The organism is Herbidospora cretacea, assembly GCF_001570605.1.
Taxonomy (GTDB): domain Bacteria; phylum Actinomycetota; class Actinomycetes; order Streptosporangiales; family Streptosporangiaceae; genus Herbidospora; species Herbidospora cretacea.
The window spans coordinates 32549-143181 of record NZ_BBXG01000002.1; the positions used below are offsets into that span (position 1 = coordinate 32549).

Annotated in this window: 120 protein-coding genes, 2 tRNA genes, 2 pseudogenes and 2 riboswitches (1 of these 126 cut by a window edge); of the genes and pseudogenes, 68 read left to right on the forward strand and 56 right to left on the reverse strand. The window is 68.6% G+C overall.

Annotation, left to right across the window (positions count from 1 at the left end):
• Positions 1–301, forward strand: a pseudogene (locus tag AW270_RS02595) (hypothetical protein); the annotation flags it as partial.
• On the opposite strand, the gene AW270_RS02600 reads toward AW270_RS02595, so the two are convergent.
• From AW270_RS02600 to AW270_RS02640, 10 genes and pseudogenes are all read right to left on the reverse strand, one after another.
• A complete protein-coding gene (locus AW270_RS02600) occupies positions 266–1630 on the reverse strand; it encodes a purine-cytosine permease family protein (protein WP_061290247.1) in 1365 nt (454 codons plus the stop codon). The pseudogene AW270_RS02595 and the gene AW270_RS02600 sit on opposite strands and share 36 nt — an antisense overlap.
• Positions 1622–1733: riboswitch (TPP riboswitch) on the reverse strand. It overlaps the preceding gene by 9 nt.
• Positions 1734–2282: 549 nt before the next feature.
• The gene (locus tag AW270_RS02605; protein ID WP_061290249.1) at positions 2283–3413 is read right to left on the reverse strand and encodes a hypothetical protein; all 1131 of its coding nucleotides are present in this window, start codon (positions 3411–3413) and stop codon (positions 2283–2285) included.
• A gap of 29 nt (positions 3414–3442) precedes the next feature.
• The gene (locus AW270_RS02610; protein ID WP_157521635.1) at positions 3443–3949 is read right to left on the reverse strand and encodes a hypothetical protein; all 507 of its coding nucleotides are present in this window, start codon (positions 3947–3949) and stop codon (positions 3443–3445) included.
• A complete protein-coding gene (locus AW270_RS02615; RefSeq protein WP_061290253.1) occupies positions 3949–7065 on the reverse strand; it encodes an ATP-binding protein in 3117 nt (1038 codons plus the stop codon). The genes AW270_RS02610 and AW270_RS02615 overlap by 1 nt, the downstream gene beginning before the upstream one ends.
• Positions 7062–7412 carry a hypothetical protein gene (locus AW270_RS02620; RefSeq protein WP_157521636.1) on the reverse strand — a complete coding sequence of 117 codons (351 nt, stop codon included), beginning with the start codon at positions 7410–7412 and terminating at the stop codon, positions 7062–7064. Before AW270_RS02620 ends, AW270_RS02615 begins: the two co-directional genes overlap by 4 nt.
• A 192-nt stretch (positions 7413–7604) precedes the next feature.
• Positions 7605–7730: pseudogene (locus tag AW270_RS42040) on the reverse strand (double zinc ribbon domain-containing protein); the annotation flags it as partial.
• Positions 7731–8139: 409 nt separating this feature from the next.
• Positions 8140–8772, reverse strand: a complete 633-nt coding sequence (locus AW270_RS02625; protein ID WP_061290258.1) for a hypothetical protein — start codon at positions 8770–8772, stop codon at positions 8140–8142.
• Positions 8773–8891: 119 nt separating this feature from the next.
• Positions 8892–9341 (reverse strand): hypothetical protein, encoded by a 450-nt coding sequence (locus tag AW270_RS02630; RefSeq protein WP_061290260.1) that lies wholly within the window; start codon positions 9339–9341, stop codon positions 8892–8894.
• A gap of 74 nt (positions 9342–9415) precedes the next feature.
• Entirely contained in the window at positions 9416–11740 is a 2325-nt protein-coding gene (locus AW270_RS02635; protein ID WP_169807242.1) for a ThuA domain-containing protein, read from the reverse strand.
• Between the two features lie 267 nt (positions 11741–12007).
• Positions 12008–12862, reverse strand: coding sequence for a sensor histidine kinase (locus AW270_RS02640; RefSeq protein WP_061290264.1), 855 nt, complete (start codon positions 12860–12862; stop codon positions 12008–12010).
• Between the two features lie 24 nt (positions 12863–12886).
• Here AW270_RS02640 and AW270_RS02645 point away from each other — a divergent pair, with 24 nt between their 5' ends.
• From AW270_RS02645 to cqsA, 3 genes are all read left to right on the forward strand, one after another.
• A complete protein-coding gene (locus AW270_RS02645; RefSeq protein ID WP_061290266.1) occupies positions 12887–13384 on the forward strand; it encodes a C40 family peptidase in 498 nt (165 codons plus the stop codon).
• 77 nt (positions 13385–13461) lie between these two features.
• Entirely contained in the window at positions 13462–14004 is a 543-nt protein-coding gene (locus AW270_RS02650; RefSeq protein WP_061290267.1) for an EF-hand domain-containing protein, read from the forward strand.
• A gap of 1 nt (position 14005) precedes the next feature.
• Positions 14006–15211: an alpha-hydroxyketone-type quorum-sensing autoinducer synthase gene (cqsA, locus tag AW270_RS02655; RefSeq protein ID WP_169807243.1), complete on the forward strand. Its 1206-nt coding sequence runs from the start codon at positions 14006–14008 to the stop codon at positions 15209–15211.
• On the opposite strand, the gene AW270_RS02660 is transcribed toward cqsA, so the two are convergent.
• Positions 15199–15522, reverse strand: coding sequence for a rhodanese-like domain-containing protein (locus AW270_RS02660; protein WP_061290268.1), 324 nt, complete (start codon positions 15520–15522; stop codon positions 15199–15201). The genes cqsA and AW270_RS02660 overlap by 13 nt on opposite strands.
• Before the next feature lie 27 nt (positions 15523–15549).
• Positions 15550–16428 (reverse strand): Fpg/Nei family DNA glycosylase, encoded by an 879-nt coding sequence (locus tag AW270_RS02665; protein ID WP_061290269.1) that lies wholly within the window; start codon positions 16426–16428, stop codon positions 15550–15552.
• A 26-nt stretch (positions 16429–16454) separates the two neighbouring features.
• Here AW270_RS02665 and AW270_RS02670 point away from each other — a divergent pair, with 26 nt between their 5' ends.
• Positions 16455–17102 (forward strand): GOLPH3/VPS74 family protein, encoded by a 648-nt coding sequence (locus AW270_RS02670; RefSeq protein ID WP_061290271.1) that lies wholly within the window; start codon positions 16455–16457, stop codon positions 17100–17102.
• On the opposite strand, the gene AW270_RS02675 is transcribed toward AW270_RS02670, so the two are convergent.
• Positions 17099–18307, reverse strand: coding sequence for an LCP family protein (locus AW270_RS02675; protein ID WP_245674547.1), 1209 nt, complete (start codon positions 18305–18307; stop codon positions 17099–17101). The two genes, AW270_RS02670 and AW270_RS02675, sit on opposite strands and share 4 nt — an antisense overlap.
• Positions 18308–18550: 243 nt before the next feature.
• On the opposite strand from AW270_RS02675, the gene AW270_RS02680 reads away from it, so the two are divergent.
• On the forward strand, positions 18551–19972 hold the full coding sequence (locus tag AW270_RS02680; protein ID WP_063819078.1) for a hemolysin family protein: 1422 nt from the start codon (positions 18551–18553) through the stop codon (positions 19970–19972).
• A complete protein-coding gene (locus AW270_RS02685; RefSeq protein WP_061290273.1) occupies positions 19969–20967 on the forward strand; it encodes a hemolysin family protein in 999 nt (332 codons plus the stop codon). The genes AW270_RS02680 and AW270_RS02685 overlap by 4 nt, the downstream gene beginning before the upstream one ends.
• 372 nt (positions 20968–21339) lie before the next feature.
• Here AW270_RS02685 and AW270_RS02690 read toward each other — a convergent pair.
• Positions 21340–21422 (reverse strand) — tRNA-Leu (locus AW270_RS02690).
• Between the two features lie 108 nt (positions 21423–21530).
• On the opposite strand from AW270_RS02690, the gene AW270_RS02695 reads away from it, so the two are divergent.
• The 7 genes from AW270_RS02695 to pknB all read left to right on the forward strand — a co-directional run bounded on the left by AW270_RS02695 (position 21531) and on the right by pknB (position 30223).
• Positions 21531–22274 carry an FHA domain-containing protein gene (locus tag AW270_RS02695; RefSeq protein ID WP_061290275.1) on the forward strand — a complete coding sequence of 248 codons (744 nt, stop codon included), beginning with the start codon at positions 21531–21533 and terminating at the stop codon, positions 22272–22274.
• A 17-nt stretch (positions 22275–22291) separates the two neighbouring features.
• Positions 22292–22765, forward strand: a complete 474-nt coding sequence (locus tag AW270_RS02700; protein ID WP_061290277.1) for an FHA domain-containing protein FhaB/FipA — start codon at positions 22292–22294, stop codon at positions 22763–22765.
• On the forward strand, positions 22762–24057 hold the full coding sequence (locus tag AW270_RS02705; RefSeq protein ID WP_061290279.1) for a Stp1/IreP family PP2C-type Ser/Thr phosphatase: 1296 nt from the start codon (positions 22762–22764) through the stop codon (positions 24055–24057). The genes AW270_RS02700 and AW270_RS02705 overlap by 4 nt, the downstream gene beginning before the upstream one ends.
• 35 nt (positions 24058–24092) lie before the next feature.
• Positions 24093–25442, forward strand: a complete 1350-nt coding sequence (locus AW270_RS02710) for an FtsW/RodA/SpoVE family cell cycle protein (protein WP_061290281.1) — start codon at positions 24093–24095, stop codon at positions 25440–25442.
• Complete coding sequence (locus AW270_RS02715; RefSeq protein ID WP_061290283.1) at positions 25439–26902, forward strand: peptidoglycan D,D-transpeptidase FtsI family protein; 1464 nt, start codon at positions 25439–25441, stop codon at positions 26900–26902. Before AW270_RS02710 ends, AW270_RS02715 begins: the two co-directional genes overlap by 4 nt.
• A complete protein-coding gene (locus AW270_RS02720; RefSeq protein ID WP_061290286.1) occupies positions 26899–28257 on the forward strand; it encodes a serine/threonine-protein kinase in 1359 nt (452 codons plus the stop codon). Before AW270_RS02715 ends, AW270_RS02720 begins: the two co-directional genes overlap by 4 nt.
• A 64-nt stretch (positions 28258–28321) precedes the next feature.
• Complete coding sequence (gene pknB, locus AW270_RS02725; RefSeq protein ID WP_061290287.1) at positions 28322–30223, forward strand: Stk1 family PASTA domain-containing Ser/Thr kinase; 1902 nt, start codon at positions 28322–28324, stop codon at positions 30221–30223.
• Positions 30224–30298: 75 nt separating this feature from the next.
• Here the strand turns inward: pknB and AW270_RS02730 are convergent, their stop codons facing one another.
• From AW270_RS02730 to AW270_RS02735, 3 genes are read right to left on the reverse strand one after another with little or no spacing between them, the layout of a single operon-like run.
• The gene (locus AW270_RS02730) at positions 30299–30865 is read right to left on the reverse strand and encodes an anthranilate synthase component II (protein ID WP_082801255.1); all 567 of its coding nucleotides are present in this window, start codon (positions 30863–30865) and stop codon (positions 30299–30301) included.
• A 4-nt stretch (positions 30866–30869) separates the two neighbouring features.
• On the reverse strand, positions 30870–31031 hold the full coding sequence (locus tag AW270_RS38375) for a hypothetical protein (protein WP_157521638.1): 162 nt from the start codon (positions 31029–31031) through the stop codon (positions 30870–30872).
• A gap of 4 nt (positions 31032–31035) precedes the next feature.
• Complete coding sequence (locus AW270_RS02735) at positions 31036–31653, reverse strand: class E sortase (RefSeq protein ID WP_245674548.1); 618 nt, start codon at positions 31651–31653, stop codon at positions 31036–31038.
• 167 nt (positions 31654–31820) lie between these two features.
• On the opposite strand from AW270_RS02735, the gene AW270_RS02740 reads away from it, so the two are divergent.
• The gene (locus AW270_RS02740; RefSeq protein WP_030455197.1) at positions 31821–32069 is read left to right on the forward strand and encodes a cell division protein CrgA; all 249 of its coding nucleotides are present in this window, start codon (positions 31821–31823) and stop codon (positions 32067–32069) included.
• A gap of 72 nt (positions 32070–32141) precedes the next feature.
• Here AW270_RS02740 and AW270_RS02745 read toward each other — a convergent pair whose 3' ends face one another.
• Together AW270_RS02745 and AW270_RS02750 are read right to left on the reverse strand one after the other, a co-directional pair.
• Complete coding sequence (locus AW270_RS02745; RefSeq protein ID WP_218009071.1) at positions 32142–33032, reverse strand: rhomboid family intramembrane serine protease; 891 nt, start codon at positions 33030–33032, stop codon at positions 32142–32144.
• An 87-nt stretch (positions 33033–33119) separates the two neighbouring features.
• Complete coding sequence (locus AW270_RS02750; RefSeq protein ID WP_061290290.1) at positions 33120–33650, reverse strand: peptidylprolyl isomerase; 531 nt, start codon at positions 33648–33650, stop codon at positions 33120–33122.
• 252 nt (positions 33651–33902) lie between these two features.
• On the opposite strand from AW270_RS02750, the gene AW270_RS02755 reads away from it, so the two are divergent.
• The gene (locus tag AW270_RS02755) at positions 33903–34361 is read left to right on the forward strand and encodes a hypothetical protein (protein WP_157521639.1); all 459 of its coding nucleotides are present in this window, start codon (positions 33903–33905) and stop codon (positions 34359–34361) included.
• Positions 34362–34445: 84 nt separating this feature from the next.
• A complete protein-coding gene (locus AW270_RS02760; RefSeq protein WP_245674549.1) occupies positions 34446–35618 on the forward strand; it encodes an AI-2E family transporter in 1173 nt (390 codons plus the stop codon).
• Here the strand turns inward: AW270_RS02760 and AW270_RS02765 are convergent.
• Entirely contained in the window at positions 35615–35974 is a 360-nt protein-coding gene (locus tag AW270_RS02765) for a hypothetical protein (RefSeq protein ID WP_061290295.1), read from the reverse strand. The two genes, AW270_RS02760 and AW270_RS02765, sit on opposite strands and share 4 nt — an antisense overlap.
• An 85-nt stretch (positions 35975–36059) precedes the next feature.
• Between AW270_RS02765 and AW270_RS02770 the strand changes: the two genes are divergently transcribed.
• A complete protein-coding gene (locus AW270_RS02770; protein WP_061290297.1) occupies positions 36060–37007 on the forward strand; it encodes a GlxA family transcriptional regulator in 948 nt (315 codons plus the stop codon).
• Here the strand turns inward: AW270_RS02770 and AW270_RS02775 are convergent.
• Positions 37004–37852 carry a DUF72 domain-containing protein gene (locus AW270_RS02775; protein ID WP_061290299.1) on the reverse strand — a complete coding sequence of 283 codons (849 nt, stop codon included), beginning with the start codon at positions 37850–37852 and terminating at the stop codon, positions 37004–37006. The two genes, AW270_RS02770 and AW270_RS02775, sit on opposite strands and share 4 nt — an antisense overlap.
• Between AW270_RS02775 and AW270_RS37405 the strand changes: the two genes are divergently transcribed.
• Positions 37851–39362 (forward strand): recombinase family protein, encoded by a 1512-nt coding sequence (locus AW270_RS37405; RefSeq protein WP_082801256.1) that lies wholly within the window; start codon positions 37851–37853, stop codon positions 39360–39362. The genes AW270_RS02775 and AW270_RS37405 overlap by 2 nt on opposite strands.
• 638 nt (positions 39363–40000) lie before the next feature.
• Here the strand turns inward: AW270_RS37405 and AW270_RS37410 are convergent.
• The gene (locus tag AW270_RS37410) at positions 40001–41173 is read right to left on the reverse strand and encodes a helix-turn-helix domain-containing protein (protein WP_082801257.1); all 1173 of its coding nucleotides are present in this window, start codon (positions 41171–41173) and stop codon (positions 40001–40003) included.
• Between the two features lie 155 nt (positions 41174–41328).
• On the opposite strand from AW270_RS37410, the gene AW270_RS38380 reads away from it, so the two are divergent.
• The 5 genes from AW270_RS38380 (at position 41329) to AW270_RS02805 (ending at position 45467) form a co-directional block, all read left to right on the forward strand.
• On the forward strand, positions 41329–41754 hold the full coding sequence (locus tag AW270_RS38380; protein WP_157521640.1) for a hypothetical protein: 426 nt from the start codon (positions 41329–41331) through the stop codon (positions 41752–41754).
• 662 nt (positions 41755–42416) lie between these two features.
• Complete coding sequence (locus AW270_RS02790; RefSeq protein WP_061290304.1) at positions 42417–43766, forward strand: extracellular catalytic domain type 1 short-chain-length polyhydroxyalkanoate depolymerase; 1350 nt, start codon at positions 42417–42419, stop codon at positions 43764–43766.
• A 65-nt stretch (positions 43767–43831) separates the two neighbouring features.
• On the forward strand, positions 43832–44317 hold the full coding sequence (locus AW270_RS02795; RefSeq protein WP_082801258.1) for a TspO/MBR family protein: 486 nt from the start codon (positions 43832–43834) through the stop codon (positions 44315–44317).
• Between the two features lie 52 nt (positions 44318–44369).
• Complete coding sequence (locus AW270_RS02800; protein ID WP_061290306.1) at positions 44370–45011, forward strand: response regulator transcription factor; 642 nt, start codon at positions 44370–44372, stop codon at positions 45009–45011.
• 51 nt (positions 45012–45062) lie between these two features.
• On the forward strand, positions 45063–45467 hold the full coding sequence (locus AW270_RS02805) for a pyridoxamine 5'-phosphate oxidase family protein (RefSeq protein WP_061290307.1): 405 nt from the start codon (positions 45063–45065) through the stop codon (positions 45465–45467).
• Here the strand turns inward: AW270_RS02805 and AW270_RS02810 are convergent.
• Complete coding sequence (locus AW270_RS02810; RefSeq protein WP_061290308.1) at positions 45460–47016, reverse strand: GAF domain-containing sensor histidine kinase; 1557 nt, start codon at positions 47014–47016, stop codon at positions 45460–45462. The genes AW270_RS02805 and AW270_RS02810 overlap by 8 nt on opposite strands.
• 95 nt (positions 47017–47111) lie before the next feature.
• On the opposite strand from AW270_RS02810, the gene AW270_RS02815 reads away from it, so the two are divergent.
• Complete coding sequence (locus AW270_RS02815) at positions 47112–47585, forward strand: hypothetical protein (protein WP_157521641.1); 474 nt, start codon at positions 47112–47114, stop codon at positions 47583–47585.
• 60 nt (positions 47586–47645) lie between these two features.
• On the opposite strand, the gene AW270_RS38385 is transcribed toward AW270_RS02815, so the two are convergent.
• The 3 genes from AW270_RS38385 to AW270_RS02825 form a co-directional block, all read right to left on the reverse strand.
• The gene (locus AW270_RS38385; protein WP_157521642.1) at positions 47646–47867 is read right to left on the reverse strand and encodes a hypothetical protein; all 222 of its coding nucleotides are present in this window, start codon (positions 47865–47867) and stop codon (positions 47646–47648) included.
• A gap of 114 nt (positions 47868–47981) precedes the next feature.
• Positions 47982–48977, reverse strand: coding sequence for a ribonucleotide-diphosphate reductase subunit beta (locus AW270_RS02820; protein WP_061290312.1), 996 nt, complete (start codon positions 48975–48977; stop codon positions 47982–47984).
• A complete protein-coding gene (locus tag AW270_RS02825) occupies positions 48977–51268 on the reverse strand; it encodes a ribonucleoside-diphosphate reductase subunit alpha (protein WP_061290314.1) in 2292 nt (763 codons plus the stop codon). Before AW270_RS02825 ends, AW270_RS02820 begins: the two co-directional genes overlap by 1 nt.
• A gap of 72 nt (positions 51269–51340) precedes the next feature.
• Positions 51341–51554, reverse strand: a riboswitch (cobalamin riboswitch).
• 90 nt (positions 51555–51644) lie between these two features.
• Between AW270_RS02825 and AW270_RS02830 the strand changes: the two genes are divergently transcribed.
• Positions 51645–52424: an MBL fold metallo-hydrolase gene (locus AW270_RS02830; protein ID WP_061290316.1), complete on the forward strand. Its 780-nt coding sequence runs from the start codon at positions 51645–51647 to the stop codon at positions 52422–52424.
• Here the strand turns inward: AW270_RS02830 and AW270_RS02835 are convergent.
• Both AW270_RS02835 and AW270_RS02840 read right to left on the reverse strand, forming a co-directional pair.
• The gene (locus AW270_RS02835) at positions 52421–53260 is read right to left on the reverse strand and encodes a hypothetical protein (RefSeq protein ID WP_061290318.1); all 840 of its coding nucleotides are present in this window, start codon (positions 53258–53260) and stop codon (positions 52421–52423) included. The two genes, AW270_RS02830 and AW270_RS02835, sit on opposite strands and share 4 nt — an antisense overlap.
• Entirely contained in the window at positions 53257–53763 is a 507-nt protein-coding gene (locus AW270_RS02840) for an RNA polymerase sigma factor (protein ID WP_061290320.1), read from the reverse strand. Before AW270_RS02840 ends, AW270_RS02835 begins: the two co-directional genes overlap by 4 nt.
• A gap of 243 nt (positions 53764–54006) precedes the next feature.
• Between AW270_RS02840 and AW270_RS02845 the strand changes: the two genes are divergently transcribed.
• Entirely contained in the window at positions 54007–56457 is a 2451-nt protein-coding gene (locus tag AW270_RS02845) for a DUF8508 domain-containing protein (protein WP_063819079.1), read from the forward strand.
• A gap of 148 nt (positions 56458–56605) precedes the next feature.
• Here AW270_RS02845 and AW270_RS42045 read toward each other — a convergent pair whose 3' ends face one another.
• From AW270_RS42045 to AW270_RS02855, 3 genes are all read right to left on the reverse strand, one after another.
• Positions 56606–56968 (reverse strand): WD40 repeat domain-containing protein, encoded by a 363-nt coding sequence (locus tag AW270_RS42045; protein WP_082801259.1) that lies wholly within the window; start codon positions 56966–56968, stop codon positions 56606–56608.
• Between the two features lie 197 nt (positions 56969–57165).
• On the reverse strand, positions 57166–58248 hold the full coding sequence (locus AW270_RS02850) for an aldo/keto reductase (protein ID WP_061290327.1): 1083 nt from the start codon (positions 58246–58248) through the stop codon (positions 57166–57168).
• A gap of 87 nt (positions 58249–58335) precedes the next feature.
• Positions 58336–58794 (reverse strand): nitroreductase family deazaflavin-dependent oxidoreductase, encoded by a 459-nt coding sequence (locus tag AW270_RS02855; RefSeq protein ID WP_061290329.1) that lies wholly within the window; start codon positions 58792–58794, stop codon positions 58336–58338.
• A 71-nt stretch (positions 58795–58865) separates the two neighbouring features.
• Here AW270_RS02855 and AW270_RS02860 point away from each other — a divergent pair, with 71 nt between their 5' ends.
• Complete coding sequence (locus AW270_RS02860; RefSeq protein ID WP_061290330.1) at positions 58866–59285, forward strand: MarR family winged helix-turn-helix transcriptional regulator; 420 nt, start codon at positions 58866–58868, stop codon at positions 59283–59285.
• Positions 59286–59289: 4 nt separating this feature from the next.
• On the opposite strand, the gene AW270_RS02865 is transcribed toward AW270_RS02860, so the two are convergent.
• Genes AW270_RS02865 through AW270_RS02880 form a run of 4 tightly spaced genes read right to left on the reverse strand, consistent with a single transcriptional unit; the run spans position 59290 to position 62379 of the window.
• Complete coding sequence (locus tag AW270_RS02865; RefSeq protein ID WP_061290332.1) at positions 59290–59775, reverse strand: protein-tyrosine phosphatase family protein; 486 nt, start codon at positions 59773–59775, stop codon at positions 59290–59292.
• A gap of 30 nt (positions 59776–59805) precedes the next feature.
• Positions 59806–60327, reverse strand: a complete 522-nt coding sequence (locus tag AW270_RS02870; protein ID WP_061290334.1) for a hypothetical protein — start codon at positions 60325–60327, stop codon at positions 59806–59808.
• Positions 60324–61691 carry an ATP-binding protein gene (locus AW270_RS02875; protein WP_061290336.1) on the reverse strand — a complete coding sequence of 456 codons (1368 nt, stop codon included), beginning with the start codon at positions 61689–61691 and terminating at the stop codon, positions 60324–60326. The genes AW270_RS02870 and AW270_RS02875 overlap by 4 nt, the downstream gene beginning before the upstream one ends.
• 10 nt (positions 61692–61701) lie before the next feature.
• Positions 61702–62379, reverse strand: coding sequence for a response regulator (locus AW270_RS02880; protein WP_169807246.1), 678 nt, complete (start codon positions 62377–62379; stop codon positions 61702–61704).
• 130 nt (positions 62380–62509) lie between these two features.
• On the opposite strand from AW270_RS02880, the gene AW270_RS02885 reads away from it, so the two are divergent.
• Both AW270_RS02885 and AW270_RS02890 read left to right on the forward strand, forming a co-directional pair.
• Positions 62510–62788 (forward strand): hypothetical protein, encoded by a 279-nt coding sequence (locus AW270_RS02885; RefSeq protein WP_061290340.1) that lies wholly within the window; start codon positions 62510–62512, stop codon positions 62786–62788.
• Positions 62785–63387, forward strand: coding sequence for a class F sortase (locus tag AW270_RS02890; RefSeq protein ID WP_061290342.1), 603 nt, complete (start codon positions 62785–62787; stop codon positions 63385–63387). Before AW270_RS02885 ends, AW270_RS02890 begins: the two co-directional genes overlap by 4 nt.
• Here the strand turns inward: AW270_RS02890 and AW270_RS02895 are convergent.
• On the reverse strand, positions 63363–64547 hold the full coding sequence (locus AW270_RS02895; RefSeq protein ID WP_061290344.1) for an MFS transporter: 1185 nt from the start codon (positions 64545–64547) through the stop codon (positions 63363–63365). The two genes, AW270_RS02890 and AW270_RS02895, sit on opposite strands and share 25 nt — an antisense overlap.
• An 84-nt stretch (positions 64548–64631) precedes the next feature.
• Between AW270_RS02895 and AW270_RS40980 the strand changes: the two genes are divergently transcribed.
• Positions 64632–65159 (forward strand): CGNR zinc finger domain-containing protein, encoded by a 528-nt coding sequence (locus AW270_RS40980; RefSeq protein ID WP_061290346.1) that lies wholly within the window; start codon positions 64632–64634, stop codon positions 65157–65159.
• Here AW270_RS40980 and AW270_RS02905 read toward each other — a convergent pair.
• Positions 65156–66112, reverse strand: coding sequence for a helix-turn-helix transcriptional regulator (locus AW270_RS02905; protein ID WP_061290348.1), 957 nt, complete (start codon positions 66110–66112; stop codon positions 65156–65158). The genes AW270_RS40980 and AW270_RS02905 overlap by 4 nt on opposite strands.
• A gap of 62 nt (positions 66113–66174) precedes the next feature.
• Between AW270_RS02905 and AW270_RS02910 the strand changes: the two genes are divergently transcribed.
• On the forward strand, positions 66175–66678 hold the full coding sequence (locus tag AW270_RS02910; RefSeq protein ID WP_061290350.1) for a DinB family protein: 504 nt from the start codon (positions 66175–66177) through the stop codon (positions 66676–66678).
• On the opposite strand, the gene AW270_RS02915 is transcribed toward AW270_RS02910, so the two are convergent.
• On the reverse strand, positions 66675–68093 hold the full coding sequence (locus tag AW270_RS02915; protein WP_061290352.1) for a cellulase family glycosylhydrolase: 1419 nt from the start codon (positions 68091–68093) through the stop codon (positions 66675–66677). The two genes, AW270_RS02910 and AW270_RS02915, sit on opposite strands and share 4 nt — an antisense overlap.
• 298 nt (positions 68094–68391) lie before the next feature.
• Between AW270_RS02915 and AW270_RS02920 the strand changes: the two genes are divergently transcribed.
• The 8 genes from AW270_RS02920 (at position 68392) to AW270_RS02960 (ending at position 73640) form a co-directional block, all read left to right on the forward strand.
• Complete coding sequence (locus tag AW270_RS02920) at positions 68392–68982, forward strand: SRPBCC family protein (RefSeq protein ID WP_061290354.1); 591 nt, start codon at positions 68392–68394, stop codon at positions 68980–68982.
• A gap of 87 nt (positions 68983–69069) precedes the next feature.
• Positions 69070–69795: a carbonic anhydrase gene (locus AW270_RS02930; protein WP_174549837.1), complete on the forward strand. Its 726-nt coding sequence runs from the start codon at positions 69070–69072 to the stop codon at positions 69793–69795.
• A gap of 20 nt (positions 69796–69815) precedes the next feature.
• Positions 69816–70376 (forward strand): DUF6461 domain-containing protein, encoded by a 561-nt coding sequence (locus AW270_RS02935; RefSeq protein ID WP_061290358.1) that lies wholly within the window; start codon positions 69816–69818, stop codon positions 70374–70376.
• Positions 70377–70463: 87 nt separating this feature from the next.
• Positions 70464–71012: a DUF1707 SHOCT-like domain-containing protein gene (locus tag AW270_RS02940; protein WP_061290360.1), complete on the forward strand. Its 549-nt coding sequence runs from the start codon at positions 70464–70466 to the stop codon at positions 71010–71012.
• Positions 71013–71073: 61 nt separating this feature from the next.
• Positions 71074–71898: a helix-turn-helix domain-containing protein gene (locus AW270_RS02945; protein ID WP_061290362.1), complete on the forward strand. Its 825-nt coding sequence runs from the start codon at positions 71074–71076 to the stop codon at positions 71896–71898.
• Between the two features lie 70 nt (positions 71899–71968).
• Positions 71969–72880, forward strand: coding sequence for an SMP-30/gluconolactonase/LRE family protein (locus AW270_RS02950; RefSeq protein WP_061290364.1), 912 nt, complete (start codon positions 71969–71971; stop codon positions 72878–72880).
• Positions 72881–72925: 45 nt separating this feature from the next.
• Positions 72926–73213, forward strand: coding sequence for an antibiotic biosynthesis monooxygenase (locus AW270_RS02955; protein WP_061290366.1), 288 nt, complete (start codon positions 72926–72928; stop codon positions 73211–73213).
• A gap of 70 nt (positions 73214–73283) precedes the next feature.
• Entirely contained in the window at positions 73284–73640 is a 357-nt protein-coding gene (locus tag AW270_RS02960) for a DUF488 domain-containing protein (RefSeq protein ID WP_061290368.1), read from the forward strand.
• 3 nt (positions 73641–73643) lie between these two features.
• Here AW270_RS02960 and AW270_RS02965 read toward each other — a convergent pair whose 3' ends face one another.
• From AW270_RS02965 to AW270_RS02980, 4 genes are all read right to left on the reverse strand, one after another.
• Positions 73644–74348 carry an NAD(P)/FAD-dependent oxidoreductase gene (locus AW270_RS02965; protein WP_061290369.1) on the reverse strand — a complete coding sequence of 235 codons (705 nt, stop codon included), beginning with the start codon at positions 74346–74348 and terminating at the stop codon, positions 73644–73646.
• A gap of 387 nt (positions 74349–74735) precedes the next feature.
• Positions 74736–77030 (reverse strand): hypothetical protein, encoded by a 2295-nt coding sequence (locus tag AW270_RS02970; RefSeq protein ID WP_061290371.1) that lies wholly within the window; start codon positions 77028–77030, stop codon positions 74736–74738.
• 60 nt (positions 77031–77090) lie between these two features.
• Positions 77091–77531 (reverse strand): ester cyclase, encoded by a 441-nt coding sequence (locus tag AW270_RS02975; protein ID WP_061290373.1) that lies wholly within the window; start codon positions 77529–77531, stop codon positions 77091–77093.
• Between the two features lie 139 nt (positions 77532–77670).
• Positions 77671–78189, reverse strand: coding sequence for an SDR family NAD(P)-dependent oxidoreductase (locus AW270_RS02980; protein ID WP_245674550.1), 519 nt, complete (start codon positions 78187–78189; stop codon positions 77671–77673).
• A 46-nt stretch (positions 78190–78235) separates the two neighbouring features.
• Here AW270_RS02980 and AW270_RS02985 point away from each other — a divergent pair, with 46 nt between their 5' ends.
• Together AW270_RS02985 and AW270_RS02990 are read left to right on the forward strand one after the other, a co-directional pair.
• On the forward strand, positions 78236–78745 hold the full coding sequence (locus tag AW270_RS02985) for a TetR/AcrR family transcriptional regulator (RefSeq protein WP_061290377.1): 510 nt from the start codon (positions 78236–78238) through the stop codon (positions 78743–78745).
• Positions 78746–78791: 46 nt separating this feature from the next.
• Positions 78792–79841, forward strand: a complete 1050-nt coding sequence (locus AW270_RS02990) for an L-dopachrome tautomerase-related protein (protein WP_061291400.1) — start codon at positions 78792–78794, stop codon at positions 79839–79841.
• On the opposite strand, the gene AW270_RS02995 is transcribed toward AW270_RS02990, so the two are convergent.
• A complete protein-coding gene (locus AW270_RS02995; RefSeq protein WP_061291402.1) occupies positions 79778–80800 on the reverse strand; it encodes a hypothetical protein in 1023 nt (340 codons plus the stop codon). The two genes, AW270_RS02990 and AW270_RS02995, sit on opposite strands and share 64 nt — an antisense overlap.
• 175 nt (positions 80801–80975) lie before the next feature.
• Here AW270_RS02995 and AW270_RS03000 point away from each other — a divergent pair, with 175 nt between their 5' ends.
• From AW270_RS03000 to AW270_RS03015, 4 genes are all read left to right on the forward strand, one after another.
• Positions 80976–81830 (forward strand): carotenoid biosynthesis protein, encoded by an 855-nt coding sequence (locus AW270_RS03000; RefSeq protein ID WP_061290379.1) that lies wholly within the window; start codon positions 80976–80978, stop codon positions 81828–81830.
• 38 nt (positions 81831–81868) lie between these two features.
• Positions 81869–83122, forward strand: a complete 1254-nt coding sequence (locus AW270_RS03005) for an APC family permease (protein ID WP_061290380.1) — start codon at positions 81869–81871, stop codon at positions 83120–83122.
• A 63-nt stretch (positions 83123–83185) separates the two neighbouring features.
• Positions 83186–83677 carry an HIT family protein gene (locus AW270_RS03010; RefSeq protein ID WP_061291404.1) on the forward strand — a complete coding sequence of 164 codons (492 nt, stop codon included), beginning with the start codon at positions 83186–83188 and terminating at the stop codon, positions 83675–83677.
• Complete coding sequence (locus AW270_RS03015; RefSeq protein WP_157521644.1) at positions 83652–84080, forward strand: hypothetical protein; 429 nt, start codon at positions 83652–83654, stop codon at positions 84078–84080. Before AW270_RS03010 ends, AW270_RS03015 begins: the two co-directional genes overlap by 26 nt.
• A gap of 13 nt (positions 84081–84093) precedes the next feature.
• Here AW270_RS03015 and AW270_RS03020 read toward each other — a convergent pair whose 3' ends face one another.
• The 4 genes from AW270_RS03020 to AW270_RS03035 form a co-directional block, all read right to left on the reverse strand.
• Positions 84094–85101, reverse strand: a complete 1008-nt coding sequence (locus tag AW270_RS03020; RefSeq protein WP_061290384.1) for a zinc-dependent alcohol dehydrogenase family protein — start codon at positions 85099–85101, stop codon at positions 84094–84096.
• A gap of 68 nt (positions 85102–85169) precedes the next feature.
• Positions 85170–85892, reverse strand: a complete 723-nt coding sequence (locus tag AW270_RS03025; protein WP_061290387.1) for a helix-turn-helix domain-containing protein — start codon at positions 85890–85892, stop codon at positions 85170–85172.
• A gap of 15 nt (positions 85893–85907) precedes the next feature.
• A complete protein-coding gene (locus AW270_RS03030) occupies positions 85908–86786 on the reverse strand; it encodes a CPBP family intramembrane glutamic endopeptidase (RefSeq protein ID WP_218009072.1) in 879 nt (292 codons plus the stop codon).
• Positions 86787–86970: 184 nt separating this feature from the next.
• Positions 86971–87801 carry a helix-turn-helix transcriptional regulator gene (locus AW270_RS03035; RefSeq protein WP_061290391.1) on the reverse strand — a complete coding sequence of 277 codons (831 nt, stop codon included), beginning with the start codon at positions 87799–87801 and terminating at the stop codon, positions 86971–86973.
• A gap of 129 nt (positions 87802–87930) precedes the next feature.
• Between AW270_RS03035 and AW270_RS03040 the strand changes: the two genes are divergently transcribed.
• From AW270_RS03040 to AW270_RS03050, 3 genes are all read left to right on the forward strand, one after another.
• Entirely contained in the window at positions 87931–88785 is an 855-nt protein-coding gene (locus AW270_RS03040; protein WP_061290393.1) for an NAD-dependent epimerase/dehydratase family protein, read from the forward strand.
• 105 nt (positions 88786–88890) lie between these two features.
• The gene (locus AW270_RS03045; protein ID WP_061290394.1) at positions 88891–89169 is read left to right on the forward strand and encodes a hypothetical protein; all 279 of its coding nucleotides are present in this window, start codon (positions 88891–88893) and stop codon (positions 89167–89169) included.
• A gap of 561 nt (positions 89170–89730) precedes the next feature.
• Positions 89731–90087 carry a hypothetical protein gene (locus tag AW270_RS03050; RefSeq protein WP_157521645.1) on the forward strand — a complete coding sequence of 119 codons (357 nt, stop codon included), beginning with the start codon at positions 89731–89733 and terminating at the stop codon, positions 90085–90087.
• A 35-nt stretch (positions 90088–90122) separates the two neighbouring features.
• Here AW270_RS03050 and AW270_RS03055 read toward each other — a convergent pair whose 3' ends face one another.
• Complete coding sequence (locus tag AW270_RS03055) at positions 90123–91010, reverse strand: helix-turn-helix domain-containing protein (protein ID WP_061290398.1); 888 nt, start codon at positions 91008–91010, stop codon at positions 90123–90125.
• Positions 91011–91181: 171 nt separating this feature from the next.
• Here AW270_RS03055 and AW270_RS03060 point away from each other — a divergent pair, with 171 nt between their 5' ends.
• Positions 91182–92051 (forward strand): SDR family NAD(P)-dependent oxidoreductase, encoded by an 870-nt coding sequence (locus AW270_RS03060; protein ID WP_061290400.1) that lies wholly within the window; start codon positions 91182–91184, stop codon positions 92049–92051.
• Positions 92052–92135: 84 nt separating this feature from the next.
• On the opposite strand, the gene AW270_RS03065 is transcribed toward AW270_RS03060, so the two are convergent.
• The 5 genes from AW270_RS03065 to AW270_RS03075 form a co-directional block, all read right to left on the reverse strand.
• A complete protein-coding gene (locus AW270_RS03065; protein ID WP_061290402.1) occupies positions 92136–93041 on the reverse strand; it encodes a hypothetical protein in 906 nt (301 codons plus the stop codon).
• Entirely contained in the window at positions 93034–93606 is a 573-nt protein-coding gene (locus AW270_RS03070; RefSeq protein WP_061290404.1) for an RNA polymerase sigma factor, read from the reverse strand. The genes AW270_RS03065 and AW270_RS03070 overlap by 8 nt, the downstream gene beginning before the upstream one ends.
• Before the next feature lie 792 nt (positions 93607–94398).
• Positions 94399–95313 (reverse strand): hypothetical protein, encoded by a 915-nt coding sequence (locus AW270_RS38390; protein WP_157521646.1) that lies wholly within the window; start codon positions 95311–95313, stop codon positions 94399–94401.
• Between the two features lie 364 nt (positions 95314–95677).
• The gene (locus tag AW270_RS37430; RefSeq protein ID WP_082801265.1) at positions 95678–96337 is read right to left on the reverse strand and encodes a YdcF family protein; all 660 of its coding nucleotides are present in this window, start codon (positions 96335–96337) and stop codon (positions 95678–95680) included.
• Between the two features lie 15 nt (positions 96338–96352).
• The gene (locus AW270_RS03075; protein ID WP_061290406.1) at positions 96353–97120 is read right to left on the reverse strand and encodes a GntR family transcriptional regulator; all 768 of its coding nucleotides are present in this window, start codon (positions 97118–97120) and stop codon (positions 96353–96355) included.
• Between the two features lie 425 nt (positions 97121–97545).
• Here AW270_RS03075 and AW270_RS03080 point away from each other — a divergent pair, with 425 nt between their 5' ends.
• The 18 genes from AW270_RS03080 to AW270_RS03150 all read left to right on the forward strand — a co-directional run bounded on the left by AW270_RS03080 (position 97546) and on the right by AW270_RS03150 (position 109099).
• Complete coding sequence (locus AW270_RS03080) at positions 97546–97926, forward strand: RapZ C-terminal domain-containing protein (protein ID WP_061290408.1); 381 nt, start codon at positions 97546–97548, stop codon at positions 97924–97926.
• A 39-nt stretch (positions 97927–97965) separates the two neighbouring features.
• Positions 97966–98157: a hypothetical protein gene (locus AW270_RS03085; protein WP_061290410.1), complete on the forward strand. Its 192-nt coding sequence runs from the start codon at positions 97966–97968 to the stop codon at positions 98155–98157.
• Complete coding sequence (locus tag AW270_RS38395) at positions 98154–98330, forward strand: hypothetical protein (RefSeq protein ID WP_157521647.1); 177 nt, start codon at positions 98154–98156, stop codon at positions 98328–98330. The genes AW270_RS03085 and AW270_RS38395 overlap by 4 nt, the downstream gene beginning before the upstream one ends.
• Positions 98331–98576: 246 nt before the next feature.
• The gene (locus AW270_RS03090) at positions 98577–98960 is read left to right on the forward strand and encodes a WhiB family transcriptional regulator (protein ID WP_061290412.1); all 384 of its coding nucleotides are present in this window, start codon (positions 98577–98579) and stop codon (positions 98958–98960) included.
• 140 nt (positions 98961–99100) lie between these two features.
• Positions 99101–99538, forward strand: coding sequence for an RRQRL motif-containing zinc-binding protein (locus tag AW270_RS03095; protein ID WP_061290414.1), 438 nt, complete (start codon positions 99101–99103; stop codon positions 99536–99538).
• On the forward strand, positions 99535–99735 hold the full coding sequence (locus tag AW270_RS38400; RefSeq protein WP_157521648.1) for a hypothetical protein: 201 nt from the start codon (positions 99535–99537) through the stop codon (positions 99733–99735). The genes AW270_RS03095 and AW270_RS38400 overlap by 4 nt, the downstream gene beginning before the upstream one ends.
• Positions 99736–99783: 48 nt before the next feature.
• Positions 99784–101145: a DUF2637 domain-containing protein gene (locus AW270_RS03100; protein ID WP_082801266.1), complete on the forward strand. Its 1362-nt coding sequence runs from the start codon at positions 99784–99786 to the stop codon at positions 101143–101145.
• Positions 101146–101151: 6 nt separating this feature from the next.
• Positions 101152–101418, forward strand: a complete 267-nt coding sequence (locus AW270_RS03105; protein WP_061290419.1) for a hypothetical protein — start codon at positions 101152–101154, stop codon at positions 101416–101418.
• 38 nt (positions 101419–101456) lie between these two features.
• Entirely contained in the window at positions 101457–101681 is a 225-nt protein-coding gene (locus AW270_RS03110) for a hypothetical protein (protein ID WP_061290421.1), read from the forward strand.
• Complete coding sequence (locus tag AW270_RS03115) at positions 101681–101995, forward strand: hypothetical protein (protein ID WP_061291406.1); 315 nt, start codon at positions 101681–101683, stop codon at positions 101993–101995. The genes AW270_RS03110 and AW270_RS03115 overlap by 1 nt, the downstream gene beginning before the upstream one ends.
• A gap of 35 nt (positions 101996–102030) precedes the next feature.
• Positions 102031–102198 (forward strand): hypothetical protein, encoded by a 168-nt coding sequence (locus AW270_RS38405; RefSeq protein ID WP_157521649.1) that lies wholly within the window; start codon positions 102031–102033, stop codon positions 102196–102198.
• Positions 102198–102584: a hypothetical protein gene (locus AW270_RS03120; protein WP_061290424.1), complete on the forward strand. Its 387-nt coding sequence runs from the start codon at positions 102198–102200 to the stop codon at positions 102582–102584. The genes AW270_RS38405 and AW270_RS03120 overlap by 1 nt, the downstream gene beginning before the upstream one ends.
• Positions 102584–104881, forward strand: a complete 2298-nt coding sequence (locus AW270_RS03125; protein ID WP_061290425.1) for a hypothetical protein — start codon at positions 102584–102586, stop codon at positions 104879–104881. The genes AW270_RS03120 and AW270_RS03125 overlap by 1 nt, the downstream gene beginning before the upstream one ends.
• 258 nt (positions 104882–105139) lie before the next feature.
• Positions 105140–105358 (forward strand): hypothetical protein, encoded by a 219-nt coding sequence (locus AW270_RS03130; RefSeq protein ID WP_061290427.1) that lies wholly within the window; start codon positions 105140–105142, stop codon positions 105356–105358.
• Between the two features lie 126 nt (positions 105359–105484).
• Positions 105485–106393 (forward strand): bifunctional DNA primase/polymerase, encoded by a 909-nt coding sequence (locus AW270_RS03135; protein ID WP_061290430.1) that lies wholly within the window; start codon positions 105485–105487, stop codon positions 106391–106393.
• Between the two features lie 19 nt (positions 106394–106412).
• On the forward strand, positions 106413–107573 hold the full coding sequence (locus AW270_RS03140; protein ID WP_157521650.1) for a DUF3631 domain-containing protein: 1161 nt from the start codon (positions 106413–106415) through the stop codon (positions 107571–107573).
• Between the two features lie 141 nt (positions 107574–107714).
• Entirely contained in the window at positions 107715–107933 is a 219-nt protein-coding gene (locus AW270_RS03145; RefSeq protein ID WP_061291409.1) for a helix-turn-helix domain-containing protein, read from the forward strand.
• Positions 107930–109099, forward strand: a complete 1170-nt coding sequence (locus AW270_RS03150; protein WP_061291408.1) for a site-specific integrase — start codon at positions 107930–107932, stop codon at positions 109097–109099. Before AW270_RS03145 ends, AW270_RS03150 begins: the two co-directional genes overlap by 4 nt.
• 86 nt (positions 109100–109185) lie before the next feature.
• Here AW270_RS03150 and AW270_RS38410 read toward each other — a convergent pair whose 3' ends face one another.
• The 3 genes from AW270_RS38410 to AW270_RS03160 all read right to left on the reverse strand — a co-directional run.
• A complete protein-coding gene (locus tag AW270_RS38410; RefSeq protein ID WP_157521651.1) occupies positions 109186–110181 on the reverse strand; it encodes a hypothetical protein in 996 nt (331 codons plus the stop codon).
• A 78-nt stretch (positions 110182–110259) separates the two neighbouring features.
• Positions 110260–110335 (reverse strand) — tRNA-Ala (locus tag AW270_RS03155).
• 62 nt (positions 110336–110397) lie between these two features.
• A protein-coding gene (locus AW270_RS03160) for an HAD-IA family hydrolase (protein ID WP_063819103.1) crosses the window boundary here: on the reverse strand, positions 110398–110633 show its end. It continues 457 nt past the right edge of the window; 236 of the gene's 693 nt are visible here — the last part of the coding sequence; the start codon falls outside the window, past its right edge — the gene reads right to left on this strand; its stop codon occupies positions 110398–110400.

Sequence of the window (110633 nt, forward strand, 5' to 3'; positions counted from 1 at the left end):
CCCGCCACCACCGCCGCCACCACCCCCGCCGCCGCCTCCCGTGAAGGAGCCGAAGCCGAGGGTGGAGCGTCCGGCTCAGGTCGTTCCGGTACGCCTCCCGAAACCGGCCCCGACCGTCAAGAAGCCGTCGCCGCGTCCCAAGCCGACCCCGTCGGCGACCCCGGAACCGCGTGAACCGCGGGTCGCGGCCGTGGCCAACCCGAAGAAGCGGGACAACCCGCTCAAGTCGGTGCTGTTCATGGTCGTCCTGTCCACCGTGATCGCCTCAGCTGCCGCCGTGGCGTTCACCCGCATCAGATAGCCGCGGCCGAGCGCCGCGCGAGGCCCCGATCGCCAGCGTGACCAGCGCGGCGACCAGGAACGAGCCGAGCGCGGCGCTCATCCACGGCGCGGGGGTGAACCCGAGGGCCTCCCGCGCCGCCACCCAGAGGTCCCGCCACCAGGGGACCTCGGGCAGCGCGCCGAGCATCCACCACGTGGCGAACCCGAGGATCCACGGCACCGTCATCGACCACCGCGACGGCGCCCGCTCCGAGGTGTCCCACCGGCGCGAACCGCCGAGCAGGAAGTAGTCGACCACCAGCACGGCGAACATCGGCACGAACACCGCCCCGATGATCCCCAGGAACGCCGAGTAGGTGTCCGCGCTCACGAAGATCGCCAGCAGCGTGACCAGCGTCCCGATGCCGACCGAGAGAATCCGCCGGTCGACCCTCGGCACCAGGTTCTGCAGTGACATCGTCACCGAATAGACGTTCACGAACGACTGGTCGGTCTCCCGCAGCACCAGGATCCCGAAGAAGACCGCCCCCAGCGACGCCGTGACGAACGGGTCCCAGACCTTGCCGACGTCGTTCCCGACCAGCGCCAGCGCGGCGATCCCCAGCGCCAGACAGGCGACCTGGGCGATCGTGTAACCCCCGACCACCCCGCCGAACGCCGCCCTGCTCGACTTCGAGAAGCGCGAGAAGTCGGCCGCCAGGGGAACCCACGAGACGCTCAGCGCGATGACGTAGTCGACCGAGGGCGCGAACGCCTCCCACGTCCCGGCCCCCAGTGAGGGCCCGCGCGAGATCAGCTCGTACGCGAAATAGATCATCGCCAGCACGACCCCGACGGTGACGTAGCGCCGCAGGATCCGCACCGCCCCCAGCGGCTTGATCGTCAGCGCCGTCGTGATCACTCCGGCGATCACCACCCACACCGCGTAGGGCACGGTCACCCCGAACTGCCCCGCGATGGCCTGCGCCCCCTGGGCGATCACCCACAGCTCGAAGGCCCCCCAGCCGAGCATCTGGACGATGTTGAGCACGCTCGGGAGATAGGAGAGTCTCGCCCCGAAAAGCCCTCTGAGCAGCATCATCGCCGGAGCCCCCGTCTGGGTGCCCGGGATGGCGGCCAGGCCGACCATGGCCGTACCGATGAGACTGCCCACCACAGCGGCCGTCAGCGCCGCGACGAAGCTGAGCGGACGGTCCCCGAGGGGATTGACGAGCGCGATCGCTCCTGAGAACCCGAGCAGTGACACCCCGAGGTTGGCCCAGAGGGCACCCTGGTCGAGCAGGCCGAGAGTTTTCGGCGGAGCCTCGTCGAGGGTGAGAGGGGCCTCGGAATCGATGACAGCGGCCATCACACACGCTCCCTACGCCGGCATTACCCGGACAGGTTCATGCGGTCGGCGACGCTGGTCGCCCTCTCAGCCCGGTTACGCCCGAGCTCCCGCGGTTCTGAGGTTGTGAACGAACCGGGATCAGCCCGGTTCGCCCCCACATGATGCATCATGAGCCCCCGTCCGACTACCCCCAGGTCCCTGCTCGGCAGGACGGCAACAGTCCGCCAGCGTCCGTAGGAGTAGAGCTACATCCGTGACGGTAGCTGTACTTTCAAGCCGCATGAGGGGCTCAGAGCTGCAGCTTGACAAGGTGGTACTGCCCCAGGGCCGTCTGTGCTCCAATCGGGCTCCGGCGACAAATGTCCTTCTGGACCACAGCCCGACCAAGCCGACGGATTCACGGTCTCACGGCAAATTATCCCTGACCTGCACCGAATCTCTTCTCCGTTTCCGGAGCGCTGTCCGCCTCTCGCCCATTCCACGCAGGTCGACAGAGGTGTGTCGTAGCGGGTGGTCACGGCCTGGAACTGTCCGGGCCGGTTGACCGCCCGCTCGACCCCCGTTGGGCGGCATATCGTGCGGGGCCGTGGCCGGTCGGCCTTGATCCGCGCCATTGCGTGGCCGAGGCGCCGGTCAAGCTCGCCTGCGTGATCGTCGTGGTCTTCACCTTCTAACGAGTGGTCGTCGTCTTGGTGGTGACGGTCTCCTGGATCTTTCCGTCCTTGACGACCTCTTGGCGATCTTCGGTACGGGTCGAATTGTTGTTCTTGTCGGACTGTTCGATGTGCGTGGACTTGAGGCCGTCCGGGGAGCGCGAGACATCCGTCTTGGTGGTTCCGTTTCGGTCCCAGTGCTCCGAATGGACAGTGGTCGTGCCGTCTGGCTTCGTGTCCTTCCACTTCATGTCGGTCGAGGTCAACTTGTTGTCCTTGTCGTAGTGTTTGGTGAACTCGGCCGGCCCTTCCTTGGTGGACCAGCCATGGGTGAACGTCGTTTCCCCGTTCGCGCCCTTGTGCTCGGAGAAGGTGTCGGTCTTTCCGCCGGCCCCCTGCTCCTGCCACCTTTCCGTACTCCCGGCGAACTTCCCCTTGTCGTCGTAGTTGTCGATGCGGCTGTGTTCGTTTCCGTTCTCGTCCCGCCACCGGTCGTTTCCATAGAGCTTGTTGTCGTGGGCGTCGCGCGTGATCGAACGGTCGTGCTGCGCTCCGTCGGCTCCCTTCTCCTTCCAGCTCTCCGTCGAACGATCCTTGGCCCCGTTCTCGAAGTGGTCCGTTTTCACGTGCGTGTTGCCGTTCCGGTCCTGCCAGGTCTCCGAATGCGCGACGGTCTTGTTTCCGACCGTTTCCTTCGTGTGCTCGTGCATGGTTCCGTCACGCGCCTTCTCCTTCCAGGTGTCGGTGCTTCCCGTCTTCTCGCCCTTGGAGTTGTGGTGGTCGGTGATGGTGTGCTGGTTTCCGTTCTTGTCCACGCTGTTTCGTACGGTGTCGCCGACATCCTTGTGCTTGGCGGCGTGGTGATCGGAGGTGGACGCCGAATCCTTCGACGGAGCGTGGTCCCGGTGCACGGTGTCGATGTCGCTCCGGGTCTTCTCGGATCCGCTGCCGGTGCGGTGGTCCTGCGCGCTCGGCAGCGAGGGCCGATCCTGACCGTCACGGGTGGAACCGCTCGCCCGGTCGTTCTGCTGGTTACGCTCCTGGCGGTCGTCCGAAGTCAGGCTTGGGCGTTCTGAGCTCTTGGCGTTGTCGGTCTCTCCGGACTTCTCCGTCGGTTGTTTCGTCTGCTCCACGTCACGCTCGCCCATGGCGCTCCGTCCCATCGGTTGCCTGGTTCCTATGAAGGAAGACGGGTTCCGCTTTTCAGCCAGTCGGCGGGCACGGAAGTGGAGGCGCCGGTGCCGCCGCGGAGAGTGGTCTGCACTTCGAGTGGCGAGCCCGAAATCTCCTTCTGGTCGCCGGAGGACTCGCGCTTGCCTCCTGAGTCCTTCTGCTCGGGGAAGCCGCCTCCGAGGCTGATGCCCGAACCGAATTTGGTCTGCTCCGTTCCCTTGTTCAGCATGTCGTTGCCCAGGGACTTGGTCGCGGAGAGGTCGGCCCGGCCCCCCGTCCCGATGCCGACCTTAAGAGCCTGGGAGCCACGCGAGGAGGACGACTGCGCCTCGGCCAGTTGTGCGCCGGCCGAATCGTAAGCGCGCCTCAACGCGGCGGCGCATTGGGAGGCCCCGGTGATGTTGGACCTCTCCATGTTGTCCGCAGCCAGCAGTGCCATCTTGCGACTGGATTCCTCGAATCGGTCCAGGGCGTCGCGCCAATCCGTGCCGCCGCCCAGGAGCTTCGCCATCACAGACCCGCCTCGCCCATCACCCGGGCCAGGATGCGCCGGATCGTGCGGGGCGCCTTGCGGTCGTCGTCGGCGAGCATCTGCTGTTGGAAGCACAGGCACACCCGCCGCGCCGCGATGTCGAGAGCGGCCCGGCTCTCCTCCGGCATGTCCTCCGCGGGGAATTCGATCATCTCGTACGCGGCGTCCTGGCACACCTCCCAGGTCTGGCGCCGCCGTTTGTCCTCGGAGGAGGCGTCCGCGTGGTCGGCTTCCAGCCATCCCGTCCGGTATCGACGTCCAGCCACCAGATCGGCCACCGCCGAGCGGTAGAGGCACAGAGGCGGATCCTGCGCACATACCAGATGGCACGCCGGATACGGCTCGAACCGGCGGGCGGACAGGCGATGGACCGTCTGGCGGAACACGTCGATCAGGGCCGCCGTGTTCCGGCCGGCGGCGTCGAGCCTGTCGAGGAGCAAGGCGCGGAGCCGGTCGCGAAACTCGGCGGTGTCGGCGTAGGTCCAGGCGCCCTGGATCCCTCGCCGGGTGGCCAGCCAGTCGGCGCCGTGTCCCGCGAAGGCGCGCAGCAGCTCCTCGTCGGGGACGGCGGACGGACGGCGGGCACGCACGGCGGCCGTCAGGTCGTCCCACAGCCGGTCGAACGCCCCGGGATCGTCGATGGCGGAGGTCACCAGCCGCGACAGGACACGCTGCGCGTACGTGTCGGCGGCCAGGGCCCTGGCCGCGTCGCAGATGGGCGGCGCGGCGCACGTCTCGCCACAGAAGGGACGGCTCAGGAAGAGCGGCGCGAACGAGCCCTCCTCGCGCCAGCGTGCCATGTGCTCCCGCACCTGGGCGTCGGGCGGCGGCTGCGGCGCGAGGGCGTCCTTGACCGGCGGGACCCGGACCATCAGGGGCGCGTCCTCGCCGCCGCTGAAGACGACGGCCTGGCCGGTCCGCAGGGTGGTCAGCGCCTTGGCCTGCGGTTCGTCCATGGCCATCGCTCCGGCCAGCGCGACGCGGTCGTCGGCGGAGATGATCCGGTGCGCGATCTTCAGGTTGGTGTTCTTGATGACGTCGGGCGCGAGCCGTACCGGGATCTGGTCGGCGATGATCACACCTTGGCCGTACGCGCGGATCTCGGACAGCAGATTGGAGAAGGTCTCCACGGCCTGGCCGCGTGGATTCGCCGACTCCTCGGACGACTGGGCGGGCACGTTCGCCAGCAGGCGGTGCGCCTCCTCGACGACCAGCAGATGCGTCAGGTCCTGCGACTGCCCTCGCGCGCGGCGGTGCTCGACCAGGCGGATCAGCAGCAACCCGGCGAAGAACGCCTTGTCGCCCTCGTCGCCGAGAGCGTCGAGTTCGACCACGGTCGGCCGTTCGAACAGCACCTGCGGCGGCAAGGACCCGGCCACGTCCAGCATCGCTCCCTTCGCGCCGCGGCGCAGGGACTCCAGCCGGGTGAGCAGGGACGCCCGCATGTCGCCCGCGATGCGGTCGTCGTAGCCGAGCGCGGGGATGACCTCGCCGACCTTGGCCACCAGGTCGGACAGGGTGGGGAACACGTCGGACGTCGCGTCGGGCCCGGATTCGCCCAGCCGGGTGTTTTCGTTCGTGCGCAGATCCCAGCCGCGGTCGAGGTAGATCTCGTGCAGGCAGCGCTCGAGGATCTGGGGCAGGGGCGTCCACATGCCGAACGAGGCCATGAAAACGGCCCGCAACAGGTCGAGGTGCTCCCCGACGGTCGTGCCGGGCGGCACCTCGAACGGGTTGAGCACGAACGGCGCCACCATGGCCTTGCCAGCGGTGAAGATCTGCATCCCGCGGCCCAGGGCGGGATGGCCGATCAGCGCACGGTACTCGGTCTTGGCCGGCTCGATCACCATGAAGGGCACGTCGTGCGAGGCGGCCTCCAGCAGCAGCCCCATGATGGTGTTCGTCTTGCCCGCGCCGGTGGTGCCCGGAACGAAGACATGACGGGTGAGCGAGCGCAGCGGGACCCGGTAGGCGCCGCCCGTGGTCCGCAGGTGCTGCATCACCTCCCCGACGACCAGGTGCGGCGACCGGTCGTCGACAGAGGGGACGACCGTGTCGAACCGCGGCGCCGGGCTGATCGCGAAGCCCGGTGTCTCCACGTTGGGCAGGTGCACGTAAGCCGCGAGTTGGGCCGAGCTCAGCAGGGTCTGCGCGCCGAAGGGATGCCGGTAGAGGTTCGGCCCCGGCTGCTCGCCGGCGTCGGGCAGCGCCCAGCCCGTGCCCAGTTCGGCGGCGAGCGGGTGCGCGACCGTGCGCACCGGTTCCGGAAGGGACTTCACACCGGAGTGCACCGCCCGCCATGCGGCGCTCAACGCCGCCAGGTCGCCGGCCCGCTCCCCGAACAGGTAGACGGCCGTACGCCAGCCGCCTCGGGCCTGCGCGTCGGCGAGCGCCTCCAGCCTGGCCCGCAGCATGTCGAGATAGTGCTCGGCCAGCGGGCTGGCGACGCCGGTGGCCTCCACGGCCGAGGCCACCGACCGCATCTCGTTGAGCACCAGGTTCCGGTCGGCGCCGAGCGTGTCGCCGTCGGCGGGCGTCGCGAGGACGAGCGCGGCCCAGCGCAGGCCGTTCATCGAGCGCACCAGCCGGTCGACCGGCAACGCGCCGTCCCGGGGATCGATCGCCGGAGGGCTGGGCACGCCCAGGCCGAGCGCCCCGTACGGCAGCCGCGACGCCGCCACCCCCGCCGCGGCCAGGTCCAGGGCGGGGTAACACCCGTCGAGCACGGCGAGCAACGTCGCCTGCCGCGCGTCGAGTCCGGCCTCGTCCACACCGTCCTGCGCCCACGTGCCCAGCCGTACCGACACGTTCTGGTCCTGGCCGTCCAGGAGGAAGGCCACCGGCGCACGCGCTCCGGCCAGGCCGACCAGCAGCGGCAGAATCGGGAGTTCGGGGCTTGAGCCTGCCCGTCCGCCATCCTCCGAGGCGGTGGACGAGACCGCCGGCGCGCGCAGGGGTTCCCCGGCCCCCGCGACCCGGACGACCCGTCGGGCGTCGAACGGCGTCGTGCCACCCGGGACTCCGGACAGGGGCGGCACGAGCCGGGCGCGCTGGAGGTAGTCGACGGCGGCGGTGCTCACGGGATCGGCGGTCATGGCATCTCCGGTGGCCAGGGGGCCGAGCACATGGAGACGGCGACGCTGAGGATGATGGTGACGACGACCACGAAACCGACGAGGACGGCGATCATCAAGGCCGTGCGCGCGACACGGTAGTCCTTCGCCCGGACATACGCGTTGGTCGTGAGGTTGGTGAGCTCCTGGACGCGGAGCGTGCCGTCACGCCAGACGCCCCGCACGCTGACCTCGTCGCCGTTGCTCAACGCCCCGACGAAGGTCAGGCCCTTCATCTCCACCGGCACGGGGGCCAGCCGGTTGCCGCTCGCGTCATGGCGTTCGATCCGGAAGTGCCACGACTCCATCTCCATGTCGCCGCTTGTCATCGAACGCTCACGGCGTGGCTGGAAATCACGCACGACCCCGCTGAAACACGAGTCCTGCCCGGCCCGCTGCACGTACGCCGTCTGCATGGGTGGTGGAGGAGGCGTCCACACCGGCGGTTGCGGCGCCGTTCCGACAGACCGCGCGACAGGCGGTGGACGTCCGGCGGCATCCGCCGGTACGCCGCAAGCCGGACAGCGGCCCGACCCCGACGGGACCGGTTCCCCGCAGCCGGGGCAGGGCCGGGTGAGCCCCGCCCGGCACTGTTCGCAGTAGCCGTAGCCTGCCGAATTCACATATCCACAGGATTGGCAGCGCATAGTTCCCCCAGGTCACCAGGCTAGCCGCTGCCCAATCGCCGAGGTCGGCCCTCGAATCGCCGCCCCGCCCGACGCGCTGAGCCGCGTATCCGCCGACGTCTTCGGCCGATGACATCACCCGCCCCGAAGCGCCCGGCACCCCGCTTCGGTAAAGGCGCCGGGGAGCACCCCGGCGGGCGATCTGGGGTTCCTTGCCGGTCTGATGACGACGGACACGATCCTGGACTCTGATCGCACCGGCGATCTAGCCGTTCGTGAACAAGTCTCCGCGTCGAACGGCCGAAGCACGCCTACGAGCTCAAGAAGGAGCACGACCGCTGGCGTACGGACAGGTCTAAACGCTGGTCGCCCTCTCAGCCCGGTTCGCCCCCACATGGTGCATCATGTGCCTGGTTCGGCCACCCCCGCGTCAGCTCGCGGACGGGAAGCGGACTCTGCCGTTCGGTGGGGCGGGCAGGTGCTTCTTCGCACCCCACCAGTCGAACTTGACGCAGGTGTCGCGGCCGGGGCTGTCCTGGCCGTCGTCCACTTTCGCGCAGAACTGGCTCGGCAGGCCCTTCGCACTGGTGTACATGTGCCACTTGACGTCCACCGCCGCCTGGACCGCGTCGGGCTTCGGGGCGTCGGCCCGCAGGGACGGCGAGACCGCGTAGAGGTCGCCGTAGGCGATGACCCCCTCGTACATGGTCGCGTTGCGGCGCTTCCCCGCCGTGAGCAGCGCCTTGAGCGTCGTCGGTTCGACGACGAAGACGGGGTTCCAGAAGGGGTTGTGCTCCCTGGGCTCGGCCCGCCAGACCTTCCCCTTGGGCAGGGTGCGCAGGATCGCCGGGCTGGTGCGGTAGGTGTACTTCCCGACGCCGAGCGATCTGATCGGGTCCTTGACGGGAGCGCGCTTCACCCGCGTCTCGTAGGCCACCACTTGCTTGCGCCCGAACTCCAGCCACCCCTCCTGCCAGAAGACCAGCTTCGCCGGCACGCTGGCGAACGAATGCCCCCACTCACGGATCATGACCCCGTGGCCCGGCACGTACTGCGCCTTCACAGCCGTCAGGGGATCGGCAGCCGCCTCTGCGGGACTCGGAACGCCGAGCCCAGCGGCTACAAGGGTCACGACCATCATTCGCCGTATCACGGGGTGCATTCTGCACCAGCTTCGGCGATTTACGAGTGTTCGGTGCCCTGGCCGGGCCTGCGGGAGCGGGCCAGGTCGGTGAGCTGGTCGGTGTCCAGGCCGTCGCAGGTGAGCTGGGTCGAGTTGATCATCGCGCGGACCACGGGATCGGCAGGGCCCGGGACCGCCACGGTCGCGGTCTGCATGGCCGCCCACTCGCGGAGCGCGTCGATCGACGGCTGCGGCAGTTCCGGGGAGTACTGCACGATCAGCGCGTTGTCGCCGACGAGCAGATGTTCCAGGCTGCCGCCGTTGGGCGCCTCGTCGCCCGGGGCGTAGAAGGAGCGGTCGGGGTGGCGCCACTCGGTGTCGCCGGACGCCGCGAGGGACGTGCGCGGGCCTGATTCGCAGGTGACCGCCCCGGACGCGGTGTCGGCCGAGGCGCCGCAAGCGGCGCACAGGACGAGCGCGGCGACGGCCGGGAGGAGGGAGCGGCGCATGGAGTCCACTTCTGATCGAATCGCCGAGGCCGGTGGCCCGAGGTGCTCGGGCCACCGGCGGTGAGACGGGCGGGTCAGCCGACCTGCAGGACCGCCGAGCGCGAGACGATCACGCCGGTCGGGTCCGTCGCGCGGACGCGGTACTCGGAGCCGGACAGTTCCGGCGCCGCGGTGACCGCGATCGCGAAGGTGGTCTGGCCGGGCACGTCGGCCCAGTCGGCCGAGCCCGGAGCCTTGACCTGCCACTGGTAGGTGACGTTCTGGCCGTCGGCGGGAGCCGCGAAGACCGCGGTGTCACCGGACTGGTGGGTGGCCGAGACCGGCTCGGACTGGAAGCGCAGGATGACGGCGTCCTCGGCGAGGAGCTTCATCCACTCCGCCAGTTCCTTCGCGCGCTCCCGGATCGGGGTGTTCTCGGGGCCGGGCAGGGCGGCCTTGACCTCGCGGCGGACCACCTTGGCCTCGTCCATGGCCTTGATGTAGTCCTTGACCACGTAGGCGTTGTACGAGGCGTCGATCGCGCCGTTCAGCGTGGCGGCCAGACCGGCGTCGACCGACCCGTCGGCCACACCGGCGGCGACCAGGCCGCGCATCTCGACGTGGGTGGAGCAGTTGCCGGACGACTCGCCGGCGGCCCACTTGATGCCTTCCAGGATGTTCTTCTGGAAGATCGGGTCGGCGGTGTTCTGCCAATTGTGCAGGAGCGCCTGGGTGAAGGAACGCCCGCCGTCGTAGTTGGCGCACCACGAGATGGGGTGGTCGGCGCCCTCGATGCGGCCCGCGCTGTTGCCGATGCCGGACACGTAGGTCGACTCGGTCAGCGTCTGCAGGACGTGCACCTTCTCGCGGGGGAGGAAGCCCCGCCAGTTGTAGAGCTCGTCCGAGACCGTCATCTTCTTGGCGAAGTGGCGGGTGGCCGGGTGGGTGCCGTCCTCGGTGACCAGTTCGGCGACGAGGCAGCCGCCGCAGGTGTTCTGGATGCCGCCCGCGTTGGAACCGTGGTTGTCGAACTCGCCGCCGACCAGGTTCTTGTACCAGTCCCAGTTGTGCATCGAGTCGGTGGCGCCGTGGATGGCCACGAAGCCGCCGCCGTTGCGGATGTAGGTCTGGAGCGCGGCCTGCTCGTTGACGGTGGCGCCGGGGGTGGTCGTCGAGGGCCGGTTGGTGACGAACACGTCGTTGCCGACGCTGGAGACGCCGACCAGGGCGTCGTACTGGGCCAGGCGCTCGGCGCTCTCGAACGGGTTGCCCGCGACCGACACCTCGGGGCTGAGGTAGTCGTAGACGTCCACGTCGAAGGAGTTGGCCCGGCCGAGGTCCTGGATCATCGCCATCGTCAGCGGGATGTGCTCGTGCCGGAACGCGCCCGGACGGTTGCCGAACAGCAGGATCTTGAACTTGGGCCGGTCGTTCCGCACGGCCTCGCCCGGAGCCCGGAACGGGTAACGGTCCATGCCCTTGCCCGCGCTCACCGCGACGCCGGTGACGACGTCGGGGTGGTCGACGCCCTGGAGCTCCTCGACGAGGTAGGCGGCGTCCTTGACCAGCGAGTCGCGCATGTAGCCGGCGGGGGTCACCTTCGCGGCCAGCGCGCCGAACTTGACCAGCGCCGCCTCGGCGGCGCCGCCCTCGGCCTCGGTCAGCAGCGCCAGCAGCCGGTCGCCGTTGGCCGCGGAGACCTTGCCGGCGGTCACGTAGCGCTGGACGAGGGCCCGCAGGTCGGCGATCGAGGTGGTGATCTCGAAGGTCAGCGTGTACTTGGCGCCGTTGCCGGCGGAGTCGCCGAGGTTGACCGCCCAGGTGTGCTTGCCCACGGAGAGGGTGGCCAGGTCGAGCGGCATCGGGTAGGTCCAGACGTCGTCGATCCACATGTCCCGCACCGCCGCGCCGCCCGCGCCGGGGGTGGCGTCGGTACGGGTCGGGGTGATGGAGGCGGCGGACGCGCTGTGCCCGACCTTGCCGTTGGCGATGCCGGGCCAGGCCGCGACCGGCGGCTTGGTGTCGATGCGCACGGTGATCGTCCGGGCGGCCGAGGCGTTGCCGGCCGCGTCGACGGCGACGTAGCTCACGCTGCTGTTGCGGTCGCCGCTGATCACGTGGGCGGCCGTGCCGCGGGTTCCGTTCTGCACGGCCGGGACCTCGACCGTGACGCCCGCGATGGTGACCCGGAACTTGGCGACGGCGTCGTCGTCGGTCGCCGACAGGTTCAGCGTGACGTCGTTGCCGGTGAACCAGCCGCCGGGGCCGGTGGTGGTGGAAGTCACGTAGGCGTTGTTCGCCACGCCGTTGTAGTTCGGGACCGGGTCGACCGGGGAGAGCGTGGCCACGTCGAGGACGGGCGGCGCTCCGGTCTCGGCGGCGAGGGCCACCCCGGGTGTGCCGATAAGGAGAGCAGGCACTGCCAGCAGGGCAGTGGCTAATGATCGCTTGGCGGAACGTGGGCGAGAGGACGGCATCGTCGCTCCTCTTATCGTCGTACAGGAACTCCACCGCGCGGCTAGGCCCCGACCCCATCTCTAACGCGATGAATGTCGGAAGTGTGAGCTTCGTCCCACACATTTGTCAACGATCACCCAGACTTTCGATTTTCGTCGGCGAAAGTTTCCGCCTAAAAGTTTCGCCCGAAGACGTCTGACAGAATTCAGGGCCAGCAGGTCAGCGGCCCTTCATGTGAGGGACGAGGTCCGCCGCGACCCACGGATAGCCCGCAGCCCGTATCCGCGCGGCGCGACCGGAAGACCACCGGGCCCGTCATCCTGTACGTCCACCTCGACGCCCCCGTCGTCATAGGCGATCCGCGCGGTGGCGCTCGCGCCGGAGGCGTGTTGACGGGTGTCGGTCAGCGCCTCCTGGACCAGCCGGTAGACCGCGTGGTCGGCGGCCGGGGAGAGCTCGGCCGTCCCGTAGCTGGGGACGGGGTCGTCGGCGGCGTGCAGGACGTACAGGAGTTGCCGCATTTCGGTCATCGCCTGACGCCCGGTTTCTTCCGCGTTCTGGAGCAGCGACTCCGACTTCTCCGGCTTCAGCCGGGCTGCTCCCACCAGGACGTTCATGGTCGTGATGTGGTGGGCGACCACGTCGTGCAGTTCGCGGGCGATGCGGCGCCGCTCCTCCCGGAGCAGTTCCGCCCGGTCCCGCTCGGCCATCTCCTTCCGCAGCCGCACCAGGTGACCGGCGCCGACCAGGATGACCGGGCCCAGGTTGACGGCCGGGCCGTAGTAGACCACCAGCCCGACCAGGGCGGCCGGCCAGGCGTACCGGGCGGGCGCGTGCCGTCCGCAGGCGTAGAGGGCGCACGCCGACGCCGGTCCGAGCCACCACAACGGTTCAGCAGGCAGGGTGACCAGATGCGCGATGACCGTTACCGCGAATACGGGCAGCGGAAATCGGCGTCGCCACAGCAGGGCGGCGGCCGTGACGAGGGCCAGCGCGATGATCGCGGCCGGGTGCATCGGCACTTTCGTCCCGAAGGCGATCGCCAGCTGGGAGACCGCGACGACCACGGCGAGCGCGATGTCCATGGCGTCGCCTCTACCCTCGTACCGATGAAGATTCCCGTGATCGTGGCGCTCGTCCTGGCCTGTGCCGTCGCGTCCGTTCCCCGGCCCGACCCACGGGACCAGATCCTCGCCTCCGCGCACGCCCTGATCGGCCGATATCCCTATTCGTGGGGCGGCGGCCACGCCGGGAGCGCGGGCCCGTCATTCGGCATCTGCCAGGGCTACCGAGGCGACATCCGGCCCTGCCCGGCCACCACGACCCACGGCCTCGACTGCTCCGGCCTGACCCGCTGGGTCTACGAGATCGGCTACGACCACGACGTGCTCGGCCCCGGCACCACCGACGACCACCTGCGCCGCATGCGCCCGGTGAACGACCCGGCCCCCGGCGACCTCGTCTTCTTCGGGACGAAGAAGCGCACCCACCACGTCGGCGTCTACATCGGCGGCGGCCGGATGATCAACGCCTTCAAGACCGGGACCAGGGTCCGCGTCGACCCGGTGAACGCCCTCGACGACCTGCTCGGCTACTACCGCCTGTGAACCCTATCCCCGGGGCCATTAACACTCCGGCACGGTCTCTTTACCCTCGGTAATCGTCGTCCACCGAGAGGAAGTTCATGGACCACTACAGCCGCAAGATGCACAAGTTCTTCACCCTGCTCGACGCCGACGGCGACAGTGTCCTCACGTTCGCCGACTTCACCGCGGCGGCCGGGCGGGCGGCGCAGGCCTTCGGCTGGAGCCCCTCCTCAGACCAGAGCGTCGCCATCCGCCAGAGCTACGCCGCCCTGTGGACGGAGGTCTACGCGCCGATGGACCTCGACGGCGACGCGGGCCTCGACTTCGGCGAATATCTCGCGGCCCACCAGAAGACGATCCTCGGCCTGCCCGACGGCTACCAGCGGGTCCAGCCGGTCTCGCAGGCGTTCCTGCAACTGGCCGACACCGACGGCGACGGCGTCATCTCCCGCGAGGAGTACGTCGCCACCATGAACAGCGCCTTCGGCCTCTCCCATGAAGACGGCCACCACGCCTTCGACCAGCTCGACACCGAGGGCAAGGGGGCCCTCTCCTTCGGCGAGGTCCACCGCGCCGTCGAGGGCTACTTCTGCAGCGACAACCCCGAGACGTACGGCTCGGCCCTGCTCGGGCGGGTCTGACGTGGGCGGGGCGCGCGGCCTCCTCCAGCGCCGGATCGACTCCTTCCATCGAGACCGGGTGACCGCGACGTGGGCGGGCCGCCGAGCGCTCCAGGGCCGCGCGCCCGGCCCGTCCTCGATCATCCTGACCAGGAACGACTACCTGGCCATCAGCGGCCACCCGCACATCGTCGAGGCGATCGAACGCTCGCTGGGCCGCGAGACGGCCCCCCTGATGGCCGCGCCGTTCCTGCGCGACGACCACCCGCAGACGCTGCTGGAAGGCGCGTTCGCCCGCCACCTGAAGGCGGCGGCCGGGGTGCTGTGCCAGTCGGGCTGGATGGCCAACGCCGGCCTGATCCAGGTGATCGCCGGCCCCGACGTGCCCGTCTACCTCGACCAGCGGGCCCACGCCTCGCTGCGGACCGGCGTCCAGCTCGCGGGCGCGCCCCTGAAGATCTTCCGCCACAACGACCCGGCCCACCTGGCCGCCCGACTCGAACGCCACGGCCCCGGCGTCGTGGTCGTCGACTCCGTCTACAGCTCCCACGGCTCGCGCTGCCCGCTCCGCGCGTTCGTCGAGGTCGCCGAGGAGCACGACTCGCTGCTGGTCGTCGACGAGTCCCACTCCGTCGGGACCCACGGCCTCAGAGGTGAGGGCCTGGTGGCCGCCGAGGGCCTGCAAGAGCGGGTGGCGTTCCGGACGGTCAGCCTGTCGAAGGCGGTCCCCGGCCGGGCGGGCCTGGTCGTCTGCGACGACCCCGGCTTCGTCGACTACTTCAAATACGAGGCCGGTCCGGCGGTCTTCAGCAGCGCCCTGCTCCCCCACGACACGGCCCTGCTGGCCGCCGCCCTCGACCTGGTCAGGCGCGAGGAGGGCCGCCGCACGAGACTGCGGGAGCTGACGGCGTGGCTGCGGCCCGAGCTGACCGCCCTCGGCTACGAGCTCGGCGGCGGGACCGAGCAGATCATCGCACTGGAGGTCGGCCGCGAGGCCGACGTGATGCTGCTGCGCGACCTGCTGGAGCGCCACGACGTGTTCGGCGCGGTGTTCGTCCCGCCCGCGACCTCGGTCACCCGGACCCTGCTGCGCCTGTCGCTCCACGCGGGCCTGACCGACGCCCAGGCCGAACAGATCCTGCACGCCTGCGCGGTGGTCAGAGACGAGGCGGGGATGGCGGGGTGGCTCTCCACCCGCCGCCCGGCCGCGTCGGGTCAGGCCACGTAGGGCGGCTGGCCGCTCTCGCTCTGCATCGGCAGGCCGGAAGCCGCCCACGACTGCATGCCGCCGCCGACGTTGACCGCGTCCCACCCGACGTGGTTCAGCCAGGTCGCCGCCTGCGCCGACCGCCCGCCGACCCGGCAGATGACGTAGACAGGCTGGCCCTGGGGCACCTCGCCCACCCGGTTCTGCAGCTGCCCGAGGGGAATGTGCGTCGCAGACGGCGCGTGGCCGGCCCGCCACTCGTCGACCTCACGCACGTCAAGCAGGTAAGCGCCCTCAGGCACACCGGTCGGCTGCACGTCCCGCAGAGTCATGCGCCCCAGTGTAGGGACAGCTGCTCCCTACTTGAGCAGTTTGCTCAGCCGCCGGTCGGCCAGCGGTTTCCCGCCGGTCTGGCAGGTCGGGCAGTACTGGAGAGAGGAGTCGGCGAAGGACACCTCGCGGATGGTGTCCCCGCACACGTCGCACTTCTCGCCGGTACGCCCGTGCACCCGCAGGCCCGACTTCTTCTCGGCCTTGAGGTCCTTGGCGGCGATCCCCCGGGCCCGCTCGATGGCCTCCCGCAGGGTGACGACGATGGCCTCGTACAGGGAACCGATCTGTTCGGGCGTCAGCGTGGAGGCGACCTTGAAGGGCGACATCCTGGCGGCGTGCAGGACCTCGTCGGAGTAGGCGTTGCCGATCCCCGCGATGACCTTCTGGTCGCGCAGCAGCCCCTTGATCTGGGTCCGCTTGCCCTGGAGGATCGAGGTCAGGGCCTCGGCGGTGAACTCCGGCACGAGCGGGTCGGGCCCGAGGGCGGCGATGCCCGGCACGTCGCCGGGGGAGGTCACCACGTAGACGGCCAGACGTTTCTGCGTCCCCGCCTCGGTCAGTTCGAAGCCGGGGGCGACCCCGAGGTCGTCGGGAGCGAAACGTACCCGAAGAGCGAGTGGCCCTTTCCCCGGCCTGACCGGCTTGGCCCCGGAGAGGTCGTCGCGCCACCGCAGCCAGCCGCCACGGGCGAGGTGAAAGACCAGGTGGATGCCGTCGCAGTCGAGGTCGAGGAACTTCCCGTGCCGCGCGACCGTCGTCACGGTGAGGCCGCCGAGCGAGGTGACCGGCGGCGACACGGTCTTCAGCGCCGAGAACGCCGCCACGTCGACGGCGTCCACCACCTGACCGACCGCACGCTCCCGCAAGAACTCGGCCAGCGACTCCACCTCGGGCAATTCAGGCATACTTCAGACTACGTAGGGACGGGCACATGACCAGCATCATCGCCGAAGATGTCCTGCTTCTCGGCTACGACGAGAAGACCGGCCGGCCGACCATGAGCGCCATCGGGCTGAAGGCGGGGCTCGCCGGGGCCGTGCTGGCCGAACTCGCGATCAGGGGCCGGGTCAGCCTGTCCGGCGAAGGGGTCGTGGTGGCCGACCCGACTCCCGTCGGCGAACCGGAACTCGACGCCGCGTTAGAGCGCATCGCGGCGGAGGCGAAGGTCCGCAAGCCGGAGTGGTGGATCGACAAGCTCGACGGCGACGCGCTGCGGCAGCGGCTGCTGGTCCGGCTCGTCGAGCGCGGCGTGCTCTCCGAGGCCAAGAGCAAGATCCTCGGGCTGTTCAAGACCGTCAAGTACCCGGAGCTCGACGGCAGCGTCGAGCGCGCGGTCCGTCAGAAGGTGGAGAGCGTGCTGGCGGGCGCCGAGCCCGACCCCCGGACGGCCGTGGTCATCGGCGTCCTGCACGCCGCCAAGGCGCTGGACAAGCAGTTCCCCGGCGCCGACGACGCCCGGGTGAAGGAGATCACCGAGGGCGACTGGGCCGGGGAAGGCGTCAAGCAGGCCATCGCCGCCGTCGAAGCCGCCATGATGATGATCCTCACCACGGTCGTCATCGTCACGGCCGTGAGTTAGCCCTTCTCGATCGCGCTCTTCGGCACGGGCTTGTCGGCCTCCAGGGCCTCGAACAACTGGTTGGCCCGCGTGGTGTCCCACTTGACGACCGACTGGCCGTCGATGGTCGGCAGCGACCCGATCGGGACGGCGGTCGTCACCGGGTTGTTCTTCATGGCCAGGCCCAGCGACAGCAGGTCGAACGGCCCGGTGCCGGGCGCGACCGCGACCGACTCGGCGGCGCTGTTGGCCAGCGGGACGGCGGTGAACGGGTTGATCAGGGTGCCGGGGCTGGCCGCCTTCTTGACCACGGCCGAGAAGAACTCGCGCTGACGCTGGGTGCGGTCGAAGTCGGGGATGGCGCCGGTCTTGCGGGTGCGGACGTAGCCCAGGGCGGTCGCGCCGTCCATGGTCTGGCAGCCCTTCTTGATGTTGAGGGCCGCCTTCGGGTCCTTGATCGCCTGCTTGGGGCAGATCTCGACGCCGCCGACGGCGTCGACGATGCCGACGAACCCGCCGAAGCCGATCTCCATGTAATGGTCGAGCCGGATGCCGGTGACCTGCTCGACGGTCTGGGCCAGCAGCTTGGGGCCGCCGAAGGCGTAAGCCGCGTTGAGCTTGCCGTTGCCGTTGCCCGGGATCGGCACATAGGAGTCGCGCGGAAGGCTGACCAGAGTGGGCCGCCCGTCGCCCTCGGGGATGTGCAGCAGCATCATCGTGTCGGTGCGGCGGCCGACGGCCGAGCCGGTGCGGAGCTTCTTCTTCTGCGCGGCGCTCAGGCCCTCGCGGCTGTCGGAGCCCACCAGCAGCCAGTCCTGCCCGGGGGTCTCGGCCGGGCGGCCGTCGTAGTCGGTGAGGGCCTCGACGTTGTTCATCTTGCCCTGCACGCTGAAGAACAGCGCGACGACCCCGATGAGCACGAGCACGAGGAACACCGCCACGCCGATCGCGATCTTCCGCCCGAGACGGCGCGGCTTGCGCGGCCCGTCGCCCCCGCCGAAGCCGCCCACGCCGAAGGAGCCGCGGTCGCCCCCGCCACCGGCGTCGGCCCTTGGCTCGTTCCCGCCGTTGAACATCCTGACCGGTGAGGTGCCCTTGCGCGGCTTGCCGTAGACCTTGGAACGGCCTTTGGGCTCGGGTCCCTTGACTTCCGGCTCGCGAACCGGGTAGGCCGGAGGCTCCAGCGGCCGCCGCACCATTCGCGTCGGCTCGTTGTCCTCAACCACGTTCCTCTACCCCCCGCTTGCCGAGACATGACACTGCCTTGACGGTACGCCGTTCCAACCGCCCGGGGCGGGCCCGTTATCAAGGTTTTCCTATGGAAAAGTACACAGACCCGATCCGGGAAACATCATCGGCCGGTCGCCCGTTACGGTTGAAGCACCCCTAGTTGAAAGGACCGTCGTGTCCGTTTCGGACCCCTGGAGTACCAGCCCGTGCCTTGGCACGGGTCCACGTGAGGCGATGAGATGACCATCGTCCTCGGCCTCCTCGCCGTCCTGCTCCTCACCTTGGCCACCGGATTCTTCGTGGCCCAGGAGTTCGCATACGTCGCCGCCGACCGAGCGCTGCTGCGCCAGCAGGCCGACACCAACCCCGCCGCCCAGAGGGCCCTCGACGTCACGGGCCGGCTCTCCTTCATGCTGTCGGGCGCCCAGCTCGGCATCACCGTGACCACCCTGCTCGTCGGCTTCCTCGCGGAACCGGCCATCTCGGTCTCCCTGCGCGGACCGCTCGAGGGCCTCGGGCTCCCGGCGGGGGCCGTTCCCGGGGTGAGCGTCGCGATCGGCGTCGCGATCGCCACCATCATTCAGATGATCTTCGGTGAGCTGGCGCCCAAGAACCTCGGCATCGCCCGGCCCGAGCCGGTGGCGATGTGGCTGTCCCGCCCCACCCTCGTCTACCTGAAGATCGCCGGTCCGCTGATCCGGCTGTTCGACGGCGCGGCCACCCGGCTCGTCCGGCTGTTCGGCATCGAGCCCATCGAGGAGCTCGAACACGGCGCCACGCCCGAGGAGCTGCAGCGCATCGTCGACGACTCCCGTGAGGCCGGCGACCTGCCGCCCCGGCTGGCCGACCTGCTCGAACGCGCCCTGGAGTTCGGCGACCGCACCGCGGAGGACGTCATGATCCCCCGTCCCCGCGTGGTCTCTCTGCACGCCGACTCGCCGGTCTCGGCCCTGGTCGACGCGGTACGCGACCACGGCCACTCCCGCTACCCCGTGCTCGGCAGCGACACCGACGACGTCGTGGGCGTCGTCGGCCTGCTCGACTACCTGGGCCGCGAGGGCGAGCCGACCATCGGCGGCATCATGCGCACCCCGCTGCTCGTCCCGGCCACCCTGCCGGTGCCCGTCCTGCTGTCGCGCATGTCCGGCGGCACCTTCGCCTGCGTCATCGACGAATACGGCGGCCTCGCGGGCGTCGTCACCATCGAGGACCTGGCCGAGGAGCTCGTCGGCGAACTCATCGACGAGAACGACCCCGAACCGCTCGGCGTCACCGTCAACCCCGACGGCACCTGGGACGTGCCCGGCACGCTCCGCATCGACGAGGTCGAGCGGGCGACCGGCGTGGTCCTGCCGGAGGACGACGGCTACGAGACCGTCGGCGGCCTCGTGCTGGCCGAGCTGGGCCGCATGGCCGAGCCCGGCGACGCCGTCACCGTCGCGACCGCCGAGGAGCACGACCTGCTCGACGAGGACGAGGGCCCCCGGCACGCCCTGCTGACCGTGCTCGACGTGCACCGCCGGGTGCCCCAGATGATCCGCCTCTCGATCGCGGCCACGGCCGCCGAGGAGATCGTCCAGGAGTCCGCTCACGAGAACACCGGGCCGCAGGACTACGCGCCCGAGCTCTTCTCGGCCCTGTTCCAAGGGAGGCCGGTGTGAGCTCCACGATGGCGCTCCTGCTCGGCGTCGTGCTGCTGGCGCTGAACGGATTCTTCGTCGCCGCGGAATTCGCGGTCATTTCGGCCAGGCGTCACCGGCTGGAGGAGGCCGCCGGCGGCCCCTTCGCCCGGATCGCCGCCAAGGCCGCCCTGCGCGGCAGCCGCAACCTCTCGCTCATGCTGGCCGGCGCCCAGCTCGGCATCACGCTCTGCTCGCTGGGCCTGGGCATGGTGACCGAACCGGCGCTGCACCACCTGCTCGAACCGGTGCTGTCCGGCCTGCCCGAGAGCGTCGGAACCGCGGTCTCGTACGTGCTGGCGCTCGCGATCGTCACCTTCCTGCACATGGTGGTCGGGGAGATGGCGCCCAAGTCGCTGGCCCTGACCCACCCGGAGCCGGCCGCCCTGGCCCTGGCGCTGCCGTTCCGCGGCTTCGTCTGGCTGGTCCGCCCGCTGCTGGCCGGGCTCAACGGGCTGACCAACGGCCTGCTGCGCCTGTGCGGGGTGCGCCCCCGCGACGAGCTGGCCACCGCCCGCACGCCCCACCAGCTCGCCGTGCTGGTCGCCGAGTCGGGCCGCATGGGCATGCTCGACCGCGACGAGCACGACCTGCTCACGCGGGCGCTGCGGGTGCAGAACCAGTCGGTCGAGCGGCTGATGACGCCGCTCGCCGACGCGGTGACGATCGCCGCCGACGCGCCCGCCGAACACGTCCGCAAGACGGCGGTGGCGGCCAACCGGCTGCGCATGCTGGTCACCTCGCCCGAGGGCGTCAGGGGCGTGCTGCACGTCCGGGACAGCCTGGTCCATCCCGAGATGACCCCGGGGCAACTGGCGACACCCGTGCCGACCCTCAAGGTCTCCACGCCGATCCCCGACGCGGTGACCGCGCTCCAGGACGCCCGGGCCCAGCTCGGCCTGGTGGTCGACGAGCGCGGTGAGGTCGTCGGCGAGATCAGCGTGACGTCCCTGATCGGCGAACTGCTGACGGTGTAGATTGCCCGAGCCTCCGGCGCGGGGGCTCGGGCGCTTTCAGCCCCCGTCTTCCCTCGTCGCTCCGGTTCGCTTCGCTCTCCTGCACTCCTCAGTCCAGACGGGGGCGCGCCCTCGCAGCAACCTCAGGGGTCGCTCCTGTCACAGGGAGTGGCCCGCATTTCGGGACAATGGGTCTCGCATGACGAGACTTCGGGCAAACTTTTTTCATCCGATCCCGGGTGCAAGCGGTTTGAAAGCCGCGGTTCGGAGAATATGGATCAGCGCCGTTCAGATTACGGAGGATCCGCTGTGCCATCAGGGACGTTACGCCCCACAACGAAAAAACCCCGCTGCGGGAAGGTGATCCTTCCGACCAGCGAGGTCTATTCTCTGTGGGCAAGGGGGGAGTTGAACCCCCACGTCCTTTCGGACACACGGACCTGAACCGTGCGCGTCTGCCATTCCGCCACTTGCCCCTTACGGGTGCGCCTCTTTTCGGCTGCCTGGAAAGGTTAGCACGGATCCGCCAGTGCCACTGAACCCGGATACGATCCGTGTAGACGATGGAGGAAGGGAGGTAGCCGGTGGGAGTCCTTCAGCGCTTCGAGCGCAGGCTCGAAGGTTTGGTTGAGGGCGCCTTCGCACGTGCGTTCAAGTCCGACCTTCAGCCCGTAGAGGTCGCAAGCGCGGTGCAGAGGGAGATGGACGACCGTGCCGCGATCGTCGCTCAGGGCAGAACGCTTGTCCCCAACGACTTCGTGGTCGAGCTGTCCACGACCGACAACGAGCGCCTCGAGGTGTACGCCGACAGCATCAGCCACGAGCTGGCCAATCTCGCGCGGGAATACGCCAAGGAGCAGGGCTACTCGTTCGTCGGGCCCGTCCGCGTGCGCTTCGAGACCGCCGACGACCTCGCGGTCGGGCTGTTCCGGATCCGGTCCGGGGTGATCCGGGGCGCGACGGTCGAGCAAGACGAGATCAGGCAGCCGGTCAGCGACGTCCCCGCCGCTCGCAAGAGCAGCGCTTTCGGGGGCCGGCCGCGCCTGCTGGTGTCCACTCAGGACGATCCGCAGGGCCAGCGGTCCTACGAGCTGACCACTCCGGTCACTCTGCTGGGCCGGGGGACCGATTGTGATCTACGGCTGGTGGATCCGGGCGTATCGCGGCATCATGCCGAGCTACGGGTCGAGGGTCAGCAGGTGGTTCTGGTTGATCTCGGTTCAACGAACGGCACCTTCGTCAACGGGCAGCCGGTCCGCAGGATCGAGATGCAGGACGGGACGAGGGTGACACTGGGGCGTACCACCCTGGTGTTCAAACGCGATTAAAGGTAGACAAACGGTCCATGTCCGAGCTCGCGCTGCTGCTGATCAGGCTCGCCTTCCTGGCGGTGCTCTGGTTCTTCGTCATTGCCGCGGTCGGCGTGATCCGGACAGACTTGTTCGGTCCGCGAACGGCACCTTCCGCGAATCCGCGTAAGTTGCCCACCAAACCGGCGAAGAATATTCCTGCCAAGCCCAAGAGGGGGGAGCCACGTCAGATGGTCGTCACAGGTGGCCCCCTGCAAGGGACCATCATCAACCTCACCGAACAGCCGATCACCATTGGCCGGGCCACTGACTCGACGCTCGTCCTGAGCGACGACTACGCGTCCAGCCGCCATGCCCAGCTCTTCCCCCAGGACGGTCAGTGGATCGTGGAAGACCTCGGCTCGACCAACGGAACCTATCTCGACCGTTCCAAAGTGACCCGCCCGACGCCGGTGCCTCTCGGGACTCCCGTCCGCATCGGCAAGACCGTCATCGAATTGCGCAAATGACAACAGCACTCCGATACGCCGCCCGCTCGGACGTCGGCCTCCTCCGTGAAGGTAACGAGGACTCGGCCTACGCCAGCGGCCGCCTGCTTGCCGTCGCCGACGGCATGGGCGGGCACGCTCACGGTGAGGTGGCCTCCTCGGTCGCCATCGCCGCACTGTCGTCCCTTGACCGGGACGCCTACGGGAGTGACCTGGTCGGCACGATCGAGGCCGCGGTCCGCGACGCCAACCACCAGCTCCACACGATGGTGGCCCGCGATCCCAGCCTCAAGGGCATGGGGACCACGCTCACCGCCATGTTGTGGAACGGCACCCGGTTCGCGCTCGTCCATGTGGGCGACTCGCGGGCCTACCTGCTGCGCAACGGTGAGCTCTACCAGATCACCCACGACCACACACTCGTGCAGTCGCTGGTGGACGACGGCCGCATCACCCAAGAAGAGGCCGCCAACCACCCGCAACGCTCGATCCTCCTGCGCGCCCTCGACGGCAGCGGCGAGGTCGACCCCGACCTGCAGGACCGGGAAGCCCAGATCGGCGACCGCTACCTGCTGTGCTCGGACGGCCTGTCCACCGTCGTCAGCGCGGAGACACTCCACCACACGCTCTCCACCATCGACGATCCCGACGACGTGGTACGCCAGCTCATCGACCTGGCCAACCGCGGCGGCGGACCTGACAACATCACGTGCGTGGTGGCCGACGTCATCGAGACCGACGACGTGCAGCCGCCCAGCCACGTGGCGGCGGTGGTCGGGGCGGCCGGTTCCGGGCGCGCCCGTTCGGCGCCACCCGACAACCCGGCGGGCCGGGCCATGACGGTGACGGCGCCTCAGCCGGTCATCGTCGACCTGGAGCTCGACGACAACCCCGCGCCGGAGGCCCTCGCGGCCTCCGGCCGCCGGGCCGCCCCGCGCAAGAGGCGCACCTGGCCGGTGGTCACGACGTTACTGGTCGTCGTGGTGGGAGTCCTGGGCGCCGGAGGCTACTTCGGCTACCAGTGGACCCAGAACCAGTTCTACGTCGGCGCCGACAACGGCCGGCTGGTGGTCTTCCAGGGAGTCGACGCCGACCTCGGGTTCGTCTCCTTCAAGCACGTCGTCCACACCTCCGACCTGTCGGTCTCGGCTCTCCCACAGGTGGAACAGGACAAGGTGCAGAGCGGGATCATGGTCAACGACGTCGACGCCGGCAAGGCGAAGATCGCCTCCCTCACCGGCGGCACCGAGAGCCCCACGACGCCTGAGGCGTCCCCCAGCACTTCCGGCGAGCCCTCGGAATCGCCGTCGTGACGACCGCACCCGTAGCGGAGGCGCCGGCCGTCCCGATGACCGCGAAGCGACGCGGCGCGCAGCTCGTCATGCTCGCGTTCGCGATCGTCGTCGTGATGGGCGCCTACGCGAGCGTCGGCCTCGGCATCAACGGCCAGATCCCCTCCGGAACCTTCACCTACGGCCTCGGCCTGGCCGCGCTGATGTTCGCCGCCTACGGCGTGCTGGCGAAATGGGCCCCCTGGGCAGATCCCCTGCTGCTTCCCCTGGTGACCCTGGTCAACGGGCTCGGACTGGTGATCATCTACCGGATCGAGCAGACCGGGCAGGGCGGCGCCTCGGCCACCAACCAGCTCATGTGGACCGCGCTCGGCGTGGTGATGTTCTCCGCGACCCTGATCGTGTTGAAGGACCACCGGGCCTTGCAGCGCCTCACGTACACGATGGGCTTCATCGGCCTGGGCCTGCTGGTCATGCCGCTGCTGCCGTTCGTCGGCCGCGAGATCAACGGCGCCCGCATCTGGATCGGCGTCGGCCCCTTCACCATCCAGCCGGCCGAGTTCTCGAAGCTGGCGCTGGTCATCTTCTTCGCCGGTTACCTCGTGGCGAAGCGCGACGTGCTGGCGCTGGCCGGGCGGCGGCTGCTCTTCATCGACCTGCCCCGCGCCCGCGACCTCGGGCCGGTCCTGGCCACGTGGGGGCTCAGCCTCGGCGTGCTCATCCTCCAGAAGGACCTGGGCAGCTCGCTGCTGGTGTTCGGCACGTTCATCGTGATGCTCTACGTCGCGACCCAGCGCACCTCCTGGGTGCTCATCGGCGTCCTGCTGTTCATCGGCGGGGCCGTGCTGGCGGGGCAACTCTTCGGCCACGTGCAGGCGCGGTTCGAGGTCTGGCTCCACCCCGAGGCGCCCGAGTTCTACGACCGCGAGCTCGGCGGCAGCTTCCAGCTCATGCAGGGCCTGTTCGCGTTCGGCTCCGGCGGCATCCTGGGCACCGGCCTCGGCGAGGGCTTCCCCAACCTGATCCCGCTGTCGTTCTCCGACTTCATCATGGCCGTCGTCGGCGAGGAACTCGGCCTGACCGGGCTGATGGCGCTGCTGATGGTGTACGCCCTCATCGTGCAGCGCGGGCTGCGCACCGCCCTGGCCGCCCGCGACCCGTTCTCCAAGCTCCTGGCGGGTGGTCTGTCGTTCATCCTCGCCTGGCAGGTGTTCATCATCGTCGGCGGTGTGACCAGGCTGATCCCGCTCACGGGACTGGTGACGCCGTTCATGTCGGCCGGCGGTTCGGCCCTGCTGGCTAACTGGATCCTTATCGCCCTGCTGGTACGCATGTCGGACGCGGCTCGACGCCCGCCGCCCCAGGCCATCCAGAACGAAGGACTCACCCAGGTGTTCACGCGATGAACGGAACCCTCAAACGCGCGGCCGTCGCGTGCATGGTCATGTTCGGCCTGCTCATGATCAACGTGAACTACCTGGGCGCGGTGAAGGCCGGCGACTACAGCACCGACAACCGCAACACCCGCTCGTTCTACAAGCGCTACGCGGTCGACCGGGGCTGGATCACCGCCAACAACGGCAAGACCACCCTGGCCAAGACGGTCGACACCAAGGACGCCGAGTTCCGCTACGAGCGCGAATACCCCAACGGCCGGATGTACGCCCACGTCCTGGGCTTCTTCGCGCCCGAGAGCGCGCGCGGCATCGAGCTCAACGAGAACAAGCTCCTCGACGGCAGCGACCCCGACCTGGTGGTCGGCCGCCTGATCGACTTCGTCAGCAAGAAGCCGCCGAAGGGCGCCAGCGTCGACCTGACCCTCATTCCGGCCGCCCAGAAGGTCGCCTACGACAAACTGCGCGCCAGCGGCAAGCGCGGCGCCGTGGTCGCCCTCGACCCGAAGACGGGCGCCGTCCAGGTCATGGTCTCGCTGCCGACCTACGACCCCAACGAGCTGGCGATCCCCGACCGGGGCAAGGTGGCCGCCGCCTACAACAAGCTGGCCGACGACGACACCGACCCGCTGCTCAACCGGGTGACCGAGAAGACCTACCCGCCGGGCTCGACGTTCAAGGTGGTCACCGCGGCGGCGTTCCTGGAGGCCGACCGCAGCCGCGACCCCGAGACGACCGTCCCGGCCCCGCAGGTGCTCGACCTGCCCGGCACCACTGCGGGCCTGCCCAACTACGGCGGCGCGGCCTGCGGCAGCGGCGAGGTGACGCTGCGGTTCGCGCTGGAGCGCTCGTGCAACACCCCGTTCGGCCAGATCGGCATGGACCTCGGGTGGGACACCATGCGTGAGGAGTCGGCCAAGTTCGGCATCGGCGAGCCGATCGACTTCGACCTGCCGACGGCGGGCACGACGATCGGCCCGGAGATCGAGACGGCGGCGCTCGCCCAGCTCGCCATCGGCCAGCGCGACAACCAGCAGACCCCGCTCCAGATGGCGCAGATCGCCTCGGCGATCGCCAACAGCGGCGTGCTGATGAAGCCGACGCTGATCAACAAGATCACCGACCCCGGTGGCAGCGTCATCGAGGAGCTGAAGCCGAGCCAGCTCGACGAGGCCATGAGCGGCGAGGTCGCCGACGAGCTCAAGCAGATGATGGTCTCGGTCATCACCAACGGCACCGGCACCGGCGCCCAGATCCCGGGTGTGACGGTGGCCGGCAAGACCGGCACCGCCGAGGCGGGCGACGCCCCGGCGCCGCACGCCTGGTTCATCGGCTTCGCCCCGGCCGAAGACCCGAAGACGGCGATCTGCGTCTTCATCGAGGCGGGCAGTGCCGGCAACGACGCCACCGGCGGCGGCACGGCCGCGCCGCTGGCGCGTGACGTGATGCAGGCGGTGCTCGAAGCCAAATGAGCCACGGGCTGCTCGGCAACCGATACCGGCTGACCTCCCGGATCGCCATCGGCGGGATGGGCGAGGTCTGGCGTGCGACCGACGGCCTCCTCCACCGGGAGGTCGCGGTCAAACTGCTGCGTGCTCACGTGGCCGCCGATCCGGCCTTCCGCGACCGGTTCCGGACCGAGGCCCGCATCACCGCCGGGCTGGCCGACCCTGGCATCGCCCAGGTCTTCGACTACGGCGAGGAGAACGACCTCGCCTATCTGGTGATGGAGCTGGTGCCGGGCGAGCCGCTGTCGGCGGTCCTGGCCCGCAACGGGCGGCTGAGCGCCGAGGTGACCCTCGACGTGATCTCGCAGGCCTCGCGCGGCCTGCAGGCCGCCCACCAGGCCGGCGTCATCCACCGCGACATCAAGCCGGGAAACCTGCTGGTCACCCGCACCGGCCTGATCAAGATCACCGACTTCGGCATCGCGCGAGCCCTCGAGTCGGCCTCGGTCACGCAGACGGGAACGGTCCTGGGCACCGCCCAGTACGTCAGCCCCGAGCAGGCCTCCGGCCACACCCTGACCCCCTCCACCGACCTCTACTCGCTGGGCGTGGTGGCCTACGAGTGCCTGACCGGCCGGCCGCCGTTCCTGGCCGAGACCCAGGTCGCCGTCGCGCTGCGTCACCTCAACGACCAGCCGGCGCCGCTGCCCGACCACGTGCCGGCCGCCGTGCGGGCGCTGGTGATGGCGCTGCTGGCCAAGAACCCCGCTCAACGTCCCGGCAGCGCGCGGGAGCTGGGCGACCGGGCGATGGTCCTGCGCGACGCCCTCGCCGGGCCGCAGGAGACCCCGCTGAGCACGCTCACCGGCCCCAACGTCGTCATCACCAACCGGGTGGGCACCCCGCCGTCGGGCGGGCCGCTGTCGACCAGGCGGATCGAGCAGCCCGCGCCGTCCAGCGGGCGGCGGACGACCGCCCTCGTCGTCGCAACCGTCGGCGCGGTGGCGGCGGCCGGATTCGGGGCGATTCAATTCATACCGACTTCGAACGAGCCCGAGACGGTCACCGGCACATCGTCGGAAGATGGTGGTCAGGTGACCATCGAGCCCGTCGACCAGCCGAAGCGGACAACACTCACACCCCTGGTTCCGGCCACGCGCCGCCCGCCCTCGGTGCCGTCGGCCCGGCCTATTCCCACGCCGTCGGCTACGGTTGTCAAGACGGCGATCCCGATCCAGAGCCCCACGCCGTCGCCGACGACCACGACGACTCCCACCCCGACCCCGACGCCGAGTGAGACTCCGACGCCAAGTGAGACTCCAACATCGCCCACACCTTCCCCGAGCGCCACGACCCTCCCGAACGAGGAGACGCCATGACGCATGGGGTTGATTATGGACAACGGCGGCACCCCACGATGAACGGCAAGGGACAGTGCAGGAAATGACTCAGCCACGGCAACTCGGCGGTCGATACGAACTCGACGGCGTCGTCGGGCGTGGCGGCATGGCCGAGGTCTATCGCGCCCGGGATCTCCGGCTCGACCGCATCGTCGCGATCAAGACCCTCCGCTCCGACCTGGCCCGTGACCACACTTTCCAGGCCCGGTTCCGGCGCGAGGCCCAATCTGCGGCGTCACTGAACCACCCGTCGATCATCGCGGTGTACGACACCGGCGAGGACATGATGGACGGCACCCCGGTGCCCTACATCGTGATGGAGTACGTCGACGGCCGGACCCTCCGCGACCTGCTCCGCCAGGACCGGCGGCTGATGCCCGAGCGCGCGGCCGAGCTGGTCGACGGCATCCTGCGGGCGCTCGACTACAGCCACCGGGGCGGGATCGTCCACCGCGACATCAAGCCGGCCAACGTCATGCTGACCCGCAACGGCGAGGTCAAGGTGATGGACTTCGGCATCGCCCGCGCCATGGCCGACTCCGCCGCCACGATGACGCAGACCGCCCAGGTCATCGGCACGGCCCAGTACCTCTCGCCGGAGCAGGCGCGCGGCGAGCGCGTCGACGCCCGCAGCGACATCTACTCGACCGGCTGCGTGCTCTACGAGCTGCTGACCGGCCAGCCCCCGTTCACCGGCGACTCCCCTGTGGCGATCGCCTACCAGCACGTCCGCGAAGACCCGATCCCACCGTCGCGGATCGACCCGGAGATCCCCAAGTGGTGTGACGCCATCGTCCTCAAGGCGATGGCCAAGGACCCGGTGCAGCGCTACCAGAGCGCCGCCGAGATGCGGGCCGACCTCCAGCGCGCCGTGCAGGGCATGCCGATGGACCCGCAGACGATGGCCCTGGCCAACAACTACGGCCAGTACGCCGGCGCCGACCGCACCCGCACCATGACCAGCGCCCAGGGCGCCGTCCCGGCGCAGGGCACCCGCCACATCCCCGCCTACGAATACGGCGACGAGGACCGCACGAGCCGCAGCGACCGCCACCGGAACAAGCCCAGCGCCGGTGCGACCGCCGCCAAGACGGCCGCGTGGATCCTCATCCCGCTGCTGATCATCGGCGCGTTCGTCTGGATCGGCCTCACCTTCCTGTCGCCCACCGACGGCGGCGAGAAGACCGTGACGATCCCGGTCCCGGTGGTCGAGGACCAGCCGAGGGCCGAGGCAGAGGCGACGCTGACCGCGGCCGGCTTCAAGGTCTCGGTCGAGGAGGAGTTCAGCGAGGACTACAAGAAGGGCCGGGCGATCCGCACCGACCCGGCGGCGGGCAAGGACATCGAGAAGGGCACCGACGTCAAGCTCTTCGTGTCCAAGGGCCTGGAGACCATCGCGGTCCCCGACGTGACGGGCAAGACCCGCGAGGAGGCCATCGCCGAACTGACGGCCGCCGGGCTGAAGTTCACGATCGACTTCGAGAACTCCTCCGGCAAGCAGGGCACGGTCGTCAAGACCGACCCGCCCGCCGGTGAAGAGGTCAACAAGGGCAGCCGGGTCAAGCTGATCCTGCCGACCGAGCTGATCGAGGTCCCGACCGTGACGACGCTGACGGTCGACGACGCGCGCCAGACCCTCGAAGAGGCCGGGTTCCGGGTGAACATCTCCGAGCAGCCCAGCGACGTGGTCCCCCGCGGCATCGTGATCGACCAGACCCCCGCCGGCGGCTCCAAGCAGGCGCCCAAGCGGACCATCACGCTGGTCGTCTCCAGCGGCCCGCAGGCCCAGCAGCCGGAGCAGCCGCCGTCGGACGACCCGGGCACCTTCCCCCCGGACGACCAGCCCACCGACGGCACCGAAGACCCCGGCACCGACCCGAACAACCCCGGTGGCGGCGTCGACGTCGACACGGGCGGCAGCGAGGGCGGCGGCTTCGGCCAGTAAAACGAGAAGGGTTTCCGCCACTCGGGGGCAATGGCGGAAACCCTCACTGTGATGTCGGTTACAGCCCCCGCCGTGTTACAGGTTTCTGAGCCAATTTCCGAGCAATTGTGAGCCATGCTCGGACAGGACCGACTCTGGGTGGAATTGCACCCCTTCCAGGGGCGCTGACCTGTGCCGAAGCCCCATGACCACCCCGTCCGGGGTGGTCGCGGTGACGGTCAGCTCCTCGGGGACGGTCTTCGGCACGACCGCCAGCGAGTGGTAGCGCGTCATGGTCACCGGGCTCGGCAGCCCCTCGAACACCCCCCGGCCGTCGTGGACGATCGGGCTGGTGCGCCCGTGGAGCAGTTCGGGCGCCCGGGTCACCTCGGCGCCGTAGGCGATGGCCAGGGCCTGGTGCCCGAGGCAGACGCCCAGGTAGGGCAGCCCCCGCTCGGCGCACCGGCGGACCAGCGGCACGCTGACCCCGGCGTCTTCCGGCGCTCCGGGCCCCGGGGAGACCAGCACCCCGTCGAACCCGTCGGCGTCGCCGACGGTCACCTCGTCGCGGGGCCACACCTCGCAGCCGGCGCCGAGAACGCGCAGGTACTGGACGATCGTGTGCACGAAACTGTCATGGTTGTCGACGACCAGGATGCGCACCCACTCACCCTACGGTCACCTCGTCAAGGGCGACACGCGGCTCCAGCCAGGGGAAGACGCCGTACCAGAGGAAGAGGGCGGCCAGGCCGAGCAGCAGGAGCATGCCGACGAGCTTGGCGGCGGTGTTGCCGGGCAGGTGACGCCAGACGAAGCCGTACACAGACATCCCCCTAGAAAACGTCGCGTTCCTCGGTCTTGGTCAGGGTGCCGAAGACGATGAGGCGCTGGCGGGCCGAGTATTCGGGGTGGCAGGTGGAGAGGGTGATCACGGCTTTGTCGGCCTTCTTCCCCGGGTGGCCCGGCACCGGTTCGATCACGTCGACCGCCGTCGGCTCGACGATCTTCGTCGCGGTGACCTGGTAGGTGTACCGCGCCTCCCGCGAGTCGATCAGGATGTCGTCGCCCTTCTCGAGCTCGTCGATGCGGTTGAACGGCGCGGCGTAGGTGGTGCGGTGGCCCGAGACGACGAAGTTGCCGACCTCGCCGGGCTGGGCCGAGCCGGGATAGTGGCCGGGCCCCTGGCGCAGGTGCTCGTCCTCGACGCCCTCGACGATGGCGTACTTGTAGGCCGGGCCGAGGCGGGGGATCTTGATGAGCGCCACGGCGCCGCCGAGCTGAATCTTTCCAAGGATCTTGGTGGCCGGCTCGGTCACGAGCTGCCGCTGGAGGATGCGCTGGTGGCGTTCGGTGTACGCACTGGTCCCCCACAGCAGATAGGCGCAGAAGAGCAGCAACACCACACCCAGGGTGATGCTCAGCTCACCGATGGTCCGCAGGATCACCCTCACCGGACCACCGTAGAAGCGGGCGCACCCCGGGCTCCGGACGTTGGTGGATTGTTTGCAGACGTCCGATGGAAAGGGGAATCGCCCTTCGGGGACGTCGGCGTCTATTCTTAGCGACTACGCTTACTGCCAAACCCGCATCGAGCGCGGGTGACCATCAGGAGACTCCCGTGCCCAACTCGAAGGTTCGCAAGAAGGCCGTCTACACCCCGCCGCAGAAGACCACGACGGTCAAGGTCAGCCCCCGCTGGCTGGCGCCGGTGATGGTCGCGTCGTGGATCCTCGGCATCGGCTGGATCGCGGCCTACTACATCGTCGGCCGCACCGGCCCCGTGTTCGAGCCGCTCGGCAACTGGAACCTGGCGATCGGCTTCGCCCTGATCATCTTCGGTGTGGTTCTCTCCACGAAGTGGCGTTAGCCGGGACCGCGGCGACGGGCTGACTTTCCACAGGCTTTTCCACAGCCTGGGGAAGCATCAGCCCGTGCCCGATCAGCCAGGTGTGCCGTAGCGCCGCTCAAGCTCCGCGATGAGCGCGTAGGGCTCGCCGAAGTAGACGGTCAGCGCCAGGACCAGCACCACCGCCGCCACCCCGCCCCACTGGATGATGTTCCGGTTGCGCTCGGGGGCGTAGGCGAAGACGGCCGCCACCAGCGCGCCGACCACCAGGCCGCCCAGGTGGCCCTGCCAGCTGATCCCGGGGATCACGAAGGTCAGCACCACGTTGATCCCGATCAGCCAGACCACGCCGCGGGCGTCGTAGCCGAGGCGGCGGGCCATCACGAACAGCGCCCCGAACAGGCCGTAGATCGCGCCCGAGGCGCCGACCGACGGGTAGATGCTGAACAGGTAGACGGCGACCGAACCGCCGAGCGCCGCGACCAGGTAGAGCGTCGCGAACCGCAGATGGCCCAGGCGGCGTTCGAGCTCCGGCCCGATGGCGTAGAGCGCCCACATGTTGAACAGGATGTGGGTGATCGAGAAGGCCGAGGTGGGCTGCAGGTGCAGGAACGCGCCCGAGATCAGCCGCCAGTATTCCCCGTCGTAGATGTGGCCCGGCGAGGTGTCGAGCAGGTTGACGAACTCGTCTTTGAAGACGAACTCGGCGAAGTAGGCCAGCACGTTGATGACCAGCAGGGTCCAGGTGACCCGGGGGACGGTGACGTGGCCGCCGCCGAACTGGGCGCGGGCCTGACGCACCCCCTTGTTGCCCTCGCGGACGCACTCGACGCACTGGAAGCCGACCGAGGCGTTCTGCATGCAGTCGGGGCAGATGGGCTTGTCGCACCGCTGGCAGCGGACGTAGGTCTCGCGCTCGGGGTGTCGGTAGCACGTGGGCACCGCCGCCGAGCCCGGTTCTATCGGGGGAGGCTGGGTGGTCAATGGGGTCCTTCCGGAGGGGCCTCACCCCAGCCTGCCATACGGGAACGGGAGAGGCGCCCACGGTGGGGCGCCTCCGCCGTTCGCCCGTTACGAACGCTCGATGGTGACCGACTCGAGCACCACTTCCTTGATCGGCCGGTCGCGGCCGTCGGTCTCGGTGGTGGCGATGGCGTCGACGACGTCGGTGCCCTCGATGACCTCGCCGAAGATCGTGTGCCCCTGGTTCAGGTGGGGCGTCTTGGCGACGGTGATGAAGAACTGCGACCCGTTGGTCCCCTTGCCGAACCGCTTGCCCGCGTTGGCCATGGCCAGCAGGTAGGGGCGGTTGAACTGGTTGTCGACGTGGATCTCGTCGTCGAAGTCGTAGCCGGGGCCGCCGATGCCCTGGCCGAGCGGGTCGCCGCCCTGGAGCATGAACCCGGCGATCACACGGTGGAAGACGGTGCCGTCGTAGAGCTTGGCGTTGGTCTTCTGGCCCGTCTCGGGATGGGTCCACTCCCGGGTGCCCTCAGCCAGCTCGACGAAGTTGCGTACGGTCTTCGGCGCCTGGTTCGGCCAGAGCTTGATTTTGATCGTGCCCCGGTTGGTGTTCAGGGTCGCGATGAGGTTCTCAGCCATGCGTGGCCGCCCCCTTCAGGTCACGGACTCAATGTTTTCCAAGGGCAAGGGTAGCGATCGTCCGGAGCGCCCCTGGTGATGATTGAGGGGCATTCGTACGGGAAGGGGACGACTCGGGGCCCCATTTCGACAGGGGAGGTTGTCGTGTCCCGGACAATGAAGAAGAAGGCGCGCGCCGCACTGGACTACCCAGAGACGTGGGCGGGCCGGGCGAAACATACGGCCTACCGCACCGCTGACAGGGTCGGGCCGATGGCCAGCCAGGCGCGTGAGAGCGCGATCGGCATGGCCGGAAACGCCCGTGACTACGCGGGCACCGCCCGTGAGGTCGCGTCCGGCCGGTTCGAGGACGCCCGCTACTGGGCGGCCCCTCGGATCGACCACGCGGCGGTGGCGCTGGAGGAGCAGGTCGCTCCGAGGATCGCCGCGATGCTGGCGGAGATGGCCCGCAGGATCGATCCGGCTCCGCCGATCGTCAGGCGGCGTGGCCGCATGCCGATGATGGTGCTGCTGGGCGGACTGGCGATGGGCGCGGTGGGTTTCGCGCTCTACAAGCGGAACGCGCGCCAGTGGGCCGACACGATGTCCGACACCAAGGACGCCGTCCGCGGCAAGGTCGAGCACGTCAGGCACCGTGCCCAGCAGACCGCCCAGCAGGCGGGCGAGACGGTGGAGCAGAAGGCCGACGAACTGCACAACAGGATGTCCTGAGAGCTGAGACTCAGAGGCCGGCGCCCTTGATCGGGCGCCGGCTTCTTTGTGTATCGGGCCAGGTTTGGGGCAGTCTTGGCTGCTGTGACGGACAAATCCGTTTCTTCGGGGCCCTCGCCCGTCGAGGCGCCCATCGCACACGCCCCCATCGGCGCCGTGGCCGAATCGGCTCCCCCGCCGGCTCCTGAGCCGTCCGGCGAGCACAAGCTGCCCTTCGGCCGGCCCGGCAAGCCCATGAGCAACAGCCCGTTCATGTTCGGGATGGTGGCCGCCTTCGGCGTGCTCACCGCCTGGTGGCTGGTGCAGATGGTGGCCGCCGCCGGGTCGGTCCTGGTGCTGATCGTGGTGTCGCTGTTCCTGGCGATCGGGCTCAATCCGGCCGTGGAGTGGCTGCACGGCAGGGGCATGTCGCGCCTGTGGGCGATCACCATCGTGTTCATCGGGGTGATCGCGTTCTTCGCGATCTTCGCCATCTCGATCGTGCCCGCGCTCACCGAGCAGACCACCGGGTTCGTCCAGGACGTGCCGACTCTCGTACAGCAACTCCAGAACCATCCGCTGATCCGGTCGCTGGATCAGGAGTACCAGGTCCTGGACAAGCTCACCCAGTACGTCACCAGCGGCGACCTGGCCAGCCAGCTCTTCGGCGGGATACTCGGCGTGGCCGGGGTGGTGATCAGCGCTGTGTTCAGCTTCCTGACGGTGCTGGTGCTGACGCTCTACTTCCTCGGGTCGCTGAACTCGATCAAGGAGTCGGGCTACCGGCTGGTGCCGAGGTCACGGCGCGACCGGGTGAGGCTGCTGGTCGACGAGGTGATCCGGCAGATCGGCGGATACGTCGCGGGCAACCTGATCATCTCGCTGATCGCCGGTGTGGTGACGTTCATCTTCCTGACCATCGCCGGGGTCCCCTACGCCCTGCCGCTGGCGATCTTCGTGGCGGTCACCGACCTGATCCCGATGGTCGGCGCGGTCATCGGGGCCGTGGTGGCCTCGCTGGTGGGGCTGGTGACCTCGCTGCCGGTCGGCATCGCCTGCGTGGTCTTCTTCGTGATCTACCAGCAGATCGAGAACTACGTGATCTCACCGAGGGTGTTCAAGTCGTCGGTGGACGTGCCGCCGATCGCGACCATCATCGGGGCGCTGCTCGGCGGCGCGCTGCTCGGCGTGGTCGGCGCGCTGCTGGGCATCCCGCTGGCCGCCGCGCTGCTGCTGGTGATCCGGGAGGTGGTCCTGCCCCGGCAGGAGAAGGTCTAGTGGGCGTGGGCGTACTCCTGGCGGCGCCACAGCATCACGGCCAGCATCAACGGGAACATGATCACGTGGGTGACCATCATGAGCCCGTGCTCGCCGATCACCCCGGCCCAGAACAGCGGGAACGCCACGACGGCCGGAACGTACATGGCCGCGCACATCTCCAGGGTGCGTGGCCAGGAGTGCCCGCGCAGCAGCATCACGACGGCCATGCCGATCGACATGTTGGTGGCCATGACCAGGTAGCCGGCCTCCGGCCCGAGGTCCCAGCCGCCGGTGACCAGGCCGAGCAGGAACATCCCGGCCAGCATCGCGACGACCATTTCGAGGTAGTGCAGGGCGAATCGGGTCCAGTTCATGGGGTCGACAATGGTCCACGAGGAGGAGCCCGACCTACCTCCCAAGACCAATGTGTCCGGAAATCTGGGCTCTTAGTCTGCTGTCATGCGGAGAGTCGTGGTCGTCGGATATCCGGCCGCCGAGTTACTGGACATCGCCAGCGTGACCACCAGCCTGATCATGGCGAACGTCTTCGGCGCCGCGCCGCCCTATGACGTCGTGTTCGCCACCCCCGGCGGCAGCCCGGTCGTCTGCGCCAGCGGCCTGACCCTGGCCGCGCAGGCCTCCCTCGAACAGGAGACCGGCCCGCTCGACACGCTCATCGTCGTGGGCGGCATCGGCTGCGACGACGCCGCGGGCAACGCCGTCCTGGTCGCCCACCTCCGGCGGCTCGCCAAGGTCAGCCGCCGGGTCGCCTCCGTCTGCACGGGCGCCACCGTGCTGGCCGAGACCGGCCTGCTCGACGGCCGCCGGGCCACCACCCACTGGCAGGACGCCCCCCGCCTGGCCGCCCGCCACCCGCAGATCACGGTCGACCCCGATCCGATCTTCATCCGCGACGGCGCGGTCTCGACCTCGGCCGGGGTGACCGCCGCGCTCGACCTCACGCTGGCCTTCATCGAAGAGGACCACGGCAGCGAGGTGGCCCGGATGACCTCGCGGCACCTGGTGACCTATCTCCAGCGCCCCGGCAACCAGGCCCAGATGAGCATGTTCGTCAAGCCGCCCGCCCCCGACGGCCCGCTGAGCTCGCTGGCCGGCTTCATCGGCGCCAACCTGTGTGAGGACCTGTCGACGGCCGCCCTGGCCCGCCGGGCCGGCACCAGCGAACGCCACCTGACCCGGCTGTTCGTGAAGCACCTGAACGTGTCACCGGCGCGGTACGTCCGCGAGGCCCGGCTGGAGGCGGCGGCCCGGCTGCTGGAGGCGACCGACCTGACGATGGCGGTGATCGCCCAGCGGACCGGCTTCGGCCGGGCGGAGTCGCTGCGGCAGGCGTTCACCGGCCGCTACGGGATCGCGCCGTCGCGGTTCAGGAGGGGCCGCTCCTAGAAGAGGGTCAGCGGTTCGACTTCCGGGGGGTCGGGGAGCGGTTCGAGGTCCGGGAGCTTGGCGCGGACCTCCTGGTGGAAGCGGTGGGCCAGGGTCAGGGCCTGGGTGTTGTCGGGGGTGTGGACGAACATCGTCGGGGAGCGGCCCTCCTTCAGCCACTCGACGGTCTTCTCGATCCAGAAGGCCCAGCCCTCTACCGTCCGGTCGGCGTCGTCGCGGCCGATGTAGCGGATCAGGGGGTGGCTCGTCAGGGCGCGGTCGCGGCGGGGCATCCTCGGTTTTCTCGTCCAGGCGTCGCGTTCGGCGTCGGAGGTCGGCGGGCGCTCGAACAGGACGGTGGTGTCGAAGGGGACCCACTCGGCCTGCCTGGTGGCCAGGACCTTCTCCAACCCCGCGACGGCCCTCGCGTCGTCGAAGAAGGCGCGGTGGCGGACCTCGACGGCGTAGCGGTGGCCCGTCGGCAGGGTGCGGAGGAAGGCCGCGAGGGTGCCGAGGTCGGCGGGGCCGAAGCCGGCGGGGAGCTGGATCCACAGGGCGTGCAGGCGGGGGCCGAGCGGTTCCATCGTGTGGAGGAACTGCCGCAGCTCCTCGGGCGGGCCCTGCAGGTGGCGCAGGTGGGTGATGCTCTTCGGCAGTTTGGCCAGGAGGCGGAAGCCGGGGTCGGTCTGGCGGGCCCACGACTCGACCGTCTCCCGGGCCGGCACGGCGTAGAAGGTCGTGTTGCCCTCGACGGCGTTGCACCAGGTCGCGTACGCCTCCAGGCGCTCCCCGGGCGGGAGCTGGGGCTGCCACGACTTGTGGTTCCACTGGGCGCAGCCCACATGCAGTTCATAGCATGGGTTCATGAATAGTCCAGACGAACAAGAAGAGGCAAGAAGACATCGAAGTGTTTCCAGAATAGCCGATCCGGCTACCCGCAAAAACAATCGCGACGCATGGCGCGGACAACAGGCCGCGATTTACTGCCGCATATCGCAGGCCCGCGACGAAGACCAAACAGGCGTGGACCGGCAAGAGCGAATCTGCATCGGCATTGCTGAACGCCTCGGGCTCATTGTCAATCCCGCGAACATCTTCATCGACAACAACCGTTCCGCATGGCGGCGAAATCGGAAGCGCCCTGGGTGGGATGCTCTTCTCACTGCGATGAACAACGGAATCACACATGTCATCGCCTATCACCCAGACCGGCTCATGCGACAGCCGCGAGACTTAGAAGAGTTACTGACGATATCCGACGATCACGGAATCACCCTGCACGGGGAAGCCAACCGGCGAGATCTCTCTGACCCGGATGACAGATTCTTTCTCCGGATCGAAGTAGCTCACGCTTGCCGCTCTTCGGACGACACCTCCCGTCGCCTGAAATCCATGATGGCGGACAGGGCCAGGGACGGAAAGCCGAGAACTGGCGGCAGACGACGCTATGGATACGCACCCAATGCCGTCGACATCATCCCAGAAGAAGCCGAAATAGTTCGCTGGATATTTGAGAGCTTCCTCGACGGGATGACGCCGTTCAAGATGACGGCAGACCTGAACCGGCGTGGGGTCAAAAGCGCACAAGGCAAGCTTTGGCGCGTCAACGCGCTTCTGAACATCATCGACTCTCCGCACGTCGCCGGGATCGTGAGATTCAGGGGACATGAAATCGGCAGGGGATCGTGGCCTGCGATCATCGATGTAGGCATGTGGAAGGAGGCACAAGAACGCCGTACCTTCCGGTCCGTCGCCTTCAAGGAGAATCTTGTGCAGGGCAGGTTCTACCTGCTTCGAGGCGTCGTCTACTGCACCGCCTGCGGACGGGTGATGGTCGGCAGGCCAATGGGCGGAAACCGGCCTATCTATATATGCGGTTCCCATACTAACCCAGACAAGAGCACCAGATGCTTCCGCAGCGTCGGCGCAATCACTCTCGAGTCCTTTGTCGAAGACGCAACGATAGATCTCCTCGAACGCCTAGATATCACCGGAAAAGAACGAGCAACGATCCTTTCAGAAGGGGATGAAGCGTCCATAGAGTCCGATCGGGCTGAACTCGCCGAACTCAAGGAGATGTGGGATGCACGAGAAATCAACACAGCCGAATATCGCGAAATGAGGAAGACGATAGAAAAGCGAATCAAGAAGGTTCAGGACAAGACCATTGTCCGTCCCGTCGCGGAAGTCCTCCACGGAATGGTCGGCTCGCAAGCACGCGCGACCTGGAATGCACATAAAGAAGCCGGTAATTACGAGAGACTCAATGCGATCATCAGATTCCTCTTTGCGGCAGTCAGAATCAAAGCAGCCGAATCGCCCGCAAGAGGCGCGTTTGACTACGGCCGTGTTGAAATCGATCAGAACGATCTGTAGCACGGCAGCCCAACCGAAGATGGACCCCGCCAAGGTGGCGGGGTCCATCTTTTTAGTCTTTCAGGTAATCGTCGAGCGCGAGCAGTCGCGCCAGGCGGCGTGCGCCTTCCTCACTGATGGAAGTCTTGAACTTGCTTGTCACTCTCTTTAAGTGATATGCGCGCTGCGCATCTTGTGTTTTGCCAGTCCGCCGATGGGCGGTTGCCTCCTCGAATCCATCGTTGCTGTTCGGCGTAATCGTCAGATATCACCTCCCCTCAAAGACAGGTGACGGGTATCCCTCCTCTTCGGATGCTGAGCGATTGTCCACGGAGCTTGTCCACGGACATCACCTCCCAAATTGCGTGACGCAGGTACACGCCACTTTGAACAACGATCCAGGCATACCCGAAAACGTCAAGGGGCCAGTGCGCATCCGCATCGATTCGTACGGTCCTCAAGCGGACAGGTCGCTTGCCGAACCGTGCACACGGAAGCTGGTGAGCCGACGCGAGTAGAGCCGCGCCGGGCGACCAAGGGAGTCGGCTCAGAGAGCGCTCAGGGTCACCTGGGCCATGGCCTGACCGGGACGGGACCCCTGGGATGGCATGCGCGCTCCAGCGTGATTGAGAGAATCTCCGGCCGGAGCGCGGATTCGATTACTGCGCGCTGGGCGTGCGGACGGATGCCATGATCTCATCCCGCGCTTCACTAGCTAGAGGGGAATCAAAACGTCCGAGCATTGCGTAAATCCTGTCCAGCCTCCGCACAATCCAGGAAATCTGCCTTTCCTGGGGCAGGTTCAAGACTTCCCTGTAGGACTCGATCGCGCCGTCTAATTCACTCTGCTGAAGTCGCGCGGTCGCACGATAAATACGTGCCAGCGCCTCGTCACTGTGTGACCGTTCCTTTTCTGGGCTCGCCTCGAATAAGGCGATTGCTTCGGTCGATTCTTTGTCGGCGCGCACAGAATCGTGTTCTCCATCAAGCCAAATCAGACTAGAACCGGCATAGTAATGCTGCTTGGCTATGGGAAAACCGAAAATTCCCGGTTCGTCGTCAGCACTCGGACGCATGGTATCGCGCAGATCTAACGCCTTATTCAGTGCTTCATGAGCGGAGCGTGAATCCCCCTGATGCGCCAGGCATTGAGCAGTGCCACACAGAAGGCGCACCGAAGAGGTTCCCTCAGTCGCGTAGGGAAAGCCTGAATCCAAAAAGTCACGGGCCGACTTGAAGTCGCCTAAGAACCGAGCGATAAGGCTTTGGGTGCCACGAGCCCATGCACGTAGGCCGTTGTGTCCCGCTAGTTCACCAAAATGAAAGACGCTTTTGGCATGGATGCTCGCTTCCTTGCCGTAGCCAAGGTCTAATGTCGCGTAAGCGAGAACTCCAGAAGCGAGCCCAGCACTCAAATAGAGGTTAGGCGTCGGCTTTACCGCCAGAGATGCAAAGATCCTGTTTCTGACGTCCCTGGCATCACGTAACGCGTCCAGCGGTGAGGCATCGAGGTAGTTGACGGCGAGGCCCCTGGACAGGGCATCGAACGCGTCATCTCCGTCTAAGACGGATTGGGACTCGGAGACCGCCTGGAGAATAAAGGACGGACTCAGGCGCTCTGGTTGCCCCAAAAATGATTCGGGCACGTCAAGGATCATGGCCAGATGATTAATCCAGAACCTTGATGGCGTTCGTTTGCCGTTCTCCCACCGGGAGACCTCAGCACGAGTGATCGTGGAGCGCCCGGAAGCGGCGCAGAGTTGGGCGGCAAGCTCGGACTGGGAGAGTCCGGCCGCTTCACGAAGTTCCCTGAGCACGTGCCCTATGGACATGAGATCGATTGTACGCTCACGGACATTTCCGGTAATGCGAACTGGACTATCTCACATAGTGAGACAATGGCCACTAGCTCCGGCCACTCCCAAAAGCCTGGCGATCGAGTTCCCTAATTACAGGCGGGGTTCTTGATCACAGCGAGGGAGTGCCGATGCAGGAGGATCCAGGAGCCACAGCTCTAACAGATATTGAGCCTGATCCACCGTCTCAGCGCCCGCCGGGGATGAGTGCATCCCTTGGCCCATTCAAGCTCGCGACAGACGTCCGTCTAGCCGCTCTTCTGCTTCTCGGAAACACGCTTGAGGAATCGGGTGTACGCACTTACGTCGTGCGCACACTCAACCTGAGGATGCCGCCTGGCGGCGCGCAGTGGTTTCCTCTCACCGAGAAGGATCCGGAACTCATCGTGCTCATGGCCGGGGAGGTGCTCGCCACGATCACCATGGGGGAACACTCCGGGAAATTCGTCATTGAGCCAGGGGCACGGGTGGAACCCTCCGACGCGGCAGAGGTGGCGACGGCGGATGAAGCACTTGAGACGGTGATGGGCCTCCGGGTTCCGCCGCCCAAGGAGTAGCGAGATGCGAGCAGTGCCCACCCCCGATAGGGGCAATACGGGTGAATCTGGCCTAAGGGAATTTGCCGCCTACTGGACCTTCTTCCCCGCAAGCGGTGGCCATATAGCGGTTCGGAAGATCACCCTTCCGGAGGAATGGCTTCAAAAGGGACTCTCCAACGCAAGGGCAGGCGCGACACTGACCGCTCTGCGGACGGCACTCGTCGAAGAATCGATCCTCGACGGCAAGCTTCGCCGGGCAGGACCGTACGCCCATGACTGGCAGCACCGAACAGTCTCCTAGCTCCGGCACGCTCCGTGATCGTGTCAGGTTTGTCTTCGTCTCACGTCTCGCGCGCGCCTGCACGCGTAGGGCGTGAGACGTCTCTGAGACAAAGACGTTGAGACAATCACACAGAGTAGCGATGTGCCCGAGGGGCACGCTCTCCTGCTCGATCACCTCCGTGCCAGCGCCGACAACGCCTGTACACGTCCGCGCAGCTCGCCACCCATGCTACGAGGATCGCTTGACCCATCCCACGTGTAGTCGCATGGCTCAGCCCGTTACCCCACCGAAAGTTTCATTAACTATCCCAGGTGGGCTGTTACCGATCCACGAGGACGTTGCTTCCAGAAACATTTCGGGTCAGTCTCCTAAATATTTCGATCGTTCGGAGGAGAGCATGAAACGACTCCTGGTCGCCATCTTGATCCTCGCAGCGGGGTTCGTACCCCTGCGGCCGGCTCAGGCGGCCTCGCTCGTCGAGGTGACCGGTTTCGGTACCAACCCCACCAACCTTCGCATGCACCTGTACGTCCCCGACAACGTCGCGCCCCGCCCGGGGATCCTGGTGGCGGTCCATTACTGCACCGGGACGGGCCCCGCCTTCTACTCGGGGACCGAGTTCGCCTCCCTCGCCGACCGTTACGGGTTCATCGTGATCTACCCGTCGGCCACCCGCAGCGGGCAGTGCTTCGACGTCTACACCTCCGGCGCGCTCACCCACAACGGCAACAGCGACCCCGTCGGGATCGTCTCGATGGTGAACTACGTCAAGTCGCGCTACAACGTCGACAGCAACCGGGTCTTCGCGACCGGCGCCTCCTCCGGCGGCATGATGACCAACGTCCTGCTCGGCGACTATCCCGACGTGTTCAAGGCGGGGGCGGCGTTCATGGGCGTGCCGTTCGCCTGCTTCGCCACCACCGGCGGGTCGACGTGGAACAGCCAGTGTGCCAACGGGCAGCTCATCAGGACCCCGCAGGCATGGGGTGACCTGGTGCGCGGCGCCTACCCGGGCTACACCGGGGCCCGGCCGCGGATGCAGATCTGGCACGGCACCGAGGACGCCACCCTGCGCTACCCGAACTTCCAGGAGCAGATCAAGCAGTGGACCAACGTCCACGGCCTGTCGCAGACGCCGACCTCGACCGACACGCCGCGCTCCGGCTGGACGCGGACCCGCTACGGCACCCAGGTCGAGGCGATCAGCCTCCAGGGCGTGGGGCACAACCTGCCGCTGGGTGGCCAGGCCGCGATGGCGATCAGCTTCTTCGGCCTCGACGGAACCCAGCCGTCGCCGTCGCCCTCTCCGTCGCCTTCTCCGTCGCCCTCTCCCTCCCCGTCGCCCTCTCCCTCGCCCTCTCCCTCGCCGTCGCCCTCCCCGTCGCCCTCCCCGTCGCCGTCGCCGTCCCCCACGCCTACTCCGAACAACGGGGCCTGCCGGGTGGCGTACACGGTGAACCCCTGGAATACCGGGCTGACCGCGTCGGTGACGATCACCAACACCGGGACCAGCCCGATCAACACGTGGGGGCTGGCGTTCACGCTGCCCTCCGGGCAGACGATCACCTCGGCGTGGAACGCCACCGTCTCGCCGGCCAGCGGGAGCGTCACGGCGCGGAACCTGGCGTACAACGCGTCGATCCCGGTGAACGGCACCCAGTCGTTCGGGTTCAACGCCAACCACACCGGTGACTCCGGGCGTCCGGCCGCGTTCTCGCTCAACGGCAGCGCCTGCACCATCGCGTGAAACGTGCGGCGGCCTGGCTGCGGCCAGGCCGCCGCACGGGCGGGGGTGCGGATACGGTGGTCACTATGAGTGAACCCCCGCGCACCCATTGGCTCCGGCGGTGGCCGGGGCTGATGCTGGCGCTGATCGCCGTACTGGCTGTGGCGATCAACAACCGGCAGATCGCGACCACCGCGCGGCCGGCGATGGCGGAGTTCCAGCGGCCCCCCTTCGAGCTGCCGATCTGGCTCCACGGGCCCGCGTTCGCCTTCCTGTCGATCACGATGGCGCTGATCGCGGGGCTGCTCTGGTACGAGGCGGCCCGGCCGGTCGCTCTGTGGTGGTGGGTGGCCCAGCTCGTCGCCTACGCCCTGTGGGCGCCGCTCTCCCTCGGGCTGCGCCTCCACTTCCTGGCCGCGCTCGACATGGCGATCTTCCTGGTCCTGCTCGTGTTCGGCATGTTCGTCTTCTGGCGCGACAGCAAGATGGCGGCCCTGCTGCTGATCCCCTTCCTGGCCTGGACGTCGTATCTCGCCGCCCTCAGCGTCGAGTTCGGCCGGCTCAATCCCTAGGCGGGGCCGAAGGTCCCTTCCCTTGGAGACCACCGGTACCTAGATTCGTCCCATGATTCGTGTCTTCCTGCTCGACGATCACGAGGTCGTGCGGCGCGGGGTGGCCGCGCTGCTGGAGTCGGAAGACGACATCGAGGTCGTCGGCGAGGCCGGCACCGCCGCCGCCGGGTGTGCGCGCATCCCGGCCCTGCGGCCCGACGTGGCGATCCTCGACGTGCGCCTGCCGGACGGCGACGGCGTTAAGGTCTGCCGTGAGGTCCGCAGCCAGCTGCCCGGCCTGGCCTGCCTGATGCTCACCTCCTACGCCGACGACGACGCCCTCTTCGAGGCGGTGATGGCCGGGGCGGCCGGATACGTGCTGAAGCAGATCCACGGCTCCGACCTGGTGGGGGCGGTCCGCACGGTCGCCGCCGGGCAGTCGCTGCTCGACCCGCAGACCACGGCGGCGATGCTCAACCGGCTGCGCGACCAGGCCGGGCGCTCCGACCCGCTGGCCATGCTGTCCGACCAGGAACGGACGATCCTGGAGCTGATCGGCGAGGGGCTGACGAACCGGCAGATCGGCGAGCGCATGTTCCTGGCGGAGAAGACCGTCAAGAACTACGTCTCCAACCTGCTGGCCAAGCTCAACATGCAGCGCCGGACGCAGGCGGCGGCGCTGGCGGCGCGGATGAGGGCAGATCGGCGTGATTGATGGGACTTTGGTCCCTAATTCCTAGATGTGGCCCCAGGCCAGACTCTCTTCATGAGAACTGACTCGGCCGGACTCTCGGTGCTGTCCCGGGAGGAGTGCCTGCGCCTGCTGGCCGTCACTCCCATCGGGCGGCTCGTGTTCACGCACCGGGCGCTGCCCGCCGTCCAGCCGGTCAACTTCGTGCTCGACGGGGAGAGCGTGGTCGTCAGGACCGCCATCGGTTCCCGCCTGGCCGCCGCGACGCGCGACGCCGTGGTGGCCTTCGAGATCGACGACATCGACAGCCGGACCGGGAGCGGCTGGTCGGTGACCGTGCTCGGGCGCGCCCGGGGGGTGACCGACCCGGCGGAGGTCGCCCGGCTGGCCACGCTCCCGCTGCTGCCCTGGACGCCGTCGGCGTTCGACCACTTCGTGACCCTGCCGGCCGAGGAGGTGTCGGGGCGGCGGTTCAATTGACAGGCACGCGCCAGCTCAGGCGGGTGTTCCATCCGTCGGCCGGGCCGATCGAGAAGGACCCGCCGAGCAGCACCGCGCGCTCCTCCAGGTTGCGCAGGCCGCTGCGGCGTCCGTCGGAGGGGACGCCGACACCGTCGTCCTGGACGGTCAGGGTCAGCGTGCCACCCGACACCTCGGCCACCACTTCGGCGCGGGTGGCCTTCGCATGGCGTACGAGATTGGAGAGGGCCTCGCGCAGGACGGCGAGCAACTGCTCGGCGACCGCGTCGCTCACGACGTTGTCGAGCCAGCCCTCCATCCGCAGGCCGGGCATGAAGCCCAGGTGGCCGCGGGCGCCCTCGACCAGCTCGACGATGTGGGCGCGCAGGCTCTGCCCGCCCACGGTGGCCGGGGACTGGAGGGCGAAGATGGTCGAGCGGATCTGCCGGATCGTCTCGTCGAGTTCGTCGATCGTGTGCCGGACCCTGGTCGCCGCCTCGGGGTGGTCGACGAGGCGGACCGTGCTCATCAGCGTCATGGCGGTGGCGAACAGGCGCTGGATGACGACGTCGTGGAGGTCCTTGGCGATGCGGTGGCGGTCTTCCAGCAGGCCCAGTCGCTCGGCGTCCTCGCGGGCCTCGGCCAGCTCCAGCGCGATCGACGCCTGGTCGGCGAACGCGCTCAGCATGCGCAGCAGCGACGGGGCGAACGGTAACCGGCCCGGCCGTTTGCCGATCTCCAGCACCGCGCGCACCGAACCCACCCGGCCGAGCGGGATCGACGCCGACTGTCCCGACTCGTCGTCGGTGAAAGCCGCCGGGTCGCCGTCGGAGATCTCGGTGCCGTTGCCGAACCGCAGCACCGCCACGTCGGCGTCGGTCATCTCGCGGGCCCGGCTCACCACGTGGGTGAGCACCTCCTGCGGCCCCGCGCCGGACAGCAGGCTCGTGGTCACCTCGGACGACGCCTGGAGCCACATCTCGCGGCGGCGGGTCTCCTCGAACAGGCGGGCGTTCTCGATCGCGACGCCGGCCGCCGTGGCCAGCGCGGTGACGACCGCCTGGTCCTCCTCGTCGAACTCGGCCCCGCCGCGCTTCTCGGTCAGATAGAGGTTGCCGAAGACCTCGTCGCGCACCCGCAGCGGCACCCCGAGGAAGCTGCCCATCGGCGGGTGGCCGGGCGGGAAGCCGTAGGAGTCGGGGTGGTCGGAGATCCGCGCCATCCGCAGCGGCTTCGGCTCCTTGATGAGCAGCCCGAGCAGGCCGAGGCCGTGGGGCCAGTGCTCGATCCGGGCGATCTCTGCCTCGCTTAGCCCGACCGGGATGAACTCCAGGAGCGTGGACTCCTCGCCCACCACGCCGAGCGCGCCGTAGGTCGCGTCGACCAGCCGGGCGGCGGTCTCCACGATCCGGCCGAGCACGATCTCCAGCTGGAGGTCGCTGCCGACGAGGACCACGGCTTCGAGCAGCGCATGGACCCGGTCGCGGGTGGCCAGCACCGCCTCAAGGCGGGTCTGCAGCTCGGCGAGCAGCTCGTCCAGGCGCATGCTGGGCACGAGGGGGTGGGCCATGGCGACATTCTGCTACCAACCGGTGTGACTTTGGTCCTATCGGGGTGAGTCGTCCGGCCCTACTTCGCAGCTCCTGGCGCGGGCAGCCTGGTGGCGTGGATTCCCTACCTGGTGAGGTGGCCGTGCTGGCACGGTCGGAAGCGGTCCTGGCGGCGCTCGTCGACGTGCTGCCGGTCTGTTCGTACGTCCGGGCCGACGACGCCGAGATGCTGGCCCACTGGGGAGACGATCCGGCCACGACGGTCATCGTCGTCGACTCGCTGGGCGACCCGCGCGAGTTCTCGCAGGTCGCGGCGCAGGTCAGCCGCCGCAAGCCCATCGTGGTGTTCTCGCCCACCGGGGTCACGCCCGCCATGGCCGCGCTCACGCGGGTCACGGGGGTGATCGTGGTCGACGGGCTGCGGGACCTGGTCGACACGGTCCGGCTGCTGGCCTGCCAGCCGCTCCCGCTCGGCCAGGACGGGCTATTCGGCGGCCGGGTGCCCTGTTCCGCCAATCCGGAGCAGGCGGTCCGGGCGCTGGCCCGGGTGGCGGCGTATGTCGAGTGGCGGCGTGCCGCGCCCGCATGACTCTGCGTCCCGAGGATGCCGCCGTCGCGGTGGTCCGCGACCGACGGCATTCTTCACCCCTCAGTGGTGGTGATGGTGGTGCTTGTTGTGGTGGTGATGGTTGTTGTGATGGTGCTTCTTGTGGTGGTGAGGCGGGTCGTGACGCGACGTCGACACCATGGGCGCCGTCTCGACCGGCAAGGCTGCCGCATCGGCCGGCGCTGACGTGGCCACCGGCCCGGCCACCAGAGCCGCCGCTCCGGCGAACCCCGCACCGATCGCCGCCAATCTCCTCCTGTCCATGAGGATCTCCTTCGGATAGCCGTACTTCCACCGTGAACACGTCCGTGAAAGCGAGTCCAGGGCTCCCGGCCCGGATTGGAGGCGGGTGGTGCGGGTCTTTACCCGCGGCTTGTGTCAGAAATCGGCGTCGAAGGTGACGGTGCCGGTGACGCCCACCTGGTAGGCGGAGACCTTGCGTTCGAAGAAGTTGGACAGTTCCTGGACGTCCTGGAGTTCCATGAAGGCGAAGGGGTTCTTGGCGCCGTACAGGGGCGGGATGCCGAGCTGGGCCAGCCTGCGGTCGGCGACGTGTTCCAGGTAATGGCGCATGTCGGTGATCGACATGCCGGAGACGCCGCCGCCCAGGAGGTCCTCGGCGAACTGGGCCTCGCAGTCGACGGCCTCGGCGAGCATGGCCTTGACCTGGGCGATCAGGTCGTCGTCGAACAGGTCGGGCTCCTCGGCGCGGGCCACTTCGACCACGTCGAAGGCGAAGGCCATGTGCATCGACTCGTCGCGGAAGACCCAGTTCGTGCCTGAGGCCAGGCCGTTGAGCAGGCCTCGGGACCGCAGGAAGTAGACGTACGCGAAGGCTCCGTAGAAGAAGAGGCCCTCGATGCACGCCGCGAAGCAGATGAGGTTGAGCAGGAAGGCCCGCCGGTCCTCCCGGGTGCGCAGCTCCTTGAGGTCGCCGAGGGAGTCGATCCAGCGGAAGCAGAAGTCCGCCTTCCGGCTGATCGACGGGATGTTCTCCACAGCGGCGAAGGCCTCGAAGCGCTCCTGCTCGTCGGGCACGTAGGTGTCGAGCAGGTTCAGGTAGAACTGCACGTGCACGGCCTCCTCGAAGAGCTGCCGCGACAGGTAGAGGCGCGCTTCGGGGGCGTTGACGTGCTGATAGAGGTTGAGCACCAGGTTGTTGGCGACGATCGTGTCACCCGTGGCGAAGAAGGCCACCAGCCGGGAGACGAGGTGGCGCTCCGCGTCGGAGAGCTTCCCGAGGTCGGCGAGGTCGGAGTGGAGGTCGACCTCCTCGACGGTCCAGGTGTTCTTGATGGCGTCGCGGTAGCGCTCGAAGAACGCCGGATAGCGCATCGGGCGCAGGGTCAGGCTCATGCCGGGGTCGAGCAGCATCACTGGCAGGCCTCACAGGACTCGGGGTTCTCCAGGGAGCAGGCGATCGCCTCTTCCGACGCGGCGGTCAGGACCGGGACGGTCGCCTGCTGGATGCGCGTCGCGGGGCGCGAGCGCAGGTAGTAGGTGGTCTTCAGGCCCGACTTCCAGGCGTGGAGGTACATCGACGACAGCTTGTCGATCGTCGGGCTGGCCATGAACAGGTTGAGCGACTGGCTCTGGTCGATGTAGGGGCTCCGGGCGGCGGCCATGTCGATCAAGGCGCGCTGCGGGAGCTCCCAGGCGGTGCGGAACAGCGCCCTTGTCTCGGCCGGCAGCTCGGCGATGCCCTGGACCGAGCCCTCCGCCTGGCGGATGGCGGTGCGGACCGGTTCCGTCCACAGGCCCCGGGCCTTGAGTTCGGCCACCAGGGCGTTGTTGATCTGGAGGAACTCCCCGCTCAGGGTCTCGCGCTTGAAGAGGTTCGACACCTGCGGCTCGACGCACTCGTAGCAGCCGGCGATCGAGGCGATGGTCGCCGTGGGGGCGATGGCGATCAGCAGCGAGTTCCGCAGGCCGTGTTCGGCGATCTTGGCGCGGACCTCGGTCCATTCGGGGCGCAGGCCGTGCAGGTCCGGCTGGAGTCGGCCGCGCGCGGCCCAGGTCTCCTCGTACGCCGGATGCGGCCCGTGCACCGCCGCGAGATCGGCCGAGGTGTCGAGGGCGGCCAGGTAGATCTCCTCGGAGATCCGGGTGGAGAGCTCTTTGGCCTCGGGAGAGTCGAAGGGCAGCTTGAGCGCGAAGAAGACGTCCTGGAGGCCCATCAGTCCCAGGCCGACCGGGCGCCAGCGCGGGTTGCTCGCCGCGGCCTGCTTGGTCGGGTAGTAGTTGATGTCGATCACGCGGTCGAGGAAGACGACGGCGGTCCTGACCGTCGCGCGGAGCCTGGCCCAGTCGATGCCGTCGTCGCAGAGGTGGGCGGCCAGGTTGACGGAGCCCAGGTTGCAGACCGCGGTCTCCTCGTCGCTGGACACCTCGATGATCTCGGTGCACAGGTTCGACAGGTGCACGACGTTGCCGGGCTCGGCGGCCTGGTTGCAGGTGCGGTTGGCGATGTCCTTGAAGGTCATCCAGCCGTTGCCGGTCTGGGCCAGGGTGCGCATCATCTTGGCGTAGAGGTCGCGGGCGCGGATCTGCCGGACGTAGCGGCCTTCGGCCTCCGCCCTGCGGTAGACCTCGTCGAAGGCGTCGCCCCACAGGTCGGGGAGTTCGGGCAGGTCGTTGGGGTCGAACAGCGACCACGTCTCGTCGGCCTGGACGCGGCGCATGAACTCGTCGGGGATCCAGTTGGCCAGGTTGAGGTTGTGGGTGCGGCGGGCGTCCTCGCCCGTGTTGTCGCGCAGCTCCAGGAACTCCTCGACGTCGGGGTGCCAGGGCTCCAGGTAGACGCAGGCCGCGCCCTTGCGGCGGCCGCCCTGGTTGACGGCGGCGACGCTGGCGTCGAGGGTGCGCAGGAACGGGACGATCCCGTTGGAGTGGCCGTTGGTGCCCTTGATCAGGGCGCCCCTCGACCGCACGCGGGACCAGGAGATGCCGATGCCGCCGGCGAACTTCGACAGGTGGGCGACCTGGGCGTACCGCTCGTAGATCGAGCCGAGCTCGTCGCGCGGGGAGTCGACCAGGTAGCACGACGACATCTGGGTGTGCCCGGTGCCGGAGTTGAACAGCGTCGGCGAGCTGGGCAGATAGGCCAGCGACGACATCAGCCGGTAGAGCTCGACGGCCTCGCCCGGGGTCTGGGCCAGGCCGCAGGCGACCCGCAGGAGCCAGAACTGCGGGGTCTCCACCGGGACGCGCGTCCGGGGGTGGCGGAGCAGGTAGCGGTCGTACACGGTGCGGAGGCCGAAGTACTCGAAGCGGTGATCATTGAGCGGGTCGATCACGGCGTCGAGCAGGTCGGCGTGGTCGGCCACGAAGACGGCCGTGGGGTCGCCGATCAGGCCCAGGGCGTGGCCTTCCTTGATCGACCGGCTGAACGTGTCGGCGTCGACCTCCTTCTGGATGTACGCCGCCAGCAGCCGTGCGGCCAGCCGGGAGTACTGCGGCTCCTCGCCGATCATCTCGGCGGCGGTCTGGATCGACAGACGGTCGAGTTCGGCGGTGGTGGCGCCGTCGTACAGGCCGCTGATGGTCCTGGTGGCGACCCGGAGCGGCTCGACGTCGGCCAGCCCGTCGGAACAGCTCTCGACGGCGCGCACGATCCTGGTCACGTCGACCGGTTCGAGCGATCCGTCACGCTTCTTGATGCGCATCCTCGTCCTCTCCTCGCGAACTCACCGAGGCGCGCGGGCACGAGGGCACCGGGCGGGGCCGTCCCACGCGGCCTCGGTCCACACGCGATTGGCAGGTCTTCGGACTCGTGGGCGCGCTCTTGCGAGCTCCTACCGGCCGTCGCTTCCCAGGCCCTCGAAAGGCCCAGTGCTCGTTGACGGCTTCCGTTCCCACTCACCGCTGCGGGGCAGTCCCGGATTCCCACCGGGTTCCCTCTTACGACGTCCCGGCTGGCGGTCGGGGCGAACCAATGCGTGGGACACCATATCTGGGATCGTTCTCGGCTGTCACATCAACATGTGGTGTGCCGCACCCCCGGAGGAATCCCCCTTACCAAGGTGCGCGCAGGATGGAGTGATGGAGTCCGAACGGAAAACCTGCACCGTACGGCTGGTCGGCGGGCCCACCGCGCTGCTGGAGATCGGCGGTCTCCGCCTGCTCACCGACCCGGCCTTCGACGGCCCCGGCCCCATCGCCAGCGGCACCCGCACCCTCATCAAGACCACCGGCCCGGCCATCCCGCTCACGGAGCTGGGCGATCTCGACATCGTCCTGCTCTCCCATGATCAACATGCCGACAACCTCGACCGTTCGGGTCGCGCCCTGCTCGACGAGGTGCCGGAGGTCCTCACCACCCCCGAGGCCGCCGCCCGGCTGGGTGAGGACGTCACCGGCCTGCCACCCTGGGAGCACCAGACCTTCGAGAGGCCCGACGGCGGCTCGCTCCGCATCACCTGGGTGCCGGGCCGGCACGGTCCCCCGGGCACCGAAGATCTCACCGGGACCGTCACGGGTTTCGTGCTGACCGCCTTCGACCTACCGGCGATCTACGTGAGCGGGGACAACGCCGACCTCGACTCGACCCGCGAGATCACCGAACGCCTCGGCCCGATGGACGTGGCCATCTTCTTCGCCGGGGCCGCCCGGACCCCGCTGCTCGACGGCTTCCTGACCTTCACGGCCGAGGAGATCGTCGAGGCGACCTTGATCACCGGGGCGGAGGTGGTCATCCCCGTCCACATGGAGGGCTGGCAGCACTTCACCGAGGGACCGGCCGACCTGTGGGACGCCTTCGAGAAGTACGAACTCGACGACCGGCTGGTGCTGCTGTCACCCGGCGACTCGGTCAGTTTCTAGTCACCGGTGACGGGGTTGCGGTCGAGCGCCTCCTCGGTGACCAGGAGGACGAGGGTGCCGGGATCGTCGTGGAACCGGACGGCCCCCCAGACGTGCCAGTCAGGGCCGGCCTCCTTCCGGATCGGCCCCGTCCCCCAGCCCCCGGGGTTGCCCGGCGGAATGCCGATGACCATGAACTCGACGGCCTCCTCCCGCAGCCCGGACAGCACCTCGCCGACGGTCCGACCCTCGATGCCGGGCACGTCCGCGAACCGGAACGGCTCCTCGATCATCCTTCCGTCGAAGGGCGGTTCCGGCACGAGTTCGCACGCCGCCACCGGCCCCCGGTAGACCAGGGTGCTCACGCTCCCGCCCGCGCCGACGGTGAAGACGATCGTCTGGTCGGGCTTGAGCAGCTTGCCGTCGATGCGCATCGTGAAGACCGGGCCGTCCTGGGGGAGCGAGTAGAGGCCCGGCGCGGGGTCGAGGACGGTCTCGCCCCTCGGCTCCCGGCACCAGTGACCGGCCGGCACGCCGTCGACCATGGCCGACACCCCCAGACTGGCCAGATCGGCCCGCAGGCCGCTGACGTCGCCGAAGTCATGGATCTTGATCCAGACGACGCCGTCGGCGTCCTTGGTGACGGCGTAGGAGGGCGAGCCGGCCTGGAGGAGCGCGACTCCGGCCACCGCGGTCGCTCCGGCGAGAGCCAGCCCGAGCTGCCTGATCCTGCCGGTCGGCTTCCGCGCGGTGACCTGGGCCAGCAGCGTCCGCGCCCCCGCGCCGGACGCATCGGCCCCAAGACGGCCGGGTTCGACCCTGGCCAGGGAAGCGATGAGGTGGTCGGTGTCGTTCACGGGGACCTTTCCGCCTGGAGGGCTGCCTTGTCGAGGAGGTCGGAGAAGCGGCGCCGGGCCCGGTGGAGCCGGATGCGGACCGCGTTACGGGAGATGCCGAGGACTGCGGCGATCTCCTCGTGCGACAGGCCCTCCCAGGCGACCAGGCCCAGGAGCTCCCGGTCATCGGCCCTGAGGGTCGCGAAGATCTCGTGGAGGGCGGTCAGTTCGACCGGGTCGGCGTAGAGGGCGGCCAGGTCGGCGTCGAGTTCGGCCAGGCGGGACCGCCGCCTCGCCTCGCCCCTGCGATGACCCGCCACGACGCGGCGGGCGATGCCGTACAACCAGAGCAGGGCCTCGTGGCCGAACGGTAATCGGGCGATCTTCCGCCAGGCGATCTCATAGGTCTCGGCGACCACGTCGGCGGCGTCGTGGGGGTTGGCACAGCGACGGGCGGCGTACGCGCTGAGGTGGCCGTATGTCTCGTGGTAGACCTGCTCGAACCGGGCCTGGCGTTCATCCACGTGCGTCCTTCGTCGGCGGGGCTGGGTACACCCTCTTCATGCGGGAAAGCGATCCGCCATTTCACTGAGACTGTCGTCGATCCGTACATGCGACGTCAGAGGGCCATATGGCCTGGCTGTCGTAGTAAACGTCACGGAAAGAGACGGAGAACACCTCGTAAGTAGCAGAATGTGCCATTTCCAAGGGATATGCGGTGGCACCATGCTCTGTGGAGACCATCTCCCCCAAGGAGCAGAACACCTGTGGCTAATCCCAGAGCACGCCGCCTGATCGCCGCGGCAGGTCTGTCGTTAGCGGTCGTGGCCACCCTCATGACCGCCCCGGCACCCGCGAACGCCCTTTCGAGCGACGTCGTCATCTCCGGCGTCTACGGTGGTGGCGGTAACTCGGGCGCGATCATCAAGAACGACTACATCGAGCTGGCCAACCTCACCGGCAGCCCGATCAACGTGTCCGGTTGGAGCGTTCAATACGCCTCTGCCGCAGGTGCCGTCTTCCAGATGACGAACCTGAGTGGAACGATCCCCGCCAACGGGAGGTACCTGGTCCAGCAGGCGGCGGGCGCCGGCGGCACCCTGAGCCTGCCGACCCCCGACGCCACCGGCTCGATCCCGATGTCCGGCACCTCCGGCGTCGTCGCGCTGGTCACCGCGCAGATCCCGCTGGTCGGCTGCGGCATCTCCTGCGCGACCGCCCCGAACGTCAAGGACCTCGTCGGCTACGGCGCCACCGCCAACGTCGAGACCCTCGCCGCCCCCGGCCTCAGCAACACGACGGCCGCCGCGCGGACCGGCTCGATGATCGACACGGACAACAACTCCGTCGACTTCACCTCCGGCGTGCCGAAGGCCACCAACTCCGCGGGCACCACGGTCACCGCGGGCGAAGATCCGGGCGGCCCGACCGACCCGACCCCCGGCGCGGTCCGGATCCACGACATCCAGGGCTCCGGCCGGATCTCCCCGATCGTCGGCCAGAACGTCACCAACGTGCCCGGCATCGTCACGGCCGTCCGCATCACCGGCAGCTCGCGCGGCTACTGGTTCCAGGACCCGTCGGCCGACGCCGACCCGCTGACCAGCGAGGGCCTGTTCGTCTTCACCGGCACGACCACTCCGGCGGTCGTCCCCGGCGACTCGGTGCTGGCCACCGGCCGCGTCACCGAATACCGTCCCGCGACCGGCTCGCAGTCGCTGACCGAGCTGGGCGGCACCGTCAACACCATCAAGCTGACCAGCGGCAACGCGCTCCCCGCGCCGGTGCCGGTCAGCCTGCCCGCCGTCTACACCAAGACGGGCTCCCTGGAGGCGCAGCCGCTCGAACCGTCCTCCTACGTCCTCGACTACCTCGAGGTCCACGAGGGCATGCGGATGACCGTCAACCAGAGCACCAAGCTGGTCAGCCCGGTCAACACCGAGTTCGGCGAGCTCTGGGTGACCTTCACCCCGAACCACAACGCCACCCCGCGCGGCGGCCACATCTACCTCGACTACGCCGACAACAACGCCGGCCGCTTCTTCATCCAGTCGCTGCTCGGCGCCCCCGCCGCCAACGTCGGCTCGACGCTGGCCGCCGGCACCACCGGCGTCATCGACTACCAGAGCTTCGGCGGCTACGTCCTGCAGGCCACCCAGCTCGGCGCCATCACCGAGGGCGGCCTCAAGCGCCAGAAGGTGACCGCCGCCAAGAAGGCCGGCGACCTGTCGATCGCGACGTACAACGTCGAGAACCTGACCGTCGGCGACCCGGCCGCCAAGTACGCGCGCCTCGCCGAGGCCGTCGTCACCAACCTCGGCACGCCCGACATCCTGGCCCTCGAAGAGATCCAGGACAACAACGGCACCGCCACCGGCGTCGTCGCGGCCGACCAGACCATGGCCAAGTTCATCGCCGCCATCGTCGCGGCCGGCGGCCCGACCTACGACTGGCGCTCGATCGACCCCAACGAGGGCACCGACGGCGGCGCCCCCGGCGGCAACATCCGCCAGGTCTTCCTGTTCAACCCGGCCCGCACCACCTTCGTGGACCGTCCGGGCGGCGACGCCAACACCGCCGTGACCGTGCTGCGCGAGCGTCCGACCAGCAACCAGGTCTACCTGTCGGCCTCGCCCGGCCGCATCAACCCTTCCAGCTCCGCCTGGGCGTCCAGCCGCAAGCCGCTCGTCGGTGAGTTCCTGTACGACGGCAACAAGCAGCTGTTCGTCATCGCCAACCACTTCAACAGCAAGGGCGGCGACCACCCGCACTCGGCGGCCGTCCAGCCGCCGGTCCGCACGAGCGAGGTGCAGCGCGTCGCCCAGGCGACCGAGGTCCGCAACTTCGTCGCCGACCTGGCGGCCAAGTCGGGCAACCAGGCCCGCGTCGTGGTCCTCGGCGACATCAACGACTACCAGTTCTCGCCCACCCTGGCGACGCTGACCGACAACGGGTCACTGCTCAAGGCCCTGATCAACGACCTGCCCGCGAACGAGCGGTACAGCTACATCTTCGACGGCAACTCGCAGACGCTGGACCACATCCTGGTGAGCCCGAACATCAAGGGCTACGCCTACGGCGTGGTGCACATCAACGCCGAGTTCGCCGACCAGGCCTCCGACCACGACCCGCAGATCCTGCGGATCCTGACGGGGTGCAACACGGAACCGCTGCCCGAGCGGTGCCGTCCCGGCAGCCCGGTCGTGGACGTCGAGTAACACCTTGAAGTAAGAAGCGCCCGTCCTCTCTGCAGGGGGACGGGCGTTTCGGTGTTTTACGGGAGGTCTTCGCGGAGGCGACGATAAGGGATATCGGGGCCCATATAGCGGAGCCACTCTTCATCTGTCAGGTTCTTGGTTAAGCGCGCTATGGACTGTGCAATAAGTGTGCGTGGATTTGCCGCCCATAGACGTACCGATCCGTCCGCACTGGCGTAGCCAAGCGACTTCCATCAGGGCTGAACACAACCGACCGCACCACACGATCGTGAGCTAGCTGGGCCAATTGTGATCTCGAGTCGGCATCCCATAACCATGCCGACCTGTCGCTGTCGGCAGTCGCCAGTCGACGCCCATCAGGGCTGAATGACACCGCTCGCACCTCACCCGAGTGAGGCAACTGGATCAGCTCTGTTCCGGCGTGCGCATCCCATACCCGCTTATGTGGCCAAAGCGCTCGTCCTGTCCCTCGGAGGATGAGCACTTTCATCCACGGTTTGGGCCAGCCCATGGCGCCAGAGCTCACTCCGAGAAAGCGCCACCGTAGCGGTGAGGACCTCGGTGACGATGAGGGAGACTCGGACCAGAGCACGACTTGGCTTCACCTGTTATCCCGCTTGTCTAGCGGAAACATCGGCGGAAGCGCGTGGTCACACAGGTCGGCTAAGCTCGCCGTCGCCGCATGGAGGCCGGCGAGGTCAGGCAATCTCAGTAGCGCACGGAACTCTGGAGCAGGGGCGGGTAGACGATCGAGGGTTCGCCGTCGACGGTCGTCCCGGCGAACTGGAGCATCGCGCGGGTCTCGCCGTTGACCGCCGCCGGATAGCCCAGCGTGGGGGCCGAGACCTCGTCCAGGATCTTGATCTGCTCCGGTGCCAAGGTCACGTCGAGCCCGGCGAGGTTGCTCTCCAGGTGGCCGACCCGGCGCGCCCCCACGATCGGCACCACCGTCCCGGGGCGGGCGCGGAGCCAGGCCAGCGCGACCGCCGCCGAGGGCGCGCCGACCGAGTCGGCGACCTCGGCCAGGGTGTCGATGACGCGGTAGTCCTCCTCCGAAGGGCCGCCCACGTAGCTCGTCCGGGCCGAGTCGGTGACCTCCGCGCCGCGCCGGTACTTGCCCGACAGGAAGCCGTTCTTCAAAGGGCTCCACGGTGTCAGGGCCAGGCCCTGGTCCAGGGCCAGCGGGGCGATCTCGCCCTCCACCGTTCGGGCCAGCAGCGAGTATTCGACCTGGAGGGCGATCAGGGGAGTCCAGCCCCGGAGCAGCGCCATGGTCTGGGCCTGGGCGATCACCCACGCGGGGGTGTTGGAGAAGCCGATGTAGCGGATCTTCCCGGCGCGCACCAGGTCGTCGAGAGTGCGCATCGTCTCGTCGACCGGGGTGTTGCGGTCCCAGTTGTGGAGCCAGTAGAGGTCCAGGTAGTCGGTCTGGAGGCGGCGGAGGCTCTCGTGGAGCTGGGCGATGATGGCGCCCCGGCCCGCGCCGCCGCCGTTCGGGTCGCCCGGGTGCATGTTGCCGAAGAACTTCGAGGCCACGACCGTGTGGGACCGCAGGCCCGGTCGCGCCGCGAAGTAGTCGCCGAGGATCTTCTCCGAGTGGCCGTTGCTGTAGAAGTTGGCCGTGTCGACGAAGTTGCCGCCTCGGTCGAGGTAGGCCGCCAGGATCTTCTCCGACTCCTCGACGTCGCAGCCGGCGGAGCCGGGGTCGTCGCCGAAGGTCATCGCTCCCAGGGCGAAGGGGCTGACGCGGAGGCCGGAGCGGCCGAGGGTGACGTAGTGGTCGAGCGGCATGATCGTGCTCCTTTCGGTTCCTCTCCATCGAAGCGCTGAGCTGGGCGTTCAGATAGAAGGATCCGATCGACCTCTTGCACGATCCTGCTACGGACGGGACCTCAGGCGGATGACCGGCAGTTCCCGGTCGGTCTTCTCCTGGTATTCGGCGAACCTGGGCGACCTGGCGACGATCTCCTTCCAGGCCTGCTCGCGTTCGGCTCCGTGGAGCTGGTCGGCGGTGACGTCGTGGGTCTTGCCCGCCAGTTCGATTCTGACCTGGTCGGGGTGGGCGGCCAGGTTGTAGTACCACGCCGGGTTGCCCGGAGCGCCCGCCGCCGAGGCGACGATCAACCAGGTTCCGTCGGGGCCGGGGAACCACCCGACGGGGGTGGAGCGCGGCTGGCCGGTCTTGCGGCCGACGGTCGTGAGGACCAGGGCGTCGAAGCCGCCGAAGGCAGCGCCTCTTCTGCGGATGCGGCGGGCCATCAGGCGGTTGATCCAGATGAGGAACCGGCCGGTGGGCTGGCGGCTGCCGCGGGTTCCGGCCGGGGTGTCGAAGGCCATGTCACACCTCAATAGTTAATGGCACGTACTGTACGCAATGTTAACTATATGCAGCATGTACCGTTGTGTCCATGAACGACGTCGCCATCGGGCTGGTCCAGCTCTCCGGGCTGGTGCAGGGCCTGTACGCGCGTGTCTCGCAGCGTCACGATCTGACCCCCGTACAGGCGAAACTGCTCTGTGTGCTGCTGGAGGGGCCGCGCGGGATGGCCGAGCTGGCCGGATACTTCGGGGTCGAGAAGGCCGCGCTGACCGGGCTGATGGACCGGGCCGAGAAGCGGGGGCTGGCTCAGCGGGAGCCGGTGCCGGGAAACCGGCGGGCGCTGACGGTGACGCTGACCGAGGAAGGGCGCCGGGCGGCGACGGACTTCTCCACCGACGTCCACGCCGAGCTTGAGGCGCTCGTGGCCTCGCTGACGCCTGAGGGGCGACGGCATTTCGAGCTGGCCATGGCCGAGATCATCGAACGGTGCGGGGGCAGGGGCTGCTGAGCCCTCACTCGTCGCGGATCTGGGCCAGGCCGGTCGTCAGGTAGTCGACGAAGAACGGGTTGTGCAGGGCGAAGCTCGATCTCCGGGAGCGGATGAGGTCGATCGCGTCGTCGAGGGCGTACCCGAGGAGGAGCAGGGTCTGGGCCACGACGAGGCCCGAGCGGTTGTAGCCCGCCCTGCACCTGACGAGCACCCGCCGCTCGGCGCGGATCGCGTCGGCGGCGACGTCGGCCATGGTCAGGACGGTGGCGATCTCGGCCGCGGTGAGCGGGCCGTCGGGGACGTGGCACACCCGGTGGAAGACCGACTCGGGCGGGCCGTGGCCCTCCAGGGAGATCATGCTGACGACCACGTCGAATTCGTCGGCCACGACCACGGGTGACAGCACCCCGGAGCCGTCATTGCGGAAATGGCCGCCCATGAACAGGCCGGGGATGATTTCGTGCCACGGTTCTTCGGCGTACGGTGCGCCGTGAATTCTGGGCTCCATTCCGCCATTCTGCCGCCAAGGGCCACAAAATCAGCGGGGGAACTCCGAGCAGCGGAAAGAGCCGAAATTCTCCCGCTCCCTGCGCACCTCCACCGTGACCGCGTCGGAGTCGATGTTCGAGCGGGCGGCCAGGGCGGCGGCGGCCGTGCAGGTGAGCTGGCCGAGCCACAGCGTGCGGTCACGCTGGCCGGGCACGGCCTCCCTCGGCGCGGGGACCGGGACGGCGACCGACGTGGGCAGGTCGACGGTGATGCGGACCTTGGCGTCGTCGGAGGTGACGCGGCCGACGGCGCCGATCCAGGTGTCGAGTTCGGTGCCGAGGCCGAGGCGGCGTTCCTGCTCGCTCGGGCCGTCGACGAGGAGGTTCAGGGTCTCCTTCAGCGACGGCCACGCCATCGGGCGGGTGACCGCGCGCAGCCGCTGGCCCGACACGAAGTAGAGCCGCATGCTGGGCTGGAAGCCGCTGGCGGGTTCGCCGCCGTCGTGGACGCCGGTCGGGCTGATGCCGCAGCCGGCCACCAGCAGGGAGAGCACCAGGAGCACGCGTTTCATGAAAGGTTCCTCGGCAGCGTCAGGCGGAACACCGCGCCGCTCCCGGGGCGGTTGCCGGCCTCGATGTCGCCGCCGTGCAGGCGGGCGTTCTCCAGGGCGATGGCCAGGCCGAGGCCGCTGCCGTCGGATCTCGTGCGGGCGGCGTCGGCCTTGGAGAAGCGGTCGAAGACGTGGGGGAGCAGGTCGGGGGCGATGCCGGGGCCCGAGTCGGCGACCTCGATGACGACGTCTCCCGTCAGCGCGACCGTCACGGGCTTGGCGCCGTGTTTCAGCGCGTTGCCGACCAGGTTGGCCATGATGACGTCGAAGCGGCGCGGGTCGAGGCCGATCCGGACGCCCGGGTCGATGTCCACGGTGACGTCGGAGGTCCAGCCCCGGGTACGCAGGCTCGCCGCCACCGCCTCCGCGACGTCCACGTCGTCGACGACGAGCCCGACCGCGCCCGCGTCGAAGCGGGAGATCTCCATCAGGTCCTCCACGAGTTTCACCAGGCGGCCGACCTCCAGGTTCAGCAGGCGGGCCGCCTCCGGGAGGTCGCCGTCGAGGCGGCCGGCCTCCTCCTCGATGACGTCGGCCATGGCGAGGATCGAGGCCAGCGGGGTGCGCAGTTCGTGGGAGACGTCGGCGACGAACCGGCGGGCGTTGCCCACGCTGGTCTCCAGGGCGGCGGCGGTGGCGTTGAAGGTCTGGACGAGCCGGGCCAGTTCGTCCCGCCCGGTGGCCTTGAGCCGGGTGTCGAGTTCCCCGGCGCCCAATCGGCGGGCGGCGCGGTCGAGGTCGCGTACCGGCCTGAGCACTCCACCGGCGGCGACCAGCGCGAACAGCACGGCCAGCAGCAGCACGGGCAGGACGCCGTTGCGCGCGGCGGCGACCAGCGCCTCCTGGTCGGCGGCCTCGGCGTGGAGCGAGGAGATCAGGTAGACCTCGACGCCCGACGGTGTCCCCTCACGGCGGAGCAGCACGGGCGTGCCCACCACCAGGTAGGGATCGCCGTCGTGGACGACCCGCTGGTAGACCAGCCGCTGTTCGGCGGTGACGCGACGGCGCAGGTCGGGGCCGAGGGGCGCGGTTCCGTCGCCGGACGCGATCAGGCCCGAGTCGCCGTAGACGGCCACCCCGGTCGCGTCGAGGAACGCGGGGGCGACGCCGTTGGCCAGCTGCTGGAGCGCGGCCCGCGACGGCGGGTGCTGCATGTTCTCGGTCAGGGTCGACACGCGGAGCCGGAACTCGTTGACGACCGACCATTCGGTCCGGGTCAGCATGAGGTCGCGGGCCTGCTTGTAGACCAGCCCGGCCGCCGTCAGCGCGCTCAACCCGGCGAGCACCGCGAACACCACGACCAGCCGGGCGCGCAGACCCCTCACAGTGACTCGATCACAGGGGCCCGAACCGGTATCCGAACCCTCGCACGGTCTGCACGAACCTCGGCTGCGCCGGGACAACCTCGATCTTGGTGCGCAACCGCTGCACACAGGCGTCCACCAGCCGCGAGTCGCCGAGGAAGTCCAGGTCCCATACCGATTCGAGCAACTGCTGGCGGCTGAACACCTGCCCGGGAGAGGCCGACAGCTCCAGCAGCAGCCGCAGCTCCAGCGGGGGCAGCACGAGGGACACCCCGTTCTTCACGACCGTCAGCGAGGCCCGGTCGATCACCAGGTCGCCGTAGGTCTCCTGCCCGGCCTCCAGGGGCGCGGCCCACCGCCGCAGCACCGCGCGGATGCGGGCCTCCAGCACGCGCGGGCGCACCGGCTTGACCACGTAGTCGTCGGCGCCCGCCTCCAGGCCGCTGACCACGTCGAGGTCGTCGCCCCGGGCGGTGAGCATGACGATCGGCAGATGGCCACCGGCTCTGATCCGGCGGCACACCTCGAAACCGTCCAGGCCGGGCAGCATCAGGTCGAGCACCACGATGTCCATCGTCGTCTCGCGGAGCCGCCGCAGGCCCTCCTCGCCGGTCCCGGCGGTGGCCACCTCGTGGCCGTGGCGGCTGAGGGACAGGCGCAGTCCTTCGCGGACGGACTGGTCGTCCTCGATGAGCATCACTCTGGCCACGTGACCCAGTATCCGGCTTGATCAGCGCAAACACTGACTAAAGCGACGTTCATTACACGCTCATGACATTCCGCTCATGGTCCGCGCACATGCCGCTGCCAGGCTCCCGGGTCGAGACCTAGGAGGATGTATGCGCTTCACTCTGGCCGCCATCGGCCTGGCCGTGGCCACGCTGAGCTTCGCCGCCCCGGCCGCCGCCGCGCCGTCGCCCGCGCCTGCCGAGCGGGCCCGGACCGCCGCGTCACCCGCTCCCGCGCCGGTGCCGTCGCGCGGGGTCAGCCGTCCCGTGCCCGACGGCGCTCCGGAGACCGGCGGCGGTCTGCCGGTCGGCGTTCCGCTGGGCGGGGCCCTTCTCGTGGCGGGGGCCGCGACGGGCCTGATCGCCGTGCGGCGTCGCAGCGCGGCGTGAGCCGCAGGGTCCTCGGGCTGGCGGCCGCCACCCTCACCGCGACCGGGGCCCTGCTCGCGGGCGGCGCCTTCCTGCCCAGGGAGACGCCGCCCGTCCCACCCGTCGTGGAGTCGGTCGCCCTGCCGTCGAAGCCTTCGAAAACCGATCTCCCCAGGTCACGGCCGGTCCGGCTGGACGTCGGGAGCATCGGCGTCCACACCGCTCTGATCATGCTCGGGCTCCGGGCCGACGGCACCGTGCAGGTCCCGGAAGCGCCGCAGGACGCCGGTTGGTACGAACCCGGCTACGCCCCCGGCGAGCCCGGTGCGGCGGTGATCCTCGGGCACGTCGACGGCGGCGGAAAGCGCGGGGTCTTCTACGACCTCGGCCGGATGCGACGCGGCGACGCCATCGCCGTCACCCGCGCCGATGGGAAGGTCGCCCGGTTCGAGGTCACGTCGGTGGAGCGGGTGGCCAAGAAGAAGTTCCCCTCGAACAGGGTGTACGGCCCCACCGGCCACCCCGAGCTGAGACTGGTCACCTGCGGCGGCACCTTCGACGCCGCCACGGGCCACTACCGCGACAACGTCATCGTCTACGCGTCCCTCATCGGCGCGTAGTACACCGCGTAGACGACGAAGGCCACGAGCACCGCGATCGACACGACCGTGGCCCCGGCGAACACGGCCCGCACGCCCCAGATCTCGGCCGCCCCTCCGGCCAGGGCGGCGGTGACCGGGATCACCCCCCAGCTGATCATGCGGGACGCGGCGTAGATGCGTCCGAGCAGGTCGGGCGGGGAGAGGTTCTGCCGGATCGTCGCGACGAGGATGCGCCAGACGCTCGACCCGGCCCCCGCCGTGATCGCCCCGGCCGCCACCGCCCAGACCGGCGCGTCGACCGCGACCGGCAGGACGAGCAGCACCGTGCCGACGGCGTCGGCGATGAGCAGGCGGGTCGTCCCGAACCGCAGCCGCAGGCGTTCGACCACGGCCGACGCGATCAGCCCGCCGACCGCCATGCCGGTCAGGATCAGGCCGTAGTGGGCGGGGGTGAGGCCGAGCGGGCCGGGAGCGACGGCGTACACGACGAACAGCGCCGTCGAGACGGCCCACGGGATGTTCATCGCCGCCGTGAACAGGGTCAGCGTGCGCACGACCGGCTGCCGCCACAGATGCCGGAACCCGGCGACGACCTGGGTGTTCCCGCTGCTCACCGGCCCTTTGCGCAGGGCCATGAGGGCGAGGCCGGCGACGGCCAGGGCGTAGAGTCCGGCGCTCAGACCGGTCGCCAGCGCCAGGCTGACGGCGGCCAGCAGACCGGCCAGGGGCGGCCCGGCGAGCTGGTTGGTGAGGTTGATCGTCGCCTCGATGCGGGCGTTGGCCCGGTTGCGGCCCTCAGGCCCGACGACCATGGGGATCGTCGAGGTCAGCGCGGTGTCGGCCAGCGTCTCGGCCGCGCCGAGCAGCACCGCCGCGCCGAGCAGCAGCTCCAGCGAGAGCGTCCCGGTGAGGAGGGCGGCGGCGACCCCGGCTAGCAGCGCCGCCCTCCCCAGGTTGACCCCGCCGAGCAGCAGCCGCCGGTCGACGCGGTCGACGATCCAGCCGGCGTGCAGGCCGAACACCGGCCAGGCGAGGGTGAGCGCGGCGGTGACCGCCGCGACGCCGCCGGGTGACGCGCCGACCCCGAGGGCCAGCAGCGGCAGCACGAACAGGGCGATCCCGTCGCCGAGGTTCGCCGCGCCGGTGCCGAACCACAGGGCGTGGAAAGACCGTCCCATCCGACTCTTACCTTTCAAAGGCATTTGAACGGTCATAGCCTGAAGGGAGACGCTCTCACCTGTCAACAGTGGTTGAATGGTGAGATGACAGAGGTCGAGCTGGTGGGCAACGCGTTCTGCCTGGACTTCGCGAACACGGTCAACGCCCGCCCGGTGGCCCGGCGCGACTGGCTCGCCACCGAAGAAGGGGCGCTGACCTGGGCCGCCGCGACCGGACATCCCCTCGACGAGGTGGGCGACCTGGCTGCCGCCCGCGACTTCCGCGAGACGGTGTTCCGGGTCTTCCAGCCCGTGGCCCACGGCGAACAGGCCCCTCAGGACGACCTCGACCGGATCCTCGCGGTCCACGGCGCGGGCGTGCTCCACGCGCGGCTCGACCGCGACTACCGGCTGACCTGGCCCCCGCCCCGCACGGTCGAGGTCCTGGTGTGGGAGGCCGCCGCCTCGGCGGTGGAGCTGCTCACCCACGGCCCGCTCGACCGGCTCGGCGAGTGCCCGTCGTGCTGCTGGGTGTTCCTGGACGTCAGCAAGAACCGCCGCCGCAGATGGTGCAGCATGACCACCTGCGGCAGCCGCGACAAGTCACGCCGCTACTACGCGGGCCGGGGTTAGGCCCGCTGGAAGCGCGCTCCCCACTCCCTCACCCGTTCGCCCAGCTCCGGCGGGCTCAGGACCTGGAAGTCCGCCTCCACGATCCCGAGGGCCATCGTCGGCCAGTCGAGCGAGTTGGTCGTCATGACCATGCGGCACCGGGCGGGGCCCAGCGGCTCGACCGTGCACCACCGCCCGATCCGTTCCCGCACGAAATCGGCCGGGGCCTCGATCAGCGCCTCGACCGTGTGGAGGCTGGGCGGGCTGCTCTCCAGCGCGGACTTCACGAACGCGGCGGCGTCGGCGGCCGGGAGCTCCCTCGGCCGGAACCGGGTGCCGGTCCGCTCCGGCCCGGTCATCCGGTCGACGCGGAAGCTGCGCCAGTCGTGCCTGGTCAGGTCGTAGGCGACGAGATACCAGCGGTAGCCGGTGCAGACGAGCCGGTGGGGCTCGGTCAGCCGCTCGGAGCGGCGTTCGTCGGCCGCGGTGTAGGAGAAGCGGAGCTGCTCCTGGTCGCGGCAGGACAGCGCGACCGCCGTCAGCACGTCGGGATCGATGCCCGCCCGGGGCGATCCGCTCCAGCCGCTCGGCACGGTCATCGTGCGCAGCGCCTCGACCCGGTGCCGCAGCCGGGCCGGCATGACCTGGACGACCTTCGCGAGCGCCCGTACCGACGACTCCGCGATCCCCTCGACGGCGCCCTGCGCGGCGGCCTGGAGCCCCACGGCCAGCGCGACCGCCTCCTCGTCGTCGATCACCAACGGCGGCAGGGCGGCCCCGGCGGCGAGCTGGTAGCCGCCGTCGACGCCGCGCTGCGACTCGACCGGGTAGCCCAGCTCGCGCAGCCGGTCGACGTCGCGGCGCAGGGTCCGGACCGAGACGCCGAGCCGTTCGGCCAGTTCGCCGCCGAGCCAGTAGCGCCGGGTCTGGAGCAGGGAGAGCAGTCGCAGCGTCCGGTTGCTGGTGTTCGCCATAGGACAGATTCTGGCCGTCGTACAGGACAAGAAGTGACCGCTATTGGCCTCAGACTGGATTCATGGACGAACGAGACGACCTGATCGCGACTCTGAAGAAGCACCGCGGCTTCCTGCGGCACACCGCCAAGGACCTGACCGACGAGCAGGCGGGTCAGCGGACCACGGTGAGCGAGCTCTGCATCGGCGGCCTGGTCAAGCACGTCACGTCGGTCGAACGCGGCTGGGCCGAGTTCATCGTCGAGGGCCCGAAGGCGATGGGCGACTTCACCCAGATGACCGAGGCCGACTGGCAGCGCCGCGCCGACGAGTTCCGCATGCTGCCCGGCGACACCCTCACCGGCGTTCTGGCCGAATACGAGAAGGTGGCCGCGCAGACCGACGAACTCGTCGCCGGCCTGCCCGACCTCAACGCAACTCAGCCGCTGCCCAAGGCCCCCTGGTACCAGGAGGACGCCTGGACGGCCCGGCGCGTGCTGCTGCACATCATCGCCGAGACCGCCCAGCACGCCGGGCACGCCGACATCATCCGCGAGGCCATCGACGGCCAGAAGTCGATGGGCTAGAAGTCGTCGGCGGTCCGGATCCGGTCACGCACCCACACGCCGGCCTCCTTCAGCCGCGTCGTCCCCGTGTACGGCCCGCTGCCGCAGGTCCCCGTGGTGAAGACGGCGCCCGTGCGGAAGTCGTCGGAGAAGTTCCAGTTGACCCAGCTGACCTTCTTCTGGGCCATCAGGTCGATGTACTGCTGCGCCCTGCTGAAGTTGTTCGGCCCGTCACCCGAGGCCTCCTGGGTGCCCATCTCCGACACGAACATCGGCAGCAGGTCGGCGGCCCTCGACAGGGCGTTCAGGTACTGGGTGCCGTGCGAGGCCGCGTAGAAGTGGAACGTGTACATGATGTTGGTGCCGGTGACCGGGTTGGCGCGGATCGTGTCGGTCTGGTCGCCGGGGCCGGAGATACCGAGCGACGACCACGCCGGGGTGCCGACCAAGATGGGGGCGTCGGGGTCGTACTGGCGGATGGTCGGGACCAGCGAGTTGGCGTAGTTGCGGATGACCGACCAGGTGACCGAGTCGCCGTTGGGCTCGTTGGCGATCTCGTACAGGACGTTCTTCTTGGCGTTGTGCCGCTGGGCGATCTCGGTGAAGAACGTCCGGGCCCTGGTCAGGTTGTAGTTGGGGTCGCCCGGGGTGAGCATGTGCCAGTCGACGATGGCGTACATGCCCCGGGCGCTGGCCATCTCGATGAGGCTGTGGACGCGGTCGGTGTAGAGACGCGGGTTGGTCTCGTAGCCGCCCTCCTGGATGTACATGGAGATGCGCAGGACGTCGGCCTTCCAGTCGGTGGCCAGGGCGTCGAGCGAGGCGCTGTTGAGACACTGGTTGTACCACTGGATGCCGTGGCTGCTCATGCCTCTGAGCTGGATCTGCTTGCCGGCCTCGTTGCAGAGCTTCACGCCGCAGACCCGGAGCTGGCCGTTGGCGGCCACCGGGGTGCCGCCGCCGGTCGACGACTCGGTGTAGACCTCGAACTCCCAGAGGGAGTAGCCCCACTGGGTGCCGCGCGCGGTGCCGTACATGCGGATGTAGCGGCCGGAGCCGGAGACGGTGAGGTCGTCGGTCCCGCCGTCGCCCGTGGTGGTCGAGTAGAGCGGCGACGACCAGGTGTTGCCGTCGGCGGAGGTCTCGATCCGGTAGGCCTTGCCGAAGGCCGTCTCCCAGGTCAGCTTCACCCGGGAGATCGGGTAGCTGGCGCCGAGGTCGATCCTGATCCACTGGGGATCGCTGCCCTCGGCGGAGGCCCAGCGGGTGGCGGTGTTGCCGTCGACGGCCTTGCCCGGCTCCAGGCCGGTGCCCTCGACCGAGGAGGACGTGGTGGTCTTGCCTGCGGAGATGAGGACGGGTGCGGCCTGCGCCGGGGCGCTGACCGTGGTCAGGCCGGTCAGGAGGAGCAGGGCGACGAGCGAGCTACGTAACATAGGCGGCGCTCCTAGACTCAGGTTAGGAAGGTTTCCTAATTTGACGTGGAGCGTAAAGCGCCGTCAACGGTCACGCAACCACTTCGGGCCACCAGATGGTTGACAACGCAACGGATCGCGGTCGCTCGGCCACTGTCCGCTTCCTGGCACGATGTGCGCTTTATCCATGCCCACCAGCACGGATGTTGGCAATCCCTGACAGACGTGATCATGGGACGTGTACTTATGAGCGGAATGCGATAAATGTTCTGCCATGAAAACGAGGCTGCTTCGCTTTTTAAGCGCTCCTCTCCTCGCGATGTCCCTCCTGCTTTCGGTCTTCGGCGCGCCGGCGCGTGCCGCGACCGACCAGCAGCTCGCGGATGAGTGGCTGTCCACCTGGAAGACGTACTGCTTCACCAAGGTCGCCAACCCCCTGCCGGAAGGCCGGGCGCGCGCGTCCCAGAGCATCTCCATCACCATCAACGCGTCCCGCGCCGAGGTCTTCGAGGCCTACTCGAACTTCAACAACCACATCGGGGCCAACCCGGTGCTTGAGCGGGTGGTCACCCACAGTGACACCACCCACGCGGGTGTGCGGACCAAGAAGCTCACGGCCATCGAGGTCATCCCCTTCGACCCGGCCCCGATCACCCTGAACACGCACGCGCGCCAGCAGCTCTACCTGGGCGACTTCTATTACACGGTCGACTCGTGGTCCACGGGCTACATCGTGACCCACCAGAAGATCACCTTCGAGAAGATCAGCGGCAACAAGACCAAGGTGACCGAGAACCTCACGTTCGAGACCCCCTCGGAGCTGATCGACCTCGCGCTGGCCTCCGGCGTGCAGGCGCACCAGGGCATCCAGTCGGTCCTGAAGCAGCGGATCGAGAGCGGCGCCCTCTAGACCCCTCTCGACCGAGCGGCGACCGCCACCTGGCAGCGGTCGCCGTCCACCGTTTTGATCTTTCTCCCGGCGGAGAAGATCCAGGTCATGGACGGTATGGGGCGAAGGGCACTACTCGCGGGCGGCGCGTCCCTCGCGCTCGGGGGCTGCGTCTCCACGACCGGGACGACCCTGCGGGCGGTGCCGGTGTCCACCGCGTCCCAGGCCTACCCCGGCACGCCGAAGGCCGCCTTCGACCGGCTGATGACGGGCAACCGGCGCTGGGTGACCGGGGCCCTGCAGCATCCCGACCGCGACCCGACCCGGCGCGAACTGCTCGCGGCCAAGCAGAAGCCCTACGGGGTGGTGCTGGCGTGCATCGACTCCCGCGTCCCGCCCGAGCTCGTCTTCGACACCGGCCTGGGCGACCTGTTCGTGATGCGCACCGGCGGCCAGGCCGTCGGGCCCGTGGTGACGGGCTCGGTCGAATACGGGCCGATGACCGGCGGGACCCCCCTGATCGTGGTGCTGGGGCACCAGCGGTGCGGGGCGGTGGAGGCGGCGTACACGGCTCTGAAGGACGGCAAGCCCCTGCCCGGGAACCTCCAGGCGATCGTCGAGGCGCTGCGGCCCGCCTACGAGCAGACCGTCCGGGAGGGCAGCGCCGATCCCGTCGAGACGATGGCGAAGACCCAGGTCAAGCTGACGGCCGACGAGCTGCGCGGCAACCGGGACCTCGCGCCGCTGGTCGGCGGCGGGAAGCTGGCCGTGGTGAGCGCCTTCTACTCCCTGGACACCGGCCAGGTCGAGGTTCTGGACGGCGCTCCGTCCTGAGTCCTGCCATGATCGCTGGCATGACGACGCCCCCCGGCGACTACGCCTGGTTCTCCGGCTCCAACCTCGCGGAGGCCTTCAGTTTCATCTTCGTCCGCGGGCTCACGCCCGAGGAGCTCGTGGCCCGGATGGGCGGCCGGGTGGAGGACTTCACCTGGATGACGCTCGACGAGTCGATCCACGCGGGCTCCCGCCACGACTACAAGACCGAGTTCGTCGCGGTCACGAGCGTCGGCGGCTGGGCCTTCGTGGCGCAGTACAACAGCTGGCTCGCCTGCAACGACGACGTCACCGTGCCGCTGTCGGCGGGCACGAGCCTGGTCTCGCTCTACCGCCTCGACATCAAGGGCCTTGAGGACTTCCGCTGGATCGAGGACGGCGAGATCCGATTCGCGTTCCGGGCCCAGGACGGCTACTCCGAGGACGTCCCCGCCGAGCTCGTGGAGACCATGGAATCCATCGACGACGACTGGGACCTCCACACCGGGCCCGGCCTGGTGCTGATCGAGCGCATCACCGGGATCAGGCTCACTCCCGAGATCCTCGACGAGTCCCGCTTCCTCTCCGGCGTCCTGTCCTAGACCCCTGGCCATACCCGTAGGACTCGCGCGCCCCTTAAGGATGGGCCGTTCACCCCGTAAATTGTTGACCATCGGAAAGGTGGCCTAATGGACCTGGAAGCCCGCGCCTCCGACCAGGACCGGGAGACGACCGTCAGACGCCTGCAACAGGCGTTCGCCGATGGCCGCCTGGCCCCCGAGGAGCTGGAACAGCGCGTCGAGCGCGCCCTCACCGCCGTCTCCCACGGCGACCTGTTCTTCCTCACCACCGACCTGCCCGAACGCCCCGGCGAGGTGGTGACCATCTCGTCGAAGGCGAGCAAGATCACCCGTTCCGGCCAGTGGCGGGTCCCCCGGGTGCTGCGCATCGAGTCGGCGTACGGCCATCCCTACCTCGACCTGAGCGAGGCGCTGGTCGAATACCCGGAGATCGTCTTCGAGCTCCACCTGAAATACGGCTCCGCCGACATCACCCTGCCGAGGGGCGCGAGCGCCGACACCAACGACGTCCACTGCGAGTGGGGCAGCGTCCAGTCGCAGGTCGCGGCGGTCCCGACGCCGGGGCGGCTGCACCTGCGGGTGAGCGGCAAGTTCGGCTACGGCAAACTCCGCATCCGCTACGGCGGAGCCCGCAAGGTCCGCTGGTTCGGCCGCTGAGCGCGTGCCTGTCCCCGTCAGGGTGTGGCTGGCTCGCCGAGGGGCCGCGAATACTTGAGCCATGAACGCGAGACGGCAGCTCGGGGAGTTCCTCCAGACGAGGCGCTCCCAGCTCCAGCCCGAGGACGTCGGGGTGGCCACCTACGGTGACCGGCGCCGGGTCCCGGGACTGCGCCGGGAGGAGCTGGCGCTGCTGGCCGGAGTGAGCGCGTCCTACTACTCGCGGCTGGAGCAGGGCCAGGCGGCCAACGCCTCGCCCGAGGTCCTCGACGCCCTCGCCCAGGCCCTCCGCCTCGACGACGTCGAACGCCGCCACCTGCACGAACTGGCCACGCGCCGGAAACCCGCCACCCGGAGGCCCGCCGCGGAGAAGGTCAGCGCCGCGACCCGTCAGCTCGTCGCCGCGCTCGGCGGCGTGCCCGTGGTGGTGCTGGGCCGTCGCAGCGACGTGCTCGCCTGGAACCCCCTCGGCCGGGCCCTGTACGCCGGCCATCTGTCCCAACGTCCCAACATGGCCCGCCTGGTCTTCCTCGACGCCCACACCCGCGACCTCTACGCCGACTGGCCCGCCAAGGCCCGGGGCGTGGTCGCGACGCTGCGGATGGCCTCCGGACGCCATCCGGACGACCCGCAGCTCACCGCCCTGATCGGCGAACTGACCGTCAAGAGCCCCGAGTTCGCCACCCTGTGGGCCGACCACCGCGTCAAGACCGCAGGTGACGCCGTGTACGAGATGCGCCACCCCCTCGTCGGCACCCTCCACGTGACCCAGCACACCCTGCGTGTCACCGACGACCAGTCGGTGGTCGTCGCCACCACCGAACCCGGGTCACCCTCGCATGCCGCGATGACCCTGCTCGTCCACAGCGCGGCCACCGGCTTCTGATCCTCCTTCCCTGGCAGGCGCTCCGACCGGAGCGCCCGATGCCGCACGCCCTCATCCAGACAGGACCACCATGCGCAAGAGATTGCTCGCCCTCGCCCTCGCCACCGGGATCGGCCTGGTCACCGCGCCACCGGCCCACGCGGCGGGCTCCCGGATCGCGGTGCACTTCGACCTGGCCAAGGGCCAGCAGCCGGAGAACATCGCCTTGGCCCCCGACGGCACCGCCTACGTCACCTTCGCCGTCGCCCGGCAGGTGGCCGCCGTGACCCCCGGCGGCGCGGTGAAGATCCTGGCCACCCTCCCCGACACCGGCGCCGCCGCCCCGGTGCTCGGCTTCGCCCTCACCACCGGCATCGTCCGCCTGGCCGACGGCACCCTCTATTTCCTGTACGCCGGCGGCGACGCCGCCACCACCGGCCTCTACCGCCTGCCCCCGGGCGGGACTCCGCACCGCATCGCCGCCCTCCCCGCGAACGGCCTGCCCAACGGCCTGGCCTACGACGAGCACGCGAAGACCTTCTACCTGACCGACTCGGTCCTCGGCACGATCTCCACCGTCCCCCTGAAGGGAGGCCCCGCCAGAACCTGGTCGTCGGCCGATGAACTGACCGCGACCGGCTTCCTCGGCGCCAACGGCATCAAGATCCGGGACGACGCCGTCTGGGCCACCAACCTCGACAGAGGCACCCTGCTCCGCATCCCGATCAAGCACGGCCGCCCCGGTCCGATCCAGGTCAAGGCCACCGGCCTCACCGGCGTCGACGACCTCGCCTTCACCCGCGACGACCAGGTCATCGCGACCCTGAACGCCCCCAACAAGGTCGTCCGCATCGACCACCACGGCCACACCGAGACCCTGCTCACCACCGGCCTCCAGAACCCGACGTCAGTGGCCGTCCGCGGCCGGACCCTCTACGTCCTCAGCGCCGCCTACCTCACCGCCACCGACCCCAACCTCATCCTGGCCCGGCTCAGCAATTAGTCACCGATTTTGACTGTCATTAATCATGACTATATCGTGGCCGTTATGACGACGACAGTGGAAATCACCAGGTTCCGGGTCTCTTCCGAGCGCAGGAGCGACCTGCTGGCCGCCCGGGGCGGGATGATCGCCGACTTCCAGGCCGACCGTGCCGGGTTCCTGGGGGCCAAGCTGGTCGAACTGCCCGGCGGCGAGTGGGTCGACATCGTGGAGTGGCGATCCCCGGCGGACTTCGCCGCCTCCCGGGCCAAGGGCGGCAATCTGCCGGGGATCCAGGCCTTCTTCGCCGCGATCGACGAACTCGTCTCCTCCGAAGAGGGCACCGCCCACTGACCGATGCCATCAAAACCTACCTTCGCCTGGTTGAACCGCCCTTGCCACCCGCCCGCGTAGCGTCGGAGCCATGAGCGCAATCGAGGTTCGGGTACGCCGGGTCTACGAGGAGCCGGCCGACGACGACGGCACCCGGGTACTGGTCGACCGGCTCTGGCCACGGGGCCTGGCCAAGGCCACAGCCGGTCTGGACGAATGGTGCAAGGACATAGCCCCATCAGCGGAACTCCGGACCTGGTACGCCCACGACCCCGACCGCTTCGAGGAGTTCGGCCGCCGCTACCGGCGCGAACTGAAGGGCCCCGAGCGGGCGGCGGCCGTGTCGCATCTTCGCGAGATCGCCCACAGGGGCGTGCTGACCCTGCTCACCGCGACGAAGAAGGCGGACATCAGCGAGGCGGCCGTCCTCGCCGACGTGCTCCGATGACGGTCAGCCCTGTCCGGCGGCGATCAGGCCGAGGCCGGGGTGGCGGAGGTTGTGCCGGCCGGTGACGCCGAGGACGGCCTTCTTGATCAGGACCACCGGGCGTCCGGTGAGCACCCTTCCGCGTGGTGTGCCGTCCAGGTCGGTCGGCTGGAAGAGGCCGTCCCGTTCGCCGAGGCTGATGCACAGGGCGTCGGTCTTGACGCGGAGCGGCTTCGGGTCGCGTCCGGCCATGCGGGCGGTGATCGCGTGGAAGGCGCACGCGGCGGCCAGCCCGCCGGGGCCGCAGCCCATGCGGAGCAGGTGGCCGTCCTGGGTGTGCGCGGCGGCGGCGTCGCCGATGCCGTAGACCTCCGGGCGCGACCGGGAGCGCAGGGTGCCGTCGACGATCATGCGGCCTCGGCCGTCCACGGCCAGTCCGGCTTCGCGGGCCAGGCCGGGGACGGTGAAACCGGCCGTCCAGGCGACCGCGTCGGCGGTGACGTGGTCGCCGCCCTCCAGGGTCAGGCCGTCGGCGTGGACCTCGGCCACCCTGGCGTTCTCGTGCACCTTGACGCCCAGGCGGTCGAGGGCGCGGCGTACGTAGTCCTGGCCCCGGCCGGACAGTTCCCGGCCCAGGGTTCCGCCGGTGACCAGGCGGATCGTCCGGCCGGGGTGGGCCTCGGCCAGGGCGGTGGCGGTCTCCAGGCCGGTCGGCCCCGCGCCGACCACCGCGCCGGGGACGGCGTCCAGGTCGGCGTGGCTGCCCAGGGCGTCTCCGGGACGAACTCGATGCGCGGGGCGTACCGGCTGAGAGCGAGCAGGTAACGCAGGACCTGCTCCCGGCCGACCACCGGACGGCGCATCGCTGGCGCCTTGCCGCCGCCGTCGGCCCAGGCCACCACGTCCTCGGCCAGCATCCGCTCCAGCGCCGGCACGTCACCCGCCAGCGTGGCCGCCATGAACAGCTCCAGCAGTTCATGGCGCTTGTCCGGCGAGACGGTGAACCGGGGGCGCTCCTCGGCGACGTGGCGCTGGGCCCGGCGGTAGAGCTGCCGGGCGTGCGGCGCTCCAGCCGCTCCGGTGTCACGGACGCCAGCGTAACGAGCCGCCCCCTCGCTATCTCGGCTGAGCCGGCTTGCGGTACGTGACCCGCTCGCCCCCCTTCGCGGGGAAGGCCATGATCAGCAGGCGCTGGCCGGCCTCCTGAGGCCCGTCCCAGTCGAACCAGTCGTAGTGGACGCGGACCCGATAGTGACCCGCCCGGCCGTCGAGCGACAGGTTGGGGAATTCGGTGCCGCTCAGGTCGTCCCTGAGCACCATGTCACCGGCCGGGCTCTCGTAGCCGACCTCGACGACGTGGTCCCAGCCCTTGGTCTCGACCGGCGGGCGGCGGGCGTAGGTCTCCAGGGTGACGCAGACGTCGTAGTCGGGGTGGGTCAGGACCATCAGATTTCCGGGGCGGGAGGCCACCAGGCCGTCGTCCTGTGCCTCGTCGAGCACGTCCTCCTCATAGGCCTCCTCGGTCTCCTCGTAGGTCTCGACGGCCCCGTAGTCCGTCCACTGGGGTTCCTTCATCCGGACCACCTTCGCCGGTCTGATGAGCGGGCGGTGGCGGGGGCGGGTGTCGCACATGCGCTGCGTGTCGGCCTCCCACTCCTGCATCTCCCGGTCCGATTCCGCCGCCGCGGCGCTGACCACGGCGCCGGCGCTGGGGCAGACCTCCGCGAGCGGGTAGGTCAGCGCGTCGCGGGCTATCCCCTGTGTCGCCTTGAGGTCGGCGACCTCCCGGGGATCGTTGCGGGTGTAGACGCCGCACAGCCAGCGGGCGTGGGTGAGGATCATGGAGTCGGGCGTGCCGGCGGCCAGTCTGATCACCTCGGACTGCCGCAGGGAGCAGACGAGCCGCTGGTCACGGGTGAGCTGAGGCCCCTCGGGCTGACCCTCCCAGGGCTCGGGCGGCGCGCAGTCCTCGGCTGTGGTGACCGGGCTGCGGGCCAGGTCCGCCGCGGGCACCACCACCAGCGCCACCAGCGTCGCGACCTGGGCGATGACGAGCATCCGGCGGCGCGCGGGCCGGGTCAGCGGGGTCGGGTAGAGGAACGCCAGGAGCAGCGCGGAGGCCAGCAGAGCCACGCCGTACCAGGCCGGTGAGATGCCGAGGGGGAGCGTGTCCCCGTAGATCTGGGAGCCTTCGTAGAAGTCGTCGAACTCCTCCGGCGCAGTCGTGGCCGTGAGCGCGCTGACGAAACCCACGGCGGCGGCGATGACCAGCGCCGACGTGGTGAACCACAGGGCGCGTCGGGTCCTGCGCAGGACGGCGGCCAGGATGAGCAGCGCGGGGCCGCCGACGCCGACGAAGACGTCCACGACGAGCCAGCTCAGGGCGTTTCCGCTGCCCGCCTCCACGCGGAAGTAGTGTTCGATCACGCCTCTCGGGCCGATCCAGTGGAAGCTGCCCTGGGCGAGGTTGACGGCGGCCGGGATCAGCGGCAACGCGACGGCCACGGCCGCCAGAGGCCATGGCCGGGCCGCCATCCGGTCCGACACCGCGCCCCGCTCGGGGAGGGGGCCGGCCAGTTCGTGGGCGGTCCGGGCGTCCCACACCAGCCCGAACACACTGGCCGCGCCGAGGAGCGTGAAGAACGTCTGGATGCTCGGGAACCCGCTGCCGAAGAACCCGACCGTCCCGGAGGGCTGGACGACCGAGATCACCTGAGCGGCGACACCCGTCCAGACGGTCGCCGCGCTCCAGCGAGGATCCTTGGCCTGGGCGATCAGGATCGACACCGACCACGCCAGCCAGAGGTGCCCGTACCCTCCGGCAAGGTAGAGGATCTGTCCGGCGGTGCGGAGATCGAGGAGGTCGGTGATCTCTCCGCCGAGGCTGCTCACGGCGGCGACGGCTCCGACGACCAGGGAGAACAGCCGGAGCCCGCGCGAGACGGTGTCCCGCAGGATCACGAAGAACAGCCATACGGTGGCCACCTGGAGGCAGCCCGAGAGGATGCCCGTCACCGACCAGAACCAGTAGATCTCCAGCGCGTAGACCAGCGGAGCGGCGGCGATGGAGATCAGGCCGTAGCCGACGCCGGCGTACAGGGCGAGTCGCAGCAGGCCGACCTGCCTGCCCCGCTCGGTCAGCTCACCGCTGACCCGTCCGCGCAGCACCTGCCACAGGGCCCACGCCTGGAGCGCTCCGATGAGGACCAGGACGACCATCAGGCCCCCCGGGATGGCCGGGGGAGATTCGCCGGGGTCGGAGAACCAGTCCAGGAGGAAGTCGCGGGTGACGACCTTCCAGAGGAGACCGCCTTCAGCGGTGATCAACGATATGACGCCCAGGACCACGACCACGGCGAAGTAGCCGAGCGCGATCAGAGTGGCGATCCTGCCTAAACGGTAGCGACGCATGGCCATCTTCGTGATGAGGCGGTCAAAGCGCCCAACCGTAGCGAGTGGACAGGAGTTTGATCAAGCGGCTGTGTCGTCCATTGCCAGGTGCATACCGAGCTGCGAGAACAGCTCCAACTGATCGAAGTATTCGCGGTGGGTGACGATCTTTCCATTGTCGATGAACGAGGCGCACGTGCCGCGCAGCGAGATGCGGCGTCCGGTCGCTTCCAGATCGCGCCCATCGGGCAGCAGGAAAGGACCGGTGTGGGTGCCGGTTCCCGTCCATTCGACCACCAGGGGATCGTCATTTCCGATGGCCTCGTACCACACGATCAGGCGAAGGTCCGGAAATCCCTTGAAGAACTGCTCGAAGATCCACGCGATCTCGTCGTGTCCCTCCGCCACCCCCACGGGAGAGACGAATGTCGCGTCCTCGGCGAAGCAATCGAGCATTCGATGCATGTCATGGTCATTGATCGCGGCGGCTAGCGCGCGTTTGATCTCCCATTTCTCGACCATGGATCTTCCCCTTTCCGGGTCGTGGCAGGACACTTATCGATGACATTACCCACGCGTTTTCCGACAACGGCCCACGGGGCCGTCGTGGGCATACAAGGGAATGCCGCGCAACCTCCCGGCCGGGAAAAGCGCATTCGACCTACACGGGGAACGTCACCCGGGTCAGCTCCTCCGAGATCGTCCACAGCCGGCGCTGGGCCGCGAGGTCGTGGGAGCGCGGGCTCGACGTCACCACCTTCGGGTGGCCCCTGCTCTCCTGGAATCCGTCCGGGCCCACGTACTGGCCGCCCTGGATCGCCGGGTCGGTCGCGGCACGCAGCGAGGGGAGCGCCCCCATCTCGGCGGGCTGGATCAGCAGCGGCCGGACCAGCGCGAAGAAGACCCGGAACCACCACGGCTGGTTCGCGACCGAGGTCCTGGAGCCTCCCGTGTCGGATCCGCCGGGGTGCGCGGCGACGGCGACCGTCTCCCCCGTGCCCGACAGGCGGCGCTGGAGTTCGTAGGTGAACATCAGATTGGCCAGTTTGGAGTTCCCGTACGCCGCCACCCGGCTGTACTCGCGGGTGGTCCAGTTGACGTCGCCGAAGTCGATCGGCCCGCCCTGCCGGTGACCCGCGCTGCTGACCGTGACCACGCGAGAGCCCGGGACGGGCAGCATCAGGTCGAGCAGCAGGCCCGTGAGGGCGAAGTGGCCTAGGTAGTTCGTGCCGAAGTGCGAGACCTTCGCCGAGGAGGGCGCGGGCGTCCCGATCGACGAGATCGCCCGCTGGGCCGGGGTCGGCGCGGGCACGATCTACCGCCACTTCCCCACCAAGGAGTCGCTGTTCCAGGCGATCGTGGCCGACCGGCTGCGGCAGGTGGCCGAGCGGGCGCGCGACCAGGCGGCGCTCGACCCGGGAGAGGGTCTGTACGCCTTCCTCACCCACATGGCCGAACAGGGCGCGACCGACCTGGGCCTCACCGAGGCGTTCGCCGGGATCGGATTCGACCTGGCCACGGCCCTGCCCGAGGTCGAGAAGGAGTTCACCGACCTGATGGCCGACCTCCTCGCCCAGGCCCGGCGCGCGGGGACCGTGCGATCCGATGTGGACGTGGCCGACGTCCAGACCCTGATCGTCGGCCTCCAGGCGATGAGGCGCTTCAGCGGCGACAGCCAGGTGATGCGGGTGATCCGGGCCGGCCTCACCCCAATGAGGGGGCCGAACGCCGTTTGAGAGAGTGGAAGGACGTCGCCTCTTCGTCTCCAGGAAGGAGAAGATCATGTCTTCTCCGCTCGGCAGTTGGGTGGGCACCGACTACGCGGTCGTCGCCGAGTTCGGCGCCATGATGCCGACCGGCGTGACCGTGACCGACGAAGGCCGCCTCTTCGTCTCCTTCCCACGGTGGGGCGACGAGGTGCCCTACACCGTCGCGGAGGTCGTCAAGGGCGAGGCGGTGCCCTATCCCGACCTCGCGTACAACACCGGCACCCTGGTGTCGGTGCAGAGCGTCATCACCGACCCGGAAGGACACGTGTGGCTGCTCGACACGGGCAGCCTCGCCTTCCAGCCCTGGCTGGAGAACGGCCCGAAACTCGTCGAGGTCGACCCCGCCACCGACCGGGTCGTCAGGGTCATCCCGCTCGACCCGGCCGCCGCCACCCGCACGACCTACCTCAACGACGTGCGCTTCGACTTCTCGCGGGGATCGAGCGGATACGCGTACCTGACCGACTGCGCCCCCGAAGGCGCGCTGATCGTCGTCGACCTGGCCACCGGGGAGATGTGGCCCCGGCTGCGCGGCCACAAGAGCACCTTGGCGGTGCCCGGGTTCCGCGCGATCGTGCAGGGCGTCGTCCGCGAGAACTACCAGGTCGGCGTGGACGGAATCGCCCTGGGCGCCGACGGCTCCCGCCTGTTCTACTGCCCGCTGTCCAGCAGACGCCTGTACAGCGTGGCGGCCGACGCCCTGGTCGACCGCTCCCTGACCGACGAGCAGGTCGCGGCCACGGTCGTGGACCTGGGCGACAAGGGCGCCTCCGACGGCCTCGAATCCGACACCGACGGAGCCGTGTACGCCACCGCCTACGAGCACAGCGCCGTCGTCAGACGCGACCCCGACGGCCGCTGGTCGACGCTCCTGCACGGCCCGGCCCTGCTCTGGCCGGACACCCTGGCCCTGGCGAGCGACGGTTTCCTGTACGTCAGCGTGAACCAGTTGCCGCGAACCCCGCTGTTCAACGACGGCACCGATGCGAGGGTGCCGCCCTACCAGGTCATCCGCGTCGACGTCGGCGCCCACCCGATCCGCCTGGGCACGCAGACCCGCTGAGTACGGCGCAGGTAGGACCACGCGGCCGCGCCCAGCGCGACGCCGTACACGGCGAAGGGGCCGAGCCCGAACCAGGTGACCAGAAGGGCGTCTTCCGGGGTGGGGAAGTCACCCCGGGGGACGGTCACCACCCCCGCCGAGGCGAGCCCCGCGTAGACCACCCCGACCACTCCGTAGGGCGCGAGTGTGGCGGCTCCGATCAGCGCGGGGGTGAGCGGCAGCCAGCGAGGCACCCGCCTGCCGCGCACCGCGAGCCCCCACGGCCGGGTCAGGCCGAAGAGGAGGACCACTCCGAGCACGGCCAGCAGCGCCGTGGCGTCGATGCCCCAACGCTCCAGGGTGAGCCACACCCCCGAGGCGCCGTTGCGTTCGGCCGTCGCCAGCATCTCCGCTCCGCTGATCCCGGCGATGGTGCCGCCCAGCGCCCAGACCGTCTTCATGGCCGCGTACGGCAGGAACGACACGGCCCCCGTGTAGGCGAGCAGGCGGATGCGCCGCGGCGCGGCCGTGGGCTCCGGCCGGCTCCACTCGGTCGCGGAGGTGTGCACGTCGCCGCAGCGCGGACAGCCGCCGTGTGCGGCGGAGCGGTAGGAGCGAGCCACGGCGATGAGCAGGACCACTCCGACCGCGGCGAGCGACCGGTTGGCGGTAGCCGTCCAACTGTCTACGGTCTGGTTGAAGACGAGAGTGATCACGTCCATCAGCAGGCCGAACGCGGCCACACCGCTCAGTACGGACAGCCCGAGAACGACCCGCCGGCCCCAGGGCTGCGAGGCGGCCGAGGCCGCGACCGCCGCCAGGACGGCGATGGCCACGACGACCCAGTTCAGGCCCACCGGCAGCGGCTCGGCGGCGCGGTAGAACAGCGCGGTCCCGGACAGCGCGGAGACCAGGCCGAACGCTCCGTACACCGCCGCCCATCCGAAGAGCGCGTATCGGTTCCACGACCCTCCACGCATGATCCGCAACTTAGCCCGGAGCTCCTGTGGCGGAGCTGAGACGGGCTGAGAGCAGTCACAGGGCCGGGCCGGTTACCGCGTGCGCAGTACTGCCGATCGCCTGCGTACAGCGGACGACGGGCGGTGGGCCCGGTGGACATGATCGTGCTTTCTCGGCTCGGGAGGCACGGAAATCATGACCAGCGATCAGAGCCGGTGGGCGCCGACCATCTTGTGGATCATCATCGGTCTCCTGTTGATCTTGATGCTGACCCGGAATCTCATCTCCCACGGCATCGGCGGCGGCGTCAGCTTGCTCGTCCAGACGGTGCTGCTGACGGCGTTCACCCTGCTGCACGGCTCCCGCCGCTACGGCCGGCGGGCGATTCTCCTCTACTACGCGGTCACGCTGGTCGTCAGCAACGTCCTGGAGAACCTGTCCATCCTCACCGGCTTCCCGTTCGGCGACTACCACTACACGACGGGCCCGCAGCTCTTCCACGTACCGCTGGCGATCGGGCCCTTCTACGCGGCCGTCGGCTACATGGCCTGGACGATCGCCGCGCTGCTCAACGGCGAGGTCCACCGCGGGTCGAGCCGGTCGACGACCATCGGGACACCGGTGATCGCGTCGTTCGCCATGGTCGCCTGGGACCTGGCCATGGATCCCACCCGGGCCACCATCCAGCGGTTCTGGATCTGGGAGGACAGCGGCGGCTTCTTCGGCGTGCCCCTGGTCAACTTCCTCGGATGGTCGCTGACGACCTACCTGTTCTTCCAGCTCTTCGCGCTCCACCTGCGCCGCCGCGGTTCGGCGCCGACGACCTCGCCTGTCCAACCCCTGCTCCTGTACGGAGCCACCGCCGCCACGTTCGTCCTGGACTACCTGACCGGGGAACGCACGACTGTGACCGACGCCCTGGGCCAGACCTGGCGCACGGCCGACATCTACGAGACCTCGGTGCTGAACACCATCTACGGCATGGTCTTCATCACCGTCCTTGCGGCGCTCAGCCTGGTCCGGCGACGCGGCTCCAACCTGGTCCTATAGCCTGCGCGATAGCGATCCGCCGGCGCTGGGAGTGAGCCATGAGCACGTACCCCGAGGCGCTAAAGCGGCGGCTGGGAGTGTTCGACGCCGTGATCGTCGGCCTCGGCTCGATGATCGGGGCCGGGATCTTCGCCGCGCTCGCCCCCGCCGCCTCGGCGGCCGGATCCGGGCTCCTGCTCGGGCTGGCCCTCGCCGCGGTGGTCGCCTACTGCAACGCCACGTCGTCCGCACGGCTCGCCGCCCGCTATCCCCAGTCCGGCGGGACCTACGTCTACGGCCGGGAACGGCTGGGCGAGTTCTGGGGCTACCTGGCCGGATGGGCCTTCGTGATCGGCAAGACCGCGTCGTGCGCGGCGATGGCCCTGACGGTCGGCTCCTACGTGTGGCCCGGCCAGGAACACGCGATCGCCGTCGCGGCGGTGGTGGCGCTGACCGCCGTGAACTACCTGGGAATCCACAAGTCCGCGCTCCTGACGCGCGTGATCGTCGCCGTGGTCCTGGCAGTCCTCGCCGCCGTGGTGACCGCCTGCCTCACCAGCGGCGTCGCCGACGCGGCCCGGCTGGACATCGGCGCGGACGCCACCTTCGCCGGGGTGCTCCAGGCGGCCGGCCTGCTGTTCTTCGCCTTCGCCGGGTACGCGCGCATCGCCACGCTCGGCGAGGAGGTCCGCGACCCCGCCCGGACCCTCCCCCGCGCCATCCCGCTGGCGCTCGGCATCACCCTGGTCGTCTACGCGTCGGTCGCCGTCTGCGTCCTGCTGGTCCTCGGCCCCGGCCCGCTGGCCCACACCACCGCTCCGCTGGTCGAGGCCGTCCGGGCGGCCGGCGTCCCGAACCTGGCCCCTGTCGTGCAGGTCGGCGCGGCGGTCGCCGCACTCGGCTCGCTGCTCGCGCTGATCCTGGGCGTCTCGCGCACCACCCTGGCGATGGCGCGTGATCGGCACCTGCCACACGTCCTGGCCGCCGTCCACCCCCGCTACCAGGTGCCCCACCGCGCCGAACTCGCCGTCGGCGCGGTCGTCGCGGTCCTGTCCGCCACGACGGACGTACGTGGCGCGATCGGCTTCTCGTCCTTCGGCGTGCTGGTCTACTACGCCGTCGCCAACGCGTCCGCCTGGACCCTGAGCCCCGCCGAGGGCCGCCCGGCCAGGATCATTCCGATCGTCGGCACGGCGGGCTGCCTGGTCCTCGCCTTCGCCCTGCCCCTGGGCTCCGTGCTGACGGGAGCGGCGGTGATCGCGGCGGGCGCCGCCGTGTACGGCCTGCAAAAAGCACTCACTCCCCGCGTTTGAATGGCTCACGGCTGGCCTCAAAAGCACTCGCTGTGGATGCCGCCCGCTGCCACGATGGTGTACATGGGAAATCCCGGCGGATCGGACTGCGTTTTCTGCGCGATCCTGCGCGGCGAGGCCGAAGCGAGCATTCCCTACTCAGACGACCGCGTCATGGTGATCATGGACCTGGGGGCCATCACCCCTGGTCACCTCCTCGTCGTTCCACGCGTTCACGCCGTGGGGTTGGAGGACCTTGATGAGGAGACGAGCACGCACGTATGGAGGATCGGCCACCGAATGGGCCGCGCTCTACGGCGCTCCGGTCTGCGATGTGAAGGCGTGAACGTTTTCCTGGCGGACGGGAAAGCGGCATTCCAAACGGTCTTCCACTTTCACCTGCATGTTTTCCCCCGCTTCGAGGGAGACACCTTCCGGATCGCCGCCAACCAGGACACCAGGGCGCGGAGTCTGCTCGATCAGGCGTCGAAGGCCGTCCAATCCGGCTTGGCAGCGCTGGAATCGCCTACCGCGGACACCAGGACCGAACATGGCGAACTCGCCGATCCATTCTGATTCTCCTTATGACGCCGTGCCCGACGTGCCGACCTCGGTCCTGCGACTGGCGGAGACGCTGGTGATGCTGGCCGCTTCCGCCGACGAACAGGTCGCGTGGGTCGACCGGCACCGATGGAGCGAGGACGAATTGGCGCTGGATTTCGACTGGGCGAACGGGTGGGTGCCGTGGAGTGTCGACGAGCGCTCGCCAGGCCTTCTGTCCCCGGTGATTCATGAGCTGCTGAAGCGCATCGACGACCGCTTGGCGGAGATGAGTGGTGAGCCCAACGCCGACAAGTGGACCCCCGAAGGGCTCGCCACCGATCCCGGATGGGCCGAGGTCCGGCACCTCTCCGGTCGGGCACTCACCGAAATCGCCAGGCTGGACCTCGTCACCATCCCACCGCCAGGGGAGCTGTAGACACAGCGTTCCGTTACGAGATGCGAGGGGGAAGCGCGACAGTGTCGCCCGCGACATCGATCGTGACCTTGCCGCGGAGCGCGTACGACCGCCTGTTCTCCAGGAGTTCGTGAGCCTCGCCCATCCGAGCGAGCGGAAGAGTCGCGCCGATGACCGGCGTCACGAGGCCGCGCTCGACCAGCGTGGTGAGCGCGTCCAGCTTCCCCCGGCTCTGTCGGGTGAAGACGAAGTGGTAGGCGGCGTTCCTGCCCCACGCCTCGACGAGGTTCTGCGGCTGCGCGATGTCGACGATGCTGACGACGCGTCCGGAGTCGGCGAGCGTCAGGGGGCTTCGGGTGAGCGTGTCGCCACCGATCGTGTCGAAGACGACGTCGACCCCCCTGCCTCGCGTCATCTCGGCCACGGCGTCGACATAGTTCGTCGACGTGAAGTCGATCGCCGCGTCCGCTCCGAGAGAGCGCACGAACTCATGGTCGGCGGCTTTGGCGGTGGTGATCACCCGTGCGCCGATCGCCTTCGCGAGCTGGATCGCGATCGTGCCGACACCGCCCGCGCCTCCATGGATGAGGATCGTCTCCCCCACGGTGAGCTGAGCCCGCCTCACCAGGGACTCCCAGACCGTTCCGCCGACGAGGGTAAGGCTCGCCGCCTCCAGGTGGGTGAGGTTCTCCGGTTTGCGGCCGACGAGGTCGACGTCGGCGACGTGCTGCTCGGCGTAGGAGCCGGGGCCGCCGAAGATCCGGGGCGTGTAGTACACCGCATCGCCGGCGCGGAACTCGGTCACGTGGGAGCCGACTTCCTCGATCACGCCGGAGATGTCGTGCCCGATGATCGCCGGGAGCGGCACGTGATCCGCGTAGTCTCCGCGACGGATCTGGTAGTCGAGCGGGTTGACGGCGGTCGCATGGACGCGTACCCGCACCTGGCGGGGTCCGACGTGCGGTACGGGAACGTCGCGCAGCTCGAAGGCATCGGCCCCTCCGAAACGGGCGAGCACAACGGCCTTCATCGAATCAGTCACAGCGGTGCCCCTCATCGTGGATCCGGGCGCGCGAAGATCACCTCCGCACCACAAGGGTCATCCCCACATCACCATCGCCCTGCGCTGATCATCTGTGCCCGGCGCAGCACATCGATCTGAGCGCTGTTGTAGAGGGCTTCGAGAGCACGGCCGAGGGCGGCCTGGGCCGCTCGGACCTGCCCCGGTGAGGAGGCCTTGAGTTCCAGCGTGACCGGATGATCGGTGCTCGCGCCGTCGACGAACGGTGCGAGCCTCTCGGCGAGGGCCTGCCGCGTGGTGTCGTCGGCGTCCTCGGGGAGGTCGCGGAACTCCTCGTCGAGCGCGACGTCGGGGCGTGCCTCCAAGGTCCGCCGTACGGCGTCCATCGACTCCTCCGAGAACAGCTGGGCGTAGATCATGAGAAGTGCGCGATCATTGCCGCGCAGGTCCTCCGCGACCCCGCTGAACCCGGTCGGCACGTCCGCCGCCGCGCCCGGCTCGGACAGCGTGGCCAGCACCCGCCGGATGCTCTGGAGCCGCTCCACTGTCGCCTCCAGCTCGGCGTCGATGGTCCTGAAGATCGAGGCCTGATCTTCGGCGCCGGCCCCCATCGCGGCCACCTGCGCGAGCGGCACGCCCAGCCCGGTCAGTCGCTTGATCTGCAGCAGCCGCGTCAGGTGGCGGACCTCGTAGCGCTTGTAACCGTTGGGTTCGCGGTCGGGCTCGTCGAGCAGGCCGATCTGGTGGTAGTAGCGCACCGTCTTCACCGTGGTCTCCGCGAGCTCGGCTATCTCACGAGTGCTCCAGCTCATGGGTTGCCCGCCTCCTCATGCGGCTTTGCGGGTCCGGCGACGCCGCTCGCGCAGCCAGACGAGGACGACCATGCCGACGTTGACGGCGGCGAGAATCAGCAGGGACGCGTCGCCGGTGTCGGTGGACCGGTCGAGAGGGAACGCCTCACCGTCCGCCATCAGTGTATTGACGGTCGTCGCCACGACGTTGTTGGCGACGTGGAAGGCGACCGGCGCCTCGATGCCCCGGCTGATGATCGCCATGAGCCCGGTGCAGAGGCCGAACACGGCGTAGTAGCCGAACAACCAGGGGTCGGTCGAGCCGTGCATCACGGCGAAGGCCAGGCTGGCCACCATGAGCCCGACGGCCAGAGCCGGGCGAACCGGACGCACCCACGACGCGGCGGCGGGCAGCACGGCGCCGCGGAACATCAACTCCTCCCCGGCCGCCTGTAGCGGAGTGGTCAGCAGGATGAGGATCAGCATGACGATCGTCGTGGCGCTCACCCCGAAGGCGGTCCAGCCCGGAGCGTCCGGGGCGACCAGGGCCACGACCCCGATCCCGGCGCCCACCAGCAGCGCCGCGCCGAGAAGGTACTCCGTCAAGCGGCGGGGGTCGAACGCTCGCGGCGCGCTGATCAGCCTGCGCCACGGCACCTTCGCCAGCCACACCAGGAGCCCGATCGCCAGCGCACCGGCCGCGCCCACGCTGACGTTGACGGCCAGGAACTTCAACGGCGTGAAGGTGGCCGCCAGCGGATCGTCGCTGCCCTCGACGACCCCGACGAGCTGGTAGAGCACGACCTGCAGGACCACCATCCCCAGCGAGGGCACGATGATGACCAGGAGCGCCTTCCACCAGCTCATGCGCAGGTGCGCGCCGAACGGCCGGGAGCCGTCGACCGGACTCGTCACGTCTCGGTGATCGGCGGAGCCTGGTGCGTCCATGGGGAAAGTCCTCTCGAGCGTGAGCCGATTGCAGCGCTCACGAGCGAACACCATGCCCTGGGGGCACACTCAAGTCGTCCGGCGAGGGTCGGGTGGCGCGTAGCTCCGCACCCCAGCTCACGACATCCGGCAGGTCCGGCGCCATGCCCTCTCAGAGGCGGGGGGCCAGGTCCTGGAGGCCGACGACCCGCAGTAGTTCGAGCCGCTGGTAGGTCTCGGTGCCCGGCCGCGCCGAGTGCACGACGAGTTGCTGGCTGTGGCCGTCGCTGACCAGCACCTCACAGTCGAGGTCGAGGACACCGACCACGGGGTGGAGGAAACGCTTCGGCGACGGGCGGCGCACCACGACGTCATGCGACTCCCAGAGTTCCTCGAACTCAGGTGACGCGGCGCGGAGTTCGGCCACGAGGGCGGCGGGGCCCTGGTCGTGGGGGCGGGCCGCGGTGACCGCACGCAGGCTCGCCACGTGTGCGCGGGCATGCTCCTCGTGGTTCTCGGGTGGGGTCAGGTCCCGTGCGCCCGGCACCGTGAACCAGCGGCGGATCATGTTCGTCCCCACATGATCGCCGGTCACGGCCACCGACATGGTGTTCTGCGCGAGCATCTGGCCCCAGTCGCTCACCACCGACGCCGGGATGTCGCGCAGCCGGTCAAGGATCAGCAGCAGCCCCGGGCGGACATGGTCCGAGGAGCTGCCGGGGCGGGGCGGCTCCTGCCCCGCCAGGTGGAACAGGTGGTCGCGCTCCACGTCGGTGAGCCGCAGGGCGCGGGCGAGAGCGGTGAGCATCTGCCGCGACGGGTGGGAGCCGCGGCGCTGTTCCAGCCGCGTGTAGTAGTCCGTGGACATCCCGGTGAGCTGCGCCACCTCCTCGCGGCGCAGCCCCGGGGTGCGGCGCCGCGGACCCGGCTTCAGCCCCACGTCGGACGGGGCCAGGCGGAGGCGGGCGCGGCGCAGGAAGTCGGCGAGTTCGATGCGGTCCACTCTTCGAGGATGCCCTGGTCACGGGCTCGTATCCAGGGTGTGCCGGTCCCTGGATGACCGCGTCTCTCCCGCCGCTCCCCGCCCGTCCCGCACGCTTCAAAAGGTGGCTACGACGACGAGGAGGCGGCCATGCTGACTTTGGTGACAGGCGCGACGGGCCAGGTAGGACGGCGGTTCGTGCCGCGGCTGCTGCAGAACGCGGGCCCCGGCGACGAGGTAAGGGTCCTGGTGCGGGACGCGGCGCGCGGCGAGCGGTTCGCGGAACTCGGCGCCCAGGTGCTGGTCGGCGATCTACGGGACGCGGAGGTGCTCGGCAAAGCGACGGCTGGCGTGGACGCGGTGGTGAACGTCGCCGCCGCGTTCCGCGGGGTGCCGGACGAGGAGGCGTGGTCGGTCAACCGGGACGCGGCCATCGAGCTCGGACGGGCCGCGGTGGCTTCAGGCGTGCGGCGGTTCGTGCAGGTAAGCACCGGTCTCGTGTACGGCGCCGGGCGAGGCAGGGCGCTGGTCGAGAGCGACGAGACCGTGCCGGGCGATCATCTGTGGGGCGCCTACCCCGAGTCCAAGTGGGAGGCCGAGCGTGCGCTCAAGGCACTGGACGGCCTCGACGACCTCCGCATCGGACGGCTGCCGTTCGTCTACGGCGACGGGGACCCGCACCTGGCCGACGCGATGAAGTGGGCGCCGAACTGGCCCGCCATGCAGCGCCTCCACATGGGCCACCACCTGGATGTGGCGCAGGGCCTGCGGCGACTGCTGTACGCGCCCGGTGCACACGGCGTCTACAACATCGCCGACGATGCCCCGGTGACCATGGTCGACCTCTTCCAGTTCCATGGGCTGCCGGTGCCCCAGGAGGCCTACGACAGGGCTGTCCCCGATCCGTGGCACAGCGTGATGTCCACGACCCGCATCCGCCACGAACTGGGCTACCGCCCTCTGATCCCCTCGGTATGGACGGCACGGGACATGGGAGTGCTGTAACCGGCCCGACACCTCTGCCTGCTTCTTGAGTAGGGGGCGACTCATGCGCGGGGCCGTCGGGAGAGGGACCTTGGCGGGGAGTCACCTTCGACAGAGGAGAGCATCATGGCCAGGAAGGTCGCCACCATCGGGGTAACACTGGACACCAACCCGCCACGCCCCTCGGGCGGAGCGGGCGAGGTGGTCGTCCAGGTCGGCTCCGCCGAGGTCCTGCTCGAATGGAAGGACGGCGCGATCTCCGACGTCCGTGCCATCGACGAGAGCGCCCCCATCAACGAGATGCAGACCCTGGAACAGGAGACCGGCGCCATCGTCTGCTACCGCTGCGCGGTCGACACCGAGACCGGCGCCTGGTGGTGCTGGCAGGTGGTCTGCGGCACCTGAGAACCGCCGCCCTCCCTCCACAACGGCGCAATACCAGCTCTGAGAAACACTGAAGCCCAGGCAGAGAAATGGCCTCTGACCTGGGCTTTTATGTTGGTAGAGCCAGCGGCCGCGCAACGTACGAAGTAAGACTGAATCATGAAGGATAAGCAGGTAAATAACGGAACGAAACGTCACCTGGTCAACTGCCGAGGCCCTCGTGTGCATGTTGCCGGTCGCCGAAGGCAGAGGGTTGGGCCGGATGGCCGGAGACAGCGCGTCCGAGTGCAGGTCGGAGCGATGGAGCGTCGCAAGGTTCGCGCGGACAGGAAACCGGAGCTTCCGGATGACGCGGTCGAGCATGTGGCCAAGCAGGTGCGGGTGCCTGCCTCGGAGCTGGGCTTCTACAAGTGGTCCGAACGTCGCGCACGCCGAGCGGGTCCGAGCTTTCGCGCAGACCTATAGCGCTTCGTCCACCGCGCACTGCGAGAAACCGCCGCAAACGCTTCACCATTTGCCGAACCACGCTGCGCATATGGGAGACGAGGCTAGAGTGGCCGAATTCTCCAGGAAAGGATCATCATGCCCAGCATTGTCCGACGTTCTGCCTTAACAGGCGCGCTCGCGATGAGTCTCGCCGTGGCCACCGTCGGCTTCGCACCTCCCTCGGCCGCGGCGACACCGCCGTACGGACTCCTCAAGCTGGTCTTCAGGTGTGCCCACGTGGGTGGCGTGTCGGTCACGGTCGCGGGTCCGGGCGTCGCGGGCAGCGCGCGCGACGACAACGGCACGTACTACTTCCGGGGCCGGCCCGGCGCCTACCGGGTGAAGCGCCTCGCGAACGGACGGATCGCACCGAAATCCAGGCTTATCCAGATCCCGAAGTTCTCGACCCGCACCGTCAATGTCTGCTCCCTCAAGTGGCCCGGACGCCCTTGATCAGCATTCACCGTGGCGTCTTCACCGCGGCGTGTTCATGGTGTGTTTCCCGCGGCTCGTCCCGATGGGTCCTGGACGCGGTCGCTGGACAGGACCCAGCTGGTCAGGAGCTGCATGGCCTGGCGTGAGGCGGTTCCGGCCTCAGTGGTGTAGACGAAGAGGGTCTGGTCGGGGTCGCCGGGCATGGTGAGCGTCTCGTAGTCGACCGTGAGCTCCCCGACGACGGGGTGGCGCAGGCTTTTGGAGCCGAACGTGCGCTGATAGACGCCGTGCTCCTCCCACCACCGCCGGAACTCGGGGCTGCACCGGGACAGCTCGGCGACCAGGTCCTTGGCGATCTGGTCGCCCGGGTCGTGGCCGACGTCGAGACGGAGGCTTTCCACGGCCGCGCGCGCCTGCACGTCCCAGTCGAGGAACAGCTCGCGCGCCTGGTCGGTGAGGAACATCCACCGGGCGTAGTTGCGCTCGCGGGGCCGGAGCGCGTCGAAGTCGCTCAGCAGGGCTCTGGCCATGCGGTTGGTGGCCAGGACGTCGGTCCTCCGGCCGAGAATGAGGGCGGGGGTGCCCTCAAGGGCGTCGAGGAACTGGTGCAGCCCTGGGCGTACCCTTTGCACGCTCGGGACGCGACGGCGGGGCCCGGAGGCCGCGCCAATGAGGTGGCCGAGATGTTCGCGCCCGGCCGCGTCGAGGCCGAGAGCACGGGCGATCGCGTCCAGGACCCCGGCGGACGGGGTGATGCGCCGCCCCTGCTCCAGCCGGGTGTAGTAGTCGGTGGACACTCCCGCCAGCAGCGCGACCTCCTCGCGGCGCAGGCCCGGGACCCGGCGGATGCGGTCATCGGCCGGCAGGCCCGCGCGGGAGGGGTCGACTCTGCTCCGGGCGCGCCGGAGGAAATCCGCGAGCTCCCTGTTGTCTGCCGCCATGGTCTGATCCTCCCAAAAATCGCCTGAGCGAGCCTGGATCGGCCCTTCCTAGGACGCGGCGTCCCAGGACGCAGGAGGCCGGATATGGCACCAGCCGGGGCACTTCCGTGCCGAAGACTGGAATCACGTCCCGGCCACCATCTGGCCCAATGATCTGCAGGAGAGATCCCCATGACCAAACTCACCGGCACCCCTGCGACCTGGTTCGTCACCGGCACTTCCCGCGGCCTCGGCCTGGAACTCGTGCGGCAGCTGCTCCAAGCCGGTCACAACGTCACCGCGACCACCCGCTCCACCGAACGCCTGACCCAGGCTCTGGCCGGCGTGGACACCAGCCGGCTGCTGGCCCTGGAGGTCGACCTCGCGGACGAGGCCGCGGTCGCCGACGCCGTCCGCCGCACCATGGACCGCTTCGCAGCCCTGGACGTCGTGGTCAACAACGCGGGCTACGGCTTCCTCGCCTCGGTCGAGGACACAGCCGACGCCGAGGCCAGGCGGATGTTCGATGTCCAGGTCTTCGGCGTCTGGAACGTCCTGCGCGCCGTACTGCCCATCTTCAGGAAGCAGAAGAGCGGCCACGTCGTGAACATCTCCTCTGTGCTGGGCCTGGTCGCCGTTCCCGGATGGGGCCTGTACTGCGCGGGCAAGTTCGCGCTGGAGGGCTTGAGCGAGGCGCTCGCGGGCGAGGTCGCGGAGTTCGGCGTCAAGGTCACCCTCGTGGAGCCCGGCTACTTCCGCACCAGCTTCCTGACCACCGACTCGCTGGCCCTGCCGACCTCGACGACAGAGGGTTATGAGCCCATCCGCGAGATGACCGACAACCACCTGAACCTCCAGGGCAGCCAGCTCGGCGACCCGGTGAAGGGCGCTGCCGCGATCATCTCCCTGACGGCGACAGAGGCGGCACCGGGACAAGGCCCGCTGCGCCGGCTCCTGGGATCCGATGCCTACTCCTACGCCACCAGCAAGGTCCAGGCCCTCACGGCGGACATCGAAGCCGGACGCGAACTGGCCCACAGCACGGACTTCCCGCAGCCCTGACGCGGAGCCTTGCCCAAGGCCGACTCGTCGGGCTGAGATCGCGGGCTGGCTTCCTTGCGCGGACGTCCCCGATCTCACGAATGGCTATTCGTTCTCGGCGGGCGGTTGCACCACCTCGGGAAGCTCGTCGGTCCATTCGGCGGTGGAGATCTCGATCACGCTGTCCGGCCCGTTGACGATGCTCCGGAGCAGGCCCGTTTCCTTGTCGACGACAAGGGTGAACGCGGCTCCGTCGATGTCGACCCGCACTCCGTCGCCGCCGTTGACCTCGCCGACGTTCGACACGATCGGCAGGGACGCCAGCGCCCGCAGGACGCCCGCCCTCACCTCCGGTGAGATCGGCACATCGTAGAGCAGGTAGTGCATCGAGAGGGCGATGTAGCCGTCCTCGCCGATTCTGGGCTCCTCGCCCTTCAGGCCGTCGCGCATGCCCTTGAGAGCCAGTTCCTTCAGGGCTTCCGGGTCGGTGGGGAGGTCCTGGAGCTGCTGGTAGGTGAACGACTGGTCGAGGACCCAATAGTTCTTCGACAGCGGGTTGTCCATGGCCTTGCCGTCGCCGGTGCCGCCGAAGAGATGGCCGTCGGCGCGGCGGTACCACCATTCGGCGCGCCACGGGCCGTCCGGCTTGCCCTTGGCGGTCCTGGCAGGGCCGTCGTGCTCGATGACGACGTGCCAGTACTTCCCGGGCTCGTCGGCGGCCTGCTCGGCAGTGTCGGCGGCGGCGAGCAGGATCTGCCGGCCCGTCAGTTGCACCGGCCGGCTCACGCTGGGCTGTGCCTGGGTGGGCGCGGGAAGGGGGGCGGCCGTGGTCAACATGGTGATCACGGCGGCGGCCGAAGCGCCGAGGGCGAGCGCTCCGACAGCAAGCCAGCGGCGCCTTGCGGGGGCGGAGTGGCGGGTGGCGTTCATGAGGCGGTGGCGCCCCTGGTCGATCGTGTCCTGCGAGGGGTCCTTGGCCAGCGCGACGCGCAGGGACTCAAGGTCATCCATTGAACGACTCCTTGCCGATCAGTTTGCGAAGCTTCGTACGGGCACGGCTCAGCCGGGAGCCGACCGTGCCGTAGGAGATGCCGAGTGCCTCGGCGACCTCCTCATGGGAGAGCTGGGCGAGCGCCACGAGCAGCAGCACGTCGCGTTCCCCGCGATTCAGCGACGCCAGCGCCCGCACCAGGTCGGTGTGCAACCGGCCCGCCGCGACGGACGCGAGCACCCGGGTCTCGTGGCTCTCGGTGTCCGGCTCGGCCCCCGTACGGGCCAGTGCCTGGTAGTGCCGGGCCTCTTTGCGGCGGTGGCGGGCGACGAGATTGGTCGCGATCCCGAACAACCAGGGGCGCAGGGCCCCGCGTTCGGGCTCGAACCTGGCGCGCAGCCGGAACGCGGTGAGGAAGGTCTCCGCCGCGAGATCGTCGGCGGCGTCCTCGCCGAGCCGGCCGGCCACATAGCGGTAGATGTCACGGAAGTAGCGGTCGTAGACGCGGGTGAACGCCTCCGGATCCTGGCGGAATCCGGCGACGAGCTCGTTGTCCCTCACGTGCTCGCCGATATCGGTCGTCATGGGCGCCCTCCGGGCGAAGCGGTCATCTGACATCTGCACTCCGCCGGAGGTACGAATCGCTTTCCCGCCCCAGTGTGCAGGCGGAAGTTCGTGCAGGTCACACGGCAGGGTGCCACCCGAATCACGGCGCTTGGTGGGTTACACGCGGTCTCCACGTCACCGGCCACCATGTACTCGGCTACTTCGATGGACTTGCCGTCTCCTCCCGATGCCCCCACGCGCCCAATCTCCAGCAGAGTCGCCATCGGGCACGCAACGGGCACGGAAGCGGACTGACCCCCGCGATCGGGTGGCCGGAGGGAATCGGGTGGCCGACCAGGCGAAGCCGTAACGAAAGAAGGCTTAACGAGCGAAGCGAGCAGCAGCCCGAGCGAAGCGAGGCCTTGCCAGGGAGCGCGAGGGGCGGAGCCCTTCGCCAGGGAGCGCAGCGACCCCGGAGCGAATGCGACGACGGGGACGCGATAGCGGACCAGGGGGAGCGCGAGGGGGCGAACAGCCCCTTCGCATCGGGGGGTTCGGGGGGTCGTCCCCCGTAGACGAACGAAAACGGCTTGTGAAAGCCGCCTTGAAGGGGCGTCAACCACAAGCCGTTTGAAGTGGAGAGTGGAGCCTAGGAGATTCGAACTCCTGACATCCTGCTTGCAAACGACGCACCCAAGCCGCAGAACGTGCTGCTTTGTCTGACCTGCCTCGCGCCGACAGTCCGTCGATGTTCGCGAGAGTCCGCGCGCGTCCAGCCCAGTCGTCACTCATTTAGTCACCCAAGCGTGGCTAGTCAGAGTGGGCGAGGGTTCAGGGTGCGGCATCGGCACCCATAAGCACGCGCTCAATTCCCAGTCGCAGGGCCGTATCATCTCGCTCACCCCGCCAAAGAACCCATTGCCCTACATTCGAATCTGTGAACATCTGGGCGGCACTACTGGACATGCGATAATTCGAAATAATCACTATTGGAAAAATCTGCCTATCCGCCATAGAAATTATCTGCCCCACCATAGCGGTACTCATAGTGGTAGCTGATCGCGAGGAATATTTTACGATAACGCGCGCGAAACGATCCCCGCGTCGAATGATGAAATCTGCGACGCCGTCGCGATAGGGGGTCTCGATTGATACCTGTCCTGCAAATATTCCAGTGATGGCATCACGAACCCTCTGTTCATATCTAAAAGCCATCATCGTTATCATGCCAACCGAGTCAGCATCACTATCGCGCCGTGCGCTCACATGGGGCGCCCCATCCACGGTCCAGTCAATCACAAGCTTAGGAGGGGCATCTTCACCCGACTTGGCCCATTCCCAGCCGATACGTGCGCCTTCAACGAGTACCCGAGATAACGCCGCCTGGCGCTCTCTTTCTATTCCTAGCCGACCTTCCAAATCGGCTATCTTGGCCGCCAGCAGTGATTGCTCGTCCGAGTGAGTCTCATCACTCGAATTAGCTCGCTGCTCGTCATTCACATCACTTAGCAAAGCCTCGACTACCGCGCTAGGAGTTGGTTCTACCGCCTCTTCCAGCGCGTTGGACGCCGCTTCTTCGGCATCGTCAAGGCCAACTCTGGCCTTGAATCCTGGAGCTTCGAGCTCGAAATCCCGCTTAAGGAGGCCAGCCAACGGCCGGCGCAAAATGAACACCATAAGTACGACCATGAGCGGCCAAGATAAGATGATCTTTAGGTAGTCAAGTCCTAGCTTCCACCACTCCATGTAGACATGATGACGCTACACAGTCATCCCGTCTTGGACTTTCGCCCATCGCAGCCTCTCGACATCGGATTGTGATCGATGGCTGCACGGAAGGCATCCGCACTAGCCACCCGACGTACGCTAGCGCCAATCTCCCTGGCGTGAGGCGCGCTACTGGCATTGTAGTGATTGGTCGACGCACCACCCTTTCTGATCGCGACATTCAACGACTTGCCTGGCGGAATGGCGCATCTGGCGGACGCCTCATCGTCTTAACATTTGATGATCTGTCAGAGCGCGCCCAAGCACTGGACCGTTTTCTACACGAGGACATCAATGCGGACGAGTAATAACGAGGACTAAGAAGCTGCGACTTGTCTCCGCACTAAATCAGGCGATCCTTATAACCTGCACTCACTAGGCGCTCAAAAGCCGTGTGGACCTTGTCGGGATACGGCTGCTCGACAGCAAATCCTTTTTTCGGATACTCCGTGATACGTTGCGTGTCGCCAACCAACATGTTAATCACCCGATCAACGTCCCCAATGCTCTCCACATAATCGTCAAGCGAGAGCGGATGTGATGCGCAGATAACCTCTATCTCTGGCCACAGCTTCTTACACGTGGCGTACGCCCGTCGTTGCTGATAAGGGCGCGAGATGAGCACCGCCGAGCTGACCGAGAGCCCACGTTCCGCTAGAAGGGCCCGGGTGTAGGTGAAGTTTTCACCGGTGTTGGTCGCTTTTGGCTCTACCAACACCGCGCCATCCGGAACCCCTCGCGCGATTGCATGTTCCCTATACTCCACCGCTTCACCTCGCGGAAATCTGCTGACGGTAGTCGGAGCATTAGCGCCCGTGAACACGATCAGCGGAAACATGCCTTGCATGTAGAGATCAGCCGCATATGTAGCGACTCCCAAATCATGACTGCCCAAACCGATGCCGATGTCTGAAGGTCGCACATCGTGGTGCATGTTGTGGTAGTCCCACAGCGTCTCAACGTCGGCCCGTACAGCTTGGGGTATGGCAGCACTGACAGTCATGACCTCTACCTGTCCTCAATCGGGAATCTTGAACGTGTAGGACCACTCGAAACGTGATGCCGCATGAACGCCTCTGGCGAACTCGACCAGCCGACCGTCTTCGGCGAACGTCTGCCGCCGGAGCACCACGACGGGTTCGCCGGCGGGCAATCCCAAAGTCTCGGCCTCATCTGGCGTCGGCATACGTGCGTGAATTGTCTCGGTCATGGTGTCTGGTTCTAGGCCCTGGATCGTCAGAACGGCGAAGCCACCACCACGGCCCGCTGGTCCGGGTGTCGGGTCGACCAGCGGAGTGCCTTGCACGTCCTCAGGACGGTAGTAGCTGGTCAACGTGTGCGTGGGAGAGTCCCCTTCCTTGACCAGCCGTGAACGCTCGTACACCTGAGTTCCGACGTCGAGCCCGAACGCCTGGGACACCTCGGCATCGGCTTCGACCAGGCGAACCGTCTGGGTCTGGTCGGCTGGCGTCCATTCTCGACCCGAGGCCTCGCGATCGGCAGCGAACGCCACAAGCCCGCCGAACTTCCACTTGCTCTTGGCGTAGCGCTCCACCCCCAGTCGCTTCATGGGAGGGCGTTCCCGAACGACAGTTCCCCGTCGCCGAACGGGCGTTACCAGTCCTTCGGCTTCAAGGAGCCGAACGGCTTGTCGAACGGTCTTGATGTTGACTTCGTGGCGATCGGCCAGCTCCTCCTGCTTCGGCAGCGTTGAACCTGCCGGGTAGTCGCCTCGCCTGATGCTGTCTCGAAGGAGTTCGGCCAGCTCTCGGTATCCGGTGACCATGACATCTCCTCACTCGCTCATCCCTCAATAAGGGTAGCGATATTGGCTCCAACCAGCCATCTTAGATAATAGAGCCAGCTCTATTGACAGTCCTCGCCCCATACTCCCTAATAGAGCTAGCCCTAAGCGAGCAAGAACGGCTACGGGGCACGGAGCCCCTGGAAGGCGAGCCGACGGGATCGCGCGCCAATGCTTCGGAACCTGCCCTGGCTGACGAGTCAGGCGCGCCCGACACCTAAGAACTCAATAGCGACGACGAAGGGCCACCGCCTCCCGTAGAAAAGGCGGCCCGCGCATGGACTGACCTGCGCATACACGTATCCGACTAAGAATTCGCCCTGATGGTCGTAGGCGGGGTTCGACTCCCCGCCGGGGCACCTTCGATCTTTCATCACCCCTCCCTGCATCAAGGAGCCCTTAGTCTCATGCCCGCTGTCCGCATCGAGTCGTTCGGCTATCTGCACGCTGATCCGCCGACCGCGCATCTGGTCATCGACCTGCGCCAGCACTTCCGTGACCCGCACGTCTCGCCTGAGCTGCGGCACATGACCGCCCACGATGAGCCGGTCAGGACCACGGTCCTGAACACCGCCGGCATCACCGACCTGGTGAACGCCACTGCCGCCGCTGTGACCGCTTTCCTGTCCGGCCCCAGCGCCGGACAGGTCACGGTCGCTGATGGGTGCGCCGGCGGTCGGCACCGCGCTCCGGTCTTCGCCATGGAGCTTGCCGACCGGCTGCGCCGTGCCGGACTGACCGTCGAACTGGAACACCGCGACCTGGACAAACCCGTCGTTCAGCGCTGAGAGCCCACAGCCTCTCACCAACCCCTGGAAGGAAAGATTGTGATCAACGCCAATGGCCGGATCGTCAGCGCCGAACAGGACCTCAGCGTGAACATCGCCGGGGACATCATCGGCGACATCGGGGTCATCATCAGCGGGAACACCGGCCCCGTCCACCTGGGAACAGGCAACGTCTACACCGGCGTGACCGTCATCGAGAACGACATCCACACCGATCGGCGCGGGCGATGAAGCGGCGCAAGGTCGTCCAGTTCTACAGCTCGACCACCAGCGAGACCTACATCGGCGACTGCCCGGGGTGGATCGCCCTCACCCGGCGGGCGCGGCCGGACCTGCGCGAACGGCGGGTCATCGCCTACGGCGGCGGTCCCTGGCTGTGCTGGAGTTGTCGCCCGTCTCACTGATCTACCAGCCCTGATGGTCGCAAGGCGGGGTTCGACTCCCCGCCGGGGCACTCCCGGCCAGCTGGCCGGTCTCCCCATCTACGCCAAGAGGGCAGCCCCCCAATCCGCCAAGACAACGGGGCTGCCCTCACTCCCATCAAAAGGAGCTGTCTCCATCATGGCTTTACTCCTGCGTTTCCTGCGGGCGGTCTGCCCGTCCGACTGCCGCAACGGTCAGATCTGGAACCCGGGCTCGGGGCCTTACCCGTGCCCCTTCTGCTGGCCGAACGCCGCGCAGAGCGGCGGCCCCCGATGACCCCGGCCGCGCCCGGCCGCGTGCTTCGCCAGGTCGGCGAAGTCCCTACCGTCCGGTTGCTCGACCTGATCACCTGGGACCTTCCGGCCGATCTGGTGAAGGGTGCGGCGTGCGGGGCTGACCCCGACCTGCACACCGGCCCCGACCTGTTCGACCACGAGTCCGCTCAGGAGCGGGCGGCCCGGGAAGACGTCGCCAAGAGCGTGTGCGCCGACTGCCCCGCCCGCCTCCACTGCCTGGCGGCGGCCCTGCGCATCCGTCCCGAGACCGGCGTCTGGGCTGGCCTAACCGCTGACGAACTCGCCGAGATGACCCGCCCGGGGCTGGCCTCATGAGCCGCTACCAGTGCCCCCTGTGCAGTGGACTGCACCCGATCGCGGCCAAGCCGCGCTGTCCGATCCACGGGACCAACCACAGCGCCTCGTGCGCGCACTGCCAGAGCGCCGCCGCCAACCCACCGTGCGGGAGGTAGCCGATGTCTCGCATCCGTGCGGCCTTCTGGGACCCGGCCGGTTCCCGGTACGGCATCCCGACCTTCCCGTGGCGGATGGCCCCGCCGCATCTGCTGACCCGCCGTCAGCTCACCGCGCGGGGCCTTCGCCCCGGCGGTCAGGACGTGCAGGCCCAAATCAAGTGGCGGTCCCGCCGCCACGGCGCTCCCGGCGTCCGGGTGGCCTACCTGTATGACGAGCGGTTCGCCCTGCCCAAGCGCACCGCCACCCCGGCCCAGCTGGGCGCGCTGGCCAAAGCTCTCGCCGCCCGCCGGACCTGCCCGGAGTGCCAGACCGACGTCGGCTACGTCCTGCCCCGCCATCTGGGCGTCTGCCTGGACTGCGCCCACCGCTTCGCCGACTACGTGGACCGTCTGCTCACCGCCGACGCCGACACCGACGCCGGTCAGGTGGCCTCATGAGCAGGCCCCGCCGGTTCTGCCCCCTCCGCCCTCCCGCCTCGTCGTCGACCACGCGCCAGCAGAACCCCGCCCTGGCCGAGGCCGACCGCCACGAGTCCCCCCGCACGGTGCCGTGCTGGTGGTGCAGCGGATCGGGCTGCGAGTCCTGCCAGGGGTCGGGCGGTCAGCCCGACCGCATCCCCGGCGGGGACACCTGATGACCCGCGACCTCTCCAACCAACTTCCGTCCCCCGAAGGGAGGCGAGATGACGCAGACCTTTTATGACTCCCGGGCGGAGCGGACGATGGCCGAGGCCGCCGCCGACCAAGCCCGCGCCGCCGCCGAGGCGACCCGCGCCGAGACGGCGTTACGTCTGGACCAGGCCCGCCGGCAAGCCGAGGACGACCGCGCCGCGCGTGCCGAACAGGCTCGCGAGGCCCGCCGCAAGGACAAGGCCGACCGGCGGGAGCTGCGGCGCATCCGGCGCGCTGAGGTCAACGCCCAGCGTCGCCAGGCTCGCCGCGCCAGTGCCGGCCGCCTGGCCGCAACGGTGGTGAGCCGTGCTCCGCTGATGGTGGGCGGTGTCGCGATGAGCGCCCCCATCCTCATCGCCTGGAACGGCCAACTGGCGTTCGCGCGTGAGGTCATGCACCTGGGCGTGCTGGCCCCGGCGCTGCCGATCGCGCTGGAGGGCGCGGCCTGGTATCTGGCCTACCTCACCCACACCGCGATCAAGGCGCACCTTCCCGCCGGCCGATACCGGGCCTGGACGTGGGGGCTGGCCGGTGTCGCGGCGGGCATGAACGCCTGGCACGGCATCGCCGACAACGCCACCCCGGGCGACCCGTGGGCGGGCGTCCAGGTCGGCATCGTGCTCGCGCTGGCCAGCCTTCTCGGCATCCTGCTGTGGGAGCTGACCGCCTCCCAGCACAAGCGCCAGCAGGACCATGCCCGCAACGGCCTCAGCGCGGCCGAGATCCGCCGCGCGGCCTGGCGGCGGGTCCGCTACCCCCGTCTGTCGTGGGCGGCTGCCAGCATCCAGGCCGCCCGCGCCGACCACGACGCCGAGGCAGCGTGGGTGGCCGCGTGGGTCGACCGCTACGGCATCGGCCCGCACGCCTCCCGCCGAGACCGGCGCCTGGCCCGCGAGATCGCCCGCTACAGCGCCCGCGCCGATCGTGAAGCCGCCGAGTCCGGCCGCCTGGCCATCATCGACGGCGCGATCGTCGAACGCCCCTCCCCCTCGATCGAAATCGACGTGGAACAGATCGACACCCCTTCGATCGACACCCCGCCGTCGATCGAACCTGATCGATCGGTCCCCGTCCGGTCGATCGAACCGGCGGCCGATCACCGCCCGAGGCCCGCGACCAATCGGACCTCGAACCGGACGTCAAACCGGCCACCGCGCCGGTCGATCGACGAGCATCGCGCCGAACTGGCACGGCTGATCCAGGCCGGGGCGATCGATTCCCGACCTGACGCTGAACCGATCCGTAAGGCCCTGCGCTGCGCGCCTAAGACCGCCGCGACGCTGCGCGACGAACTGCGCGACGCCGACAGCGCCATGAACGCCGCCCGCGCGCCGCGCGAGGCGCTCACCGTTCCCCAATCTTCGGAGGGGTGACCCGCCATGGTCGTTTTCACGATCGCCGTCATCATCATCACCGCCGTGGCGGCCATCGCCTTCACGGTGTTCATCGCGGTCCGGGGCTTCCAGGACCGCCACTACGTCCGGGAGACGGTCAACGAGCACACCGCCCGGTTCTACCGGTGCGGTCGCTGCGGGGTGCTGCACGAGTACGGCCACAGCCCGCACGCCGACCGCCGGGAAGGCCGGGGCTGGCCGGTGCCCGATGAGTCCACCTACAGCTACGGCTTCCCCGAGGTCGGGCCATGACCGGCCGACCCTGCCACGGACGCCGCACGGCCCCGGGCATGGCGCTGCTGATGGCGCTGTGCGCGGGGCTGTGCCTGCCTGCCCTGCTGATCACCGCCGCCGATGCGTGGCTGACCGCCCTCGTCGGCTTGCCGCCGCTGATCCCCGCGCTGTGCCGTGTGGCCCGGCAGATCGCCCATGAGTACCGAATGTGGCTGATGGGCGTGGTGGAAGCCGACATCGTCTTTGACCCCAACGAACCGGAAAGGACGGTGTGGCGCTGATGGCCGACCGAAAGATCTCCGAACTGTCCTCGATCACCTTCACCGGCAGCCTCGGGGAGGCGTTCCAGACCTACGGCAACGCGCTGAGCACGATCGCCGACCGGTGGAACACCGAACTGGACATCGCCGCCGTGGACTCTGAGGCCGCCATGGGGTCCATGAAGGGCCACGTCCTGCTGTTCGGGCTGGACTCCAAGATCCGCGCCCGCCGGGTGGCCAAGCGGCTCAAGCGCGCTCGCGACCTGGCCGCCTCCCTGGCCGAACGCGGCCAAACCTTCCACCGCTCCTACCGCAAGCACTTCCTGGCCGGATGAGACCCGCCGGCACTCGACCTCAGAGAGGAAAGCCCATGGCCAAGCACGAGACACCCCTCGTGGGCGAGCACGGCGGTCCCGATTACCAGCTCATCGGCCGCCACATGCTGATCGCGGGGATGACCAGTTCCGGCAAGTCGATCGGTGACGCCTGGAGCATCATCGGCGAACTGATCGCTCAGGACAGGCCGGTGAACCGCTGATGGGCAGCGGACAGGCCCGCCTGGACCAGATCGCCTGCATCGAGTTCCACGGCAAGGTCCCCTCCAAGATCGCCGCCTACGCCACCGCGACCCAGCTTTTCGCGCACGACCTGGCGCGGGAGCTGGACGCCGCCGCCAACGCCGCCGAGAACGCGATGCGGCAGCTCAAGGGCCACCCGCTGCTGATGGGCATCGACGTGCGCGCCCGCGCCTGGCGCGTGGCCCGCGAACTCAACGACGCCCGGGAACTGGTGCTCGGCATCAGCGCCGAGGCGGTCAAGTTCAACGTCCAGTTCCGACAGGAGTTCCTGGAGGCGCTGGAAGCCCTCAGCAAGCGCGAGCGCGACACCAAGAGCAAGGACTACAAGGGAAAGGTTGATCTGTGATGCGCAAGAGTTCGGCCCCGTCCCTGCAACTGGTGCAGGACGCCTCCATGGAGCGGCTGGCCGCCGCTGCCGCCTCCAAAATCGGGGTGCTGGTCCCGCCGTGGCTGATCCTGGGTGCCGAGGCCGCCACGGCGGCCATCTCCCACGCGCTGTGGGGTGAGGCCCCGGCGGTGACGTGGGCGGCCATGGGCTCCACGCTCGCCACCACCGTCCTGACCGGTCTGACGTGGGCGATCACCCACCAGCGCAGGATGATCGGACGGCTGCACGCCACCTTGACCACCGCCGCCGCCGGCGGCTGGTTCACCACCGTCACCGTCACCGGCCTGGACACGCCCGTCGTGACCGGCGCGCTGTTCTTCGGCGGCGGCGCACTGGCGCTGTCGTGGAACATCCGCACTGTCATCCGCTCTGGCCCCGGCAGCGAGGACGGGGACGGCGGGGACACGCTGGCCCGGCTGTTTTCCCGCCGCCGGGACGAGGCCGGTCTCAAGGGCGCCCGGGTGCGGACGACCGAGGTCACCGACAACAAGGTCAAGGGCAAGATGCAGCTGCCGCCCGGGGAGAAGACAGCCGACGACGCGATCAAAGCCGCCGACCGGCTCGAATCGGGGATGCAGCTGCCGCCCGGCAGCGTGACCATCGCCCGCGACGACGACCGCGCCGACCAGGCCGTCATCACCGTGTCCGACCCGCGCGCCATCCGCCGGCCGATCCCCTGGCCCGGCCCCTCCCACCCCGGCGCGTCGGTGGACAAGCCGCTGCGGATCGGGCTCTACCAGGACGGCGACGACGTCGAATACCGGTTCGTCGGCCACCACTTGCAGATCATGGGGATGACCGGTTCCGGCAAGTCGATCGGAGGCGCGTGGAACATCATCGGCGAACTGATCAGCCGCAAGGACGTCGCGGTGTTCTCCATCGACCTCAGCAAGGACGACCAGACCATGGGTCCGCTGCGGGAAGGGCTGCACCGCTTCGAGACCGGCAAGGCCGGTGCGGTGGACCTGATCCGCGCCATGCACAAGGCCATCCCGGCGCGGACCAAGTGGCTGGCCGAACGTGGCTACAGCAACTGGGAACCCGGCTGCGGGCTGACCTACTGGTTCCTGCACGTGGAGGAACTCCCCAAGCTGGTCGGCGAACTCGGGGGCGAGGATGAGGAACGCCTCGGGGAGATCCTCAAGGAGATCCGATCGGCTGGTGGCGGTGTGATCCTTTCGCTTCAGCGGGCTGACTACACGCAGATCCCGACGCTGTTCCGCTCGCAGATGGCCAAGATGTGCTTCGGGCTGTCCGACCCCGACGACGTCAAGTACGGCACCTCAGCGCGGCAGCGCAAGGCCGACGTGGAGCCGCACGAGTGGGAAGACCACTACCCCGGCATGGCCTACCTGGACGGCAAGAGCGTCCGCACCACCCACTACGCGATGCCGCTGCGCACCTACTCGTGGGGGCGCAACAGCGCCGAGGCCCGCGCCGCGATGATGGCCCACGCCGCCGCCTTCCCCGCCGCCGGCAAGAAGGTCGACCCGTTCACCGCTGGTATCGCCCGCCCGACCGGCCCGGCCCGCACCCCGGCCCCGCCGCTCACCCCGCCGCCCGCCGCGTTCGACGAGGGGCAGGACGACGGGTCGGAGCGTGAGGAGTTCGCGGCCGAGTTCGCTGAGCTGCTGGCCGCCGCCGCATCGCTGGTCATCGCCCGCCAGAACGCCTCCCCGGCTCTGCTGCAAAGCAGGCTTCGCATCCCTGCCGAGGACTGCCTTCGCCTCCTGGAGGCCCTGGAGCGCAAAGACATCGTCGGCCCGCCCCACCCCGGCGGGGACGAGCGACCGGTTCTCATCGCAGCCGATGACACCGCCACCATCCTGAGCGTGGTCGACCACCTGCGCACCACCGGCGATCCGGTCGCTGAGGCGCTGGCGGGCAGTGAGGACCCCGACCCGTCCGTCACCGCCGGGCACGGCGACCGGGTGCAGGAGCCGACCCAGGCCGAAGCCGACGCCTACCAGGCCGACGCGCCCGCCCCGAAGATGGCCCCCGAGGCAGCCCGCGGCTTGGTCTACGCCTGGCTGCGCCAGCGCCGACAAGCCGGTCGGCCCACCTTCACCGCCACCGACCGCGACCTGACCGCCATCCGCACCCAGACCGGCAACAGCCGCGCCTGGACCTACAAGATCCTGACCGCCCTCCACCAGCGGGGCGTCCTGGACGTCGACACCTCCGACAGCGTCCGCACCTACACCATCAAGGACCTGTCCCCCCTCGACCGCGAGGACCACGCCACCGCCGCCTGACATCGCCTCGGGGCAGCCGCCGGGCTGCCCCGACCGGTCCGGCCGCCTCGCGTGCGGCTGCGCGTGGGACGCGCCGCACCCGCGCCGATGATCTTGTCACGGCCCCGTCACGAGCACTGTCACGGGCGCTGTCACCCCTGCCGTCACGGCCCTGTCACGGGCGCGCTGTCACAGCGTCACACCGCCCCTGACCTGTAACACCCATCCCCCACCCCTTTCCGTGACACCCGCGCGTGTCACGCGATCAAGGAGACACCCATGAACGCCGCAACCGGTCGGCGGCATCGCTGGACCCATCACGACAAGAACCACGCCACCTGCCAGCACTGCGGGACGCGAGCGCAGAAGCGCCCTTCCCCGTACGGCCGCCGCTGGTGGACCGAATGGCATCTGCCCGACGGCACGACCCGCGACAACTACAACGGCCAGCCCACTCCCCCATGCCTGACCGCCGACGACGCCCGGAAGGAAACGTGAGTGGACTACTGGGCCCCTGCAACTACGGTTCGGGGCCGTGCGGGAAACGTCCCACCCGGCCCTACCCGTGCGGCCCCCGGTGTGCGGAGCACGCTCCCGCAGTGCTCCGCAAGGAGGAGAACAGCGATGTCTCCTGACCTCACCCGCTACGCCCTGGCCGCCGCCGCCCGAGGCTGGCACGTCTTCCCCCTCGTCGTCGGCGGGAAGGTGCCACCCCAAAGGTTCGACCGGTGGGAAGAACGCGCGACCACCGACCCCGAGGTCATCCGCCGCTGGTGGTCCAAGCCGTTCAACATCGGCATCGCATGCGGCCCCTCCCGGCTGGTGGTGCTGGACCTGGACAAGCCCAAGCAGAAGGAGGGGGCTTCGCCCCCGCCACCCTTTGACCTGCCGGGCGTCACTGACGGGGCCGACGCCATGGCGCTGGTCTGCGAACGCGCCGGACAGCCCTTCCCTACGTGGGAAACCTTCCAGGTCAGCACCCGTCGCGGCGGAATCCACCTCTACTACGCCGCGCCGCCAGATGGCCCCGAGCTGCGCAACACCGAGGGAGACAAGGGCAACGGGCTGGGCTGGCTGATCGACACCCGCGCGGCCGGCGGCTATGTCGTCGCCCCCGGCAGCTTCGTCGACCTGCCTGACGGCACCGGACCCTATGAGGTCGTCTACAACGCGGCCCCGGCCCCGCTGCCCCCCTGGCTGTCCAAGCGCCTTTCAACCCCGCCACGGCAGGCCGCCACGCCCCTCCGGCTGGAGCTGCCCCGTGACCGGCGCGGCGCGTTCCTGCACGCCGCTATCAACGGAGAACTCGCCAAGCTGGCCGCCGCGCCCCTCGGGCAGCGCAATCGCACCCTCTACCTGGCCGCGACCGCTCTCGGGCAACTGGTGGCGGGCGGGGCGCTGGACGAACAGGAGGTCAAAGACCTGCTTGGACAGGGAGGGGTGGACGCCGGGCTCACCCCGTCCGAGACCCGCCTCACCATCGCGTCCGGACTCAAGAACGGTGCCCGACGACCCCGCGCCCTGGCCGCATGAGCTACAGAGAGAGATCCACATGACCACGTCACCACCCGCAAGCGGCGCTGACCTACTCGACGAACTGCGCGCCGCGCTGACCCGCTACGTCATCCTGCCCAGCGAACACGCCGCCAACGCCGTCACGCTCTGGGTCGCGGCCACGCACGCCCAACCCGCGTGGGCTCACGCGCCCCGGCTGGTCATCCGCGCTCCCGAGAAGCGGTGCGGGAAATCCCGGCTGCTGGACATCGTGGAAGCCACCTGCCACGACCCGTTCATCACGGTCAACAGCAGCAGCGCGGCGGTCTACCGCTCCATCAGCAGCGACCCGCCCACCATGCTGGTCGATGAGGCCGACACCATCTTCGGCCCCAAAAGCGACGGGAACGAGGACCTTCGCGGGCTGCTCAACGCCGGGCACCAGCGCAACCGCCCGGCCAAGAGGTACGACGCCACGACCGGCCGTGTCGAGTCCATTCCGACCTTCTGCATGGCGGCTCTGGCGGGCATCGGAGCGATGCCCGACACCATCGAAGACCGCGCGGTCGTGGTCCGCATGCGCCGGCGCCTGACCGGTGAGACCGTCGCCCCCTATCGTCACCGCCGCGACCGCCCGCCGCTGCGCCAGCTGGCTGAGGACATCGCGGCCTGGCTGCGCGCCGACCTGGCCGCGCTGGAACAGGCCGAACCGCCCATGCCGGTCGAAGACCGGGCCGCCGACACCTGGGAGTCCCTGGTGGTCGTGGCCGACTTCGCTGGCGGCCACTGGCCCGACCGCGCCCGGCAGGCCGTACTCGCGCTGACCGCCGAGGCCGACGACAACGGCCAGCCCTCACCGCGTATCCGCCTGCTGGCCGACTGCCGGACCGCGTTCGGCACCGACACCGCTCTCCCGACCGCCGTCCTGCTGGAGCGGCTCAAGGACGACCCCGAATCCCCGTGGGTCGACTACGGCCCCGCCGGGCTGACCGCCATGAAGCTGGGCGTCCTGCTGCGCGAGTACGACATCCGCTCCACCACCATCCGTTTCCCGCCCCCAACCGGACAGGCGAAGGGCTACCAGCGGGCCGACTTCGCCGACGCCTGGCAGCGCTACTGCCCCGAGATCGAGACCGCCGAACGGGCCGCACTCATCCCCCTGGACCGGGGAAGCCGTCCCGGTCGTACCAGCCTCAACATCGCAGCTCAGAGGGGATGAGGCTTTTCCGGTGGTACGGCACAAGCCGTACCACCAAAAAAGCCGTACCGGGCCTGACCTGCAAAAACAAGCCTGGTACGGCTGTTACGGCTACCCCCCTCAAACCTGACACGCCTGCTCTCAAAATCGTGGAGAACCGCCATGAACCCCGGACAGAGCAAGCCCCATTCCGACGACCTAGAGCTGTACCGCATCCCCGATGTCATGCGCCTGCTCAAGCTCAGCCGCAGCAGCGTCTACGAGCAGTTGCGGAGCGCGCGACTGCGCTCCGTCCGTCAAGGACGTTTGCGACTCGTACCCGCGAAGGCCATCCGCGAGTACATCGCCCTCTTGGAGACCGAAGCAAAGGAGGCCGCGTGACCAAACGCAGGAGCAGAGGAGACGGCGGGCTCCATTGGGACCCCGTCCGCGAGCGCTGGATCGCTACCGTGACGGTCGGCTATACCCCGGCCGGAAAGCGCATCGTCAAGAAGGCCAGCGACAAGGACAAGACGAAAGCGCGGGAAAAACTGAAGGCGATAATCAAGGATTACGAGGATGGACTCACCGCCAACTCACACAACTACACCGTTGCCGACACCGTGAAATACTGGCTTACTCACGGGCTTAAAGGCCGTGACCCGCGAACGGTCACCCTCTACACGGAGTTCGCGGAGAACCACATCATCTCTGCCTTAGGCGCGAGGAAACTCCGAGACCTGTCAGTCGAAGACGTGGACAAATGGCTAGCGGACAAATCGGCTAGCCTAAGCACGCGAACCCTCAAGATGCTTCATTCGATCCTGAATCGAGCCGTAAAGAACGCGATGCGGCGCGACAAGGTCAAACGGAACGTCGTGGACCTCTGCGAGGTGCCCGAGGGACGTGTAGGGCGCCCGTCAAAGGCGTTCACGCTCGATCAGGCTAGCGCTCTGCTGGCAGCAACCGAGCAAGCCCACGTACGTATGTGTGCCTATATCGTCCTGTCGCTACTCACGGGCGCTCGAACAGAAGAATTGCGAGCCCTTACGTGGCCCCACGTCGTAACCTTCGACAAGGAGCACAAGGCATGGCGCCCGGTCGGGGACGCGGGATGGGGGCATGGAGAGTTCGCCATGTATGTATGGCGTTCGGTTCGGCGAAAGGGCGACACCAAGACGGCGAAATCCCGCCGGACTCTCAAGCTCCCTCAGCGGTGTGCGCGAGCATTACACGCGCTATGGGAATCACAGGATAACGACCGTCAGCAGCCCAACGCGGAATTAGTGTTCCGCACCCAGAATGGAACAGCTCTCAGCGCTGGAAACGTCCGCCGTGACTTCAGGAAGGTGGTCAACGCGGCCGGACTCGACGGCGATGCGTGGACTCCGAAGGAACTGCGACACAGCTTCGTGTCGCTGCTCTCAGACTCAGGCGTCCCCATCGAAGACATCTCGCGCCTAGTAGGTCACGCTAACACTGTGGTTACAGAGACCGTGTACCGTCACCAAATCCGCCCTGTCATGCAGGAAGGCGCGACGGCCATGGATGTCATCTTCCGAAGCTAAGCCAAGAGATAACAATGCAAAATTCGCCAACGCCCCGTTGCCATATCCGGTAGCGGGGCGTTAGTTTTAATCGTCGGAATTCTAGATTATTCCCAGCCCGAACCTACTTGGTTGGCTAGCGGGCGAAGGGCCACTAGCATGACAGCCGCTTGATTGTTCTTGCTCCACGTCGCACCCACCATTCTCGCTTTCGTGGGTAGTCCGGATTGCTTTAGGGCCTCCGGCCCGACTGGCGCTGTGTCCATTCCGTTGACAATCAAGGACGGAATAAAGACGTCGTCGATGTTCCCGAATACTTGAGCCTCTCCGGAACCGTCCGGAAGCATGTGAGATGAAACACAAGATTCGCTAACGAGATCTTGGGATCTCATTGCGGCCTTGCGGCTTACATTGGCAGCATGCGCGCGGAGCGCCTTTGGTGTTCGACGCCTCGACATCTCATCCGCCAAGTCAGCTATCTCGTCCTCATCTGTAGCGCTCTTTTGTCCAGTAACAAAGCACTCGACACCTCTTATTCGCACATGGCTGACGAATAACTGATCGGCCGGTACAGGCAGATCCGGACCTCGGAGGCTCTGAAAGTTTGAAATCGTATATATATGCGGGATCTGATTACTGTAAGCAAGAAGCGTAAATGTGTGATGTCTCTGACTTGCCGAAATTCGTTTTAGCCAGACACTCCCTTTGCTTTGTATCTGATCAACCACTTCCTTCATAGACCGATTTCCCGGCTTATGAGAAAGTACTCGCCCGAGCCATTCTGCCGTATTGTGGTTGCCCGCTTCAGCGATGCCCGTATAGCAAAGCAGCCCCGACCAGTCCCGATAGTGAAGTACCACTTGCTTTTGCGCGGAGCTGCTACGGATCTGTGCAGTGCCAGCGTACGTCAGGCGAAAATCTGAAGTTTGAACAGCAAGGGCTCGTGTGGCGACGGAAATATTAAGCGTCATGTGATCTTCATCGCCTTCTACGCGATGGCCTTCATCAGCCTCTGAGCAATCGTTAAGCCGTGCGTGCCTAGGCAGAGGGCGACTGACTACAGGAGCAAGCGCAAGATGGCACGAGTGCTCGATGAACGTCATCACTTGGTCGTTCAGGGGATAGTCACTCAGTTAGTCACCTACGCCCCGCTACCTTGATCGGTAACGGGGCGTTTTGGCTGGTGGAGCCTAGGAGATTCGAACTCCTGACATCCTGCTTGCAAAGCAGGCGCTCTGCCAGCTGAGCTAAGGCCCCGTTGACGCCCGCTCCGAGCAGACGTCGCTACACCGTAGCAAGGATCTCAACCTGCCCGCCACTCACCGGACGGCGGGCACATCGCTCCCCATCACGACAGCGGGGAAATCGGCGATCGACTCCAGAATGTGCGTCGCGCCCCCGGCGGCCAGCCGGTCTCGGCTGTGGACGCCGGTCAGCACCCCGGCCACCACGGAGGCTCCCGCACGCCGGGCCGACACCATGTCGCTCTCGGTGTCCCCGGCGACGGCGACCTCGCGGACATCTTCGATGCCCAGCTTCATCACCGCCGTGAGGA

Bases quoted from the DNA above. Each gene is read 5' to 3' on its own strand.
- AW270_RS02600 (WP_061290247.1), bottom strand. From the start codon at position 1,630: ATGGCCGCTGTCATCGATTCCGAGGCCCCTCTCACCCTCGACGAGGCT.
- AW270_RS02605 (WP_061290249.1), bottom strand. From the start codon at position 3,413: ATGGGCGAGCGTGACGTGGAGCAGACGAAACAACCGACGGAGAAGTCC.
- AW270_RS02610 (WP_157521635.1), bottom strand. From the start codon at position 3,949: ATGGCGAAGCTCCTGGGCGGCGGCACGGATTGGCGCGACGCCCTGGAC.
- AW270_RS02615 (WP_061290253.1), bottom strand. From the start codon at position 7,065: ATGACCGCCGATCCCGTGAGCACCGCCGCCGTCGACTACCTCCAGCGC.
- AW270_RS02620 (WP_157521636.1), bottom strand. From the start codon at position 7,412: ATGACAAGCGGCGACATGGAGATGGAGTCGTGGCACTTCCGGATCGAA.
- AW270_RS02630 (WP_061290260.1), bottom strand. From the start codon at position 9,341: ATGCGCCGCTCCCTCCTCCCGGCCGTCGCCGCGCTCGTCCTGTGCGCC.
- AW270_RS02640 (WP_061290264.1), bottom strand. From the start codon at position 12,862: ATGGACATCGCGCTCGCCGTGGTCGTCGCGGTCTCCCAGCTGGCGATC.
- AW270_RS02645 (WP_061290266.1), top strand. From the start codon at position 12,887: ATGAAGATTCCCGTGATCGTGGCGCTCGTCCTGGCCTGTGCCGTCGCG.
- AW270_RS02650 (WP_061290267.1), top strand. From the start codon at position 13,462: ATGGACCACTACAGCCGCAAGATGCACAAGTTCTTCACCCTGCTCGAC.
- AW270_RS02660 (WP_061290268.1), bottom strand. From the start codon at position 15,522: ATGACTCTGCGGGACGTGCAGCCGACCGGTGTGCCTGAGGGCGCTTAC.
- AW270_RS02665 (WP_061290269.1), bottom strand. From the start codon at position 16,428: ATGCCTGAATTGCCCGAGGTGGAGTCGCTGGCCGAGTTCTTGCGGGAG.
- AW270_RS02670 (WP_061290271.1), top strand. From the start codon at position 16,455: ATGACCAGCATCATCGCCGAAGATGTCCTGCTTCTCGGCTACGACGAG.
- AW270_RS02680 (WP_063819078.1), top strand. From the start codon at position 18,551: ATGACCATCGTCCTCGGCCTCCTCGCCGTCCTGCTCCTCACCTTGGCC.
- AW270_RS02700 (WP_061290277.1), top strand. From the start codon at position 22,292: ATGTCCGAGCTCGCGCTGCTGCTGATCAGGCTCGCCTTCCTGGCGGTG.
- AW270_RS02705 (WP_061290279.1), top strand. From the start codon at position 22,762: ATGACAACAGCACTCCGATACGCCGCCCGCTCGGACGTCGGCCTCCTC.
- AW270_RS02710 (WP_061290281.1), top strand. From the start codon at position 24,093: ATGACCGCGAAGCGACGCGGCGCGCAGCTCGTCATGCTCGCGTTCGCG.
- AW270_RS02715 (WP_061290283.1), top strand. From the start codon at position 25,439: ATGAACGGAACCCTCAAACGCGCGGCCGTCGCGTGCATGGTCATGTTC.
- AW270_RS02720 (WP_061290286.1), top strand. From the start codon at position 26,899: ATGAGCCACGGGCTGCTCGGCAACCGATACCGGCTGACCTCCCGGATC.
- pknB (WP_061290287.1), top strand. From the start codon at position 28,322: ATGACTCAGCCACGGCAACTCGGCGGTCGATACGAACTCGACGGCGTC.
- AW270_RS38375 (WP_157521638.1), bottom strand. From the start codon at position 31,031: ATGTCTGTGTACGGCTTCGTCTGGCGTCACCTGCCCGGCAACACCGCC.
- AW270_RS02750 (WP_061290290.1), bottom strand. From the start codon at position 33,650: ATGGCTGAGAACCTCATCGCGACCCTGAACACCAACCGGGGCACGATC.
- AW270_RS02755 (WP_157521639.1), top strand. From the start codon at position 33,903: ATGGCCAGCCAGGCGCGTGAGAGCGCGATCGGCATGGCCGGAAACGCC.
- AW270_RS02765 (WP_061290295.1), bottom strand. From the start codon at position 35,974: ATGAACTGGACCCGATTCGCCCTGCACTACCTCGAAATGGTCGTCGCG.
- AW270_RS02770 (WP_061290297.1), top strand. From the start codon at position 36,060: ATGCGGAGAGTCGTGGTCGTCGGATATCCGGCCGCCGAGTTACTGGAC.
- AW270_RS37405 (WP_082801256.1), top strand. From the start codon at position 37,851: ATGAATAGTCCAGACGAACAAGAAGAGGCAAGAAGACATCGAAGTGTT.
- AW270_RS02775 (WP_061290299.1), bottom strand. From the start codon at position 37,852: ATGAACCCATGCTATGAACTGCATGTGGGCTGCGCCCAGTGGAACCAC.
- AW270_RS37410 (WP_082801257.1), bottom strand. From the start codon at position 41,173: ATGTCCATAGGGCACGTGCTCAGGGAACTTCGTGAAGCGGCCGGACTC.
- AW270_RS38380 (WP_157521640.1), top strand. From the start codon at position 41,329: ATGCAGGAGGATCCAGGAGCCACAGCTCTAACAGATATTGAGCCTGAT.
- AW270_RS02790 (WP_061290304.1), top strand. From the start codon at position 42,417: ATGAAACGACTCCTGGTCGCCATCTTGATCCTCGCAGCGGGGTTCGTA.
- AW270_RS02795 (WP_082801258.1), top strand. From the start codon at position 43,832: ATGAGTGAACCCCCGCGCACCCATTGGCTCCGGCGGTGGCCGGGGCTG.
- AW270_RS02800 (WP_061290306.1), top strand. From the start codon at position 44,370: ATGATTCGTGTCTTCCTGCTCGACGATCACGAGGTCGTGCGGCGCGGG.
- AW270_RS02805 (WP_061290307.1), top strand. From the start codon at position 45,063: ATGAGAACTGACTCGGCCGGACTCTCGGTGCTGTCCCGGGAGGAGTGC.
- AW270_RS02810 (WP_061290308.1), bottom strand. From the start codon at position 47,016: ATGGCCCACCCCCTCGTGCCCAGCATGCGCCTGGACGAGCTGCTCGCC.
- AW270_RS38385 (WP_157521642.1), bottom strand. From the start codon at position 47,867: ATGGACAGGAGGAGATTGGCGGCGATCGGTGCGGGGTTCGCCGGAGCG.
- AW270_RS02820 (WP_061290312.1), bottom strand. From the start codon at position 48,977: ATGCTGCTCGACCCCGGCATGAGCCTGACCCTGCGCCCGATGCGCTAT.
- AW270_RS02825 (WP_061290314.1), bottom strand. From the start codon at position 51,268: ATGCGCATCAAGAAGCGTGACGGATCGCTCGAACCGGTCGACGTGACC.
- AW270_RS02830 (WP_061290316.1), top strand. From the start codon at position 51,645: ATGGAGTCCGAACGGAAAACCTGCACCGTACGGCTGGTCGGCGGGCCC.
- AW270_RS42045 (WP_082801259.1), bottom strand. From the start codon at position 56,968: ATGGGCTGGCCCAAACCGTGGATGAAAGTGCTCATCCTCCGAGGGACA.
- AW270_RS02850 (WP_061290327.1), bottom strand. From the start codon at position 58,248: ATGCCGCTCGACCACTACGTCACCCTCGGCCGCTCCGGCCTCCGCGTC.
- AW270_RS02855 (WP_061290329.1), bottom strand. From the start codon at position 58,794: ATGGCCTTCGACACCCCGGCCGGAACCCGCGGCAGCCGCCAGCCCACC.
- AW270_RS02860 (WP_061290330.1), top strand. From the start codon at position 58,866: ATGAACGACGTCGCCATCGGGCTGGTCCAGCTCTCCGGGCTGGTGCAG.
- AW270_RS02865 (WP_061290332.1), bottom strand. From the start codon at position 59,775: ATGGAGCCCAGAATTCACGGCGCACCGTACGCCGAAGAACCGTGGCAC.
- AW270_RS02870 (WP_061290334.1), bottom strand. From the start codon at position 60,327: ATGAAACGCGTGCTCCTGGTGCTCTCCCTGCTGGTGGCCGGCTGCGGC.
- AW270_RS02885 (WP_061290340.1), top strand. From the start codon at position 62,510: ATGCGCTTCACTCTGGCCGCCATCGGCCTGGCCGTGGCCACGCTGAGC.
- AW270_RS02895 (WP_061290344.1), bottom strand. From the start codon at position 64,547: ATGGGACGGTCTTTCCACGCCCTGTGGTTCGGCACCGGCGCGGCGAAC.
- AW270_RS40980 (WP_061290346.1), top strand. From the start codon at position 64,632: ATGACAGAGGTCGAGCTGGTGGGCAACGCGTTCTGCCTGGACTTCGCG.
- AW270_RS02905 (WP_061290348.1), bottom strand. From the start codon at position 66,112: ATGGCGAACACCAGCAACCGGACGCTGCGACTGCTCTCCCTGCTCCAG.
- AW270_RS02910 (WP_061290350.1), top strand. From the start codon at position 66,175: ATGGACGAACGAGACGACCTGATCGCGACTCTGAAGAAGCACCGCGGC.
- AW270_RS02915 (WP_061290352.1), bottom strand. From the start codon at position 68,093: ATGTTACGTAGCTCGCTCGTCGCCCTGCTCCTCCTGACCGGCCTGACC.
- AW270_RS02920 (WP_061290354.1), top strand. From the start codon at position 68,392: ATGTCCCTCCTGCTTTCGGTCTTCGGCGCGCCGGCGCGTGCCGCGACC.
- AW270_RS02930 (WP_174549837.1), top strand. From the start codon at position 69,070: ATGGACGGTATGGGGCGAAGGGCACTACTCGCGGGCGGCGCGTCCCTC.
- AW270_RS02935 (WP_061290358.1), top strand. From the start codon at position 69,816: ATGACGACGCCCCCCGGCGACTACGCCTGGTTCTCCGGCTCCAACCTC.
- AW270_RS02940 (WP_061290360.1), top strand. From the start codon at position 70,464: ATGGACCTGGAAGCCCGCGCCTCCGACCAGGACCGGGAGACGACCGTC.
- AW270_RS02945 (WP_061290362.1), top strand. From the start codon at position 71,074: ATGAACGCGAGACGGCAGCTCGGGGAGTTCCTCCAGACGAGGCGCTCC.
- AW270_RS02950 (WP_061290364.1), top strand. From the start codon at position 71,969: ATGCGCAAGAGATTGCTCGCCCTCGCCCTCGCCACCGGGATCGGCCTG.
- AW270_RS02955 (WP_061290366.1), top strand. From the start codon at position 72,926: ATGACGACGACAGTGGAAATCACCAGGTTCCGGGTCTCTTCCGAGCGC.
- AW270_RS02960 (WP_061290368.1), top strand. From the start codon at position 73,284: ATGAGCGCAATCGAGGTTCGGGTACGCCGGGTCTACGAGGAGCCGGCC.
- AW270_RS02970 (WP_061290371.1), bottom strand. From the start codon at position 77,030: ATGCGTCGCTACCGTTTAGGCAGGATCGCCACTCTGATCGCGCTCGGC.
- AW270_RS02975 (WP_061290373.1), bottom strand. From the start codon at position 77,531: ATGGTCGAGAAATGGGAGATCAAACGCGCGCTAGCCGCCGCGATCAAT.
- AW270_RS02980 (WP_245674550.1), bottom strand. From the start codon at position 78,189: ATGCTGCCCGTCCCGGGCTCTCGCGTGGTCACGGTCAGCAGCGCGGGT.
- AW270_RS02990 (WP_061291400.1), top strand. From the start codon at position 78,792: ATGTCTTCTCCGCTCGGCAGTTGGGTGGGCACCGACTACGCGGTCGTC.
- AW270_RS02995 (WP_061291402.1), bottom strand. From the start codon at position 80,800: ATGCGTGGAGGGTCGTGGAACCGATACGCGCTCTTCGGATGGGCGGCG.
- AW270_RS03000 (WP_061290379.1), top strand. From the start codon at position 80,976: ATGACCAGCGATCAGAGCCGGTGGGCGCCGACCATCTTGTGGATCATC.
- AW270_RS03005 (WP_061290380.1), top strand. From the start codon at position 81,869: ATGAGCACGTACCCCGAGGCGCTAAAGCGGCGGCTGGGAGTGTTCGAC.
- AW270_RS03010 (WP_061291404.1), top strand. From the start codon at position 83,186: ATGGGAAATCCCGGCGGATCGGACTGCGTTTTCTGCGCGATCCTGCGC.
- AW270_RS03015 (WP_157521644.1), top strand. From the start codon at position 83,652: ATGGCGAACTCGCCGATCCATTCTGATTCTCCTTATGACGCCGTGCCC.
- AW270_RS03025 (WP_061290387.1), bottom strand. From the start codon at position 85,892: ATGAGCTGGAGCACTCGTGAGATAGCCGAGCTCGCGGAGACCACGGTG.
- AW270_RS03040 (WP_061290393.1), top strand. From the start codon at position 87,931: ATGCTGACTTTGGTGACAGGCGCGACGGGCCAGGTAGGACGGCGGTTC.
- AW270_RS03045 (WP_061290394.1), top strand. From the start codon at position 88,891: ATGGCCAGGAAGGTCGCCACCATCGGGGTAACACTGGACACCAACCCG.
- AW270_RS03050 (WP_157521645.1), top strand. From the start codon at position 89,731: ATGCCCAGCATTGTCCGACGTTCTGCCTTAACAGGCGCGCTCGCGATG.
- AW270_RS03055 (WP_061290398.1), bottom strand. From the start codon at position 91,010: ATGGCGGCAGACAACAGGGAGCTCGCGGATTTCCTCCGGCGCGCCCGG.
- AW270_RS03060 (WP_061290400.1), top strand. From the start codon at position 91,182: ATGACCAAACTCACCGGCACCCCTGCGACCTGGTTCGTCACCGGCACT.
- AW270_RS03065 (WP_061290402.1), bottom strand. From the start codon at position 93,041: ATGGATGACCTTGAGTCCCTGCGCGTCGCGCTGGCCAAGGACCCCTCG.
- AW270_RS03070 (WP_061290404.1), bottom strand. From the start codon at position 93,606: ATGACGACCGATATCGGCGAGCACGTGAGGGACAACGAGCTCGTCGCC.
- AW270_RS38390 (WP_157521646.1), bottom strand. From the start codon at position 95,313: ATGGAGTGGTGGAAGCTAGGACTTGACTACCTAAAGATCATCTTATCT.
- AW270_RS37430 (WP_082801265.1), bottom strand. From the start codon at position 96,337: ATGACTGTCAGTGCTGCCATACCCCAAGCTGTACGGGCCGACGTTGAG.
- AW270_RS03075 (WP_061290406.1), bottom strand. From the start codon at position 97,120: ATGGTCACCGGATACCGAGAGCTGGCCGAACTCCTTCGAGACAGCATC.
- AW270_RS03080 (WP_061290408.1), top strand. From the start codon at position 97,546: ATGCCCGCTGTCCGCATCGAGTCGTTCGGCTATCTGCACGCTGATCCG.
- AW270_RS38395 (WP_157521647.1), top strand. From the start codon at position 98,154: ATGAAGCGGCGCAAGGTCGTCCAGTTCTACAGCTCGACCACCAGCGAG.
- AW270_RS03095 (WP_061290414.1), top strand. From the start codon at position 99,101: ATGTCTCGCATCCGTGCGGCCTTCTGGGACCCGGCCGGTTCCCGGTAC.
- AW270_RS38400 (WP_157521648.1), top strand. From the start codon at position 99,535: ATGAGCAGGCCCCGCCGGTTCTGCCCCCTCCGCCCTCCCGCCTCGTCG.
- AW270_RS03100 (WP_082801266.1), top strand. From the start codon at position 99,784: ATGACGCAGACCTTTTATGACTCCCGGGCGGAGCGGACGATGGCCGAG.
- AW270_RS03105 (WP_061290419.1), top strand. From the start codon at position 101,152: ATGGTCGTTTTCACGATCGCCGTCATCATCATCACCGCCGTGGCGGCC.
- AW270_RS03110 (WP_061290421.1), top strand. From the start codon at position 101,457: ATGGCGCTGCTGATGGCGCTGTGCGCGGGGCTGTGCCTGCCTGCCCTG.
- AW270_RS03115 (WP_061291406.1), top strand. From the start codon at position 101,681: ATGGCCGACCGAAAGATCTCCGAACTGTCCTCGATCACCTTCACCGGC.
- AW270_RS38405 (WP_157521649.1), top strand. From the start codon at position 102,031: ATGGCCAAGCACGAGACACCCCTCGTGGGCGAGCACGGCGGTCCCGAT.
- AW270_RS03120 (WP_061290424.1), top strand. From the start codon at position 102,198: ATGGGCAGCGGACAGGCCCGCCTGGACCAGATCGCCTGCATCGAGTTC.
- AW270_RS03125 (WP_061290425.1), top strand. From the start codon at position 102,584: ATGCGCAAGAGTTCGGCCCCGTCCCTGCAACTGGTGCAGGACGCCTCC.
- AW270_RS03130 (WP_061290427.1), top strand. From the start codon at position 105,140: ATGAACGCCGCAACCGGTCGGCGGCATCGCTGGACCCATCACGACAAG.
- AW270_RS03135 (WP_061290430.1), top strand. From the start codon at position 105,485: ATGTCTCCTGACCTCACCCGCTACGCCCTGGCCGCCGCCGCCCGAGGC.
- AW270_RS03140 (WP_157521650.1), top strand. From the start codon at position 106,413: ATGACCACGTCACCACCCGCAAGCGGCGCTGACCTACTCGACGAACTG.
- AW270_RS03145 (WP_061291409.1), top strand. From the start codon at position 107,715: ATGAACCCCGGACAGAGCAAGCCCCATTCCGACGACCTAGAGCTGTAC.
- AW270_RS38410 (WP_157521651.1), bottom strand. From the start codon at position 110,181: ATGACGTTCATCGAGCACTCGTGCCATCTTGCGCTTGCTCCTGTAGTC.